General features: G+C 74.4%; 106 protein-coding genes, 4 tRNA genes and 1 riboswitch (2 of these 111 cut by a window edge). Of the genes, 42 read left to right on the top strand and 68 right to left on the bottom strand.

The genetic code is table 11. The features are described 5' to 3' along the window. The 3 genes from selB to ACI78T_RS11390 form a co-directional block, all read right to left on the bottom strand. A protein-coding gene (selB, locus tag ACI78T_RS11400; protein ID WP_456558207.1) for a selenocysteine-specific translation elongation factor crosses the window boundary here: on the bottom strand, positions 1-1,255 show its 5' portion. It extends 524 nt beyond the left edge of the window; only the first 1,255 of its 1,779 coding nucleotides appear in the window; its start codon is at positions 1,253-1,255; its stop codon lies off the left edge, out of view. Then, a complete protein-coding gene (selA, locus tag ACI78T_RS11395; protein WP_456558206.1) occupies positions 1,252-2,556 on the bottom strand; it encodes an L-seryl-tRNA(Sec) selenium transferase in 1,305 nt (434 codons plus the stop codon). The genes selB and selA overlap by 4 nt, the downstream gene beginning before the upstream one ends. A gap of 30 nt (positions 2,557-2,586) precedes the next feature. After that, positions 2,587-2,682, bottom strand: a tRNA-OTHER gene (locus tag ACI78T_RS11390). A 65-nt stretch (positions 2,683-2,747) separates the two neighbouring features. Here ACI78T_RS11390 and ACI78T_RS11385 point away from each other — a divergent pair. Both ACI78T_RS11385 and selD read left to right on the top strand, forming a co-directional pair. Continuing rightward, complete coding sequence (locus ACI78T_RS11385; protein ID WP_456558205.1) at positions 2,748-3,317, top strand: helix-turn-helix transcriptional regulator; 570 nt, start codon at positions 2,748-2,750, stop codon at positions 3,315-3,317. A 590-nt stretch (positions 3,318-3,907) separates the two neighbouring features. Then, positions 3,908-4,915 carry a selenide, water dikinase SelD gene (gene selD / locus ACI78T_RS11380; RefSeq protein WP_456558204.1) on the top strand — a complete coding sequence of 336 codons (1,008 nt, stop codon included), beginning with the start codon at positions 3,908-3,910 and terminating at the stop codon, positions 4,913-4,915. Between the two features lie 4 nt (positions 4,916-4,919). Here selD and ACI78T_RS11375 read toward each other — a convergent pair whose 3' ends face one another. Further along, on the bottom strand, positions 4,920-5,777 hold the full coding sequence (locus ACI78T_RS11375; RefSeq protein WP_456558203.1) for a class I SAM-dependent methyltransferase: 858 nt from the start codon (positions 5,775-5,777) through the stop codon (positions 4,920-4,922). A 93-nt stretch (positions 5,778-5,870) separates the two neighbouring features. Here ACI78T_RS11375 and ACI78T_RS11370 point away from each other — a divergent pair, with 93 nt between their 5' ends. Together ACI78T_RS11370 and ACI78T_RS11365 are read left to right on the top strand one after the other, a co-directional pair. After that, entirely contained in the window at positions 5,871-6,857 is a 987-nt protein-coding gene (locus ACI78T_RS11370; protein ID WP_456558202.1) for a zinc-binding dehydrogenase, read from the top strand. Continuing rightward, positions 6,854-7,162 (top strand): hypothetical protein, encoded by a 309-nt coding sequence (locus ACI78T_RS11365; protein WP_456558201.1) that lies wholly within the window; start codon positions 6,854-6,856, stop codon positions 7,160-7,162. The genes ACI78T_RS11370 and ACI78T_RS11365 overlap by 4 nt, the downstream gene beginning before the upstream one ends. A 4-nt stretch (positions 7,163-7,166) precedes the next feature. Here the strand turns inward: ACI78T_RS11365 and ACI78T_RS11360 are convergent, their stop codons facing one another. Beyond that, positions 7,167-7,478, bottom strand: coding sequence for a hypothetical protein (locus tag ACI78T_RS11360; protein WP_456558200.1), 312 nt, complete (start codon positions 7,476-7,478; stop codon positions 7,167-7,169). Positions 7,479-7,596: 118 nt separating this feature from the next. On the opposite strand from ACI78T_RS11360, the gene ACI78T_RS11355 reads away from it, so the two are divergent. Both ACI78T_RS11355 and ACI78T_RS11350 read left to right on the top strand, forming a co-directional pair. Next, positions 7,597-7,830 carry a helix-turn-helix domain-containing protein gene (locus ACI78T_RS11355; RefSeq protein ID WP_456558199.1) on the top strand — a complete coding sequence of 78 codons (234 nt, stop codon included), beginning with the start codon at positions 7,597-7,599 and terminating at the stop codon, positions 7,828-7,830. A gap of 3 nt (positions 7,831-7,833) precedes the next feature. Next, positions 7,834-8,370, top strand: a complete 537-nt coding sequence (locus tag ACI78T_RS11350; protein ID WP_456558198.1) for a Clp protease N-terminal domain-containing protein — start codon at positions 7,834-7,836, stop codon at positions 8,368-8,370. Positions 8,371-8,422: 52 nt separating this feature from the next. Here the strand turns inward: ACI78T_RS11350 and ACI78T_RS11345 are convergent, their stop codons facing one another. From ACI78T_RS11345 to lepA, 8 genes are all read right to left on the bottom strand, one after another. Then, the gene (locus tag ACI78T_RS11345; RefSeq protein ID WP_456558197.1) at positions 8,423-9,817 is read right to left on the bottom strand and encodes an FAD-binding oxidoreductase; all 1,395 of its coding nucleotides are present in this window, start codon (positions 9,815-9,817) and stop codon (positions 8,423-8,425) included. A 97-nt stretch (positions 9,818-9,914) separates the two neighbouring features. Next, the gene (locus ACI78T_RS11340; protein ID WP_456558196.1) at positions 9,915-11,306 is read right to left on the bottom strand and encodes an FAD-binding oxidoreductase; all 1,392 of its coding nucleotides are present in this window, start codon (positions 11,304-11,306) and stop codon (positions 9,915-9,917) included. Next, a complete protein-coding gene (locus tag ACI78T_RS11335) occupies positions 11,303-14,896 on the bottom strand; it encodes a BTAD domain-containing putative transcriptional regulator (protein ID WP_456558195.1) in 3,594 nt (1,197 codons plus the stop codon). Before ACI78T_RS11335 ends, ACI78T_RS11340 begins: the two co-directional genes overlap by 4 nt. Before the next feature lie 50 nt (positions 14,897-14,946). After that, positions 14,947-15,261 carry a DMT family transporter gene (locus tag ACI78T_RS11330; RefSeq protein WP_456558194.1) on the bottom strand — a complete coding sequence of 105 codons (315 nt, stop codon included), beginning with the start codon at positions 15,259-15,261 and terminating at the stop codon, positions 14,947-14,949. 10 nt (positions 15,262-15,271) lie between these two features. Next, positions 15,272-15,337, bottom strand: a riboswitch (guanidine-III (ykkC-III) riboswitch). A 1-nt stretch (position 15,338) separates the two neighbouring features. Beyond that, a complete protein-coding gene (locus tag ACI78T_RS11325; RefSeq protein ID WP_456558193.1) occupies positions 15,339-17,072 on the bottom strand; it encodes an MFS transporter in 1,734 nt (577 codons plus the stop codon). Then, positions 17,041-17,745, bottom strand: a complete 705-nt coding sequence (locus ACI78T_RS11320) for an LppX_LprAFG lipoprotein (protein ID WP_456558192.1) — start codon at positions 17,743-17,745, stop codon at positions 17,041-17,043. The genes ACI78T_RS11325 and ACI78T_RS11320 overlap by 32 nt, the downstream gene beginning before the upstream one ends. Positions 17,746-17,813: 68 nt before the next feature. Further along, the gene (locus ACI78T_RS11315) at positions 17,814-18,470 is read right to left on the bottom strand and encodes an MOSC domain-containing protein (protein WP_456558191.1); all 657 of its coding nucleotides are present in this window, start codon (positions 18,468-18,470) and stop codon (positions 17,814-17,816) included. Next, on the bottom strand, positions 18,467-20,296 hold the full coding sequence (gene lepA / locus ACI78T_RS11310) for a translation elongation factor 4 (protein WP_456558190.1): 1,830 nt from the start codon (positions 20,294-20,296) through the stop codon (positions 18,467-18,469). Before lepA ends, ACI78T_RS11315 begins: the two co-directional genes overlap by 4 nt. Positions 20,297-20,507: 211 nt before the next feature. Here lepA and rpsT point away from each other — a divergent pair, with 211 nt between their 5' ends. Next, the gene (gene rpsT, locus ACI78T_RS11305; protein WP_456558189.1) at positions 20,508-20,768 is read left to right on the top strand and encodes a 30S ribosomal protein S20; all 261 of its coding nucleotides are present in this window, start codon (positions 20,508-20,510) and stop codon (positions 20,766-20,768) included. Between the two features lie 102 nt (positions 20,769-20,870). On the opposite strand, the gene holA is transcribed toward rpsT, so the two are convergent. The 10 genes from holA to ACI78T_RS11255 all read right to left on the bottom strand — a co-directional run bounded on the left by holA (position 20,871) and on the right by ACI78T_RS11255 (position 31,875). Beyond that, complete coding sequence (holA, locus tag ACI78T_RS11300; protein ID WP_456558188.1) at positions 20,871-21,872, bottom strand: DNA polymerase III subunit delta; 1,002 nt, start codon at positions 21,870-21,872, stop codon at positions 20,871-20,873. Between the two features lie 12 nt (positions 21,873-21,884). Next, positions 21,885-24,218, bottom strand: coding sequence for a ComEC/Rec2 family competence protein (locus ACI78T_RS11295; protein WP_456558187.1), 2,334 nt, complete (start codon positions 24,216-24,218; stop codon positions 21,885-21,887). After that, positions 24,215-25,048: a ComEA family DNA-binding protein gene (locus ACI78T_RS11290; RefSeq protein ID WP_456558186.1), complete on the bottom strand. Its 834-nt coding sequence runs from the start codon at positions 25,046-25,048 to the stop codon at positions 24,215-24,217. Before ACI78T_RS11290 ends, ACI78T_RS11295 begins: the two co-directional genes overlap by 4 nt. A 140-nt stretch (positions 25,049-25,188) precedes the next feature. Beyond that, a complete protein-coding gene (locus ACI78T_RS11285) occupies positions 25,189-26,055 on the bottom strand; it encodes a DegV family protein (RefSeq protein ID WP_456558185.1) in 867 nt (288 codons plus the stop codon). 70 nt (positions 26,056-26,125) lie between these two features. Next, positions 26,126-26,863: a histidine phosphatase family protein gene (locus tag ACI78T_RS11280; RefSeq protein WP_456558184.1), complete on the bottom strand. Its 738-nt coding sequence runs from the start codon at positions 26,861-26,863 to the stop codon at positions 26,126-26,128. Next, positions 26,860-27,291, bottom strand: a complete 432-nt coding sequence (gene rsfS, locus ACI78T_RS11275; protein WP_456558183.1) for a ribosome silencing factor — start codon at positions 27,289-27,291, stop codon at positions 26,860-26,862. Before rsfS ends, ACI78T_RS11280 begins: the two co-directional genes overlap by 4 nt. After that, positions 27,288-27,956 carry a nicotinate-nucleotide adenylyltransferase gene (gene nadD, locus ACI78T_RS11270; protein ID WP_456558182.1) on the bottom strand — a complete coding sequence of 223 codons (669 nt, stop codon included), beginning with the start codon at positions 27,954-27,956 and terminating at the stop codon, positions 27,288-27,290. Before nadD ends, rsfS begins: the two co-directional genes overlap by 4 nt. Before the next feature lie 327 nt (positions 27,957-28,283). Further along, complete coding sequence (locus tag ACI78T_RS11265; RefSeq protein WP_456558181.1) at positions 28,284-29,723, bottom strand: vWA domain-containing protein; 1,440 nt, start codon at positions 29,721-29,723, stop codon at positions 28,284-28,286. Then, positions 29,723-30,610 carry an AAA family ATPase gene (locus ACI78T_RS11260; protein WP_456558180.1) on the bottom strand — a complete coding sequence of 296 codons (888 nt, stop codon included), beginning with the start codon at positions 30,608-30,610 and terminating at the stop codon, positions 29,723-29,725. Before ACI78T_RS11260 ends, ACI78T_RS11265 begins: the two co-directional genes overlap by 1 nt. A gap of 11 nt (positions 30,611-30,621) precedes the next feature. Then, complete coding sequence (locus ACI78T_RS11255; protein WP_456558179.1) at positions 30,622-31,875, bottom strand: glutamate-5-semialdehyde dehydrogenase; 1,254 nt, start codon at positions 31,873-31,875, stop codon at positions 30,622-30,624. Between the two features lie 78 nt (positions 31,876-31,953). On the opposite strand from ACI78T_RS11255, the gene ACI78T_RS11250 reads away from it, so the two are divergent. The 4 genes from ACI78T_RS11250 to ACI78T_RS11235 are packed head-to-tail and all read left to right on the top strand — an operon-like array spanning position 31,954 to position 35,117. After that, the gene (locus ACI78T_RS11250) at positions 31,954-32,910 is read left to right on the top strand and encodes a metal ABC transporter substrate-binding protein (protein WP_456558178.1); all 957 of its coding nucleotides are present in this window, start codon (positions 31,954-31,956) and stop codon (positions 32,908-32,910) included. Further along, positions 32,907-33,704, top strand: coding sequence for a metal ABC transporter ATP-binding protein (locus ACI78T_RS11245; RefSeq protein ID WP_456558177.1), 798 nt, complete (start codon positions 32,907-32,909; stop codon positions 33,702-33,704). Before ACI78T_RS11250 ends, ACI78T_RS11245 begins: the two co-directional genes overlap by 4 nt. Before the next feature lies 1 nt (position 33,705). Continuing rightward, positions 33,706-34,704, top strand: a complete 999-nt coding sequence (locus tag ACI78T_RS11240) for an iron chelate uptake ABC transporter family permease subunit (RefSeq protein WP_456558176.1) — start codon at positions 33,706-33,708, stop codon at positions 34,702-34,704. Continuing rightward, a complete protein-coding gene (locus tag ACI78T_RS11235; RefSeq protein ID WP_456558175.1) occupies positions 34,701-35,117 on the top strand; it encodes a Fur family transcriptional regulator in 417 nt (138 codons plus the stop codon). Before ACI78T_RS11240 ends, ACI78T_RS11235 begins: the two co-directional genes overlap by 4 nt. A 2-nt stretch (positions 35,118-35,119) precedes the next feature. Here ACI78T_RS11235 and def read toward each other — a convergent pair whose 3' ends face one another. The 17 genes from def to ACI78T_RS11150 form a co-directional block, all read right to left on the bottom strand. Continuing rightward, positions 35,120-35,602, bottom strand: coding sequence for a peptide deformylase (def, locus tag ACI78T_RS11230; protein ID WP_456558174.1), 483 nt, complete (start codon positions 35,600-35,602; stop codon positions 35,120-35,122). Between the two features lie 24 nt (positions 35,603-35,626). After that, on the bottom strand, positions 35,627-36,736 hold the full coding sequence (proB, locus tag ACI78T_RS11225) for a glutamate 5-kinase (protein ID WP_456558173.1): 1,110 nt from the start codon (positions 36,734-36,736) through the stop codon (positions 35,627-35,629). Then, positions 36,733-38,220 (bottom strand): GTPase ObgE, encoded by a 1,488-nt coding sequence (obgE, locus tag ACI78T_RS11220; protein ID WP_456558172.1) that lies wholly within the window; start codon positions 38,218-38,220, stop codon positions 36,733-36,735. Before obgE ends, proB begins: the two co-directional genes overlap by 4 nt. Positions 38,221-38,297: 77 nt before the next feature. Further along, positions 38,298-38,555: a 50S ribosomal protein L27 gene (gene rpmA / locus ACI78T_RS11215; protein ID WP_091379203.1), complete on the bottom strand. Its 258-nt coding sequence runs from the start codon at positions 38,553-38,555 to the stop codon at positions 38,298-38,300. Between the two features lie 7 nt (positions 38,556-38,562). Continuing rightward, the gene (gene rplU / locus ACI78T_RS11210; RefSeq protein WP_456558171.1) at positions 38,563-38,874 is read right to left on the bottom strand and encodes a 50S ribosomal protein L21; all 312 of its coding nucleotides are present in this window, start codon (positions 38,872-38,874) and stop codon (positions 38,563-38,565) included. A gap of 183 nt (positions 38,875-39,057) precedes the next feature. After that, positions 39,058-41,907 (bottom strand): Rne/Rng family ribonuclease, encoded by a 2,850-nt coding sequence (locus ACI78T_RS11205; protein WP_456558170.1) that lies wholly within the window; start codon positions 41,905-41,907, stop codon positions 39,058-39,060. A 328-nt stretch (positions 41,908-42,235) separates the two neighbouring features. After that, positions 42,236-42,997: a TIGR03936 family radical SAM-associated protein gene (locus ACI78T_RS11200; protein WP_456558169.1), complete on the bottom strand. Its 762-nt coding sequence runs from the start codon at positions 42,995-42,997 to the stop codon at positions 42,236-42,238. Then, entirely contained in the window at positions 42,997-44,919 is a 1,923-nt protein-coding gene (locus ACI78T_RS11195) for a TIGR03960 family B12-binding radical SAM protein (RefSeq protein WP_456558168.1), read from the bottom strand. The genes ACI78T_RS11200 and ACI78T_RS11195 overlap by 1 nt, the downstream gene beginning before the upstream one ends. Before the next feature lie 77 nt (positions 44,920-44,996). Then, positions 44,997-46,049, bottom strand: coding sequence for a hypothetical protein (locus ACI78T_RS11190; protein WP_456558167.1), 1,053 nt, complete (start codon positions 46,047-46,049; stop codon positions 44,997-44,999). Between the two features lie 99 nt (positions 46,050-46,148). Beyond that, positions 46,149-47,822 (bottom strand): diguanylate cyclase, encoded by a 1,674-nt coding sequence (locus ACI78T_RS11185; RefSeq protein ID WP_456558166.1) that lies wholly within the window; start codon positions 47,820-47,822, stop codon positions 46,149-46,151. Further along, the gene (locus tag ACI78T_RS11180) at positions 47,819-48,727 is read right to left on the bottom strand and encodes a hypothetical protein (RefSeq protein WP_456558165.1); all 909 of its coding nucleotides are present in this window, start codon (positions 48,725-48,727) and stop codon (positions 47,819-47,821) included. The genes ACI78T_RS11185 and ACI78T_RS11180 overlap by 4 nt, the downstream gene beginning before the upstream one ends. 49 nt (positions 48,728-48,776) lie before the next feature. Further along, on the bottom strand, positions 48,777-49,832 hold the full coding sequence (locus tag ACI78T_RS11175; protein WP_456558164.1) for a signal peptidase I: 1,056 nt from the start codon (positions 49,830-49,832) through the stop codon (positions 48,777-48,779). After that, a complete protein-coding gene (locus ACI78T_RS11170; protein ID WP_456558163.1) occupies positions 49,829-50,482 on the bottom strand; it encodes a hypothetical protein in 654 nt (217 codons plus the stop codon). The genes ACI78T_RS11175 and ACI78T_RS11170 overlap by 4 nt, the downstream gene beginning before the upstream one ends. A 142-nt stretch (positions 50,483-50,624) precedes the next feature. After that, on the bottom strand, positions 50,625-51,035 hold the full coding sequence (gene ndk / locus ACI78T_RS11165; protein ID WP_456558162.1) for a nucleoside-diphosphate kinase: 411 nt from the start codon (positions 51,033-51,035) through the stop codon (positions 50,625-50,627). Between the two features lie 11 nt (positions 51,036-51,046). Next, positions 51,047-51,454, bottom strand: a complete 408-nt coding sequence (locus tag ACI78T_RS11160; protein ID WP_456558161.1) for a DUF4233 domain-containing protein — start codon at positions 51,452-51,454, stop codon at positions 51,047-51,049. Beyond that, entirely contained in the window at positions 51,451-52,803 is a 1,353-nt protein-coding gene (locus ACI78T_RS11155) for a bifunctional folylpolyglutamate synthase/dihydrofolate synthase (protein ID WP_456558160.1), read from the bottom strand. Before ACI78T_RS11155 ends, ACI78T_RS11160 begins: the two co-directional genes overlap by 4 nt. Positions 52,804-52,834: 31 nt before the next feature. Beyond that, a complete protein-coding gene (locus ACI78T_RS11150) occupies positions 52,835-53,260 on the bottom strand; it encodes a YccF domain-containing protein (RefSeq protein ID WP_456558159.1) in 426 nt (141 codons plus the stop codon). Between the two features lie 83 nt (positions 53,261-53,343). Here ACI78T_RS11150 and valS point away from each other — a divergent pair, with 83 nt between their 5' ends. Continuing rightward, positions 53,344-55,938 (top strand): valine--tRNA ligase, encoded by a 2,595-nt coding sequence (valS, locus tag ACI78T_RS11145; protein ID WP_456558158.1) that lies wholly within the window; start codon positions 53,344-53,346, stop codon positions 55,936-55,938. Between the two features lie 36 nt (positions 55,939-55,974). On the opposite strand, the gene ACI78T_RS11140 is transcribed toward valS, so the two are convergent. Further along, the gene (locus tag ACI78T_RS11140; RefSeq protein ID WP_456558157.1) at positions 55,975-56,616 is read right to left on the bottom strand and encodes a hypothetical protein; all 642 of its coding nucleotides are present in this window, start codon (positions 56,614-56,616) and stop codon (positions 55,975-55,977) included. Positions 56,617-56,856: 240 nt separating this feature from the next. On the opposite strand from ACI78T_RS11140, the gene ACI78T_RS11135 reads away from it, so the two are divergent. Next, positions 56,857-57,777 carry a DUF559 domain-containing protein gene (locus ACI78T_RS11135; RefSeq protein ID WP_456558156.1) on the top strand — a complete coding sequence of 307 codons (921 nt, stop codon included), beginning with the start codon at positions 56,857-56,859 and terminating at the stop codon, positions 57,775-57,777. A 58-nt stretch (positions 57,778-57,835) separates the two neighbouring features. Here ACI78T_RS11135 and clpX read toward each other — a convergent pair whose 3' ends face one another. The 7 genes from clpX to ACI78T_RS11100 all read right to left on the bottom strand — a co-directional run bounded on the left by clpX (position 57,836) and on the right by ACI78T_RS11100 (position 64,330). Then, positions 57,836-59,110, bottom strand: coding sequence for an ATP-dependent Clp protease ATP-binding subunit ClpX (gene clpX / locus ACI78T_RS11130; protein WP_116451391.1), 1,275 nt, complete (start codon positions 59,108-59,110; stop codon positions 57,836-57,838). 324 nt (positions 59,111-59,434) lie between these two features. Next, complete coding sequence (locus tag ACI78T_RS11125; RefSeq protein ID WP_456558155.1) at positions 59,435-60,064, bottom strand: ATP-dependent Clp protease proteolytic subunit; 630 nt, start codon at positions 60,062-60,064, stop codon at positions 59,435-59,437. A gap of 20 nt (positions 60,065-60,084) precedes the next feature. Further along, positions 60,085-60,723, bottom strand: coding sequence for an ATP-dependent Clp protease proteolytic subunit (locus ACI78T_RS11120; protein ID WP_456558154.1), 639 nt, complete (start codon positions 60,721-60,723; stop codon positions 60,085-60,087). A 263-nt stretch (positions 60,724-60,986) separates the two neighbouring features. Continuing rightward, positions 60,987-62,450: a trigger factor gene (gene tig / locus ACI78T_RS11115; RefSeq protein WP_456558153.1), complete on the bottom strand. Its 1,464-nt coding sequence runs from the start codon at positions 62,448-62,450 to the stop codon at positions 60,987-60,989. 90 nt (positions 62,451-62,540) lie between these two features. Then, positions 62,541-62,614 (bottom strand) — tRNA-Pro (locus ACI78T_RS11110). A 13-nt stretch (positions 62,615-62,627) separates the two neighbouring features. Continuing rightward, on the bottom strand, positions 62,628-62,957 hold the full coding sequence (locus ACI78T_RS11105; protein WP_456558152.1) for a hypothetical protein: 330 nt from the start codon (positions 62,955-62,957) through the stop codon (positions 62,628-62,630). Positions 62,958-63,022: 65 nt separating this feature from the next. Continuing rightward, on the bottom strand, positions 63,023-64,330 hold the full coding sequence (locus tag ACI78T_RS11100; protein WP_456558151.1) for a nucleotide disphospho-sugar-binding domain-containing protein: 1,308 nt from the start codon (positions 64,328-64,330) through the stop codon (positions 63,023-63,025). Positions 64,331-64,501: 171 nt separating this feature from the next. On the opposite strand from ACI78T_RS11100, the gene ACI78T_RS11095 reads away from it, so the two are divergent. Together ACI78T_RS11095 and ACI78T_RS11090 are read left to right on the top strand one after the other, a co-directional pair. Further along, positions 64,502-67,837 carry a BTAD domain-containing putative transcriptional regulator gene (locus ACI78T_RS11095; protein WP_456558150.1) on the top strand — a complete coding sequence of 1,112 codons (3,336 nt, stop codon included), beginning with the start codon at positions 64,502-64,504 and terminating at the stop codon, positions 67,835-67,837. A 33-nt stretch (positions 67,838-67,870) separates the two neighbouring features. Continuing rightward, positions 67,871-67,944, top strand: a tRNA-Gly gene (locus ACI78T_RS11090). A gap of 17 nt (positions 67,945-67,961) precedes the next feature. Here the strand turns inward: ACI78T_RS11090 and ACI78T_RS11085 are convergent. From ACI78T_RS11085 to ACI78T_RS11070, 4 genes are all read right to left on the bottom strand, one after another. Continuing rightward, positions 67,962-68,984 (bottom strand): lysophospholipid acyltransferase family protein, encoded by a 1,023-nt coding sequence (locus tag ACI78T_RS11085; RefSeq protein WP_456558149.1) that lies wholly within the window; start codon positions 68,982-68,984, stop codon positions 67,962-67,964. Positions 68,985-69,003: 19 nt separating this feature from the next. Continuing rightward, on the bottom strand, positions 69,004-69,873 hold the full coding sequence (locus ACI78T_RS11080) for a patatin-like phospholipase family protein (RefSeq protein WP_456558148.1): 870 nt from the start codon (positions 69,871-69,873) through the stop codon (positions 69,004-69,006). 97 nt (positions 69,874-69,970) lie between these two features. After that, complete coding sequence (locus tag ACI78T_RS11075) at positions 69,971-70,348, bottom strand: VOC family protein (protein ID WP_456558147.1); 378 nt, start codon at positions 70,346-70,348, stop codon at positions 69,971-69,973. Positions 70,349-70,420: 72 nt separating this feature from the next. Then, positions 70,421-71,410, bottom strand: a complete 990-nt coding sequence (locus tag ACI78T_RS11070; RefSeq protein WP_456558146.1) for a sigma-70 family RNA polymerase sigma factor — start codon at positions 71,408-71,410, stop codon at positions 70,421-70,423. A 234-nt stretch (positions 71,411-71,644) separates the two neighbouring features. Between ACI78T_RS11070 and ACI78T_RS11065 the strand changes: the two genes are divergently transcribed. The 4 genes from ACI78T_RS11065 to ACI78T_RS11050 are packed head-to-tail and all read left to right on the top strand — an operon-like array spanning position 71,645 to position 75,513. Then, positions 71,645-72,967: a sensor histidine kinase gene (locus ACI78T_RS11065; RefSeq protein WP_456558145.1), complete on the top strand. Its 1,323-nt coding sequence runs from the start codon at positions 71,645-71,647 to the stop codon at positions 72,965-72,967. Further along, on the top strand, positions 72,958-73,602 hold the full coding sequence (locus ACI78T_RS11060) for a response regulator transcription factor (RefSeq protein ID WP_456558144.1): 645 nt from the start codon (positions 72,958-72,960) through the stop codon (positions 73,600-73,602). The genes ACI78T_RS11065 and ACI78T_RS11060 overlap by 10 nt, the downstream gene beginning before the upstream one ends. Before the next feature lie 47 nt (positions 73,603-73,649). Beyond that, complete coding sequence (locus tag ACI78T_RS11055) at positions 73,650-74,894, top strand: GNAT family N-acetyltransferase (RefSeq protein ID WP_456558143.1); 1,245 nt, start codon at positions 73,650-73,652, stop codon at positions 74,892-74,894. Between the two features lie 10 nt (positions 74,895-74,904). Next, positions 74,905-75,513, top strand: coding sequence for a maleylpyruvate isomerase N-terminal domain-containing protein (locus tag ACI78T_RS11050; RefSeq protein WP_456558142.1), 609 nt, complete (start codon positions 74,905-74,907; stop codon positions 75,511-75,513). On the opposite strand, the gene ACI78T_RS11045 is transcribed toward ACI78T_RS11050, so the two are convergent. Beyond that, on the bottom strand, positions 75,514-76,008 hold the full coding sequence (locus tag ACI78T_RS11045) for a ribose-5-phosphate isomerase (RefSeq protein ID WP_456558141.1): 495 nt from the start codon (positions 76,006-76,008) through the stop codon (positions 75,514-75,516). Between the two features lie 26 nt (positions 76,009-76,034). On the opposite strand from ACI78T_RS11045, the gene ACI78T_RS11040 reads away from it, so the two are divergent. Further along, positions 76,035-76,700: a DUF429 domain-containing protein gene (locus ACI78T_RS11040; RefSeq protein WP_456558140.1), complete on the top strand. Its 666-nt coding sequence runs from the start codon at positions 76,035-76,037 to the stop codon at positions 76,698-76,700. On the opposite strand, the gene ACI78T_RS11035 is transcribed toward ACI78T_RS11040, so the two are convergent. Beyond that, entirely contained in the window at positions 76,701-77,462 is a 762-nt protein-coding gene (locus ACI78T_RS11035) for an SDR family oxidoreductase (RefSeq protein WP_456558139.1), read from the bottom strand. 244 nt (positions 77,463-77,706) lie between these two features. Here ACI78T_RS11035 and ACI78T_RS11030 point away from each other — a divergent pair, with 244 nt between their 5' ends. Beyond that, a complete protein-coding gene (locus ACI78T_RS11030; protein ID WP_456558138.1) occupies positions 77,707-79,371 on the top strand; it encodes an MFS transporter in 1,665 nt (554 codons plus the stop codon). On the opposite strand, the gene ACI78T_RS11025 is transcribed toward ACI78T_RS11030, so the two are convergent. Further along, the gene (locus ACI78T_RS11025; protein ID WP_456558137.1) at positions 79,355-80,020 is read right to left on the bottom strand and encodes a mycothiol-dependent nitroreductase Rv2466c family protein; all 666 of its coding nucleotides are present in this window, start codon (positions 80,018-80,020) and stop codon (positions 79,355-79,357) included. The two genes, ACI78T_RS11030 and ACI78T_RS11025, sit on opposite strands and share 17 nt — an antisense overlap. A gap of 151 nt (positions 80,021-80,171) precedes the next feature. Here ACI78T_RS11025 and pepN point away from each other — a divergent pair, with 151 nt between their 5' ends. Then, positions 80,172-82,724 (top strand): aminopeptidase N, encoded by a 2,553-nt coding sequence (gene pepN, locus ACI78T_RS11020; protein ID WP_456558136.1) that lies wholly within the window; start codon positions 80,172-80,174, stop codon positions 82,722-82,724. A gap of 183 nt (positions 82,725-82,907) precedes the next feature. Here the strand turns inward: pepN and ACI78T_RS11015 are convergent, their stop codons facing one another. From ACI78T_RS11015 to ACI78T_RS10995, 5 genes are read right to left on the bottom strand one after another with little or no spacing between them, the layout of a single operon-like run. Continuing rightward, positions 82,908-83,375: a DUF5130 family protein gene (locus ACI78T_RS11015; RefSeq protein WP_456558135.1), complete on the bottom strand. Its 468-nt coding sequence runs from the start codon at positions 83,373-83,375 to the stop codon at positions 82,908-82,910. A 42-nt stretch (positions 83,376-83,417) separates the two neighbouring features. Beyond that, positions 83,418-83,801, bottom strand: a complete 384-nt coding sequence (gene ctaJ / locus ACI78T_RS11010) for an aa3-type cytochrome oxidase subunit CtaJ (RefSeq protein WP_456558134.1) — start codon at positions 83,799-83,801, stop codon at positions 83,418-83,420. A 30-nt stretch (positions 83,802-83,831) separates the two neighbouring features. Further along, a complete protein-coding gene (locus tag ACI78T_RS11005) occupies positions 83,832-85,265 on the bottom strand; it encodes an amidase (RefSeq protein ID WP_456558133.1) in 1,434 nt (477 codons plus the stop codon). A gap of 10 nt (positions 85,266-85,275) precedes the next feature. Then, positions 85,276-86,142, bottom strand: coding sequence for an SCO6745 family protein (locus ACI78T_RS11000; protein ID WP_456558132.1), 867 nt, complete (start codon positions 86,140-86,142; stop codon positions 85,276-85,278). Further along, positions 86,139-86,600, bottom strand: coding sequence for an HNH endonuclease (locus ACI78T_RS10995; protein WP_456558131.1), 462 nt, complete (start codon positions 86,598-86,600; stop codon positions 86,139-86,141). Before ACI78T_RS10995 ends, ACI78T_RS11000 begins: the two co-directional genes overlap by 4 nt. Before the next feature lie 267 nt (positions 86,601-86,867). On the opposite strand from ACI78T_RS10995, the gene ACI78T_RS10990 reads away from it, so the two are divergent. The 6 genes from ACI78T_RS10990 (at position 86,868) to ACI78T_RS10965 (ending at position 94,052) form a co-directional block, all read left to right on the top strand. Continuing rightward, positions 86,868-88,940 carry a prolyl oligopeptidase family serine peptidase gene (locus ACI78T_RS10990; RefSeq protein ID WP_456558130.1) on the top strand — a complete coding sequence of 691 codons (2,073 nt, stop codon included), beginning with the start codon at positions 86,868-86,870 and terminating at the stop codon, positions 88,938-88,940. A gap of 55 nt (positions 88,941-88,995) precedes the next feature. Continuing rightward, positions 88,996-90,003: a mechanosensitive ion channel family protein gene (locus tag ACI78T_RS10985; RefSeq protein ID WP_456558129.1), complete on the top strand. Its 1,008-nt coding sequence runs from the start codon at positions 88,996-88,998 to the stop codon at positions 90,001-90,003. Further along, positions 90,000-91,310 (top strand): MFS transporter, encoded by a 1,311-nt coding sequence (locus ACI78T_RS10980; RefSeq protein WP_456558241.1) that lies wholly within the window; start codon positions 90,000-90,002, stop codon positions 91,308-91,310. The genes ACI78T_RS10985 and ACI78T_RS10980 overlap by 4 nt, the downstream gene beginning before the upstream one ends. Further along, positions 91,307-91,738, top strand: coding sequence for a globin (locus ACI78T_RS10975; RefSeq protein WP_456558128.1), 432 nt, complete (start codon positions 91,307-91,309; stop codon positions 91,736-91,738). Before ACI78T_RS10980 ends, ACI78T_RS10975 begins: the two co-directional genes overlap by 4 nt. Before the next feature lie 28 nt (positions 91,739-91,766). Beyond that, positions 91,767-93,350, top strand: a complete 1,584-nt coding sequence (locus tag ACI78T_RS10970) for a glycoside hydrolase family 13 protein (protein WP_456558127.1) — start codon at positions 91,767-91,769, stop codon at positions 93,348-93,350. A 105-nt stretch (positions 93,351-93,455) separates the two neighbouring features. Further along, positions 93,456-94,052 (top strand): biotin transporter BioY, encoded by a 597-nt coding sequence (locus ACI78T_RS10965; RefSeq protein ID WP_456558126.1) that lies wholly within the window; start codon positions 93,456-93,458, stop codon positions 94,050-94,052. Between the two features lie 111 nt (positions 94,053-94,163). Here the strand turns inward: ACI78T_RS10965 and ACI78T_RS10960 are convergent, their stop codons facing one another. From ACI78T_RS10960 to ACI78T_RS10950, 3 genes are all read right to left on the bottom strand, one after another. Further along, on the bottom strand, positions 94,164-94,577 hold the full coding sequence (locus ACI78T_RS10960) for an acyl-CoA thioesterase (RefSeq protein WP_456558125.1): 414 nt from the start codon (positions 94,575-94,577) through the stop codon (positions 94,164-94,166). Between the two features lie 71 nt (positions 94,578-94,648). Then, the gene (ettA, locus tag ACI78T_RS10955) at positions 94,649-96,319 is read right to left on the bottom strand and encodes an energy-dependent translational throttle protein EttA (RefSeq protein ID WP_456558124.1); all 1,671 of its coding nucleotides are present in this window, start codon (positions 96,317-96,319) and stop codon (positions 94,649-94,651) included. A 100-nt stretch (positions 96,320-96,419) separates the two neighbouring features. Then, positions 96,420-96,935, bottom strand: a complete 516-nt coding sequence (locus ACI78T_RS10950; protein WP_456558123.1) for a single-stranded DNA-binding protein — start codon at positions 96,933-96,935, stop codon at positions 96,420-96,422. A gap of 204 nt (positions 96,936-97,139) precedes the next feature. Here ACI78T_RS10950 and ACI78T_RS10945 point away from each other — a divergent pair. After that, a tRNA-Arg gene (locus tag ACI78T_RS10945) sits at positions 97,140-97,212 on the top strand. Between the two features lie 263 nt (positions 97,213-97,475). Next, positions 97,476-98,762 carry a lytic transglycosylase domain-containing protein gene (locus ACI78T_RS10940; RefSeq protein WP_456558122.1) on the top strand — a complete coding sequence of 429 codons (1,287 nt, stop codon included), beginning with the start codon at positions 97,476-97,478 and terminating at the stop codon, positions 98,760-98,762. Here ACI78T_RS10940 and ACI78T_RS10935 read toward each other — a convergent pair. Then, complete coding sequence (locus ACI78T_RS10935; protein ID WP_456558121.1) at positions 98,759-99,463, bottom strand: NUDIX hydrolase; 705 nt, start codon at positions 99,461-99,463, stop codon at positions 98,759-98,761. The genes ACI78T_RS10940 and ACI78T_RS10935 overlap by 4 nt on opposite strands. 71 nt (positions 99,464-99,534) lie before the next feature. Between ACI78T_RS10935 and nadA the strand changes: the two genes are divergently transcribed. The 4 genes from nadA (at position 99,535) to ACI78T_RS10915 (ending at position 103,786) form a co-directional block, all read left to right on the top strand. Then, complete coding sequence (gene nadA, locus ACI78T_RS10930; protein ID WP_456558120.1) at positions 99,535-100,548, top strand: quinolinate synthase NadA; 1,014 nt, start codon at positions 99,535-99,537, stop codon at positions 100,546-100,548. A gap of 1 nt (position 100,549) precedes the next feature. Further along, positions 100,550-102,217 carry an L-aspartate oxidase gene (locus tag ACI78T_RS10925; RefSeq protein ID WP_456558119.1) on the top strand — a complete coding sequence of 556 codons (1,668 nt, stop codon included), beginning with the start codon at positions 100,550-100,552 and terminating at the stop codon, positions 102,215-102,217. Beyond that, positions 102,214-103,110, top strand: a complete 897-nt coding sequence (gene nadC / locus ACI78T_RS10920; RefSeq protein ID WP_456558118.1) for a carboxylating nicotinate-nucleotide diphosphorylase — start codon at positions 102,214-102,216, stop codon at positions 103,108-103,110. Before ACI78T_RS10925 ends, nadC begins: the two co-directional genes overlap by 4 nt. 193 nt (positions 103,111-103,303) lie before the next feature. Then, complete coding sequence (locus ACI78T_RS10915) at positions 103,304-103,786, top strand: hypothetical protein (RefSeq protein ID WP_456558117.1); 483 nt, start codon at positions 103,304-103,306, stop codon at positions 103,784-103,786. A 97-nt stretch (positions 103,787-103,883) separates the two neighbouring features. Here ACI78T_RS10915 and ACI78T_RS10910 read toward each other — a convergent pair whose 3' ends face one another. Continuing rightward, the gene (locus tag ACI78T_RS10910; RefSeq protein ID WP_456558116.1) at positions 103,884-104,918 is read right to left on the bottom strand and encodes an LLM class flavin-dependent oxidoreductase; all 1,035 of its coding nucleotides are present in this window, start codon (positions 104,916-104,918) and stop codon (positions 103,884-103,886) included. A 38-nt stretch (positions 104,919-104,956) separates the two neighbouring features. Beyond that, positions 104,957-105,328 carry a VOC family protein gene (locus tag ACI78T_RS10905; protein ID WP_456558115.1) on the bottom strand — a complete coding sequence of 124 codons (372 nt, stop codon included), beginning with the start codon at positions 105,326-105,328 and terminating at the stop codon, positions 104,957-104,959. A gap of 243 nt (positions 105,329-105,571) precedes the next feature. Between ACI78T_RS10905 and ACI78T_RS10900 the strand changes: the two genes are divergently transcribed. After that, positions 105,572-107,506 (top strand): putative bifunctional diguanylate cyclase/phosphodiesterase, encoded by a 1,935-nt coding sequence (locus tag ACI78T_RS10900; RefSeq protein ID WP_456558114.1) that lies wholly within the window; start codon positions 105,572-105,574, stop codon positions 107,504-107,506. Here the strand turns inward: ACI78T_RS10900 and ACI78T_RS10895 are convergent. After that, on the bottom strand, positions 107,503-108,288 hold the full coding sequence (locus ACI78T_RS10895) for an SGNH/GDSL hydrolase family protein (RefSeq protein ID WP_456558113.1): 786 nt from the start codon (positions 108,286-108,288) through the stop codon (positions 107,503-107,505). The genes ACI78T_RS10900 and ACI78T_RS10895 overlap by 4 nt on opposite strands. A 96-nt stretch (positions 108,289-108,384) precedes the next feature. On the opposite strand from ACI78T_RS10895, the gene ACI78T_RS10890 reads away from it, so the two are divergent. After that, complete coding sequence (locus tag ACI78T_RS10890) at positions 108,385-109,170, top strand: transglutaminase-like domain-containing protein (protein ID WP_456558112.1); 786 nt, start codon at positions 108,385-108,387, stop codon at positions 109,168-109,170. A 276-nt stretch (positions 109,171-109,446) separates the two neighbouring features. Here ACI78T_RS10890 and ACI78T_RS10885 read toward each other — a convergent pair whose 3' ends face one another. Continuing rightward, positions 109,447-110,874: a dihydrolipoyl dehydrogenase family protein gene (locus tag ACI78T_RS10885; RefSeq protein WP_456558111.1), complete on the bottom strand. Its 1,428-nt coding sequence runs from the start codon at positions 110,872-110,874 to the stop codon at positions 109,447-109,449. A 26-nt stretch (positions 110,875-110,900) separates the two neighbouring features. On the opposite strand from ACI78T_RS10885, the gene ACI78T_RS10880 reads away from it, so the two are divergent. The 6 genes from ACI78T_RS10880 to ACI78T_RS10855 all read left to right on the top strand — a co-directional run. Next, the gene (locus ACI78T_RS10880; RefSeq protein WP_456558110.1) at positions 110,901-111,413 is read left to right on the top strand and encodes a flavin reductase family protein; all 513 of its coding nucleotides are present in this window, start codon (positions 110,901-110,903) and stop codon (positions 111,411-111,413) included. A gap of 147 nt (positions 111,414-111,560) precedes the next feature. Then, entirely contained in the window at positions 111,561-112,073 is a 513-nt protein-coding gene (locus ACI78T_RS10875) for an RNA polymerase sigma factor (protein WP_456558109.1), read from the top strand. Then, positions 112,057-113,130 carry a hypothetical protein gene (locus ACI78T_RS10870; RefSeq protein ID WP_456558108.1) on the top strand — a complete coding sequence of 358 codons (1,074 nt, stop codon included), beginning with the start codon at positions 112,057-112,059 and terminating at the stop codon, positions 113,128-113,130. The genes ACI78T_RS10875 and ACI78T_RS10870 overlap by 17 nt, the downstream gene beginning before the upstream one ends. A 19-nt stretch (positions 113,131-113,149) precedes the next feature. Then, entirely contained in the window at positions 113,150-114,094 is a 945-nt protein-coding gene (locus tag ACI78T_RS10865; RefSeq protein WP_456558107.1) for an ABC transporter ATP-binding protein, read from the top strand. Next, positions 114,091-114,939, top strand: coding sequence for an ABC transporter permease subunit (locus tag ACI78T_RS10860; protein WP_456558106.1), 849 nt, complete (start codon positions 114,091-114,093; stop codon positions 114,937-114,939). Before ACI78T_RS10865 ends, ACI78T_RS10860 begins: the two co-directional genes overlap by 4 nt. A gap of 86 nt (positions 114,940-115,025) precedes the next feature. Continuing rightward, a protein-coding gene (locus ACI78T_RS10855) for a bifunctional FO biosynthesis protein CofGH (protein WP_456558105.1) crosses the window boundary here: on the top strand, positions 115,026-115,097 show its beginning. Its footprint extends 2,535 nt past the window's final position; only the first 72 of its 2,607 coding nucleotides appear in the window; the start codon lies at positions 115,026-115,028; its stop codon lies off the right edge, out of view.

Raw genomic sequence — 115,097 nt, 5'->3', positions numbered from 1 at the left:
CAGCGAGGTCGTCGGCCAGCCCGGCCGCCAGCAGCCACGGGCCGTGGACCGTCGCACCCGGCGGGACGGGCCACCCCATGGCGGCGAAGTCGTCGGCCCGGACCATCCGGCGGCGCGCCAGGTCGGCGGCCGCACCCTCCGCACCGCCCGGCTGGGCGGCGAGCTCGGCCGCGCGCTGCCGGGCCGCACCGCGGCGCCGCAGGTCGGGCGGGTCGACGTCCCGGACGTCGGCCCCGAGCACCCGGCGCGTGCCGGGATCGCGCAGCAGCACCCGGTCCCCCACCCGCAGCGGCAGGGCGGTGGCCAGCCGCAGGCGCAGGGCCGGCCCGTCCAGCGGGCGCAGGCGGGCACCGACCGTCGCGGACCCGATGTGGAGCACCGGCTCGGCGGGCAGCCGGTCCCCCGCCTCGCCGGTCAGCGTCACGTCGACGACGTCGGTCAGCCGGAACGCGCCAGGGGTGAGCAGTGCGTCGCCGCGGGAGAGCTCCTCCACCGCCACCCCGCGCAGGTTGAGTGCGACCCGCGCCGTGGCCGCGGCCCGCTCGACCGGCGCTCCGAGCGACTGCACGCGGCGGACGACGACCTCGCGGTCCCCGAGCAGGAACCTGTCGCCGGCGGTCACGCTGCCGGCTGCCAGCGTCCCGGTCACGACGGTGCCGGCGCCCTTGATGGTGAAGGCGCGGTCGATCCACAGCCGCACGGCCGCGGCGGGGTCGGCCGGCGGCAGGCCCGAGAGGAGGTCCTCCAGGGCCGCGCCGAGCTCGACGACACCCACCCCGGTCAGGGCGCTCATGGCGACGGCCGGCACCTCCCCCATGGAGGTGCCCGCGAGCCGCTCCCGGACGTCGGCCACAACGGGCTCGGGGTCGGCGAGGTCGCACTTCGTGACGGCGAGGAGCGCGTGCCGCACCCCGAGCGCGTCCAGCACCGCCACGTGCTCGGCGGTCTGCGCGGACCAGCCGTCGTCGGCGGCCACGACAAGCAGCGCGGCCGGCACGGAGCCCACCCCGGCGAGCATGTTGCCGACGAACTTCTCGTGCCCCGGCACGTCGACGACCGCCACCCGGCGGCCCGAGCGCAGCGTCGTCCAGGCGAAACCCAGGTCGATCGTCAGTCCGCGCCGCCGCTCCTCGGCCCAGCGGTCGGGCTCCATCCCGGTCAGGGCGCGGACCAGCGCGGACTTCCCGTGGTCGACGTGCCCGGCCGTCGCGACGACGTCCATGTGGTTGACGTCCGGCCGGCTGACCTCCGTCATCGCGCGGCGACCGCCATCACGGCCGCGGCCAGGTCGTCGTCCGCCGACGGCAGCAGGCTGCGCAGGTCCAGCAGCGTGCGGTCGTCCTCGACGTAGCCGACCACCGGCGGCGTGCCCAGCCGCAGCCGGTCCGCGAAGGACGCGGGGAGGGAGACGGCGACGCTGGGCAGCGGGTGCTCCGGCGCCCCTCCCCCGCCGACCCGCGCCTCGGTGTCCACCACGACGGCGTCGATGCCGGCCCTGGTGAACCGCGTGGCGAGGGCGACGGCGCGGGCCCGCAGGCCGTCGACGTCCGCGGCCAGCATCTCCTGCACCGGCGGGAGCGGGCCCCGGAGCGTCGCCTCGAGGGCGGCGAGCGTCGTCTTGTCGACCCGGAGCGCCCGGTAGAGGGAGTGCCGGCGCAGCCGCTGCACGAGCTCCGCCCGGCCGAGCACCAACCCGGCCTGCGGCCCACCGAGCAGCTTGTCGCCACTGGCCAGCACGAGGTCGGCGCCGGCGGCCAGCGTGCTCTGCAGGTCGGGCTCGTCGGGCAGCAGCGGGTGCGGGCGCAGCAGCCCCGACCCGATGTCGGCGACCAGGGGGACGTCCTCCAGCGCCGCGGCGAGCTCGGCCACCTCGACCTGCCGGGTGAAGCCCCGGACGACGAAGTTCGAAGGGTGCACCTTGAGGACGGCGCCGGTCTCGGGGCCCAGGGCGCCGCGGTAGTCGGCGAGCGTGACGCGGTTCGTCGTCCCGACCTCGCGGAGGCGGGCGCCGGTGGAGGTCAGCAGCTCCGGGATCCGGAAGCCGTCGCCGATCTCGACCAGCTCCCCGCGGGCGAGGACCAGCTCCCGGCCCTGGCCGAGCGCGGTGGCGACCAGTGCGAGCGCGGCGGCGCAGTTGTTCACCACGATCGCCGCCTCGGCGGCGGGCACCGCCGCCAGCAGCGCCGCGATCGCGGCCTCGCCCCGAGGACCGCGGCGTCCGGTGGCCAGGTCGAGCTCGACGTCGGTGGTGCCGGCGGCCGCGGTGATGGCCTCCACCGCGGCCGGCGAGAGCGGGGAGCGGCCGAGGTTGGTGTGCACGAGGACACCGGTCGCGTTGAGCACCGGCCGCAGGCTGCTCGCCGTCCCGGGGAGTGAGGCCAGGACCGCTTCGACCGCCTCCGGTGGCGCGACCTCGCCCTCCCGGATCCGCTGCTGGACCCGCTGGACGGCTCCCTTGACCAGCCCGCGACCGAGCCGCTCGCCGGCCGCGGCGAGCCGCGGGTCGGCGAGCAGGACGTCGGTGCGGGGCACCTGCCTGCGGATGTCGGCGCTCATCGTTCCCGCAGCGTAGGTGGGCAACAGGTCTGGCGGAGGCGGACGGGAATCGAACCCGCCTGACCGAGCTGCTCGGCCACGTCGGCTTTAGAGGCCGCGGGGGTCACCAGACACCCTGACGCCTCCGCCCGGCAGCCTACGTCGGCCGGGGTCACCGGGAACTGTCGGTGGCCGGTGCCAGCATCCGCGGCGTGAACCGAACCGAGTCCCGCTCCCCCGTGACGCTGCCGCCGGTCACCCTCACCCCCGAGCAGGCGGCGGCCGTCGCCGTGGCGCTGGCCGCCCAGCCCGAGGGCCCCTACGCCGCCGAGGGGCGGGCCGCGCTCGAGAAGGTGCTCGACGTCCTGGAGCCCGATCCGGTGCGGCGCGCCGAGCTGCTGGCCACCAGCGCCGAGGCCCGCCGTTCGGCGGCGGTCCGCGCGGTCCTGGAGCAGGCGGTGTCTCGGCACCGCGTGCTCGTCCTCGAGTACCGCGACAGCCGCGGTTCGACGACCCGGCGCGAGGTCGAGCCGCAGCTGCTGGCCCGCAGCGGCAGGCACTGGTTCCTGGTGGCGTGGTGCCGGGAGCGGGAGGCGGTGCGCTGGTTCCGGGAGGACCGCATCGAGGGCGTCGAGATCACCGGGGAGTCGGCTCCCCGCCGCGAGCTCGCCGACCTCGGCACGCCCCCGGTCGACCGGCACCCGGCCGGCCGAGCCCTCGGGCGGGCCGGAGCGCCGGCGGGTCCGCCCCGGCTGGTGGTCCTGCCCGGCGGCCGCGCCTGACCGTCGACGGACCCGGACCGGCTCGCCCGGTCGTGTGACTTTTCCGGACGCCCCGTGTCCGTCGAGGCCTGGTCGACGAGCCTTTCCGTCGTGACCTCGCTCTCCGCCACGTGCGCGCTGCCCACGCCGGGGACGTGCACGGTCTGGCACCCGACGAGGCGGTCGAGGTGACCGACTGGCTGGCCCTCGTGACGGTCTGGGCTGCCTCGGCAGTCACAGGTCTCGCGGTGATCGCGGGAGTCACGATCAGCAGTTGGGCGCGCCGACGGTCCGACGGCCGCCTGACGCGAGAGCGGCTGCCGGCTGGTCCCGTCGATGCCGTGCCGACGCCGCGTGAGCAACCGGTGGGAGAGCAGTCCCCGCGGACTGCACCACCCCTGCCCCCGCCGCCGCCACCTGCACCGCCGCCGGCCACTGCCGCGCAGGCCACCCCGCCGAGGTCCGTCGGCAACGCTGAGCTGCGACAGTGGGCGCGGGACTCGGGGCTGCGCATCGCTGATCGAGGACCCATTCCCCGTCATGTCCGGGAGGCATGGGCGCGGGCTCACCAGTGATCACGTCGTAGCGCGCCCACGGCTACCGTCGGACGCGTGACCACCGCACCGGCCCGCGTCCGGCTCACCCAGTACGCCCACGGCGGCGGCTGCGCCTGCAAGATCCCGCCCGGCGAGCTGGAGTCCGTCGTCGCCGGCCTGACCGGTACCGGTCCCGGGTCGCCGAATGCCGAGCTGGTGGTGGGTCTGGACGACGGCGACGACGCCGCCGTGGTCCGCATCACCGGTGGCCAGGGGCTGGTGCTCACCACCGACTTCTTCACCCCCGTGGTCGACGACGCGTACACGTTCGGCCGCATCGCGGCGGCCAACGCCCTCTCCGACGTGTACGCCATGGGCGGCACCCCCGTCGTCGCCGTCAACCTGCTCGGCTGGCCGCGGGACGTGCTGCCCGCGGAGCTCGCCGCCGAGGTGCTGCGCGGCGGGCTGGAGGTGGCGCAGGAAGCCGGCTGCCACGTCGGCGGCGGGCACTCCATCGACGACCCCGAACCCAAGTACGGCATGGCGGTCACCGGGCTGGTCGACGTCGACCGGCTGATCCGCAACGACGCGGCCGTGGCCGGGACGGCGCTCTCGCTGACCAAGCCGCTCGGCGTCGGCGTCCTCAACAGCCGCATGAAGGCCACCGGCGAGGTCTCGGAGGAGGCGGTCGCCTCGATGACCGCGCTCAACCGGGACGCCGGCCGGGCCGCTGTCGCCGCGGGAATCCGTGCGGGCACCGACGTCACCGGGTTCGGCCTGCTGGGGCACCTCTACAAGATGGCGCGGGCCAGCGGCGTGACCGCCGTCGTCGACGCCGCCGCCGTCCCCTACCTGGCCGGGGCACGCGAGGCCCTGGCCGACGGGTTCGTCTCCGGCGGTACCCGGCGGAACCTCGACTGGGTGCGAGCGCACACCGACCTCTCGGCGGTGCCTGAGGAGGAGGCGCTGCTGCTGGCCGACGCGCAGACGTCCGGCGGGCTGCTGCTCGGTGGTGAGGTCCCGGGTGCCCCGGTGATCGGCGAGTTCGTGCCCCGGCAGGAGCACGTGGTCGTCATCCGCTGAGGCATCAGCGGCGCGCGGTCACCACCCAGGCGGCGGCGCCGAGCAGTACGCCGTCGCGGCCGGCGCGCTCGGCGAGCCGCGCTCGCAACTCCGCGAGCACCCGCTCCCCGGTCGGCTCGTCGAGGCCGCCGAGCATGGCCCGGACCGGTCCCAGGGAGCTGACGTAGGCGTAGGCGTCGTCCGCGTCGGCACCCAGCAGCACCGGCTCCCGCACGTCGGCCAGGTCGACGTCCCCGAACCCGGCCGCCGTCAGGATGCGCCTGACGGCGTCGGGGTCGGCGAGCGCGAACGGCCCCGGTGCACCCGGCGGCGGCCGGGGCAGGTCCCGCCCCGCGGCCAGCGTCTCGACCAGCAGCCGCAGCCACTCGTTGCAGGAGAACTCCTGCCACACCACCACGGCCAGCCGGCCCCCCGGCCGCAGCGCCGACCCGATGTTCGTGAAGGCCGCGACGGGGTCGGCGAAGAACATGACGCCGAACCGGCTGATCACCACGTCGCGGCCGGCCGGCTCGAACGGGTGCACCTGAGCGTCGCCCTGGACGAAGTCGACGTTGCGCAGGCCGGCCGCCTCGGTGCGCCGGCGGGCCTCCGCGAGCAGGGGTGCCGACAGGTCGAGGCCGGTGGCCTGGCCGTCGGCCGCCAGTCGCGCCGCCGCCCGGGTCGAGACCCCGGCGCCGCAGCCGACGTCGAGGACGCGGTCCGAGGTGCCGATCGCGGCGGCCTGGAAGAGCCACGGGTCGTACCGGGCGCTGGCCGCCTCGTAGCGGTCGGCGTTGCTCACCCAGTCCTGCGCGTCGTCCCCGTTCCAGGCGCGGAACTGCTGCGCGTTCGCCTCGTCGACCACCGGCGCGGGCTGCGACATGCGAACGATGGTCCCGGACGGCTCCCCCGCCGCCCAGGGGCTCGTGCACGGGTCCGCGTCGCCGCTGGTGGGCGCCTCGGTTAGCGTCCGACCATGCTCGCCGCCTTCGTCTCGACCCCCGCCCCGAAGGACCCGCTCTCCGTCCTGGAGGTGGGCGAGCGGCCGGAGCCGGAGGCACCCGACGGCTGGACGACCATCCAGGTCAAGGCCGCCTCGCTCAACCACCACGACCTGTTCAGCCTGCGCGGGGTGGGTCTGCCGGCCGAGAAGATGCCGATGATCCTGGGCTGCGACGCCGCCGGCATCGACGAGGACGGCAACGAGGTCGTCGTCCACGCGGTCATCTCCAGCCCCGACTGGCGCGGCGACGAGACGCTGGACCCCAAGCGCTCGCTGCTCTCCGAGGTCCACCAGGGCACGCTGGCCGAGCGGGTCGCCGTCCCGAGGCGGAACCTGCTGCCCAAGCCGGCCGACCTGTCCTTCGCCGAGGCCGCCTGCCTCCCCACCGCCTGGCTCACCGCGTACCGGATGCTGTTCGTGCGGTCCGGCCTGCGGCCGGGTCAGACGGTCCTCGTCCAGGGCGCCAGCGGCGGCGTGGCGACGGCGCTCATCGTGCTGGGGCGCGCCGCGGGCTACCGGATCTGGGTCACCGGCCGCAGCGAGGAGAAGCGCGCCGCCGCCCTGGCGCTGGGCGCCGACCAGGCGTTCGAGTCCGGCGCCCGCCTCCCCGAGCGGGTGGACGGCGTGATGGAGACCGTCGGCGAGGCCACCTGGTCGCACAGCGTCAAGGCGCTCAAGCCCGGCGGGGTCATCGTCACCTCCGGTGCCACCACCGGCTTCAACCCCGGCGCCGAGCTCAACCGCATCTACTTCACCCAGCTGTCGGTCATCGGCTCGACGATGGGCACCAAGGCCGAGCTCGAGTCGCTGATCCAGCTGTGCAGCGTCACCGGCATCCGCCCCGAGATCGACGTCGAGCTGCCGCTCAGCCAGGCCCGCGAGGGGTTCGAGCGGATGCTCGAGGGCCGCACCGCCGGGAAGATCGTCTTCACGCTCTGTAGCCCGGAGGGGACGCCGTGATCGCTCGCATGTGGCGCGGCTGGGTCCGCACGGAGGACCGCGACGTCTACGTCTCCTACGTGGAGGAGACCGGGATGGCCCACTACCGCCGGACGCCGGGCAACCGCGGCGCGCACCTGCTCACCCGCGACCTCGACGGCGGCCGGACCGAGATCGTGACGCTGAGCTTCTGGGACTCCCTCGACGTCGTCTCCGGGTTCGCCGGCGAGGACGTCTCCCGCGCCGTCTTCTACCCGGAGGACGACCGGTACCTCGTCGAGCGCGAGGTCACCGTGACGCACTTCGAGGTGGCCGAGCCCGGCTGACCGGTCAGGCGAAGACGTGGGCGGCGGGGACGACCAGCCCCCGCGGCTCGAACTCCTCGATCGCCGGCGCCATCGGCATCGGCCGTCCACCCGAGAGCTCGGCGATCACCGGGTTCACGAGCTCGGCGGTGTACCGGTCGCAGAGCTCATTGGACTCCCACACCTCGACGATCTGGAACCCGGCACCCGTCTGCCGGGCCACGTGCAGCAGCAGCCCTTCGACGACGTCGCCGGCCGTCCGGCGGGCGAGCTCGCCGTGCAGCAGGTCGTAGAACTGGATCGGGGCCGGTACGTCCATGACGAATCCGTAGGTCATGACGTCCTCCGCTCGGGCGGCGGGCGGCCCGGTCTTCTCCCGGACCGGCGCCCAACCTAGCGCCGCCGCTGTCAATCGAGGTTGACACGGGTCGCGAACGCAACTTAGGTTGACAGGCATGGCGGACACAGCGCAGGTGGCATCGGCCGCCGGCAGCCGGGATCCCGCGATCGGCCTCAAGGCCGTGCGCTCCCTGCGGACGCTCGTCGAGCGGCTGGAGGCGCTCCAGGTGGGCAACGCGCGCGACCAGGGCTGGACGTGGGAGCAGATCGCCCAGCTCCTGGGCGTGAGCCGGCAGGCGGTGCACAAGAAGTACGCGAGCGGTCGCGGACCGCTCCGGCGGAGGGACTGACCCATGTTCGAGCGGTTCACCACCGAGGCGCGGCAGGCCGTGGTCGGCGCCCAGCACGAGGCACGACGGCTGCACTCGGGCCGGATCGGCACCGAGCACCTGCTGCTCGCCCTGCTGATCCAGCCGACGCCGAGCGCCGCGGTGCTCGCCCGGCACGGGCTCACCCGGGACGCGGTGAGCCAGGCCGTGCGCCACTACGTCGGGGACGGCGACATCGACGCCGAGGCGCTGACGGCCCTCGGGATCGACCTGGACGCCGTCCGTAGCTCCGTCGAGGCGAGCTTCGGCCCCGGCGCCCTGGACCGGCGGCCGGACGAGCGCGGCCGGGCCGGCCACATCCCGTTCACCCCGCGGGCCAAGAAGGTGCTCGAGCTCTCCCTGCGCGAGGCGCTGGCGATGAAGTCGAAGAGCATCGCCGACGGGCACATCGCCCTCGGCCTCCTGCGGGAGGGCGAGGGCCTGGCGATGAAGGTGCTCTCCGACCGGGGCGTCGACACCGTCGAGCTGCGCCGCGACCTCACGGCCGCCCTCGCGGCCTGAACGCGCCGGTGCCCGGACGTGGCGACCACGTCCGGGCACCGGCGGCCGGGCCTCAGGCCCGGGTGTACGCCCCCGCCTGCAGGACGCCCTGCGGGTCGTAGGTGCCCACGACCTCGCGGAGCCGGGCCAGGGTCGGCTCGTCGTAGCAACGCCGGGCCGACTCGGCGTCGTGCGGGACGCCGAAGTTCGGCCACACGCCACCGGTGTCCCAGTCGGCCAGGGCGCTGAACACCTGGTCGGCGTGCGCCAGGGCGCCGGCGGCCATGGCCTCGTCCGCCGCGACCGCGACGGTCAGCACGCTGAACTTCGCCGCCCGGTGGCTGAAGGCGCTCGGGACGGCGCCCTCGCGGGCGTAGGCGCCACCGAGGTGCCGCACCTCGACCATGACCTGCGGCGAGCCGGACCCGTACCCGGCGACGGCCAGCAGGCGCTCCGCCGCCTCCGCCGGGAACCCGTCCAGGAGGATCGCCGGGTCGACGACCGGCATCGGGTCGACCGGGTCGGCGTGCACCGCGTCGATCTCGGCGTAGGGGCGCAGCCGGGCGTCGTCCAGGATCACCGGCGCCGTCGCGCGGATCTCGTCGAGAAGGCGGGCGCCCTCCCCCGGCTCCCCGGTCCACAGGAACCGGATGCCGAGGGTCATCCGCCCGGCCAGCGGCGGCGGCACGTCGGGCAGCGGGGGCAGCTGGAAGATGACGAACGACGTCGTCCCCTGCTCCGGCAGCGCGTCGACCCATCCCCGCCACCGGTCGATGACCCGTGCGGCGTCGGCGCCGTCGAAGTAGATCGCGCCGCCGTAGAACTCCGGCATGCGGACCAGGTCGAACTCGAGCGCGGTCACGATGCCGGCTGCACCCTTGCCGCCGCGGAGAGCGAAGAACAGGTCCGGGTGGTCGGCGGCGGTCACCCGCCGGAGGACGCCGTCGCCGGTGACCACCTCGAACGCGCGCACCCGGTCGGCGTTGATGCCGTAGGTCCGGGCCATGGGGCCGACGCCCCCGCCGGTCGTGTAGCCGACGATGCCGACGTCGGTGGTGGAGCCGTTCACCCCAGCCAGGCCGTAGCGCGCGGCCTCGGGGACCAGGCGCGACCACTTGACGCCGGCACCCACGCGGGCCCAGCCCTCGGGGTGGACCGTGCACTCGTCCAGGCCGCGGGTGACGACCAGCAGGTGGCCGGCGAGCGACGCCTCGGCGCCGTGGCCGGTCGCCTGGACGCCGGCGGTGAAGCCGTGCGCGCCGGCGAAGCGGACGGTCGCGGCCACGTCCTCGGCCGTCCGGACGGCGACGACCGCGGCCGGGCGCATCGGGACGGCGAGGTTCCAAGGGCTGACGAGCGCGTCGTACCCGGGGTCGTCGGGGGTGTGCAGGGAGCCGGTCAGCTCGGCGCGCAGGGCGTCGAACGAGGTCTCCAGGTCGACGTAGGGGGCGTCGAGGGTGAGGGTCACGGGGTCCTCCAGGTCGGATCGAGCTGATGGAGGAACCGTGGCGCCGGGCGCTTGACGGGCGGCTGCGACGGGCTTGAGGCCGTCCTTGAAGTGCGCCTCAGGTCGCGTCGTGGGCGGCGAGGAACAGGTCGCCGGGGTCGACGGCACGGCGGACGGCGGACAGCCGCGCGTGCACCCCGGGCGGGAAGACCTTTCGGGTGTCGGTGCGGGCGTCGAGCATCGGCAGGTACTGCCGCCCCGTGGCCCACGGCTCCACCGCGCACAGGAAGCGGGTGGCATCGGCGCGCTGGCGCGCCCAGTGCTCGTCGTCCCCGCCGCCCAGGCCGAGCCCGAGCGCGAGGAACTTCCCGTCGAGGGCGGCCAGCGCACCGCCGTCGGGGTCCGGCCTGGCCAGCGCCCCGCCGAGCTGGCGCAGCTCCGCCGCGGCCAGCCGGGTGCCCGAGCCGGGGCCGACGGCGTCGAGGATGCCCGCGACAGCCGCGTCCGGGAGCCCGGACACCAGGGTGCTGCTGGCGTAGGCGGGCGTGGGCCCCTCGGGGTCCAGGTGCAGCCGCACGAGCGAGGCCGCGGGCACCCGGGCGACCGTGTCGAACTCGGGGCGCAGCGCGCGCAGCGGCGCCAGCACCTCCGCGGCGGAGTCGTCGTCGCCGAGCACCGCGCCGTCGATCATCGCGATCCGCCGGCCCCGCAGCTCGGCCGGGATCGTCTCGTCGGCCGGCACGTCGAGCAGCCGGAACGCCGTCGTCGCCGCCTCGGGGGCGTCCGCGCACCAGGCCACCCACGCCGGCAGCACCCGCTCGGCCGCCGTCCAGTCCCAGGAGAGGTGCCCGGCGACGACGCTCTCCAGCGGGAACAGCGAGAACTCCAGGGCGGTGACGACGCCCAGCGGGGCCGCCCCGCCGCGCAGCGCCCAGAACAGCTCGGCGTCGCTGTCGGCGGTCGCCCGGACGAAGGAGCCGTCGGCGAGCACGAGCTCCACCGCCGTGACGGCGTTGCACTGCAGGCCGAGCGCGCGGGCGTACCAGCCGATGCCGCCGCCCAGCGTGTAGCCGACGACCCCCACGTCGGGCGACGACGGATGCCGGGCGGCCAGCCCGTGCCGGCCGGCGGCGTCGGCGAGGTCGCCCCACAGGACGCCGGCGCCCGCGCGCACGCTGCGGCGGTCGGCGTCGACCTCCAGCTCGGTCATCGCCGACGTGCGCAGCAGCACGGCGTCGGCCAGCCGGCCCTCGAGCGGCGGCGCGCCGTGGCCGGTGCCCTGCGCGGCCACCTGCAGGCCCGCCGCGGCGGCGGCCACCAACACCTCGGCCACCTCGTCGGGGAACGCCGGGTAGGCCACCGCGGCCGGGTAGTCGCGCATCTGGAGGTTCCAGGGCGAGCGGGCCATGTCGTAGGCGGGGTCGCCGGGCAGCTGGACGGAGCCGCCGCACAGGCCGCGCAGTCCCGCCGCACGGGCCGGTGCCTCCGCGGGGATCTGCTGCTGCGTCACGGGGTCCTCCCGGTTGCCAGTGCCCGAGCCTCGCCCGCCGGACTTGAGAGGAACTTGAGGCCGTCGGCGGACGCCTTCTCCAGCACCGACCGGACCGTCCCCGGCGTGAGGAACAGCTGCTGGGCGACCTCGTGCACGCCCAGCCCGGCCGCCGACAGCTCGACGATGCGGCGCTCGGTCGCCGTCGCCGCCCGCACCGTCTCGCGGTGGACGGCGTCGGGGTGGCCCCGCTCCTGCAGCGCCGCCCGGGCACGGTCCCGGATCCCGAACGCACCGCGGGCGTGCGCCTCCTCCACGGCAGACCTCAGCAGCGGGACCGCCTCGTCGTCCGGCAGCTCCGGCCGGGCGCCGAGCGAGCAGCGCGCGCGGGCGAGGTCGACGGCGGCCGGCGTAGCGGCCAGCAGGTCCACCGCCTCCCGCAGCTCGGGCAGCCCGTCCGGCCCGCGCAGCTCGCCGAGCAGCCGCAGGGACGCGCCGAGGTGGCCCGGCGCGCCCCAGCGGCGCAGCAGCCGCACCTCCTCCTCGGCGACCGCGACCGCCTCGTCCGTGCGGCCCAGGCCGCGCAGGGCGAGGGCCGCGGTGCTGCGCCACGGGTTCCAGACCGGGTTGGGCACGGGCACCGGCGTCGGGACGGCGTCGAGCACGGCGAGGGCGCGGGCGTGCTCCCCCTCGGCGGTCAGCACCCGCGCGATCGCGTGCTGCAGCAACCGGCCGCCGTCCCCCGGCGCGGGACCGGGACCGGCCGCGTCGGCGGTCGCGCGGGCGGCCGCCAGGTCCCCGCGGTCGAGGTGGCAGCCGATCAGGAAGGCGAGCGCGAAGGGCGGGGCGATGCCCTCGCCGCCCCACATCCGGCTCTCGTCCAGGGCGTTGGTGAGGCACGAGTCGGCCTCGGCGAGCTCCCCCCGGCGCCAGTGCCAGAAGCCCTGCCACAGGTTGGTCGAGAGGACGGCGAACAGCGATCCGCGGGCGTGCGCCTCGGCGCGGGCGCGCGCCCAGAAGTCGCCGAGGTCGTCGTCGGCGAGCATCCGGATGATCGCCGCGATGACCCAGAACAGCCCGTGGTCGACGGCCCAGAGGCGGTCGCCCTGCAGCGCGAAACGGGCCAGCCGGACGGCGCGCTCGCGGTCGGCCCCCTCGATGGTGGTGTCGTAGGCCAGGGCCGCCGCCAGCATCAGGGCGCCGTACCCCTCCCCCTCCGGCTCCGGCACCGGGTGCCGCCAGCTCGCCGGGTCGAGGGCGTGCATGTACCCGCTGACCAGCTCGATGGCCAGCAGCGCCTGGCGGTGGTCGCCGAGCTCGGGCGGCAGGGCCGCGGCGGCCGCGCGGGCGAACGCGGTGGCGATGCCGGGCGCGCTGGCGAAGACCTGCGTTCGGGCGATGGCCACGGCGACGTCGGCGCGTCCGAGCGGGTCCTCCATGTGGTCGTAGGCCTGGAGCAGGTGCCCGGTGCTGGCCGCGCCGTCGACCAGCGACTCGAGCATGCCGAGGTCGCGCAGCAGGTCGCAGCGCGGCGCCCCCGGCGGCAGCTCGGCGAGCGCGCGCCGCAGGTAGGTGACCGCGCTGTCGGCGGCACCGCGCTCGGCCGCCGTCCGGGCGGCGCGGCACAGCACCTCGGTCGCCCCGCCGTCCCCGCGCACCGGGGCGAGCAGGAGGTGGGCCGCGACCTGCTCGTCGGCGGCGCCCGCCGCCCCCAGCAACCGGGCGGCCCGCTCGTGCCGCAGCGCCCGCTCCGCGGCGGGCTGGTCGCGGTACACCGCCTCCCGCACCAGCGGGTGGACGAACGCCAGCGGCTGCTCGTCCTTGAGGATCTCGGCCCGCGCCAGGGCGGCGAGGGCCGCGGCGGTCTCCTGCTCGGTCAGGTCGGCGAGCGCGGCGACCACCGGGAGCGGCGCCCCGTCGCCGAGCACGCCGGCGGCCCGAGCCACGGCCGCGGCCGCACCGCCGAGCCGGCGCAGCCGCATGAGCACCATGCTGGACACCGCCCGCGACCCGACGGCCACCACGACGTCGGCGTGGGCGGCGTCGGGGCGGACGCCGTCGGCCTCCAGCGCGCGGAGCAGCTGGCGCAGCAGCAGCGGGTTGCCCGACGTCGTCCGGTGGCAGGCCAGCGCGAACAGCGGGGACACCGGCTCGCCCAGCCGCCGTCCCACCAGGTCGGCGACGGCCTCGGCCGACAGCGTCGCCGGTCGGAGGACGACGGCGGCCGGCTCCAGCGCCAGCTCCGCCAGGAGCTCCTCGTCCTCGTGCGGCTCTCCGGTGCGGACGGTGCCCACCACCAGCACCGGGACGGCGTCGAGCCGGCGCACCAGGTACGCCAGCGCCCGGAGCGAGGCGCTGTCGCACCACTGGACGTCGTCGACCGCCAGCACCAGCGGCCCGTCCGCGGTGAGGTTGACGGCCAGCCAGTACAGGCCGTGCAGGGCGGCGAACGACCCGTCCGGCGCCTCCCCGCCCACGTCGAACACGCCCCGCGCGCTGGCCGCGGCCCCGCTCAGCAGTTCCTCCCGGCGCGCCGGGTCGGCCAGCTGCGGCTCGAACAGCTGCCGGACGGCGCCGAAGCCGAAGGTCTTCTCCAGCTGGCTGCCGCGGGCGGCGAGCACCCGCAGCCCTCGCTCGGTGGCGAGCCGGCGGGCCTCGGTGAGCAGCCGCGTCTTGCCGATGCCGGCCGGGCCCTCGATGAGCAGGAGCCGCGGTTCGCCCGCCGCCAGGTCGTCGAGCGCGGACCGGACGGCGTCCAGCTCCCGCTCGCGGTCGAGCAGGTCGTCGGGAGCCGGGGCCGGTGCCGGCGCGGGCGCGGGCGCCCGGGAGCGCTGGGCGGGCACGCCGAGCTCCGGCGCCTGGGCGAGCACCTGCTCCTCCAGCTCGCGCAGCGCCGGGCCGGGGTCGACGCCGAGCTCGTCGGCGAGGGTGGCGCGGGCGCGGCGGAGCGCGCCCAGGGCGTCGGCCTGCCGGCTCGCCCGGTAGAGCGCGAGCACCAGCAGCCGCCACCGCTCCTCGCGCAGCGGCTCCTCCGCGACCATCGTCTCCAGGTCGGGGACGAGCAGGGCCGCCTCGCCGAGCTCGAGCCGGGCCGCCGCCAGCCGTTCCCGAGCGACCGCCCGCAGCTCGGTGAGCCGGGCGATCTCCGCCTCGGCCCACGGCTCGTCCGCCCACTCGCTCAGCGGCGGGCCGCGCCACAGCGCCAGCGCCTCGCCGACGATCCGGGCGGTGTCGGCGGGCGGCGTCGTCCCGGAGCGGTCCAGCAGCTGCTCGAACCGCCAGACGTCGACGGCGTCCGGCGGCAGCCGCACGGCGTAGCCGCGGCCCGCGCTGACGATGATCGAGGACCGGGTGCGGGCGGCGCTGCCCGGCTGCACCCGGCGGCGCAGGTGCGACACGTAGGCCTGCAGCGCCCCGGCCGCGTCGGCCGGCGGCCGGTCGCCCCACACCGCCTCGGTGAGCCGCTCCACCGGCACGACCTCGCCACGGGCCAGGAGGAGGACGACCAGGACGGCGCGCTGCCGCGGCCCGCCGAGGTCGAGCGGCGTCCCCCCGGAGGAGGCCGTGCAGGCACCCAGCAGGCTGATCCGCAGCTGCCCGGTGTCCTCCACAGCGCCTCCCCCGCGGAAAGCTAGACGAGGAACCGCCCGCAGGGGGCCGGTCAGTGCACGAGCTTCAGCCCGACGACGCATCCGACGATGCCGCCGAGCAGCAGGAGCTTGACCACCGACGCCGACTCCGCGCCGGTGACCATCGCGTAGGCGACCGTGAGCACCGCGCCGATGCCCACCCACACCGCGTACGAGGTGCCGACCGGCAGCTCGCGCATGGCGTAGGCGAGGCCACCCATGCTCAGCACGAGGGCGACGACGAACAGCACCGACGGCCAGAGCCGGGTGAACCCCTGCGAGCGGTCGAGGGCGGTGGCCCAGACGGCCTCCAGCACACCGGACAGCACGAGCACGAACCAGGACACGACGGACCTCCGCGGGCCGTCTTGTCGCACTCCGGGTACGGCACCCCTCGTCCGGGAGCCGACGTCGCGGCTCCTCCTCAGGCTCTCACGGTTCGCGTCTCGCGGAGCAGGAGCAGAGCGGTGATCGCGGCCACCGCGGCGGCCACGGCGGCACCGGCGAAGACGGTGTGCAGCTGGGTGAGGATCGCGGCGTCCGTTGCGGCGTCGTAGGCCGGGCAGTCGGCGGGGGTCCGCGGGCACAGCTCGAACGGGGTGCCGATCGCGTCGACCTCCGCGGTGAAGCGGCGCAGCGCGACGGCGGTGAGCAGCGACAGCCCGGCCAGCATGCCGACGGTGCGGGCGACGACGGCGAGCGCGCTGGCGCTGCCGTGTACCTCGGCTCCGGTCACGCCCAGCAGCACCGCGTTGACCGGCGCGATGGCCAGGCCGAAGCCGAGACCGGCGGCCACCAGGACGACCGTCGACCACGCCCCGTCGAGCGAGGTGGCGTCCCACCGGGTCATGGCGACGAAGGCGAGCGCGGACAGTGCCATGCCGGCGGCCGCGACGACGCGGGGCGGGACGGTGCGGCACAGCCACCCACCGGCGACCGCGCCCACCGGCACCGCCACCAGCAGCCGTAGCAGCACCAGCGCCGCCCCGAGCTGGTCGCCGGGTGTGGTGGTGCTGCGGGCGAACAGCGGGATGTCGACCAGGGCGGCGACCAGCGCGACGCCGACCAGCAGGTTCACCAGCATTGCACCCCAGGCGCCGACCGGCCGCAGCGCCGGGAGCGGCAGCACCGGCGCCGGGGTGCGCCGCTCGTGCCACACGAAGACCGCGCCGGCGAGCGCGGCCAGCGGCAGGAGCACCGCGCCGTGCGCGACGACCTCGGTGGCGGGGTCGGCGGCCGCGAAGGCCCAGACGAGGCTGCCCAGCGCCACGACGACCAGCGCCGAGCCGACGACGTCCACCTCGCGGGCCAGCCGGAGGAGCCCCCGCAGCGGCAGGACCGCGCCGTCCGGCCGGACCAGGCTGCGCACCACCAGCGCGATGCCGGCCGCCCCGGCGACCAGCACCAGCGGCGTCGTCCACTCCAGGGACCCGAGGACCGGCACGTAGAGCAGCCCCAGCGTCACGTCCTCGGCGAGCGCCGGCGGGGCGGCCAGCTGCAGGCCGAGCGCGATCGCGGCGAGCGAGCCCAGCGCGAGCCCGAGGAGGTCGGGACGCCGCGCACCCCCGGTGAGATGCGCGCCGACGGCCAGGCCGAGCCCGAGGAGCAGGTTGAGCCAGAAGATCGCCCGCCAGTCGCCGACGGCCAGGACCGCCGCACCGGCGAGGGGTCCGAGGACCGCCCCCGCCTCCTGCACGGCGCCGACGACGCCCAGGGGCAGCGCCCGCCGCTCGGGCGGCCAGCGGTCGGCGACGAGCGCGAGCGTAGCGGGCACCAGCCCACCGGCGCCGATGCCCTGCAGGCCACGGCCGAGGACCGCGAGCCCCAGCGCGTCGGCGGTGGCGGTCAGGAGCGAGCCCAGCGCGAACAGCAGGAGGCAGCCCACGAGGACCGGTACCCGCCCGCGCAGGTCGGCCAGCCGTCCGAGGAGCGGCAGGGTGGCGGTGTAGCCGAGCAGGAAGCCGCCGACTATCGGGGTGGCCCGCTGCAGCTCGTCGAGCCCGACGCCGACCCCGGTGAGGATGTCGGGCAGCGCCAGGACGACGACGTAGGTGTCGGCCGCGGTGACGAGGACGGCGAGCGTGGCGAGGACGACGAGCGGCAGGGACCGGGCCCGTGCCGCCTGGTCAGCCGGTGGCGGGTGCGGTGATCTCGACATCGGCCCCGAAGTCGCTCAGGTCGACGGTGAAGGTGGCGTCGTCCCCGGCGTCGAAGAACGGCCCGGTCAGGACGGCCCGGCGCAGCTGCCCGCTCTCGCTCGCGATGCTGAACCGGGCCTGCACCGGCTGCTCCGGGTCGGCGCTGGTGAGGATCTGCTCGACCAGGTCGCCGGGCAGCTCGGCGGTCACCTCGCGGACCACCTCGCCGTCCACCCGGCGCTCCTCGCCCAGCTCGGCGGACTCCGCCTCGGCGAGCAGTTGCGAGATGCCGGTCTGCTCGTCGAGCAGGGCACCGGGGTCGCCGAACCCGAACTGGGCGGGGTCGACCACGCTGAAGGACGACGAGAACGGCAGCTGCGCGTAGACCGTGCCGTCGACCGAGACGACCGCGAGGTCGAGGGCCGACCCGAGCGCCCGCACCTGCAGCGTGCCCTCGAACGAGGAGGGCCGGGCGATGTCGCCCTCGCCGCCGATCAGCGCGGTGCCGGTGTCGGGCGCCCCATCGCTGCCCAGCACGAAGTGCGCGGTCTGCGTCTCGTCCAGCACCGTCTTCGCGCGGGCCAGCAGATCAGCCGCCGACTCCTCCGGCTCGTCGTCACCTCCGCAGCCGGCGAGCACCGGGACGGCGAACACGGCCAGCGCGAGCAACGAGCTCGCCGTACGGCGCAGCATGGCGACCTCCCCGTCGGCCGGGCGGGAGCGACCGGCGTACCGCGGCGGACAGTAGCGCGCGGCCGACGTCAGACCGAGGCGCCGGTCCGCTCGGCCACCGCCGCGTCGACCTTCGGCCGGTTGCGGGTGGGGAGCACGTCGCGGGCGGGCCCGAGGTCGGCCATCAGGTCGCGGTCCGTGGTGAAGGCGCGGAAGGCCGTGCGGATGGTGATGCCGTGGTGGGGGCGCTCGACGACCTCGATCTCGTCGCCGGCGCCGATGTCGCCGGTCTCCAGCACCCGCAGGTAGGCGCCGGGCAGCCCGCGCTCGGTGAACCGCTTGATCAGCCGCGGGACACCCCAGTGCGCCTGGAGCTTGGCGCAGGGCGTGCGCGGAGCGGTCACCTCGACCAGCACGTCGCCGATGCGCCACCGCTCACCGAGGACGGCGCCGGTCAGGTCGAGCCCGCGGGTGCGCAGGTTCTCGCCGAAGCTCCCCGGCGGCAGCTCACGACCGAGCTCGGCGGCCCACCAGTCGGCGTCCTCCTGCGCGTACGCGTAGAGCGCCTGCCCCTCGCCGCCGTGCCACTTCTTGTTGACCTGCACGTCGCCGTCCAGACCGAGGGGGTGGACGGTGACCCGGCCGGCGACCGGCCGCTTGTCGATGGCGCTGGTCGTGTCCCCCGCCCGCGGCAGGCGGATCGGCCGGGGGCCGGAGACGCAGACCGCCTCGAGGCGACCGGTCACTTCTTGCCGGCGGTCGGCTCGTTCGTGGAGAGCGCGGCCACGAAGGCCTCCTGGGGGACCTCGACGCGGCCGACCATCTTCATGCGCTTCTTGCCCTCCTTCTGCTTCTCCAGCAGCTTCCGCTTGCGGGTGATGTCACCGCCGTAGCACTTGGCGAGGACGTCCTTGCGGATGGCGCGGACGGTCTCGCGGGCGATGACCCGGGAGCCGACGGCGGCCTGGATGGGCACCTCGAACTGCTGCCGCGGGATGAGCTCGCGCAGCTTGCCGGCCATCATCACGCCGTAGCTGTAGGCCTTGTCCTTGTGCACGATCGCGCTGAACGCGTCGACGGCCTCGCCCTGGAGCAGGATGTCCACCTTGACCAGCTGCGACTCCTGCTCGCCGGCCTCCTGGTAGTCCAGCGAGGCGTAGCCGCGGGTGCGCGACTTCAGGGCGTCGAAGAAGTCGAAGATGATCTCGCCGAGGGGCAGCGTGTAGCGCAGCTCGACCCGCGACTCGCTCAGGTAGTCCATCCCGCCGAGCTGGCCGCGCCGGCCCTGGCAGAGCTCCATGATCGCGCCGGTGTAGTCGCTGGGGGCGATGATCGTCGCGTTGACGACCGGCTCGTAGACCGTGTCAATCTTGCCCTCGGGCCAGTCGCTCGGGTTGGTCACGGTGATCTCGGAGCGGTCCTCCATCACGACCCGGTAGACGACGTTCGGCGCGGTCGAGATCAGGCTGATGCCCGCCTCGCGCTCGAGCCGCTCGCGGACGATCTCCAGGTGCAGCAGGCCCAGGAAGCCGACGCGGAAGCCGAAGCCGAGCGCCGCCGACGTCTCGGGCTCGTAGGTGAGCGCGGCGTCGTTGAGCAGCAGCTTGTCCAGGGCCTCGCGCAGCAGCGGGTACTCGCTGCCGTCGATCGGGTAGAGGCCGGAGTAGACCATCGGCCTGGGGTCGCGGTAGCCGCCGATCGACTCCGCCGCCGGCTTGTGCTGGAGGGTCACCGTGTCGCCGACGCGGGACTGGCGGACGTCCTTCACGCCGGTGATGAAGTAGCCGACCTCGCCGACGCCGAGGCTCTCCACCGGCTTCGGCTCGGGCGAGATGACGCCGATCTCGAGCAGTTCGTGGGTCGCGCCGGTGGACATCATCTTGATGCGGTCCCGGGCGGAGATCCGGCCGTCGACGACCCGGACGTAGGTGATGACGCCGCGGTAGATGTCGTAGACGGAGTCGAAGATCATCGCCCGTGCCGGGGCGTCGGCCTGGCCCTCGGGCGCGGGGATCTCCTGGACGATGCGGTCGAGCAGCTCCGGGACGCCCTCGCCGGTCTTGCCGCTGACCCGCAGCACGTCCTCGGGCTCGCAGCCGATGATGTGCGCGATCTCGGCGGCGTACTTCTCGGGCTGGGCCGCCGGCAGGTCGATCTTGTTGAGCACCGGGATGATCGTGAGGTCGTTCTCGAGCGCCAGGTAGAGGTTGGCCAGCGTCTGGGCCTCGATGCCCTGGGCGGCGTCGACGAGGAGCACGGCCCCTTCGCACGCGGCCAGCGAGCGGCTCACCTCGTACGTGAAGTCGACGTGGCCCGGGGTGTCGATCATGTCGAGGACGTACTCGTCGTCCCCGACCTTCCACGGCAGGCGGACGTTCTGCGCCTTGATGGTGATGCCGCGCTCGCGCTCGATGTCCATGCGGTCGAGGTACTGGGCGCGCATCTGCCGTGCCTCGATGATCCCGGTGACTTCGAGCATCCGGTCGGCCAGCGTCGACTTGCCGTGGTCGATGTGGGCGATGATGCAGAAGTTCCGGATACGGGCCGGATCAGTGGTGGCAGGTGTCGTCACAGTGCCGCCATCGTCCCACGGCCGCGGCCTGCTCCGGGCGAGTACCGGGAAACCGGGTGTGCCAGGGTGCTCCCGGGCGTGTGCCGTGGGTCGCCCGGTGCCGGGGTGGGCCCGGGACGACGACGCTGGTAATCTTGCAGGCCGGTCCTGTGGCGCCTACCGCCCGGACGCATTGTCAGAACCATCCCCTCCAGACTTTCGAGGCTCACGCGTGGCGAACATCAAGTCCCAGAAGAAGCGGAACATCACCAACGAGAAGGCGCGCCAGCGCAACGTTGCCGTGAAGTCCGCCCTGAAGACCGCCGTCCGGCGCGTCCGCACCGCTGCCGAGTCCGGCGACGCCGCCGCCGCGGCCACCGCCCTGGCCACCGCCAGCAAGGCGCTCGACAAGGCCGCCAGCAAGGGCGTCATCCACAAGAACCAGGCCGCCAACCGCAAGTCGGGTCTGGCGAAGCTCACCGCCGGTCTCTGATCCGGCGCCGCGTCCTGGTGACGCGGTCGTCGAACGAGCCCCCCTCCCGATAGGGACGGGGGCTCTTTCGCGTCCGGGGGCTCTTCCGCGTTGGTGTCGGCCTCAGCGGCCGGCACCGACCCGTCCCCGACCCGTCTCGGCCCGGATCATGACGATCCGCCGGACCGCGCGCTCGAGCGCGTAGTCGGCGCTGGCCGCGGCGCCCTTGACGTCGGCGTTGAGCTCCGCCGCGACCCGGATCGCCTGCTGGAGACCGTCGATGCTCCAGCCGCGGGACTGCGCCTGCGCCTTCTTGATCTTCCAAGGAGGCATCTTCAGCGTGCGGGCCAGCTCGCCGGGGTTGGTCGAGCTGAGCGAGGCGACGCGGGCCGCGGTGCGCACGCCGTCGGCGATGGCGTCGGCGATGAGGACGTGCGGCACGCCCCGCTCCAGGGCCCAGCGGAGCATCTCGATCGACCCGGCCCGGTCACCGACCAGCACCCGCTCGGCCACGGTGAAGCCGGAGACCTCCGCCTGGCCGCGGTGGAAGCGGGCGACGGCGTCGGCGTCGACGCTGCCGCCGAAGTCGGACACCAGCTGGCTGGCCGCGGCCGAGAGCTGGCGCAGGTCGTTGCCGATGGCGTCGACGAGGGCGGTGACGGCGTCGGCGGTGATGCGGCCGCCGTACTGGCGGACCTCGTTGCGGGCGAAGGCCGCCAGGTCCCCGGGTGACTTGAGCTTCGGGCACTCGTCGAGCGCCGCCCCCGCCGCGGTGAACGCCTTGACCAGTGCCTCGTTGCGCTTGCCGCCGAAGTGGACGATCACGAGCGTCAGGTCGGGATCGGGGTCCTTGGCGTAGCTGGTCAGCGAGTCCGCCAGGGCGGCGGCCGCCTCGTGCACCCCGCTGACGACGACGAGCCGGTGCCCGCCGAACAGCGACGGCGCCAGGACGTCGGCCAGCTGCCCGATCGGCAGGCCCGCGGCCGCGAGCTCGTGCACCTCGGTCTCCGGGTGACGCTCGAGGACGGCGGTGCGCACGGCGCCGACGGCGCGGGAGCGCAGCAGCTCCTCCTCGCCCATGACGACGCGCAGCCGCGAGGTGGGTTCGACGGGTCGGGCCGGCACGCCTGCATGGTGTCACGGCGAACCGACGTTCCCGCGGGCGGCGATGCCCCACCCCTCCCCCGAGCCGACGACTGCGAGATCGCCCTCGCGATCGGTCCGGTGCACCCGCATCCCTACCCCGCGGAGCCAGTCCAGGAGCCGGGAGGTGGGGTGGCCGTAGGTGTTGTCGGCACCCACCGAGATGATCCCGACACGTGCCCCGCTGGCGGCGAGGAAGCCCGGGTCTGCGTCGCCGCTGCCGTGGTGGGGCACCTTGAGCACGTCGGCACGCAGATCGGTGCCGTCGGACACGAGCCGTGCCTCGGCCTCGGCACCCAGGTCGCCGGTGAACAGGATCCGCAGCCCGCGCACCTCCGTCCGCACGACCAGCGAGAGGTCGTTCGGCTCTGCCGCCGCGGTGACGCGACCGGGTGCCGGCGCCAGCACCTCCACGGCGACCTGCCCGGCCGTGGTGCGGTCCCCGGGCACCAGCACGGTCCGCTGCCCACCCGACTGGCGCACCAGCGCCTCAAAGGCCTGCGCGCGATCGTCCGCGGGCGACAGCGTGCCGGTGGCCACCACGCCGACCTCCCGGCCGCCCAGAGCACCGGCCAACCCGCCCACGTGGTCGGCGTCCAGGTGGGAGATCAGCACCAGCGGCAGCGCGGAGATCCCCAGCCGGTCGAGGCAGCGGTCGACGGCTCCCACGTCCGGGCCGGCGTCGACGAGGACCCCGGCGCCGTCGCCGACCGGGAGGACGAAGGCGTCGCCCTGCCCGACGTCGCAGGCGACGGCCACCGTGTCCGGAGGCGGCCAGCCCCGCACCACCTGCCGCACCGGCCAGCCGACGACGAGCAGTCCGACGAGCGCCGCGAGGGCCAGCGGCCGCAGCCGCCGGAAGCGCCACAGCGCCCACCCGGCCGCCAGCAGGAGCGCGGTCAGCAGCACCGCCCCCGTGGTCCCGGCCGGCCACCCCGCGGACCCGTCGGGCACCGCCGCGGCCCGCTGCGCGACGAGCACCAGCCACCGGGTGGGCCAGCCGGCCAGCCACACCAGCCCGTCCGCGAGGAGCGGCAGCGGCACACCGACGACGGCGGCGAGCAGCCCGAGCACGGTGGCTGCCGGGACCGCGGGCGCCGCGAGCAGGTTCGCCGGCAGGGACACCAGGCTCACCGTCCCCGACAGCCCGGCGACGATCGGCGCCGTCACCACGCCGGCCGCGGCGCTGACGGCGACCGCGTCGGCGAGGAGAGACGAGCAGCCGCGCTCGCGCAGCCGCCGGGACCACCCGGGCGCCAGTAGCACGATGCCGGCCGTGGCGGTCACCGACAGCGCGAAACCGGGGTCGCGCGCCAGCCCGGGGTCGAGGAGGAGCAGCACGCACACCGCCCCGCCGAGCGCCGGCACCGCCGCACGGGACCGCCCGGAGGCCAGCGCCAGCAACGTGACCGCGCCCATGGCGGCCGCACGCAGGACGCTGGGGCTCGGACGGGCGAGGACCACGAAGCCGATGAGCGCCAGACCGGCGACCACCGCCTGCACGCGCCGGTCCACCGCCCTCCGCCGCAGCGGCCGGAGCACGCCCGCCAGGACGATCGCGACGTTCGCCCCCGACACGGCGGTGAGGTGCGACAGCCCGGCCCGCCGGAAGTCGTCCTCGAGCACCGGATCCATCGCCGCGGTGTCGCCGACGACGAGGCCGGGCAGCAGGCCCGCCGGCAGCGGATCGAGCACCCGGCGTGCCGAGGCGGCCAGACCCTCCCGGAGGCTGCCGGCGGTCCGCTGCAGGCGGCCGGGCTCCCCCACCGGAACGGGCGGCCCGCGCGCGGACAGCACCGCGACCGCGGTGTCCCCCTCCTCCGGTGAGGAGAAACCCACCCGCACCCGGGCGGCCTGGCCCGGGAGCAGGTCGCGCCAGTCGTCCGCGGGTCCGAAGAGGACCACCTCCTCGTTGAGGTGATGGGTCACGTCCCGCTCCACCAGGCGGGTCACGGTCGCGTCGGCGACGACCCGTTGCTGGCCAGGGCTCCTCAGCACGTGGGGGTCGCCGTCGAGCTCGAGCACCACCCACGCGGTCCGCTCCGCCTCGGCCGCCGCCCGGAGCGGAGATGCCTCCCGCGCCACGCCGCGCACCCCGGTCGTGGCGGAGGAGACGGCGAGACCGGCCAGGAGAGCCAGCAGGACGCCCGCGGCCGTCCCGCGGCTCCGCCCGACGAGCGCGGCGAGGAGGCACGCCGCCACGCACGTCCAGGCCAGCGTGCTCGGCGCGACCAGCGGAGCTGCCAGCGTGGTGACCCAGATCGCGGCTGCCACGGGCACGAGCCGCAGGTCCAGCCAGCGCCAGCGCTGCCACTGCCCGGTGCTCACACCTGCACCAGCTCGGCCAGCTCCGCGGCGATCGCCGGGCCGATGCCGGGCACGTCGTCCAGCTCCTCCACGCTGCGGAACGGGCCCTGCGACTCCCGGTGGTCCACGATGCGCTGGGCGAGCACCGGCCCGATGCCGGGCAGTGCGTCCAGCTCGGCGACCCCGGCGGCGTTGAGGTCGACCAGCCCGCCGTCGGCGGCGCCCGAGGTCGTGCCGCCCGCTGGGGCCGGAGCGCCGACGGCGAGCTGCTCGCCATCGGCGACCACCGCCGCGAGGTTGACCGATGCGGGATCCGCCTCGGGCAGCAGCCCGCCGGCGGCCGCGATCGCGTCAGCGACGCGGGCGCCGGTCGGGAGGGTGACCAGCCCCGGCCGGACGACCTGGCCGACGACGGAGACGACGACGGTCGCCGTGGTCTCCGCGACCTCGCCCACCGCCGTCGTGGACGGTGCGGCGGAGGTCGTCACCGGCGCGCCGTCGGCGGGCTCCACCCGTGGCCGGTCCCACCACGTCCACCCGGCCAGCAGCAGGGCCGCCGCCAGAGCGACGGCCCAGAGGGAGCGGGCGCCGGGCCGGCCCGGGTCCCATCGCGCCTCCCGGCCGGGAGCGCGGTGCCTGCCGATGCCCGGCGGCAGCCCGGCATCCGTCCCGTCCGTGTCCGGGGGGATCGGCGTCGTGAGGTCGTCGTCGCCCGGCCACCCGCCTGGGGAGGGGTCGTCGTCCACCTCGTCGGGGACCCAGCCCCCGTGGTGGTCCCGCTCGTCCAGCAGCCGCCTGAGACGTGCACGGATGACGTCGGCGTCGTCGCTGCGGCGGGAGGAGAGGCGCACGGCGCGACGCTAGGAACCGGGCGCCCCGGGATCCCAGCTCGGCGAGGATCTGTGGACGGGCGCGGCCGTTGTGGACGACGGCCGGCGCGCTGGCGGGGGGAGGCGACACCCTGCCGCGCATGCCGTCCGCATTCCTGCGCTCAGTCCTCTTCCGGCTCCTGCCAGAACGGCGCCACCACGATGCCGACCGCTCCCGGCCCGACGTGCGCGCCGATGGCGGCCCCCAGCTCGCTGACGTGCAGCTCCCGCAGCTGCGGCAGGCGGTCCCGGAGCTCGGCGGCGAGCCGGTCGGCCTTCTCGGCCGCGGCGAGGTGGTGGACCGCGACCGACACCGGCCCCTGGCCGGCCGCCTCGACCGCCCGCTGGACGAGCCGGTTCATCGCCCGGGCTGTCGTCCGCACCTTCTCCAGGGAGACGACGCGGCCGTCCTGGACGTGCAGCACCGGCTTGACCGCGAGCGCCGAGCCGAGCAGGGCGGCCGCGTTGCCGATCCGCCCGCCCCGGCGCAGGTGCTCGAGCGTCTCGACCACGAAGAACGTGCGCGTGGCGTCCGCGGTCTCCTGCGCGGTGCGCGCGACGGTCGCCGCGTCGGCGCCGGCCGCGGCGGACCGGGCGGCCGCGAGGACGGCGAACCCGGTGCCCATCGCCGCCGACCGCGAGTCGACGACGGTGACGACGTGCTCCCCCACCTGCGAGGCGGCCAGCCGGGCGGCGTCCCACGTGCTGGAGAGCTCCGAGGACAGGTGGACGGAGACCAGCTGCTCCGCCCCCGCGTCGAGCGCCTTGCGATAGGCCGCGACGAAGTCACCGGGCGTCGGTCGCGAGGTGGAGACGGCCTGCCCGCGCACCGACAGGGTGCGGGCCACCTCGTCGGGCCGGATGTCCCAGCCCTCGCGCCCGGAGCGCCCGGGGAGGACCACGTACAGCGGCACGACGTGGATGCCGTAGCCCTCGGTCAGCTCGTCGGGGAGGTAGGCCGACGAATCGGTGACGACGGCGACGGGCACCCGGCGAGGCTAGCCCGCGGCTCCGGCAGATCGACGGGAGCGCGCGGTGCACCGGTGCGGCGTCGTGGCCTCAGACGGCGTCAGCGTCGCCCGGCGGCGGAGGGGCGGCTCCCTCGGGCGTCGCCACCGCGTCGGCGGGCGCCACCGGACCGGCGCCCTCGAGCCGGGCCCCGGGACGCGGCTGCACCGTGCTGTTGTGCCGGAGCAGGCGCCAGCGTCCGCCCTGGACGGCCAGCTCGCTCCATGCGCAGTTGGCCAGGGGTCCGAGGAACCGGCGGTGCTCGGGACCGAGGCCGACCAGGCGCTCGATCAGCCGTCCCGCGGTGCCCCCGTGCGTCACGACGACGGCGACGGCCGCGGCAGGCAGGTCGGCGAGCGCCGCCACCGCCCGCTCGCCGACAGCCGCAGGCTCCTCGCCGCCGCGACCGAGCACCTGACGCCCCGCGGTCCAGTCGGCGTACTGCTCGGGGAAGCGCTCGGCCACCTCCGCCCGGGTGAGCCCCTCCCAGGAGCCCATGCCGTGCTCGCGCAGCCGCTCGTCGAGCCGCACCTCGACGCCGAGGAGCGCAGCCAGGGTCCGCGCTGTCTCCGCCGCCCGGTCCAGGTCGCTGGACACCACGACGGTGTCCCGCGGGGGCAACCCCGCGGCGACGTAGGGGGCGGCCGCGGCGGCCTGCCGGCGGCCGGTGGCGTCCAGGGGCGGGTCGAGCTGGCCCTGGAAGCGACCTTCGGCGTTCCACTCGGTGCGGCCGTGCCGCCAGAGGACCAGCCGCGGGACCGGGAGGGCGGGCAGGGCTTCCCCGCTCACCGGCCGGTGGGCTCCCCGTCGGCCGACGGACCGCCGTCGGATCCCGCGGCGCTGCCGGCCTCCGGGGAGGCGCTGTCGACGAACGGGATGGTCGGGCAGTCCTTCCAGAGGCGCTCGAGGGCGTAGTACGCGCGCTCCTCGGCGTGCTGCACGTGCACGACGACGTCGACGAAGTCGAGCAGCACCCAGCGTGCCTCCGCGACACCTTCGCGGCGGACCGGCTTGATGCCGTGCTGGCGGAGCCGCTCCTCCACCTCGTCGACGATCGACTGCACCTGGCGCTCGTTGGGCGCCGAGGCCAGCACGAAGGCGTCGGTGATGGCGAGCCGGTCGCTCACGTCGACGATCGACACGTCGGTGGCGAGCTTGTCCGCAGCCGCCTGAGCGGCGAGCAGCGCGGTGTCCCGCGCCTCGGCCGAGGCGGTCATCGGGGTACCTCCTGGAGGGAGTCGTTCGTGGGGTGGATGGCGGGCGGGCGGGCGCCGTCGACGGGAGCCCGCCGGGGGCCCTCGCGGTAGAGGCCGCGCTTCTCGATGTACTGCACGACCCCGTCGGGGACGAGGTACCAGACGGGCATGCCGCGCCCGACCCGGCCGCGGCAGTCGGTCGAGCTGATCGCGAGCGCGGGCACCTCGACGAGGCTGACCACGCCCTCGGGCAGGTGGGCGTCGGCGAGGTGGAAGCCGGGGCGGGTCACCCCGATGAAGTGCGCCAGCTCGAAGAGCCGCTGGTTGTCCCGCCAGCTGACGATCTGGGACAGGGCGTCCGCGCCGGTGATGAAGAACAGCTCGGCATCGGGTCGCTGCTGGTGCAGGTCGGTCAGGGTGTCGATCGTGTAGGTCGGACCGCCGCGGTCGATGTCCACCCGGCTCACGGAGAACCGGGGGTTGGACGCGGTGGCGATGACCGTCATGAGGTAGCGGTCCTCCGCCGGGCTGACCTCGCGGTCGCTCTTCTGCCAGGGCTCACCCGTGGGCACGAAGATGACCTCGTCGAGGCCGAACAGCCCGGCGACCTCGCTGGCGGCGACGAGGTGACCGTGGTGGATGGGATCGAACGTCCCACCCATGATCCCGACCCGGCCGCCTGCCACCGCACGAGCGTATCCGGGACCACCGGAGCCGGCCCCGGCGGACCGGCCCCGGCCGGCGGTTCCGGAGCCCACCGGACGGCAGGCGCCGGAACCGCCACGACCGGCTCCCCCGTGCAGCCGGTCGCAGTCCAGGCCGTGCGTCGTCGCACGGATCCAGCGGCGCGGTCAGCTGCCCCGGCGCCGCGCTGACCAACGCGGCACCCGGCGATGGGTTACGGCTCTCCGGCGTGTCGCCTTGTGGTCATCGGCACAAGCGGTCTGCGGACCGAGTGGAGGAGTCGACGAAGCCACACGTCGACTTGTCGTCGAGGACGCCGAGCGCGGACCTCAGAGGGTCGTCACGAACTCCGCCAGCTGCGCGGCGTTGCGGCACTCGACCATGTCGATGACCTCGCCGTACCGGTTGGCGGCCGAGTCGCCGCTCCCCCACAGCCGCTGCGGCTCGGGGTTGAGCCAGTGGGCCGACCGCGACCGGCGCACCAGGTCGGCCAGCACGGGCAGGCCCGGCGGGCGGTAGTTGGTGCGGCCGTCCCCCAGCACGAGCAGCGAGGTCTTCGGCCCGACGGCCGACGCCCAGCGGTCGGCGAACACCTCGAACGCCGTGCCGTAGTCGCTGTGCCCGTCGAACCCGACCACGTCGGCCTCGCGGCCGATCCGCGCCACGGCATCCACGACGTCCGCGCCGGGGCGGAAGAAGCGGGTCACCTCGTCGGTCGTGTCCACGAACGCGAAGGCCCGCACTCCGGTGAAGTGCTCGCGCAGCGCCTGCGTGAGCATCAGCGTGAAGTGGCTGAAGCCGGCCACCGAGCCGCTCACGTCGCACAGGACGACCAGCTCCGGCTTGTGCACCTTGCGCGGCCGGTGGTGGGTCACCACCGGCACCCCGCCGGTCCCCAGCGACGCGCGCACCGTCTTGCGGAAGTCCAGCCGGCCCTCCCGGCCCAGCCGCCGCCGCGCGGACAGCCGCACCGCCAGCCGCCGCGCCAGCGGGGCGACGGCCCGGCGCAGCTCGGCCAGGTCCGCGGACTGGGCACGCAGGAAGTCCACCTGGTCGGCCAGCGGGCGGACCGCGTTCTTCGCGACCTTGTCCCGCCCCTTCTCGGCCGCGGTGCGCCGCCGCACCTCCGACTCGATCGCCGCCCGCAGCGCCGTCAGCCGCTCGCGGATCGTCTGCCGGGCCACCTGCTCGGCCAACCCCCCGCGGTCGCCCTCGGCCAGCAGGCCGGCCAGCAGCTGCGACACGAGCGTGTCCGGCGAGAGCGCCCGCAGCACGCGGTAGCTGAAGTACGACTGGCCCGACGGCGAGGGCTGCCCACGGCCGAGCAGCTCCACGGCCTCGCGCGCGAACCGGCGCAGCGCCTCCGGGTCGCCCTCCAGGAGCAGCCGGAGCAACTGCTCGCGCATCATCGCGGCCAGGTCGACGCCGTCGTCCCCGGGCACGTCGAGCGTGGACTCGGGCGCCTCGCCGCCGGCGTCGCCGTCCGGCTCGTCGTCGTCCTCCACCGGCCGCGGCCGGTCGGTCAGCGGCCACCACAGGTCGAACAGCACGTCGTAGGTCGGTCGCTGCGCCGCCCGCTGGAGCAGCACCGCGGCCAGGCCGTGCCGGAGCTGCTCGCGGTCGAGCAGGTCGACGACGGTGAGGATCTCCGCGGCGTCCACGGCCTGGCTGATCCCGACCGGGATCCCGGCCTCGCGGACCGCCCGGACGAACCCGTCGAGGTGCCCGGCGAGCCCGCCGGGCTCCACGCGCGCGGCCGGGGCGGCCATCAGTTGAGCCGCAGCTCGGCGGCGGCCCGGTCCTGGTCGCTGGCGTGCTTGAGCACGACACCCAGCGTCGAGCGCACCGCGGTCTCGTCGAGGGTGTCCAGCCCCAGCTCGAGCAGGGTCTGCGCCCAGTCGAGCGTCTCGGAGATCGACGGCGACTTCTTCAGCTCCAGGGCCCGCATCGCCCGGACGGTCCGCACGAGCTGCTCGGCCAGGCCCGGGGCCAGGTCGGGCACCCGCGACAGGACGATCTCCCGCTCGCGCTCGGCGGTCGGGTAGTCCAGCGCCAGGTAGAGGCAGCGGCGCTTGAGCGCCTCGGACAGCTCGCGGGTGGCGTTGGAGGTGAGCACCACCATCGGCCGCCGGGCCGCCGTCACCGTGCCGAGCTCGGGGATGGTCACCTGGAAGTCCGACAGCACCTCCAGCAGCAGCCCCTCGACCTCGACGTCGGCCTTGTCGGTCTCGTCGATCAGCAGCACGGTCGGCTCGGTGCGCCGGATCGCGGTCAGCAGCGGGCGGGAGAGCAGGAACTCCTCGCCGAAGATGTCGTCGTGGACGGTGTTCCAGTCCGCACCGTCGGTGCCCTGCGACGCCTGGATGCGCAGCAGCTGCTTCTTGTAGTTCCACTCGTAGAGCGCCCGCGCCTCGTCCAGGCCCTCGTAGCACTGCAGCCGGATCAGCTCGGAACCCGTCGCGGTCGCCAGCGCCTTGGCCAGCTCGGTCTTGCCCGTGCCGGCCGGCCCCTCGACCAGCAGCGGCTTGCCCAGGCGGTCGGCCAGGAAGACCGTCGTCGAGATCTGGGCGTCGGGCAGGTACCCGGCTTCGGCGAGCCGCTTCTCGACGTCCCCGACCGAGGAGAACTGCGGGAACTGCGACGGCGGACGGGGCACGGGCGGGCCTTTCAGCGGATGTGGCCGTTGCCGGTCACGACGTAGGTGGTGGAGGTGAGCTCGGGCAGGCCCAGCGGCCCGCGCGCGTGCAGCTTCTGCGTCGAGATGCCGATCTCGGCGCCGAAGCCGAACTCCCCGCCGTCGGTGAACCTGGTCGAGGCGTTGACCATGACGGCGGCGGCGTCGACGCCCGCGGTGAAGGCGGCGATCGCGGCGGCGGAGTCGGCGACGATCGCCTCGGTGTGCCCGGTGCTCCACCGCTCGATGTGGTCGAGCGCCTCCTGCAGGTGGTCGACCACGCGCACCGCCATGTCCATCGACAGGTACTCGGTCGCCCAGTCCTCGTCACCGGCCGGGACGACGTCCTCGTGGGCGGCGCGGGCGGCGTCGTCGCCGTGCAGCGCGACCCCGGAACCGGCCAGCGCAGCGAGCAGCCGGGGCAGGTGCGGGTAGTCGCGGTGCACCAGCAGCGTCTCGGCCGAGTTGCAGACGCTCACCCGGTGCGTCTTGGAGTTCAGCACGACCGCCTCGGCGATCACCGGGTCGGCGGACGCGTCGACGTAGACGTGGACGTTGCCCTCGCCGGTCTCGATCACCGGCACCCGCGACTCACGGACGACGCGCTGGATCAGCGAGGCGCCCCCGCGCGGGATGACCACGTCGACCAGGCCGCGCGCGTTCAGCAGCTCGCCGACCGACGCGCGGTCGGCCGGCAGCAGCTCGACGCATCCCGCGGGCAGGCCGGCCTTCTCCGCCGTCTCGGTCAGGATCGTGACCAGCGCGGTGTTGGTGCGGAACGCCGAGGCCGAGCCGCGCAGCAGCGCCGCGTTGCCGCTCTTCAGGCACAGGCCGGCGGCGTCGACGGTCACGTTGGGCCGGGCCTCGTAGACGATGCCGACCACCCCGAGCGGCACCCGCACCTGGCGCAGCTGCAGGCCGTTGGGCAGCCGGGAGCCGCGGACGACGTCGCCGACGGGGTCGGGCAGGGCGACGAGGTCGCGGAGAGCGGCGGCGACCCCGGCCACGCGGCCGGCGTCCAGGCGCAGGCGGTCGAGCACCGACTCGGGCGTGCCGTCGGCCGCCGCGGCCGCGACGTCCTCGCCGTTGGCGGCGAGGATCTCGTCGGTGCGCTCGACCAGGGCGTCGGCCATCGCGGTCAGCGCCGCGTCCTTCACGTCGGTCGGCAGCGTGCGCAGCACCCGGGCCGCCGAGCGCGCGCGCTGCGCGGCGGCACCGATCAACGGCAGCGAGGAGACGTCGGACACGCCCGCGAGGGTACGCGGGACCTCCCCCGTCGACGCCCTCCTGCCACCGGTCGGGCGACCTATGTGAGAATGATTCCCATGAACGCTTCCGCCGTCCGCTGGACCGCCCTGACCGCGCTCTCCTCCGCCGTGCTGCTCGCGGCGGGGTGCGGCTCGGACGACGGCGGAACCGGCGGCGGCGACGGGCTCACGGTGGTCGCCGGCTTCTACCCGCTGGAGTGGGCGGCCGCGCGGGTCGGCGGCGAGCGGATCTCGGTCTCGTCCCTGACCCCGCCCGGCGCCGAGGCCCACGACCTCGAGCTCACGCCGAAGGACGTCGCGGCGGTCGGCGAGGCCGATCTGCTGGTCTACCTGGACGGGTTCCAGCCGGCCCTCGACGAGGCGGCCCACTCCGAGGGCGGCGACCACGCGTGGGACGCCGGCCAGGCGGCCGACCTGGTCGCCCCGGAGGAGCACGCTGAGCACGAGGAGGGGGAGCACGCCGAGGAGGACGGGCACGAGCACGGCGACGAGACGATCGACCCGCACTTCTGGCTCGACCCCACCCGGCTCGCCTCGGTCGGCGACGCCCTGGCCGAGCGCCTCACCGAGCTGGACCCGGACGGCGCCGCCACCTACGAGGAGAACGCGGACGCCCTCCGTGCCGACCTGGAGGGCCTCGACGCCGAGATGGAGGCCGGGCTGGCCGGCTGCACCGTCGACACCCTGGTCACCGGCCACGACGCCTTCGGCTACCTGGCCGACCGCTACGGTCTCGAGGTGGTCGGCATCAGCGGGCTGAGCCCCTCCCAGGAGCCCGACCCCTCGCAGCTCGCCGAGATCGCGACGCTGGTCCGCGAGCGCGGCGTCACGACCGTCTACACCGAGACCCTCGTGGATCCCGCCGTCGCCGAGACCGTCGCCGACGAGGCCGGCGTGCGGACCGCCGTCCTCGACCCGATCGAGGGGCTCACCGACGAGTCGCAGGGCGAGGACTATCTCCAGGTGATGCGCGCGAACCTCGCCACCCTGCAGGAAGGCCAGTCCTGCTCATGACGCCCCCCGACCGGCCGGCGATCCGGCTCCACGACGCGACCATCGGCTACGACGACGTGCCGATCGTGCAGGGCGTCGACCTGACCGTGCGCCACGGCGAGGCGGTCGCCGTTCTCGGCTCGAACGGGTCGGGGAAGACCACCCTGGCGCGCGGGCTGCTCGGGCTCGCCCCGGTCCTGGGCGGCGAGGTCGAGCTGCTCGGCTCGCCCGTCGGCCGGCTCCACGAGCGGGGCCGCGTCGGCTACGTGCCGCAGCGGCACACCGTCAGCGGCGCCGTCCCGGCCACCGTCCGCGAGGTCGTCTCCGTCGGCCGGCTGGCCCGGCTCGGCCTGTTCCGCCGCCTCGGTGCCGCCGACCGCGCGGCCGTCGGCGACGCGGTGGCCGCCGTCGGCCTGGCCGACCGCATGGAGGAGCCGGTCGCGTCGCTCTCGGGCGGGCAGCAACGGCGCGTGCTGGTCGCGCGGGCGCTGGCCGCCCAGCCGGAGCTGCTGATCATGGACGAGCCGACGGCGGGGGTCGACGCCCCCAGCCAGCACGCGCTCGCCGAGGTGCTCGCCCGGGTCTCCGCCGCCGGGACCACGCTCGTCGTCGTCACCCACGAGAGCGGTCCGCTGGCCGGCGTGCTGACCCGCGCGGTCGTCGTCGACCAGGGCCGCATCTCCTACGACGGCCCGCTGGCCGGCGCCGAACGAGGCCACCGCCACGACGACGCCCACTGCGGCCCGGGCGAGGAGCCGGCGCGGGGCTACCGCCTCGACCAGCCCACGGTGGCGGCACGGACCCGGGGGCGCTGACGTGGAGATCCTCGAGTACGGCTTCATGCAGCGCGCGCTGCTCGCCTCGCTGATGGTGGGGCTGGTCGCGCCCGCCGTCGGCATCTTCCTGGTGCAGCGCCGGCTGTCGCTGCTCGGCGACGGCCTCGGCCACGTCGCGCTCACCGGCGTCGGCATCGGCGTCCTGACCTCGACCGCCCCGGTGGGCGCCGCGCTGGTCGCGGCCGTGCTGGGCGCGGTGCTCATCGAGCTGGTCCGGGCACGCGGTCGCACCAGCGGCGACGTCGCCCTCGCCGTCCTCTTCTACGGCGGCATCGCCGGCGGCGTGGTGCTGCTCAGCCTCGCGCCGCGCGGACAGGCGACCAACCTGGAGGCCTACCTCTTCGGCGCGATCACCACGACCAGCGGGAGCGACCTCGCCGTCTTCGCCGTCATCGCCGTGGCGGTGCTCGCCGTCGTGGGCCTGCTGGGCCAGCGGCTCTACGCGGTCAGCGACGACGAGGAGTACGCCCGCGCGGTCGGCCTGCCCGTCCTCGCCCTCAACGTCGTGCTGGCCGCCCTGGTCGCCGCGACGGTCGTGCTCTCGATGCGGGTCGTCGGCCTGCTGCTGATCAGCGCGCTGATGATCGTGCCCAGCGCGGTGGCCCAGCTGGTGGCCCGCAGCTTCCGGCAGGCGCTCTACCTGGCCTGCGCCATCGGGCTGGTGGTCAGCGTCTCGGGGACGACGGCGTCGTACTACACCGGCACGCCGTCGGGCGGGACGATCGTCCTGCTGGCCATCGCGCTGTTCCTGCTGGTGTCGGCCGCGGTCGCGCTGCGCGAGGCCACCGCCCGCCGCCGGCACCGCCGGCGCGGCGAGGTGCACGGGGCCCACCCGCACGAGCACGGGGACGGGTGCGGGCACGAGCCGGTCCCCCACGGCGACCACGTCGACTACGACCACGACGGCCACCTGCACGCCCCGCACCTGACCAGCTCGGGCGTGCACTACGACGAGCACGGAGCGGGAGGCGCACGATGAGCCTCCCCGACCAGGCCGAGGGGACGACGCGCCGTCCGAGCCGCCAGCGCAGCGCCGTGCTGGCGCTGCTCGACGGCCTCGACGGGTTCCGCAGCGCCCAGGACCTGCACGCCCTCCTGCGCCAGCGCGGCGACTCGGTGGGGCTGGCGACGGTCTACCGGGCGCTGCAGGCGCTGGTGGACGACGGCCAGGTCGACGTCCTGCGCGGCGACGACGGCGAGGCCTCCTACCGACGTTGCTCCACCGGGCACCACCACCACCTGGTCTGCCGGTCCTGCGGACGGACCGTGGAGGTCGCCGACCCGCCGGTGGAGCGGTGGGCCGCCCGCGTGGCGGCCGAGCACGGTTTCGCCGACGTCCAGCACCAGCTCGAGGTCTTCGGCACCTGCGCCGCCTGCGTGGCCGAGCGCTGACCTCAGCGGTCGCGCAGGGCCCGCAGCGCGGTCTTGCGCGCCTCGCCGGTGAGCCGGTCGAGGAACAGCTTGCCGTCCAGGTGGTCGACCTCGTGCTGGAGGCAGCGGGCCATGAGCCCCGAGCCCTCCAGCCGCAGCGGCTTGCCGTGGACGTCGAAGCCCTCGACCACCGCGTGCATCGCCCGGACCGTGGGCGCCCAGATGCCGGGCACCGACAGGCAGCCCTCGTCGCCGTCCTGCGTCTCCTCGGAGAGCTCCACGATGACCGGGTTCACCATGTGCCCGATCACGCCGTCGATGTTGTAGGAGAACGCGCGCAGCCCGACGCCGATCTGCGGTGCGGCCAGCCCCGCGCGGCCCGGGTGGTCGACGGTCTCCAGCAGGTCGCGCACGAGCGCGGCGAGGTCGCGGTCGAAGGCCTTCACCTCGTCGCTGGGGGTGCGCAGCACCGGGTCGCCGACTTCGCGGATGGGACGAACTGTCACGCCAGGCAGTCTCTCAGCCCGTGATCAGCGCCTGATCAGCACCATCTCGTCGCGGTGGACGACCTCGCGGCGGTGCTCGGGCGCGAGGTCGCCGGTCTTGCGGCCGAGCAGCGCGGGCATCTCCCGCGCGTCGTAGGCGACCAGCCCGCGGGCGACGACGGCGCCGTCCGGACCGACGAGCTCCACCGGGTCGTCGGCGAGGAAGTCGCCGACGACGCCGGTGATGCCCGCGGCCAGAAGGGACGCGTGCCGCTCGCGGACCGCCCGGACCGCGCCCTCGTCGAGCAGCACCCGGCCGCGGGGGCGGCTGGCGTAGCGCAGCCAGAACTGGCGGGCGCTGGGCCGCCGGCCCATCGGCTCGAACAGCGTGCCCACCTGCTCGCCGGCGAGCGCGGCGGCGGCCTGCGGGGTGGAGGTGACCACGACCGGCACGCCCGCGTGGGCGGCGATGAAAGCGGCCTCGACCTTGGTTGCCATGCCCCCGGTGCCGACGCCGTTGCGCTTGGCGGTGCCGAGGGTGACCGCGGCCAGGTCGTCCGGCGAGGAGACGGTGTCGACCAGCTGCGCCGGGCCGATCCGGGGGTCGCCGTCGTAGACGCCGTCGACGTCGGACAGCAGCACCAGCGCGTCGGCCTGCGCCACGTGCGCCACCAGCGCGGCCAGCCGGTCGTTGTCGCCGAACCGGATCTCCTCGGTGGCGACGGTGTCGTTCTCGTTGACGATCGGCAGCGCGCCCAGCGCGAGCAGCCGCTCCATCGTCTGGTGGGCGTTGCGGTAGTGGCTGCGGCGGGTGAGGTCGTCGGCGGTCAGCAGCACCTGGCCGACCGTGATGTCGTGCGTGGAGAACGCGTCGGCGTAGGTCTGCACCAGCCGCAGCTGGCCGACGCTCGCCGCGGCCTGCGCCGTGGCCAGGTCTCGCGGCCGGCCCGCGACCCCGAGCGGGGCGAGACCGGCGGCGATGGCCCCGGAGGACACCAGCACGACCTCGCGGCCCTGCGCCCGGACGGCGGCCAGGACGTCGACGAGCGCCGACAGGCGGGCGGGGTCCAGCCCACCGGGGAGGGTGGTCAGCGACGAGGACCCGACCTTGACGACGACCCGGCGGGCGCCCGCGATCCGCTCCCGGGCGCTCACCGCGCGTCGTCCGGGAGGTCGTCGTCCGTCCAGCCGTCCTCGCTGAGCTCGTAGGGCGTGCGGCGGGCCTTCTTGGCGGCCAGCCGCTCCTGGGCGCGGATGCGGTGCGGCGCGTCGATGCGCGCGTCGGTGCCGCGGCCGCCCAGGCCCGCGGACTCCTCGACGGTGAGCGTGCCGGCGGGCAGGGTCGGCACCCAGTCGAACGTGACGCCGCCGATCGTGACGGCGTCGCCCTCGACGGCGCCGGCCTTGGCCAGCTCCTCCTCGACGCCGAGCCGGTTGAGCCGGTCGGCGAGGAAGCCGACCGCCTCGTCGTTGGTGAAGTCGGTCTGCCGGACCCAGCGCTCCGGCTTCACGCCGCGCACCACGAAACCGTCGGTGTACTCGGTGTCGCGCTCGACGGTGAAGCCCGAGTCGTCCACGGCCTTCGGCGTGACCGTGACCCGCGCCGGCTCCATCGGGGGCAGGCTCGCCCGGTGCTCCTCGACGGCGGCGGCGAGGGCGAAGCCGAACTCCTTGAGCCCCTCGCCCGTGGCCGCGCTGACCGGGTAGACGTCCAGGCCGCGCTTTTCCAGCGTGCCGCGCACCAGGTCGACCAGGTCGCGGGCGTCGGGCACGTCGATCTTGTTCAGGACGGCGATCCGGAGCCGGCCCACGAGGTCGAGCTCCTCGCCGCCGTACTCGGCGAGCTCGTGCTCGAGGGCCTCGATGTCGCTCTCCGGGTCGCGGCCGGGCTCCATCGTCGCCATGTCGACGACGTGCACCAGGACGGCGCAGCGCTCGACGTGGCGGAGGAACTGCACGCCCAGGCCCTTGCCGGTGGAGGCACCCGGGATCAGGCCCGGGACGTCGGCCATCGTGTAGACGGTGTCACCGGAGCGGATCACGCCGAGGTTGGGCACCAGCGTGGTGAACGGGTAGTCGGCGATCTTCGGGCGGGCCGAGGACATCGCCGCGATCAGCGACGACTTGCCCGCCGAGGGGAACCCGACCAGGCCGACGTCGGCGATGCTCTTGAGCTCGATGACGGCGTCGAACGCCTCGCCGTCCTCGCCGAGCAGCGCGAAGCCGGGCGCCTTGCGGCGGGCGTTGGCCAGGGCGGCGTTGCCGAGCCCACCCTTGCCGCCCTTGGCCAGCACCACGCGGGTACCGGCACCGACGAGGTCGGCGATGACCCGGCCGTCGGGGGTGCTGACCACCGTGCCGGCCGGGACCTTGAGGACCTTGTCCTCGCCCTTGGCGCCGTGCCGGTTGCTGCCCTCGCCCGGGCGGCCGTTGCCGGCCTTCTGGTGCGGGCGGTGGTGGAAGTCCAGCAGCGTGTGCACGCTGGGGTCGACCTCGAGGACGACGTCCCCGCCGTCCCCACCGTTGCCGCCGTCGGGACCGCCGAGCGGCTTGAACTTCTCGCGGTGGATCGAGGAGACGCCGTGGCCGCCGTTGCCGGCCGCCACGTGCACCACGACGCGATCGACGAATGCGGCCATGTGTCAGCTACCCCTGGAGACGCCACGAGCGCACGGGCCGGCCGGCCCGTGCGCTCGTGAGCGGTTGGATCGAGTGATCAGGCCTCGACGGCCGAGATGGAGACGGTCTTGCGTCCCCGCCGCGTGCCGAAGGTGACCGCACCGGCCTCGAGCGCGAACAGCGTGTCGTCGCCACCGCGACCGACACCCAGGCCCGGGTGGAAGTGGGTGCCGCGCTGGCGGACGATGATCTCGCCGGCCTTGACGACCTGGCCGCCGAAACGCTTCACGCCGAGGCGCTGCGCGTTGGAGTCACGACCGTTGCGGGACGACGATGCGCCCTTCTTGTGTGCCATGTCGGCGTCAGCCCTTCGAGATGTCGCGGACCACGACGCTGGTCAGGGGCTGACGGTGCCCCTGCCGCTTGTGGTAGCCGGTCTTGTTCTTGAACTTGTGGATGCGGATCTTCGGGCCCTTGCCGTGCTCGACGATCTCGCCGGTCACGGTCACCTTGGCCAGGGTCGCCGCGTCGCTGGTGACGGTGTCGCCGTCCACCAGCAGGATGGCCGGGAGAGCGACCGTGTCGCCCGCGGCGCCGGCCAGGCGGTTGATCGTGAACGTGTCGCCCACGGCCACCTTGTGCTGGCTGCCACCGGCCTTCACCACTGCGTACACCACTGACTCCTCGTTGCTCTTCTTGTCTAGCTCTTGTTCCGGCGCGCAGACCGGAGCGACGCCGGGTGCTGGACGGGCTGCGTTCGCCTGACCCGGCGGCACCCTGGGGCGCCCGCGCGGTGGCGGTGCAACCCGACCAGCGTACCTGAGGGCGCTACGCCGGTCGACGTGACCTGTGCGGCGTCAGGACACCGGCGGTCCCGCCGGGCGGCTGGCCGCCCGGCGACGACGGGGACGCGCGGCGGCTTCGGCCGGTTCGGGGGCCGCGACGGCCTGCTCCTCCACCGGGGGCTGCTCCGCGGCGGGGGTCTCGACGGGGGCGACCTCGGCCGCAGCGACGACCGTCGCCTCGGCGTCGGCCTCCGGGGCAGCCGGCTCGGCCGCTGCCTCGGGAGCCGCATCCGCGGGGGTCTCGACGGCGGGGGCCTCCTCCGCCTCCGCGTCGGTACCGGCGATCACCGCGGCGTCCTCGGCGGCCCGCTCCTCCCCCGACTGGCCGCGGCCGCGGCGGCCGCGGTTGCGGCGTCCACCGCTGCGGCCGCCCTCGGGGGCGTCGCCGTCCCCGGTGTCGGCCGCGGGCTCCTCGGGCGCGGCGACGGTCTCGCCGGCGTCCTTGGCCTGGTCCTTGGGCTGGTCCTTCGCCGCGTCGCGCGGGCCGGAGCGGTCGCGACGGCCGTTGCCGCCGCCGTTGCTCCCGGCGCCGTTCCCGCCCCCGCTGCCGTTCCCGCCGCCCCGGCGCTTCTCGTCGACCGGGTCGGTGCTGACGATGACACCCCGGCCGCGGCAGTGCTCGCACGGCTCGGAGAAGACCTCGAGCAGGCCCTGGCCGACCCGCTTGCGGGTCATCTGCACCAGGCCGAGCGAGGTGACCTCGGCGACCTGGTGCTTGGTGCGGTCGCGACCCAGGCACTCGGTGAGCCGCCGCAGCACGAGGTCGCGGTTGCTCTCGAGGACCATGTCGATGAAGTCGATGACGATGATGCCGCCGATGTCGCGCAGCCGGAGCTGGCGGACGATCTCCTCGGCCGCCTCCATGTTGTTGCGCGTGACGGTCTGCTCGAGGTTGCCGCCCGACCCGACGAACTTGCCGGTGTTGACGTCGACGACGGTCATGGCCTCGGTGCGGTCGATCACAAGCGACCCGCCGGAGGGCAGCCACACCTTGCGGTCGAGCGCCTTGGCCAGCTGCTCGTCGATGCGCAGGTCGTGGAAGACGTCGCCGGTGCCGGTGTAGCGGGTCAGCCGGCCGACCAGCTCCGGGGAGACGTGGGCGACGTAGGCCTCGACGGTGTCCCAGGCGTCGTCGCCGGAGACGACGAGCTCCTTGAAGTCCTCGTTGAAGACGTCGCGGATGACCCGGATCGCGAGGTCCGGCTCGCCGTAGAGCAGGGTCGGCGCGCTGCTCGAGGTCTCCGCCTTCTTCTGGATGACCTCCCACTGCGCGGTCAGCCGGTTGACGTCGCGGGTGAGCTCCTCCTCCGAGGCGCCCTCCGCGGCGGTCCGGATGATGACGCCGGCGTCCTCGGGGACGATCTTCTTGAGGATGTCCTTGAGCCGCTGGCGCTCGGTGTCGGGCAGCTTCCGGCTGATGCCGGTCATGGAGCCACCGGGCACGAAGACCAGGAAGCGGCCGGGCAGGTTGATCTGCTGCGTCAGCCGGGCGCCCTTGTGGCCGATCGGGTCCTTGGTGACCTGGACGAGCACCTTGTCGCCGGACTTGAGCGCGGTCTCGATCGAGCGCTGCTTGCCCGAGAGGCCGGCGGCGTCCCAGTTGACCTCGCCGGCGTAGAGGACGGCGTTGCGCCCCTTGCCGATGTCGACGAACGCCGCCTCCATGCTGGGCAGCACGTTCTGCACCCGGCCGAGGTAGACGTTCCCGGCGAAGGACGTCGCCGACGCCTGCGTCACGTAGTGCTCGACGAGGATGTCGTCCTCGAGGACGGCGATCTGCGTCCGCTCGCCGCGCTGGCGGATGACCATCTTGCGGTCCACGGCCTCGCGGCGGGCGAGGAACTCGCTCTCGGTGAGGATCGGCGCGCGGCGGCGACCGGTGTCCCGGCCGTCCCGGCGGCGCTGGCGCTTGGCCTCGAGGCGGGTGGAGCCGGAGACGCCGCGGACGTCGTCGTCGCTGGTGAGCCGGCCGTTGCGGCCGGCGCGCTCGGGACGGTCGTCGTCGTCGGAGTCGTCGCTCCCGGCCTCGCCGGATCCCCCGCTGCCGCTGCGGCGACGGCGGCGCCGGCGGCGGCGGGTGCTGGACGTGCCCTCGGCCTCGTCGGTGTCGGACTCGCCGGAGTCGTCGGAGGACTCGGCGTCCTCCTCGTCCTCGTCGGCGTCGGAACTGTCCTCGGCGGAGTCCTCGTCGCCGCTGTCCTCCCCGGAGCGGCCACGGCCGCGGCCGCGACGGCCCCGGCGGCGGCGCCGGCTCCCGGTGCCGCCTTCCTCGCGGTCCTCCGCCTCGTCGGCGTCGGCGTCCTCGGTGTCGGCGTCCTCGGTCTCGTCACCGGCTTCGTCGGCGTCGGCCGGGGCCGGGCGGCGGCGGGAGCGGCTGCGGCGGGGCCGCGGCGGCGCGTCGGACTCGAGGTCGTCGTCCTCGTCGACGGCCGGCTCGTCGACGACCTCGGGCTCCGCGGCCTCGACCGGACGGCGGCTGCGGCGCCGCGGGGCGGGCGGCGCGTCCACCTCGCTGGGCGCCACGAAGCTCACGAACGCCGGGGCCACCGGCGCGGGAGCGGGGGCGGGCGCCTCGACGGAGTCGGGGTCGGCGGCGATGACCGAGCGGGTGGCCCGGCGGCGCGGCCGGGCCACGACGGCGGTCGGCTCGGGCGAGCTGAAGGCGGTGGCGAAGCGGGGCAGCTCCGGCTCCGGCTCGTGCTCCTCCTCGGGCTCCGGCTCCGGCTCGGGCTCCGGCTCGGCGGCGGCCTGGGCCTCGCCGTCCTCGGGGACGGAGGAGTCCTCCGAGACGGCGGGGACCTCGGTCACCTCGTCGTCCCGGGTCGTCTCTCCGGTGGTGCTGGTGGTGTCGTCATCGGCCACGAGGGCTGGTCTCCTCATGTGCTCCCGGGCGCCGATCGGATGACTGGCGGCCGCGCAGGAGCACGGGTTGGGCGGGGCGGGCCGCCTCACGGGTTTCGGCGGGTGTGGCTCGTCCTGCGGAAGTCTGTTGTCGGCCTCCGCGCGGCGGTTGCCGCGGCGGGAGCCGCACTGCGGTGGTGCCCGTCCCGGCCGGGGGCCGGTCCGGTACTGCGGGTCTGGCGGTGGTGCGGTGGTCTGGTGGGTCCGGGCCGGGTGGCCCGGATCCGGGGCGCGTCACGCCTGGCAGCCGTGGCGCTCGACGGCGGGAGGCCACCGGGGATCCGCCTGGTCAGATCGCCGCGTGCTCCCGGAGGGGGCGCGCCGCGCGGTCGGGACCGAGCGGATCGGCCACGGTCCCGGTGTCGTCGAGCCGGCCCTGCGCCTCACGCACGGCCCGGGGAGGCAACGGCGGGTGCAGGTCGGCGACGGCAGCCAGGGCGGCCAACACGTCGTCAGGTCGTACAGCGGGCGTCAGCTGCCGGACGACCATGTGCAGTATGGCACAACCTGCCTCCTCGCCCGCCGACGCGCTGGCGACGGACGCGCGGGCGTCGATGTCCTTGAGGCCGTTCTTCGTCCGCTTGGCGACGGTGACGACGTCGCGGGAGAGGAACTCCGCGACCGCGGTCGCCAGCTCGGCCGGGACGACGCCGGGCAGCTCGACCCGCCAGACCGAGGTGTCGATGCGGTCGGCCAGCGACCCCGTGCCCTCGGCCGCCTCCACGCACTCGAGGATCGCCACCTCGTCGGGCAGCGAGGCGTCGAGCGCGGCGCGCACCGCCTCGGGGTCGCAGGCCACCGCCAGGCCGATCTCCACGTACTCGGCCTCGCTCGCCGCACCCGTCGGCGCCGCCCCGATGTAGGAGATCTTCGGGTGCGGGCTGAAGCCGGCGGAGAACGCCATCGGCACCCGGGCGCGTCGCAGCGCCCGCTCCAGGGTGCGGGCGAGGTCGCGGTGGCTCGCGAAGCGCAGGCGTCCCCGCTTGGCGTAGCGGATGCGCAGCTTCTGGACGGTCGGCGGCGGAGGCGGCCCGTCGGGCTGGCGGGCCATCAGACGACGGTGAGCGGCAGCAGGGTGCGCCCGGTCGGGCCGATCTGGATCTCGGTCCCCATGGTCGGGCAGACGCCGCAGTCGTAGCAGGGGGTCCACCGGCAGTCGGCGACCTCCTCCTCGCTCAGTGCCTCCTGCCAGTCCTCCCAGAGCCACTCCTTGTCCAGCCCGGAGTCCAGGTGGTCCCAGGGCAGGATCTCGTGCTCGGTGCGCTCGCGGGTGGTGAACCAGTCGAGGTCGACACCGAAGGTGCTGAGCTCCTCGGCGGCCGCCTGCGTCCAGCGGTCGAAGGAGAAGTGCTCGCTCCAGCCGTCGAACTTGCCGCCGTCGCGCCACACCCGCTCGATGACCCGGCCGACGCGGCGGTCGCCGCGGGAGAGCAGTCCCTCGATCACGCCGGGCTTGCCGTCGTGGTAGCGCAGGCCGATCGACCGGCCGATGCGGCGGTCGGCGTTGATCGCCTGGCGGAGAACCCTCAACCGGTGGTCGATGGTCTCGGCGCTGGCCTGGCTCGCCCACTGGAACGGGGTGTGCGGCTTGGGCACGAAGCCACCGATGGACACGGTGCAGCGGATGTCCTTGCGGCCGCTGGCCTCGCGCCCGGCCCGGATCACCTCGACCGCCAGCTCGGCGATCTCGAGGACGTCCTCGTCGGTCTCCGTCGGGAGGCCGCACATGAAGTAGAGCTTCACCTGCGTCCAGCCGTTGGCGTAGGCCGTGGTGACCGTGCGGACGAGGTCCTCCTTGGACACCGTCTTGTTGATCACCCGGCGGATCCGCTCGCTGCCGCCCTCGGGGGCGAAGGTGAGCCCGGACCGGCGGCCGTTGCGGGACAGCTCGTTGGCGAGCGTGACGTTGAAGGCGTCGACCCGGGTCGACGGCAGGCTGAGGCTGGTGTTCGTGCCCTCGTAGCGGTCGGCGAGCTGCTTGGCGAGCTGTCCGATCTCGGAGTGGTCGGCGCTGGAGAGCGACAGCAGCCCGACCTCCTCGTAGCCGGTCGCCTTGAGCCCCTGCTCCACCATCGAGCCGATGCCGGTGATCGTCCGCTCGCGGACCGGGCGGGTGATCATCCCGGCCTGGCAGAAGCGGCAGCCGCGGGTGCAGCCGCGGAAGATCTCGACGCTCATCCGTTCGTGGACGCTCTCGGCCAGCGGCACGATCGGCGTCTTGGGGTACGGCCACTCGTCGAGGTCCATGACCGTGCGCTTGGCGACCTTGGCCGGGACGTCGTCGCGGAGGCGGAGCACCTCGGCGATGGCGCCGTCCGCCCCGTAGGTGACGGCGTAGAAGCCGGGGACGTAGACCCCCTCGACCCGGGCGAGGCGGGCCAGCAGCTCGACGCGGCCGCCGGGCCGGCCCTGCGCCTTCCACGCCTTGACGACGTCGGTGATGTCGCCGACCACCTGCTCGCCGTCACCGAGGACGGCGCAGTCGACGAAGTCCGCGACCGGCTCGGGGTTGAACGCGGCGTGCCCGCCGGCGACGACGACGGGGTGGGTCTCGTCGCGGTCGACGGCGTGGATCGGCACGCCGGCGAGATCGAGCGCCTCGAGCAGGTTTGTGTAGCCGAGCTCGGTGGCGAAGCTGACGCCGAGCAGGTCGAAGTCGCGGACGGCGCGGTGGCCGTCGACGGTGAACTGCGGGACGTCGTGCTCGCGCATGAGGGCGGCGAGGTCCGGCCAGACCGCGTAGGTGCGCTCCGCGAGGGCGTCCGGGCGCTCGTTGAGCACCTCGTACAGGATCATCAGGCCCTGGTTGGGCAGCCCCACCTCGTAGGCGTCGGGGTACATGAGCGCCCAGTGGACGTCGGCGTCCTCCCACGGCTTGACCTGGGAGTTGAGTTCACCGCCGACGTACTGGATCGGCTTCTGGATCTGCGCCAGAAGTGGCTCGAGACGGGGGTACAGGGTCTGACCAGTCATGACCCGTCCAGGGTAGCCGCCTTCCTCGCGAGCCTCCCGTGCCGAGCAGGACGACGACGACTCCCGAGCGCACGCCGTCAGCAGTTCGGGGTGAGTCCCGCCGCCACGGCCGTCGACCGCCAGGTGCCACGGGAGGTCGTGAGCCGGAAGGTGTAGCTCGTGCCGTTGACGAGGGGGCCGTTCGTCGCGCTCGTGGTGGCCACGCCCGGCACCGGTTGGGGCGCCTGCACGACGCCGCCCTCGCGCGTGAGCTCGTAGCCGCCGGCCCAGCTGCTGGGGCTGGCCGTCCACTGCAGGTTCGCCGAGGGCGTGCCCGCGGCGCGTTGCAGGACGACGGTCTGGGCGACCCAGCGCGAGCTGGTGGCGGCGGTGGCGCTGCGCGCAGGAGTGGACCCCGGTCCCGCGAACGTCTCACCGGCTCCCCGGATGCCCACGTGCACGGTGTCGCCGGAGCCCGTCGCGGCCCCGTAGAAGTCCGTGGCCCCGGAAGCCGGGTCCACGGGTCCCTGCGTCTTGGAGAACAGGTGCACCACCTGCACGCCGGAGTTCGAGGTGCTCACCGACGGCGTGGTCGGCGTGGAGGAGCTGCCGTCGACGCCGGCGAACAGAGGCGTGACGGGGCGGACGCCGCGGAAAGCCGTCAGGCCGCCGGCGAACAGCACGCCGGAGCTGGTGTCGGGATGCCTGAAGACGGCACCGGGTTCGCCGGTCCCCGCGACCTTCCAGTAGACGGCCGAGGTCACGCTGCCCGAGTTGGTGGTCTGCCCCAGCAGGGCCCAGCTGCTCGGCGCGGTGAGCGGCTGGACGCCGTCGTGGTAGGCCACGTGTGCCAGCAGGAAGTCCCCCGCGGTCGTGCCGGCCGGCATCGGCAGGGTCACCGACGCCGTCCCGGTGTCGGTGGTGGAAGCGCGGCGCGTGATCGCCGGGGCTGCGGCGCAGCTCTGGGTCACCGTCAAGCCGGACGGCGGCTGCAGCTGCCGGGTGGCCAGCTCGTCGCCGGCGTTCGACGTCGTCGCCGAGAAGGCCGCGCGGGTGCCGTCGAGGGCCGCCGGCGCGAGGACGAGGGCCAACGCCGCGAGCCCGGCGGCGACGGCGCGCAGCCCTCGGCGGGTACCTCGGTGCGCCCGCACACCCACCTCCTCGCTCCGCCCGCCCCTCGGTGGGTCGGGGTCCTCCTCCCCCATGTCGGCAGAAACGTGCCCGGAGTTGAGCGGCGCGGCCGCGGAGGGTCAGCCGATGACGGAGGCCGGTCGCAGAGGGGGCGGCACCGGCACCGCCCGCACGTCGATCGGGCGGACGTCGTCCCAGGTGTCGGGGACGTCGACTCCGTCGCCGCCGGTGACCGGACCCTCGCGACCGGCCACGCGCGCCTGGTCGCGTCCCCGCTCCTTCGCGGCGTAGAGCGCCGAGTCGGCGGCGGCCAGCAGCTCCGGGCCGGTGGACCCATGGGCGGGCCAGCGGGCGATGCCGAGGCTGGCGGTGATCGTTCGCGGGCCCTCGACGCCCCGCAGGACGGTGCGCACCCGCCGGGCGACGCCGACGGCCTCCTCCTCGGTCGCCCCGGGCAGCAGCAGCACGAACTCCTCGCCGCCGTATCGGGCGACGAGGTCGCCCTGCCGGGTGCACTGCCGCAGGGCCGCGCCGACCCCGCGGAGGACGTCGTCACCGGCGAGGTGGCCGTAGGTGTCGTTGAGGCTCTTGAACTTGTCGAGGTCGAGGATGATCACGGCCAGCGCCGCATCGGTGCGGCCGGCGAGCGCCATCTCCCGGGTCAGCGCGACGTCGAAGGCGCGCCGGTTGGCCACCCCGGTCAGGCCGTCGGTGAGGGCGCTGCGCTGCAGCTGCTCGAGCAGCGCGACGCGGGCGAGGGCGGTGGCGGTGTGCGCCACCGCCTGCTCCACGACCGCCACCCGGCGCTGCTCGATCCGGGACCCGGCGCGGGCGTCGTTCTGGAAGAGCAGCGCGCCAGTGCCCTGGCCCTCGATGGAGAACGGCACCGCGACCACCCGGGGCGCTCCGTCGAGCACGTCGTCCACCCACGGGTCCGGTGCGCGCATCGCGGCGAGCATCGTGGTGCCCTTCGCCATCACCGCTTCGATGAGCGATCCGGAGCCGGGCTCGGCCACCTCCCGGAGCACCTCGAGCGGCTCGTCCTGCCGCTTGCGGGTCACCAGCGTGCTCGTCTCCGAGTCGCCGGCGCCCAGCCGGCACTGGACGGCGGCGAGCGTGGCGTCCCCGGCGTCGAGGGTGAAGTCCAGGAGAGCCTCGGCGACCTCGACGCCGGTCTCTGCCTCGTGGAGTGCCGCTGACAGGCGGCGCAGCACCGCCTCGTCGTAGCGCCGCCGCCGCAGCTCCCGCTCGTTCACCCCGGCCAGCACGGCGGTGGTGACGGCGGTCACCCACACGACCGCCAGGAAGACGCCGTACCGGAGCTTGTCGAACTCGGTGCCGGGGCCGCTCGACGGCAGCACGTCGCTGGTGACCGCCTGGAGCAGGCTCATCACCACGAGCGAGTGCCAGAACGCCATCTTCATGCCCGTGCGGAAGGAGCCCACCAGGGTCACCGCCAGCACGTGCAACGCGATCACGTACACGACCGGTCCGCTCAGACCGCCGGTCAGGTACGAGGCCCACCCCAGGTAGACGGCGTCGAGGGTGATGGGCACGGTCAACGCCGCGACCGCCCAGCGGCGCCCGCGGCGTGACCGCCACTGCAGCAGCAGCCCGGTGAGCAGGAGGAGCAGGCCGGGGACGGCGAGCACCGCCGGCGACCGGTCGCCACGGTCGCCGGTGACGAACCAGGCCACCAGGGGCAGCCCGACCACGCCGATCCGGACCACCAGCAGCCACCGCAGCCGGTCGGCCAGCGGCACCATCTCCAACGCCTGGGCGGGGGCGGTCATGTCGTCTCCGTGTGGGGTGGTCCGGGGAAGTCGCGGTACTCGGACAGCTCCTCGCGCACGCGCGCGAGCGCCAGCTTGGGATCTCGGCGGTCCAGCCGGCCCTGCAAGAAGAGGAAGGCGGCGACGACGCCGACCAGCGCCAGCGGGTACTGCCCGTTCCGGGCCACTGCCTCGACCGTGCGGCCGACGTCGGCGGCCACCTGACCGGCCGCCGCGAGGGCGGCCTGCACCGCCGCTGCGGCGCCGGACTCCAGCGGCGGCGCCTCGACGACGCGCTCGCTCCCGCCGTCGGCCGGGGGCACAGGGGCCGACGACACGGGCACGGACGGCGACGTGGACGGCGTGGCCTCCGTCGTCACGTCGGCGGGCGCGCCCGAGGTGGAGGGCGCAGCCCCCGCCGTGCGTTCCGTCGCCCGGGCGGGGGTGTCGGTCACCTGGGGCGCCGCGGTCGTGGGCGGGACCACGACGGTCGGCGGGGCGACCGGGGGCGACGGGGCAATGGGCGGAGCCGTCGGCGGCGGAGGGGTCGTCGGTGGTGGGGGCGGGGGCGGCGGGGCCGCCTCGGTGAACGCCCAGCGGAAGGTGGCCGAGGTGCTGAGGCTGGCGGCGCGGGGGTCGTCGAGCACCGTCACGGTGAAGCGGTACACGCTGCGCTGTGTCGCGGCGGGACGCCACCCGGTCGCGATGCCGGGGGTGCCCGGGTCCGGGAAGGAGTCCAGCGTCCCGCTCCAGAGGACGGTCCCGGTGAAGGTGCCGCAGGTGCCGCCGTCGGGCACGCTCCCCCTCTCCACCCACACCTGCAGGTAGGGGGACAGCCCGCCGGACGTCACGTCGGCGTTCAGCGACACCTCGGTGGCCGGGTCGACCGAGCCGCTGGCAGTGAGCCCGACGCACGCGGACTGCACCCGACCGGGGCTCAGGCCGTCGGAGGTGAACAGCGCGGCGCCGCCGTCGTCATCGACGAGGCTGACCGCGGAAGCTGCCGCTGTCGGCGCAGTTGCCGCGGTCGCCAGCCGGACGGACCCGAGGGCCAGGAGCCCGAACAGCAGCACCCCGATCGTCGCGAGGAGCGCCGATCGCGAACGAGACCGGCGGACGTGGCTGACGGGTGGGTGCACTGTTTCCCTCCCCTCCTGTGGTCGGGACCGCGGGCCGCGCGAAGCTGCGCACGGCGGCAGGTCGCACCGCCTCTGTCTTCGACAGGCGCACGGCCGCGCTTGAGCTGGACGCGGGGTGGATCGGGAACGCCGCCACGACGGCGGGAGCCCCCTGCCGCCTCGGGCGGGCGGCAGGGACGGGTGGGAGCGCCCGCGGGAGCGGGCGTTGCGACGCCTGCCGCGGCACCGGGACCGGGACCGGCGGGAGCCCGCGGGCAGGCGGGACCTCCCGCACGGGCTCGGCGTCGCGGACGGGCGGGATGTCCCAGGCGGTGGGGGCCTCCGGGTCGACGTCCGGGCTTCCCGGCGCGTCGTCCCGCTCGGCGTCGCCCGCGCGTCGCCGGCCCGCCCTGCTGGCGAACACGGCGGCGGCGGCCAGGACGCCGGCGGTCGCAGCGATGGCGCCGTACCGGTCCTGCGCGCGCCAGAGCGCCGGCAGGCCCACCCACGGCACGCGCAGCACGGCCAGACCCCGGACCTCCGACGGCTCGGCGTGCACGCTGTCGTCGGACTGGTTGGCATCCCCGCGGGTGACCAGCCGGCCCTCCTCGTCGAAGGAGACCAGCCGGTGCAGCAGCAGTCCCCCGGGCACCCCGGGGTCGTGGACGAGCACCACCTGGCCGGTGCGCAGCTCGGCGGGGGTGACCGGGTGGGTGACCACCACGTCACCGGGGTTGACCCTGGGGGCCATCGAGCCGCTCGTCACCACGTGAGCGGAGTAGCCGGCCGCCAGCGGGGCGAGCGCGGCCAGCACGAGCCCCGTCAGCACGGTGAGGCCGAGGACGACGACCACGCGGGCCGTCGACCGCACCCGGCCGGCGCTGGACGCCGAACCGCGTTCGGCGCGGGTCACGGGACGTTCCGCGCTTCCCAGGTGAAGGTGGCCGTCGACCGGGTGTTCTGGGCGTTGTTGTTGTCGAGCACCGAGTAGGTGACGCGGAAGGTGAGCGACGTGCCGCCCGGCACGGCGCTGCCCACCGGGAGCCCGCGGGCGTAGTCGGGGCTGGCGGTCTTCAGGGCGGCCAGAGTCTTCGTCTGGTCCGCGGACCCGAGATTGGCCGACGCGGTGTTGAACAGGAAGGTCGGCGTCGAGGTGGGGGTGAAGCCGGCGAGGCAGTCCGGGCTCACCGTCGTGCCTGCCGCGACGTTCTGCCCCTGCTCCACGCTCATGACCAGGTACGGGTCGAGCGTGACCGCGCCGGCGGTCGGAGTGGTGACGTACAGGCGGATGTCGGCGGCGAGGTCGCCGGTGTAGTCGACGCGGATGCACCGCGCGCGGGTGGACCCCGGCTGGAGGGCGCCGTCGCTGGTCGAGTCGAACAGCGCGGAACCACCGTCGGAGTCGGTGAGCGCGACGCTCCCCGCCCGCCAGGTGTTGCCGGCGTTGTCGGTGGTCGCGGTGAAGGCCGCCGCCGTGGACTGCCAGACGAGGGCGCCCGCGAGCAGCAGCCCCACCGGCACGGCGCCCAGCAGGGAACGCAGCGCGGCAGACCTGGTGCGCACGACGCCCCCTCGGGCTCCGAGACCCCCTGGTGGGGCCGACACCACCCCATCGGGCGGCGTCGGCACCCTCCGTAGCAGGCCGGGAGCCGCGTCCCCCGGACGGGTGAGTGGCGCCCGCCACTGCCCGCCGGAGGACCCGAACTCAGCCCAGGTCGGGGAAGAAGAGCTTCACCTCGCGCTCGGCGGACTCGGGCGAGTCGGAGCCGTGCACGATGTTGTTCTGCACCTCGAGGGCGAAGTCGCCGCGGATGGTGCCGGGAGCGGCCTTCACCGGGTCGGTGGCGCCGGCGAGGGCGCGGAACGCCTCGATGGCGCGCGGGCCCTCCACCACCAGCGCCATCAGCGGGCCGCCGGTGATGAACTCGACCAGCGAGCCGAAGAACGGCCGCTCGCGGTGCTCGGCGTAGTGGGTCTCGGCGGTCTCCCGGGTCAGCGTGCGCAGTTCGGCCGCGACCAGCCGCAGGCCCTTGCGCTCCAGACGGGTGATCACCTCACCGACGAGGCCACGGGCGACGCCGTCGGGCTTGACGAGGACGAGAGTGCGTTCGGTCACGGGGCGGCAGCCTACGTGGTGGGCGCCGCTCCCCCGTCGCCCTCGTCGGGAACCGGTGCCCGCGGTGCCCCGAAGGGGGTGCCCAGCAGCTCCCGGCGGATCTGCAGCAGGTACAGCCAGATGAGCACGAACGCCCCGGCGACGAACCACATCACGGGGTTGAGCAGGCCGGTCAGGAGCAGCGGCACCTGCAGGACCGTGCCGATGAGCACGCCCCGCTCCCGGCGCTGCACCCCGGACGACAGGATCAGCACGACGGCGAGCACGATCAGGTAGGTCAGCTCGACGCCGGTCAGCCCGTTGCCGTCCTGGGCGATCCCGCGCGGGACGAACAGGGTGGCGATGCCCTCGAGCACCAGGATGGCGGCGCCGGCGCCGTTCAGCGCCCGTCCCGCCCGGACGGGGTCGGGCGCGGTCACGCGCCCCTCCGCGCCATGAGGGTGCGGGCCTCCCCGGCGGTGATGACGCTGCCCGTGACGAGCACGCCCGACCCGCCGAGCGCGTCGTCCGGGCCGGCCTCCGCCAGCTCGATCGCCTCGGTGATCGCCTCCCCCAGGTGCGGCTGCACGCTGACCCGGTCGGCTCCGAAGATCTCGACAGCGAGGGCACCGAGTTCGTCGGCGGGCATCGCGCGCGGCGAGCTGTTCTCGGTCACCACGAGCTCCGCGCAGATGTCCTCGAGCGCGGCGAGGATCCCGGCGACGTCCTTGCCGGCGACGCAGCTGACGACGCCGATCAACCGGGTGAAGTCGAACGACTCCTTGACGGCGTCGACCGTCGCGGCCATGCCGGCGGGGTTGTGCGCCGCGTCGACGAGGACCGTCGGGCTGGTGCGCACCCGCTCCAGGCGGCCGGGCGAGCGGACGTTGGCGAACGCGGCCCGCACCGTCTCCTGCTCGATCGGCCCGGTCGCGGCGCCCGCGCCCAGGAACGCCTCGACGGCGGCCAGCGCGGTGACGGCGTTCTGCGCCTGGTGGGCGCCGAACAGCGGGAGGAAGACCTCCTCGTACTCGCCGCCGAGGCCCTGCAGACGCACCTGCTGCCCGCCGACGGCCACCCGCCGCTCCAGCACCCCGAACTCGGTGCCCTCTCGGGCGACGACCGCCTCCACCTCGACCGCCCGGCGGACCAGGGAGTCGAGGGCGGCCGGCTGCTGGTGGGCCAGCACCGCGATGGAGTCGGCCTTGATGATCCCGGCCTTCTCCCCCGCGATCGTGCCGACGTCCGGCCCGAGGTACTCGGCGTGGTCGAGGTCGACCGGGGTGACGACGGCGACCCGCGCGTCCGCCACGTTGGTGGCGTCCCAGGTGCCGCCCATGCCGACCTCGATGACGGCGACGTCGACCGGAGCGTCGGCGAAGAGCGCGTACGCCATGCCGACCGTCACCTCGAAGAAGCTCATCGGGTGCTCGCCGGCGGCGTCGACCATCTGCACGTACGGGGCGATGTCGTCGTAGGTCTCGACGAACCGCTCGGCGCTCACCGGCTCGCCGTCCAGCACGATCCGCTCGCGGATCTCCTGCAGGTGCGGGCTGGTGAACCGGCCGACGCGCAGGCCGAACCCGCGCAGCAGCTCGTCGATCATCCGCGCCGTCGTCGTCTTGCCGTTGGTGCCGGCCACCTGGATGACGGGCATCGCGCGGTGCGGCGAGCCGAGGAGGTCGACGAGGGCCGTGATGCGGGTCAGGGACGGCTCGAGCCGGTTCTCCGGCCAGCGGGCCAGCAGCTCCTTCTCCACCCGGGCCATGTCACCGGTGCTGCTGCTCACGCCCCCAGGATGCCAGGGGTCCGCCGCACCCCTACCGGGCGACCGCGCTGCCGGCGTGGATCCAGTCCCGCGGCGGCTCCGTCTCGACCACCCGCTTCCCGAGCGGGAACAGCCCGACGGCGGCCAGCTTGAACGAGGCCACGCCGAACGGGATGCCGATGATCGTGAGGCAGAAGCCGATGCCCGCGACGACGTGGAGGACCGCCAGCCACCACCCCGCGACCAGGAACCACAGCAGGTTGCCGACGGCCGAGGCCACCCCTGCTCCCGGGGCGGGGACCGTGGTGCGCCCGAAGGGCCACAGGACGAAGCCGGCCAGGCGGAAGGACGCGATCCCGAACGGGATCGTGACGACGAGGAGGCAGGCCAGGACGCCGGCGAGCAGGTAGGCCAGCGCGAGCAACCAGCCCTGGAACACCAGCCAGACGAGGTTGAGCAGCAGGCGCAGCGAGTCCACGTCCCCCTCACGGACGACACGGCCCCCGCGTTCCCCCGGGCGCGGCCGGAACCGCGTTGCGACCGGTTCCTAGGATGCGGGGCATGGTTGCCGACATCTCCCGCCCGGACCCGACGTCCCCGGGGACCACTGTCGGCGTACCCGAGAAGCCCTCGATCGACGGGCTCGAGGAGAAGTGGGTCGCGCGGTGGGCGGCCGAGGACACCTACGCCTTCGACCGCGCCTCGGCGCTGGCCGGCCCGCGCGACCAGATCTGGTCGATCGACACTCCCCCGCCGACGGCGAGCGGCTCGCTGCACGTCGGCCACGTGTTCAGCTACACGCACACCGACTTCGTCGCCCGCTACCAGCGGATGCGTGGCAAGCACGTCTTCTACCCGATGGGCTGGGACGACAACGGCCTGCCGACCGAGCGCCGGGTGCAGAACTACTTCGGCGTCCGGTGCGACCCGTCGCTGCCCTACGACCCCTCGTTCGAGCCGCCGGAGAAGCCGGCCAAGGACCAGCTGCCGATCTCGCGCCGCAACTTCGTCGAGCTGTGCATGCGGCTGACGGAGGAGGACGAGGCGGAGTTCGAGAAGCTCTGGCGCCGCGTCGGCCTGTCGGTGGACTGGTCGAACGTCTACCGGACCATCTCGGAATCCTCCCGCGCGACCGCGCAGCGGATGTTCCTGCACAACCTCGCCCGCGGTGAGGCCTACGCGCAGGAGGCGCCGACCCTCTGGGACGTCACGTTCCGCACCGCCGTCGCCCAGGCCGAGCTCGAGGACCGCGAGCGCCCCGGCGCCTACCACCGGATCGGGTTCTCCAGCCGCGAGGGCGTCGTCTACATCGAGACCACCCGCCCCGAGCTGCTGCCCGCCTGCGTCGCGCTGGTCGCCCACCCCGACGACGAGCGGTACCAGCCGCTGTTCGGGAAGACCGTCCGGACGCCGCTGTTCGACGTCGAGGTGCCGGTGGTCGCCCACCGCCTCGCCGAGCCGGACAAGGGCTCGGGCATCGCGATGATCTGCACCTTCGGCGACCTCAACGACGTCACCTGGTGGCGCGAGCTGCAGCTGCCCACCCGGGCGATCATCGGCTGGGACGGCCGGCTGCTGGCCGACCCGCCGCCCGGTGTGCCCGCCCGCCCCTACGACGAGCTGGCCGGCAAGACCGTGTTCAGCGCGCAGCAGCGGATCGTGGAGCTGCTGAAGGAGGCCGGCCACCTCGACGGGGAGCCGAAGCCGATCACCCACCCGGTGAAGTTCTTCGAGAAGGGCGAGCGCCCGCTGGAGATCGTCACCACGCGGCAGTGGTACATCCGCAACGGCGGCCGGGACGCCGACCTGCGCGACGCGCTCGTGGCCCGCGGCAAGGAGATCCAGTGGGTCCCCGAGCACATGCGCCACCGTTACGAGAACTGGGTCGAGGGCCTCAACGGCGACTGGCTGATCAGCCGCCAGCGGTTCTTCGGGGTGCCGTTCCCGGTCTGGTACCGGCTGGACGACGAGGGCGAGCCCGACTACGCGGACCCGATCCTGGCGCCGGAGTCCGCGCTGCCGGTCGACCCGTCCTCCGACGTCCCCGAGGGCTTCACGGAGTCGCAGCGCGGCAAGCCGGGCGGCTTCATGGCCGACCCCGACGTCATGGACACCTGGGCGACCTCGTCGCTGTCGCCGCAGGTGGCCTCGGGCTGGGACACCGACCCGGAGCTGTTCGCCAAGGTCTTCCCGATGGACGTCCGGCCGCAGGCCCACGACATCATCCGCACCTGGCTGTTCTCCACCGTCGTCCGGTCGCACTTCGAGCACGGGACCGTGCCGTGGTCGCACGCCACGATCTCGGGCTTCGTCGTCGACCCCGACCGCAAGAAGATGTCGAAGTCGAAGGGCAACGCGACCACGCCGGTCGACGTCCTCGAGCGCTACGGCACCGACGCCGTTCGCTGGCGGGCGGCCGGCGCGCGGCCGGGTGCGGACTCCCCGTTCGACGAGGCGCAGATGAAGGTCGGCCGCCGGCTGGCCATGAAGATCCTCAACGTCGGCAAGTTCGTCCTGGGGCTGGGCGCCGGTGACGTCGACCTGGAGTCCGCCGCGGCCCGGGTCACCGAGCCGATCGACCAGGGCCTGCTGACCGCACTGGCCGGGGTCGTCGACGAGGCGACGGCCGCGATGGAGGCCTTCAACTACACCCGCGCCCTCGAGGTCGCCGAGACGTTCTTCTGGTCGTTCTGCGACGACTACGTGGAGCTGGTGAAGTCCCGCGCCTACCGGACCGGGCCGGACGCCGAGTCGGCGCAGGCCGCCCTGGCCCTGGCCCTGGCGGTGCAGCTGCGGCTGTTCGCGCCCGTGCTGCCGTTCGTGACCGAGGAGGTCTGGTCCTGGTGGCGGGCGGGCTCGGTGCACCGCGCGCCGTGGCCGGTCGCCTCCGAGCTCCCGGCGGGCGGTGACCCGGCGGTGGTGACCGCGGCCGCCGAGGCGCTGGCGGGTGTCCGCAAGGCCAAGTCCGACGCCAAGGTGTCCATGCGTGCGGACGTCGAGACGGCGACCGTCATCGCCGCCGAGGACCAGGTGGCGCGCGTCGAGGCGGCCCGGACCGACCTCATCGACGCCGGCCGCATCGCGACGCTCTCGGTGGTCGGCGGCACGGGTCCGCTCACCGTGCACGTCGTCCTCGCCCCGCCGGCGGAGGACTGACCGGGTGGGGCCGCCGAGCGGCGGCCCCACCCGCCGTCACTGGAAGCCGATGACGACCGCTGTGCCGCCTTCCTGCCCGACGAGCACGACCATGCCGTCGTAGCTGCCGTCGGGCAGCTCGAGGGTCACGTCGAGGACGTCGGAGGCCGTGCCGGGGTCGAAGCTGACCGCGTCGATCGTGTAGTTCACCGGCAGGGTGCCACCGGCCGCCTCGGCGATCTCGGCGGACAGCAGGTCGGCGTCGCCGGCGTAGTAGGCCTGGAAGTCGCTGCCGCCGTGGCCGATGGCGGTCGGGAAGTCGCCGAGGACGACGTCGTCCAGGAAGGCCGCGCCGCGGTCGACCGACCCGATGATCTGCCCGCCGTCGCCGGCGTACGGGGTGCCGTGGTCGTCGGGCACCTGCTCCTCGTCCGCCTCGGGCGGGACGACCGCGTCGCCGTCGAGGTCGCCGAGCTGCTCCTCGGCCTGCGCGCTCTCCTGCGCCGGGTTCGAGTCGGCGGTGTCGTCGGCCCGCAGCAGCAGGAAGGCGAGCACGCCGGCGACGGCGACCAGCAGGACGAGGGTGCCGATCAGCCACGGGACCAGGCTGTTTCGCTGCGGCGCGGGCGGCGGGTACGACGGCTGACCGTAGGGCGGCAGCTGCTGGGTCGTGTCGGCCGGCGGGTAGGGGTGGCTCACTGCGCGCTCCTTCGTGGACCGGGCACACCGCCCGGGGTCGCGGCGAACCTAGGGCGCGCGCCGGTCGCGGCCGGGGCGGCGCGAGGAACGTTCCCGAGCCGTATTCACACCCGCCGCAGGATGCGTGCCTTGCACCGTCCGGTGTCACGAAGTGGGGCGAACTGAGCTTCCTTGGTTCAACACCCGTGGCTGTCCACAAGGGCGCAGCCACCGGCGGGCGCGAACCGTCACGATCCGTCCGTGCACGATCTCGCTGCCCTCATCCCGGACGGTGCCATCACGCGCATCGACCTCACCCTGGCCAGCAGCGCCAGCTCCGTCGCGCGCTGGACGGCATCCGGGGACCTGATCCAGATCCACCCCGGTGTCGTCATGGTGCCGGCGGCCCAGGCCGACCCCATCGCCCGTGCACGGGCGGCGACCCTCTGGGCCAAGGGGCCGTTGAGCCACCAGTCCGCCCTGGCGTTGTGGGCCGCGTGTCCGCCACAGCCCGGACCGGTCCACGTGACGGTGACCGCTGACCGCTCGCCCAGACGGACCACCGGCGTGGTTGTGCACCGGACGACCCTGCCCCTGCCGGCCACACGGGTCGACGACATCCCGGTGACCACGCTGAGCCGAAGTCTCGTCGACTCGTGGGACTGGGCTCACCGGGCGCGCAGGCGCGGGCCCGTCGGCCGGGTCGACGTCCCACGTCAGGCGGTCATCGAGTCCGTCCGGGGACGGCGGACGAGTGTGGCGCTGCTCCGGGCGGAGTCAGCTGCATGCTCGGTGCATGCCGGGCGGGCTGCACTGAGCTCGCTGCTCGACCTGATCGAGGGCGGCTGCGAGAGCGAACTGGAGATCTGGGGCGTCACACATGTGCTACCGGGACCGCCTCGGGTGCCGGCACCGGTACAACAGCATCATGTCCGGCTGCAGAGCGGCCGCTGGGTCCGTCTGGACGCCGCCTACCCGGACGCGCTCGTCGCCGTGGAGCTCGACGGCGCGGCCTTCCACGGCAGCAGGGAGGCGCGGGAACGCGATCTCCGCCGTGACAGCGCACTCGCCGCGCTCGGGTGGGTGGTGCTGCGCTTCAGCTACGCGCGGCTGATGGCGGATCCCGACGGGTGCCGTCGGGAGATCGAGGCGGTCGTCCGTCGGCGACTCGCGAGGCGTTGAACCGGAGAGGCCCAGAACCACGTGGGTTCTGGGCCTCTCCGGTTCAACGGTCAGACGGTCAGGCCGACTTCTCGCGGCGCTCGCGGGTGGGCTTGCGGGGGACGATCGTCGGGTTGACGTGCTCCAGGACGACCTCCTTGGTGATCACCACGGAGGCGACGTCGTCCCGGCTGGGGACGTCGTACATCACCGACTGGAGCACCTCCTCCATGATCGCGCGGAGGCCGCGGGCGCCGGTGCCGCGGAGGATGGCCTGGTCGGCGATCGCCTCGAGGGCGTCGTCGGTGAACTCCAGGTCCACGCCGTCGAGCTCGAACAGCTTCCGGTACTGGCGCACCAGGGCGTTCTTCGGCTCGGTGAGGATGTTGATCAGCGCCTCGCGGTCGAGCTTCTGCACGCTCGTGATGACCGGCAGGCGGCCGATGAACTCCGGGATCATGCCGAACTTCAGCAGGTCCTCGGGCATGACCTCGGCGAAGGCGTTGGCCTCGGCGATCTCGGCCTTGCCGCGGATCTCGGCGCCGAAGCCGATCCCCTGCTTGCTGGTGCGCTGCTCGATGACCTTCTCCAGGCCGGCGAACGCGCCGCCGACGATGAACAGCACGTTCGTCGTGTCGATCTGGATGAACTCCTGGTGCGGGTGCTTGCGGCCGCCCTGCGGGGGCACCGACGCCGTCGTCCCCTCGAGGATCTTCAGCAGCGCCTGCTGGACGCCCTCACCGGAGACGTCGCGGGTGATCGACGGGTTCTCGCTCTTGCGGGCGATCTTGTCGACCTCGTCGATGTAGATGATCCCGGTCTCGGCGCGCTTGACGTCGTAGTCGGCGGCCTGGATCAGCTTGAGCAGGATGTTCTCGACGTCCTCGCCGACGTAGCCGGCCTCGGTCAGCGCCGTGGCGTCGGCGATCGCGAACGGGACGTTGAGCATCCGGGCGAGGGTCTGCGCCAGGTGCGTCTTGCCGCAGCCCGTGGGGCCCATCAGCAGGATGTTGGACTTGGCCAGCTCGACCGAGTCGTCGCGGGAGGCGCGGTCACCACCGGCCTGGATCCGCTTGTAGTGGTTGTAGACGGCCACCGAGAGCGTGCGCTTGGCCTGGTCCTGGCCGATGACGTACTGCTCGAGGAAGTCGTGGATCTCCTTCGGCTTCGGCAGCTCGTCGAACTTCAGGTCCGAGGACTCCGAGAGCTCTTCCTCGATGATCTCGTTGCAGAGGTCGATGCACTCGTCGCAGATGTAGACCCCGGGGCCCGCGATGAGCTTCTTGACCTGCTTCTGGCTCTTCCCGCAGAAGGAGCACTTGAGCAGGTCACCGCTCTCACCGATTCGTGCCACCTGCTGACCTCCACCTGTCTGTCGCCTGGCCCGGTGTCCCGGACCCCGCGGACTTCATTCTGGCTGCTTCGCCCCTGCTCGGCCTCGTCGTGCGGGCTGACCCGTGAGGCTCTCCTCCCGGCGCTGCCGGCCGGGGATCGGGCGCCCGCTGACCGTAACCCCGACGGCCGACGTCTCCGGGCAATGACTCACCCGGTTCCGGCGACCGTCCCACTTCTGTCCCGCATGTGCCCCGTGCCCCTCGGATCCCCTGGGTGGACCAGGTGTGTCGACGGTACGGGTCGAGGGCGCGACACGCGCACCCTCGACCCGTCCCGATCGGCGTCAGACCGCCGGGAGCGCGTTCAGCTTCCGGCTCTGCACGACCTCGTCGACGATGCCGTAGGCCTTCGCCTCGTTGGCCGTGAGGATCTTGTCGCGCTCGATGTCGTTGCGGACCTGGTCGAGGGTCTGCCCCGTGTGGCGGGCCAGGATCTCCTCCATCTGCGACCGCACGCGCTGGATCTCGGCGGCGTGGATCTCCAGGTCGGACACCTGACCGCCGGACTCGCCGGACGGCTGGTGGATCAGCACGCGGGAGTACGGCAGCGCCAGGCGCTTGCCCGGGGTCCCGGCCGCGAGCAGGACGGCGGCGGCGGAGGCGGCCTGACCCATGCAGACGGTCTGGATGTCCGGGCGGACGAACATCATCGTGTCGTAGATGGCCATCAGCGACGTGAACGAGCCACCGGGCGAGTTGATGTAGATCGTGATGTCGCGGTCGGGGTCGGCGGACTCCAGCGTGATCAGCTGGGCCATCACGTCGTTGGCCGAGGCGTCGTCGATTTGCACCCCGAGGAAGATGATCCGCTCCTCGAAGAGCTTGTTGTACGGGTTGGACTCCTTCATGCCGTAGCTGGTCCGCTCCACGAAGGAGGGCAGCACGTAACGGCTGGAGGGCATCTGGAAACTCATCGTGGTTCTCCTCCGAACCGTCAGTTGTCCGTGACCGGGTTGGCCTGGTCGGTCATCGCCGCCCGGCTCACCACGTGGTCGACGAAGCCGTACTCGAGGGCCTCCTGAGCCGTGAACCAGCGGTCGCGGTCGGAGTCCTTCTCGATCTGCTCCACCGACTGCCCGGTGTGCTGCGACTGCAGCTGGTTGAGCTCGGACTTGGTCCGGCGGAACAGGTCGGCCTGGATGGCGATGTCGGAGGCGGTACCGCCGACGCCGGCCGAGGGCTGGTGCATCATGATCCGCGCGTGCGGCAGGGCGTAGCGCTTGCCCTTCGTGCCGGCGGTCAGCAGGAACTGGCCCATCGAGGCGGCCAGGCCCATGCCGTACGTGGCGACGTCGCAGTCGATGAACTGCATCGTGTCGTAGATGGCCATGCCCGCGGTGACGGAGCCACCGGGCGAGTTGATGTACAGGTGGATGTCGCGCTTGGGGTCCTCGGCGGACAGCAGCAGCATCTGGGCGGCCAGCTGGTTGGCGATGACGTCGTCGACCTGGCTGCCCAGGAAGATGATGCGCTCGCGCAGCAGGCGCTCGTAGACCGAGTCGTTGAGGTTCATACCCCCGGCTGCGGCACGCATCAGCGGCGAGCCCGCCAGGTTCGGGTCGGTAGTGCTCACGGGTGCGGTGACCTCCGTAGAACTGTCTGAGCAGTCGGTCTCGGTAGGGGCAGGTGATCGGTTGGTGCGGCCAGTACGGCCCTCCGGGGGCGCTACCCCCCGGCCGATCGCCTGAGTCCTGTCGACCCTAACGCGGTCCCCCGACGACGCAGTCCCCGTCGGGGCGGTGTTCGCCGACGGCGCAGCGGAAAGCCCGGAAATGCGACGACGCCGCCCCGCCCGGTGAGGGGCGGGACGGCGTCGTGGTGGCTCGGCGAGCCGGATCAGGCCTTGTCGACCGTCTCGGTGTCCTCGACGGCGCCCTCGATGGCCTCGACCGCCGCGGCCTCCTCGGCCACGGTGTCCTCGGCCTCGTCGGAGGCGTCCTCCGCGCTCGCGTCGGCGGCCGGCGCGGCCGGGCGCACGGTCTGGGGGCGCAGGGCCTCCAGGTCGACGACGTTGCCCGAGGCATCGGTGATCGTCGCCTCCTCCAGCAGCTGGGCCAGCGTCTTCGTCCGGCGCACGTCGGCGACGAACTCGGCGATGTTGCCGCCCTGCTGGAGCTGCTGCGCGTACTGCTCCGGGCTCATCCGGCTGCGCTGCGCCTGGGCCATGATCTGCGCCGACAGGTCGTCGTTGTCGACGGTGACCTCACGGGCGTCGGCGATCGCGTCGAGGATGAACTGCGTCTTGACCGCCTGCTCGACGTTCTTCCGCTGCTCGGCGTCGTAGTCCTCGCGGCTCTGGCCACCGGAGATCTGCAGGAAGCTGTCCCAGTCCATGCCGGCCTGCTGCAGCTCCTGCTCGAAGGCCCGGTTGCGCCACTCGATCTCGCGCTCGACCAGGTTCTCCGGCATCGGGACGTCGACGACCTCGATGAGGTGCTCGACGATCTTGTCGCGGGCCTGGGCGCCCTGGCTGAGCCCCTTGCTGCGGGCCAGGCGCTTGCGCACGTCCTCGCGCAGCTCGGCGAGGGTGTCGAACTCGCTGGCGGTCTGGGCGAAGTCGTCGTCCAGCTCGGGCAGGTCCTTGGTCTTCACCGAGCGGACGGTCACGGTGACCTCGGCGTCCTGACCGGCGTTCGGGCCGGAGAGCAGCGCGGTGCTGAAGGTCTTGCTCTCGTCGGCGGACAGGCCGCGGACGGCGTCGTCGAGGCCGGCCATGAGGTTGCCGGAGCCGACCTCGTAGGACATGCCGGTGGTCGAGCCGTCCTCGAGCACCTCCCCGTCCAGGGTGGCCTCGAGGTCGATGGAGACGAAGTCGCCGTCCTCGGCCGGGCGCTCGACGCCGGTGAGCATGCCGAAGCGCTCGCGCATGACGTCGACCTGCTGGTCGATCTCCTCGTCCGTGACCTCGACGTCGTCGACGGTCACGGCGATGGCGTCGAGCGCGGGCAGCTCGAGCTGCGGGGCGACGTCGACCTCGGCGGTGAAGGCGAGGGTGTCGTTGTCGTCGAGGCGGGTCACCTCGATGTCGGGCTGGCCCAGCACGCGGACCTGGTTCTCGCGGACGACCTCGGAGTAGACCTCCGGGATGGCGTGCTGGACGACCTGCTCCAGGACGACGGGGCGCCCGATGCGCTGGTCGAGCACGCGGTTGGGCACCTTGCCGGGGCGGAAGCCGGGCACGCGGACCTGCTTGCCGAGCTCCTTGTAGACCTCACCGAAGGCGTGGTCCAGGTCGCCCCACGGCACCTCGATCGCCATCCGGACCCGCGTGGGGCCGAGTTCCTCGATGGTGCTCTTCACAGCGGCAGTGCTCCTCGATTGCAGACAGACAGGCGCCGACAGGACGGACGGCGCGGAATCGCCCACGAGTCTAGAGACGTGGGCGCGACGTCGGGGTGGCGGGATTTGAACCCACGGCCCCCCGCTCCCAAAGCGGGTGCGCTACCAAGCTGCGCCACACCCCGTGGCCGCTCGAGTCTAGGCGGGTGTCCGACCGTCCTCCTCCGGCACGGGGCGGGTGACCACCAGAGCGGGGTCGACGAGGTCCGGATCGATCCCCACGAGGTCCCACGGGGCGACTGACGCCGTGACGGTTCCGGACGCCACCAGCGGGTCCGTCGCCACGACGGCGCGTGCCACGTCCAGGGAGTCGCAGCGCAGCACGTACGCGGCGGCGTGCCCGCCGGCCCCCAGCTCACCGCCGAGCAGGACGAGGCGCCGGTCGATCAGCGAGTCGACGAACGGCTCGTGCTCGGGTGGGGTTGCCGGCGCAGCGGACGACGCAGCGAGCAGCACCAGGAAGTACACGGACCGGACCGTAGCCACGCCAGCGGCCGCCGTCCCCGGTGGGGACGACGGCCGGTGGGTTGAGGTCAGGCGGTCGCCCGGACGCCGGCGACCTCCAGGATCGCCTCCGCGGCCCGCGCCGGTCCGTCGGAGCCCGCGTAGGCCTGCTGGAGCGCGCGGGCCCGCTCCCGGTACGCGGGGACGGCGAGCACCTTCCCGACGCCGTCGCGGACCTGGGCCGCCGTGGGGGTGTCGGTCTTCAGCGCGATGCCGGTGCCCGACCAGATCACCCGGGCGGAGACCTCCATCTTGTCCTCGGTGAGCCCCGCGACCACCAGCGGGACGCCGTGGGCGAGCGCCAGTTGCACGCCGCCATAGCCGCCGTTGGTGACCATGACGTCGACGAACGGGAGGACCTCGGTGAAGGGGATGTACTCGACCAGCCGCAGGTTGGCCGGCCGGTCGTCGGCGGGCAGCACCTGGTCCGGGTCGTGCCCGACGGTCGTGGCGATCACCAGGGCGTCGGCGTCGGCGAGACCCTCGATGGCCGGCAGCACCAGGTTGCCGGGCTCGGTCGCGATGGTGCCCTGGGTGACCAGGACGACCGGCCGTCCGGCGGCCTTCGCGGCAAGGACGTCGTCCCACCACGCCGGCGGGGTCCAGTCGTCGACGCCCTTCGGCAGCAGCGGGCCCACGAACTCCACGTTGGCCGGCAGGTCGCGGCGCGGGTACTCGAACTCCGGGACGCTCGAGACGAGGTAGCGGTCGGCGATCTGGACACCCCAGTCCATGAAGTAGGAGTCCAGCGGCGGCAGGCCCAGCCGGGCGCGCACCTGCTCCGCGGCGCGCTGCGCCTCGGCGAAGACGACGCTCCTGATCGCCCAGTTCAGCGAGCGGTTGCGCAGCCGGCCCAGGGCGGACGACGACGGCGGCAGCCCCATCCCGAAGGGCGCGGCGTCGACGCTGGAGACACCGAGCGGGGAGACGTTGAAGACCACCCGCGGGATGCCGCGGCGCTCGGCGGCGACGGCCCCGGCGGTGAAGCCCTGCTCGGAGACGACGACGTCCGGCGCGAACGCGTCGATGACCTCGTCGAGCTCGGCCACCCACGCCGGGATCGGGGCGATGAAGAGGTCCATGATCGCCCGCTTGAGCGTGGCGAGCCCCGGCTTCCGGGCGCCGCCCTCGATCTCGTCGTCGACGGCGGCGTCGTCGAAGTCGAGCTCGGGGCTCATGAGGACGACCTGTGCGCCGACCTTCTCCGGCAGGTGCGAGTAGTTGGCGCCGGTGTACCAGGCGACCTCGTGGCCGGCGGAGACGAGCTGCGCGGCGATCGGCAGCCCCGGGCGCAGGTGGCCGGCCATCGGCATGCTGGTGAACAGGACGCGGGTCATGGCGTGCTCCTCGGTGTGGTGGCCCCCCGGGTGGAGGCGCTGGCGTCACCGTGCGCGCAGGCGGTTGACGGCTCCTGGACGATTCGCGACGCTGACCCGGCTCCGACCGAGCGCCCGCTTGACGGCGGCTGAACGCGCAGCTCAGGAGCGCGGTGGGACGGAGGTGGTCCGGTGCTCTTCGGCCTGCTCGGTGCCGTCGAGGCCCGTCCGGACGCCGGCGCCCCTCCCCTGGACCTGGGCAGCCCCCTCCAGCGGGTGCTCCTCGGGCTGCTGCTGACCGAGCGGGACCGGTCGGTGTCCCTCGACCGGATCGTGGTCGAGCTGTGGGGTGACGCTCCCCCGGCCGACCCCGAGGGGTCGGTGCACACCTACGTCTCGCGGTTGCGGCGGGTGCTCGATCCCGGCCGGACGGGCGCTGTCCTGGTGCGCACCCCCGGTGGGTACCGGCTCGCCGTCCCGGCGGACTCCGTGGACGCCGACCGGTTCGCCGCCCTGGCCGCGGAGGTGCGGCAGCTGGCCGTGGACGGCCGGGCCGCCGAGGTTCCGGCGGCGGCGGACCGCGCGCTGGCGCTCTGGCGCGGGCCAGTGCCGCTCGAGGACGCCGGCGACCGCGACTTCGCCGTCCACGCGCAGACCCGCCTGGAGGGGCTCCGGCTGACCTGCCAGGAGGACCGGCTCGGCGCGCTGCTGGCGCTGGGCAGGCCGGAGGACGTCGTGCCCGAGGCCGAGGAGCTGGTCCGACGGCATCCGCTGCGCGAGCGGCCGTGGGTGCTGCTGGTCGACGCGCTGTCCGCCGCCGGCCGCACCGCCGACGCGCTGGCCCGGTACACCGAGGCGCACCGGCTGTTCGACGACGAGCTGGGCGTGGCCCCGGGGCCGGGACTCCGGGCGGCCCAGGCCCGGGCGCTCCAGGCGGGCGAGGCCCCTCTCCCGCCGTCGCCCCCGTCCCTTCCCCGTCCGCAGCTGATCGGCCGCGAGCGGGAGTTCGCGTTGCTCGCCGGGCTGGTCGAGGGGCTGCCGCGCTCGGGGCCGCGGTTCGCGCTCGTCGACGGGGAGCCGGGCATCGGCAAGACGCGGCTGGTGGCGGAGGTGACCGCCGCAGCGACCGCGGCCGGGGCGAAGGTCGCCTGGGGCCGCTGCCACGAGGACGACGACTCCCCCGCCCTGTGGCCGTGGCGGCAGATCCTGGGCGCGCTGTCGAGGGACGCCGAGGCCACGCTCTCGGCACCCGAGGGCGGGGCGTTCGCCGCGTTCGAGCGGGTGCTGCGCGCGGTGGTCGAGGAGTCCGCCGACGCGTCCGTCGTCCTCGTCGTCGACGACCTGCACTGGGCCGACCCGGCGTCGCTCCGGCTGCTGTCGTTCCTCGCGGTCGAGCTGCGGCACGGCCCGATCGCCGTCCTCGTGACCTGCCGCCCGGAGGCCGGCGACGTCGCCCAGGTGCGGGCCACGCTCGCCCGCACCGCCGGCTTCGAGCTCGTGCCCCTCGGCCCGCTGGACCCCGCCGCGACGGGGCAGCTCGTCGAGCGGGTCGCCGAGGCGCCGCTCGATGCCGAGGTGCTGGCCGACCTGCACGACCGGTCCGGTGGCAACCCGTTCTTCGCGACCGAGCTGGCGCGGGTGCTGGCCGACGGGCCGGGACGGCTGCCGCCGAGCGTGCGGGACGTCGTCGTCCGGCGGCTGGACCGGCTGCCGCCGGCCTCGCGGGACGTCCTGCGCCTGGCCGCGGTGGCCGGGCAGCGCTTCGACGTCCCGCTGCTCCTGCGCGCCGGTACCGACGACGACGCACTGACCGACGCCCTCGACGCAGCGGAGGCGGCGCACCTCGTGCGCCCGTCGAGCGGCGGCGGGATGGCGTTCGCGCACGCGCTGGTGCGGGAGTCGCTGCTGGTGGAGACGCCGGAGGTGCGGCGCAGCCGGCTGCACGCGCGGCTGGCGGCGGCGCTGCCGGACGGCGGGGACCCGTTCGAGCGCGCCCACCACCTGGTCGCCGGACGGCCGTTCACCGACACCCGGACGACGGTCGCCGCCTGCGCCCGGGCGGCGGAGCGCGCCGCGCGCGACCACGCGCACGAGAACGCCGCCCGCTGGTGGGAGCGGGCGCTGACGACCCTCGACGAGGACCCCGCCGTCGACGTCCCCGACCTGCGGCAGGAGCTGCTGCTGCGGGCCGGGGCGACGATGGCCCGGGCGGGCTCGTGGGACTCGGCGACCGGGCTGCTGCAGGCGGCCATCGACACCGCGCTGGACCGGGGGGACGCCGCGACCGCTGCTGCCGCAGCCGAGCAGTTCTGCCGGCTGGCCGGCCTGTGGTTCCCGGTCTCCTACGGCACGTACCCGGAGGACCTGGTGCACCGGCTGGAGGCGGTGCTGGCGGCGGCCGGCGACGACGTGCCGGCGCAGGTGCGCAGCCAGTCGGCACTGGCGACCGTCTGCCACTACGGCCCGGACCGGACGCGCAGCCGGCGGGAGTCCGCGGCGGCGCTGGCCCTCGCCCGCCGCTCGGGCCGCGAGGACCTGCTGGTCACCGCGCTGGTCGCCCGGCTGTCCGCGGCCTGGCTGCCCGGTGACGAGGCGGCGCAGATCGAGGACGCCACCGAGCTGCTCGGGCTGGCGACCGGGCCGGACCGGGCGGACGTCGCGGTCCTGGCGCTGTCCCGGCGGTCGACCGCGCGGCTGGTGCTGAGCGACGTGGCCGGGGGCGACGCGGACCTCGCCGAGGCGTGGGACGTCGCCCGCCGCCACGAGCTGCCGCTGCTGCAGGCGCAGTGCGTGAGCATGCAGGCGGCGCGGGCGACGCTGGTCGGCAGCTACGACGTGGCGATGGAGCTGGTGGACCGCGCGTACGACCTCACCCAGCGGACGCAGCTGTACACGCAGACGTGGACGCACCTGGTCATGCGCGCGTTCATCTGGATCGACCAGGGGTGCCTGGCCGAGCGCGTGCAGGGGCTGCCGCCGGAGTCGTCGGCAGGTGGCGGTGCGGAGCAGTTCCTGGTGGCGCTGGCGCTGCTGGAGGCGGGGCAGCCGGAGGCCGCGGCGGCGGCGATGACCGAGCACGACGCGTTCCGGCCGTGGCCGATGCAGTGGGACTGGCTGTCGCTGACCTGCTGGCAGGCGCTGATCGCGGCCGAGCTCGCCGACGCCGGCGCGCTGCCCTCCCCCGGCATCGCCGCCGCGATCGCCGACCGGCTGCTGCCGTACGCGACGCACCTGGCGCTGCAGGGCGGGATCGGCGCGATGGGGCCGGTGGCGCTGTACCTGGGCCGGGCGGAGGCGGCGGCAGGTCGGAGGGAGCCGGCGGAGGAGCACCTCCGCGCGGCGGCTGCGACGAGCGACCGGCTGGGGCTCCGGCCCTCAGGGGCGCGGGCACACCTGGCTCTGGCGCAGCTGCTGGACCGGCGCGGGGACCAGGGTGCCGCTGACCAGGCGAAGGAGGCGCTGCGCGTCGCCGAGGACATCGGCATGACGGGGATCGCGCGCGACGCCCGGCGGCTGGCGCACGGGTGACAGTGCCGGGCCGTTAGGCTGTCCGGGCACCTCGCGGGTGTAGCTCAATGGTAGAGCCCCAGCCTTCCAAGCTGGCCATGCCGGTTCGATCCCGGTCACCCGCTCCACGCATGCGCCGCACTTCTCAGAACGGGCCGGTGCCCGCCCGCTGCTGCGTGCTGGTGATCCAGTCGTCGATCGTCTGCCACCAGCGGTAGAGCCAGTCGGTCTGGTCGGACTCGTCCCTCGGTACGTCGGCGGCGGGCACGAACCACCAGCGCAGGTGGAGGGTCTTGTCCATCGGAAGTCCCCGCCAGATGTCCCGCACGGTGCTCAGGTGCTCCAGGCCGGTGTGGGCGACGAAGACGACGTCGGCATGCGGGGCGGCCGCGAGCGCCGCCGTGACGCCTCCCGGACGCGGTGGAAGCACCTGCCGCATCTCCTCCGCCCGCCGGACGGCGGACGCGAACCCCCGCTCGCGCAGTCGCTGGATGGCCCGGAACCGGCGTGTCGGGGTGAAGTTCGCGCCCTCGGGGAAGATGAGCAGCGCATCTTCTTCGCCGAGATCGCGAGCCAGATCGGCGATCGCCTCCTCCGAGCTCGGGCCCCGTCCGCGATCCGAGGAGACGAAGTGGTTGGGCAGCCGATTGAGGTACACGTCGATCAAGGGGTCGAGCTGGAGCACGTCCTTGAGCACGATCCGCGGCCGACGCAGGTGATCGCGGTTCATCAAGGTGTGCACGAGCAGGAGCGAGTCGCCCGGACCGGCGTGCCGTGACAGCACCAGCATGGCGTTGGTCGAGCCGGGCACCCCGTCGTCCAACGGTGACCAGGACGCCCCGTCGGTGATCAGGTCCAGGATGAACAGCCGCTGGGCCATCCGCATCAGCACATCGAGCAGCCGGCGCAGGACGGTGTAGTGCGCCGCCCGGAACGCCGGCGTGCCCAGCCGGCGACCGAAGCCGCTGAGTGCCCACAGGGCCGCAGCCGCCACGAGGGCGACCAGCTCGACGGCCAGGTACACCAAGGCGAACGCGAGCAGCCGCAGCGCACGCCAACGCCCCGGCAACCACACCGAGACCACCACCGCCACCACCACGAGGACGGGCAGGAGGAGCACACCGGCCACCAGCAGACCGAGCAGCAGAGGGGCCGTGACCCGGCGCACCGGGCGAGGTGGTAGCACGTCAGGCCGCCCCGTCCTCGTCCGTCCCGGAGCCGTCGAGGTAGCGGGCGGCCGCGTCGTAGGCCCGGTCGATGCGGGCCGGGACGGCGGAGAAGTCGCGGTAGCGGAGGCTCCCGAGGTCACCGGCGGTCGCCTGGCCCTGCTGCCCGGACGGCAGCACGTGCAGCGTGACGCCCGGTGGCAGCGCGGCCAGATCGGCGGCGAACCGGTGCCGCCTGGCGATCTCGAAGGCGACCTGGGCGACCTCCCACGGCTTGGTCGGCGGTCGCAGTGGCCGGTCGATCCGCCCGACGTGCAGCACGTAGATCGTGTCGGCGCCCAGCGCGACCGCCCGGCCGACCGGGATGCTGTGCACCAGCCCACCGTCCAGGTAGTGCTCGCCGTCGAGCTCGACCGGCGGCAGCAGCCCGGGGACCGCGGACGACGCCAGCACCGCCTCGACCAGGGAGCCGTCGCTGAACCAGTGCTCAGCGGCTCGCTCGATGCTGGCCGCCACGCATTGGAAGGGGACGCGGAGCTCGGCGAAGGTCCGTACCGGCAGATGGGCCGCGAGCAGGTCCCGCAGCGGCTCCCGAGGGTGCAGGTGCGTGCGCGTCCGGACGAGCGTGCCCATCCGGGCGAGCACGGACCCCGCGAAGACGCCCTCGGAGGCGAGCTCCTCCCACACCGCGCGCAGCCGCTCGACCGCGGCCGGCCCCGGATCGGCGGCGATCAGCGCGCCGTTGATGGCGCCGACGGACGTACCCACGATCACGTCGGGACGGATCTCGCGCTCGAACAGCGCGCGCAGCATCCCGACCTCGGCCGCGCCCAGCACGCCCCCGCCGCCGAGCACGAACGCCGTGCCGCCCGGCGCACGGCTGGAGACCATGCCGGCATCGTGCCACCCGCTCAGGACCCGTCGGCCGGGGTGCGCCGGCCCGGCAGCGCTGGCTCCCGCGGTGGAGGGACCGCGGCTCGGCGCCGGCTCAGTCCTGCGCGATGACCGAGAAGACGTTGCCGGCGGGGTCGGTGAACCAGGCGATCAGCGGGCCGCCCTCGCGCATGATGCCCTTGGCGTCGGTGGGCGGGTTCTCGTACTGCTCGAACCGGACGCCGCGCGCGGTCAGCTCGTCGACGGCCTTCTCGACGTCGGGCACCGGGAAGTTGAGCACAGTGAACGTGGCCGGCTCGTGGTTCGGCTTGCCGTAGACGAGCACGTCGGTGCCGCCGCCGAGGTGGAGTCGCATGATGCCCTCCATCTCCTCGTCGGAGACGCGCAGGCCGAGGGTCTCCTCGTAGAAGCGGCGCGCGGCCGCCGGGTCGCTGACCGAGAAGCCGCTGAAGGCTGGGCTGTCGCCGAGCATGGTCCGTCCCCTCTCGAAGGTCCTGCTCCTAGGACCCGCCGATCGCCGGGGACTCATCGGCGGCGCCGCATGTCAGTCGATCAGCGTCGGCAGGCCGAGCCTCGCGAACAGCTGGTTGTCGTCGAGGTCGAGGAAGCTCGAGATGTGGGCGATCCGCCCGTTCTCCACCTCGAGCACGTGCAACGCCCACGGCTCGCGACCACCACCCTTGCGCGGCTTGTACTGCGCGAAGGCCGGCGTCCCGTTGGCGCTCATCGGGAAGACCTTGGAGCCACGGCACTCCGCCCCGGGGCCGAGCATCCAGGTGCCGATGTCGTCGCGCCCGCGCAGCCACATCTCGAACGGCGGCATGTGCTGGGTCGCGTCCTCGTGCAGAAGCTGCACGAAGGCGTCGATGTCGTAGCGCTCGAAGGCGTCCACGTACCGGGCCAGCAGCTCGCGGTCGTCCGCGTCCAGCTCCCGCCGCGGTTCCGGCACCCCGCCGGCAGCCGACAGCGTGGCCCGCGCCCGCTGCAGCGCGCTGTTCACCGACGCCACGGTGGTGTCGAGCAGCTGGGCCACCTCGTCGGCCTTCCAGCGCAGCACCTCGCGGAGGATCAGCACCGCCCGCTGCCGCGGCGGCAGGTGCTGCAGCGCCGCGATGAACGCCAGCCGGATCGACTCCTTGGCCACCGCGCGCTCCGCCGGGTCGCCGTCCTCGGGCAGGACCTGGCGGTCGAGGACCGGCTCGATCCACGCCGTCCCCGGGCGGCGGGCCGCGAGCGAGGACTCCACCGGTGGTGACGGCGAGCCGGCCAGGTCCATCGGCAGCGCGCGGCGCTGCCGACCGGACAGCTGGTCGAGGCAGACGTTGGTGGCGATGCGGTACAGCCACGACCGCAGCGCCGAGCGGCCCTCGAAGTCACCCAGCCCGCGCCAGGCCCGGACCATGGTCTCCTGCACGGCGTCCTCGGCGTCGAAGGACGAGCCGAGCATGCGGTAGCAGTAGCCGGTCAGCTCGCGGCGGTGCTCGAGCAGCCGGGGGTCGAGCTGGTCGGCCGGGCCGATCGCGACGCTGGTCACCTGTGACCACTCCTCGGAGTCGATGTGCCGATCAGCACATCACAGGTCACCGACAGTTCGGGAGCCCCCGGACCGTCCTCACCCGGCCGGGGCCGTGGTTGCTGGACTTCGCCGGGAGGGGCCGCCAGCATTCCGTCCCGAGATGACACGTTTCCCGTGGTCGGGCCAGCCCGACCCCACATCGGCCAGCCAGCGGGATGGGTCCGGGCGCCGCCCGGAACCAGGCTCGACGGCATGACCACAGACACCGCCGTCCTGCCGACCATGGCCTTCGAGACACCCGACCCGCCGGCCCGGCCCGGCCCGCTCGGGATCGTGCGCCAGCTCGGGATCGACTCCGCCTACACCCTCGTCAGCTTCCCGGTCGCGATCGCGGCGTTCGTCGTCGTCGTGACCGGCCTCAGCCTCGGCGCCGGACTGCTGGTGATCTGGGTGGGCGTGGCCGTCCTGGCCGCCACCCTGCTCGCCGCGCGGGGCTTCGCCGCGATCGAGCGCGCCTGGCTGCCCAATGTCCTGAACCGCCCGGTTCCCAGCCCCGCGTTCCGCGTGCCCGAAGGGAGCGCGGTGCGGAAGCTGATCACCCCGCTGCGCGACCCCCAGACATGGCTCGATGCGCTGCACGGCCTGGTCCGCTTCCCCCTGGCGATCGCCTCCTTCGTCGTGACGGTCACCTTCTGGTCGATCGCACTCGGTGGGATCACCTACGCCGCATGGGACTGGGCGCTGCCCGACCCGTCCACCGACCCGGACAACGAGGACCTGCTCGAGCTGCTCGGCTTCGACAGCTCCGCCGGGATCCGGATCGCCCTCTACACCGCCATCGGCATCGTCTTCGCCGTCCTGCTGCCCTTCGCCGTCCGTGGGATGGCCCTGCTCCAGGCGCAGCTGGGCCGGGTCATGCTCACCTCCCGCGCCGCGACGCAGGCCGAGCTCGGCCGGCTCACCGAGGGGCGCAACGCGGCGGTCGCCGCCGAGGCGGTCGCCCTGCGGCGGCTGGAGCGCGACATCCACGACGGTCCGCAGCAGCAGCTGGTCCGGCTGAACATGGACCTCGCCCGCGCCCAGCGGCAGCTCGAGCGCGACCCGGCCGCCGCCCACGCCGCGCTCGGCGAGGCCGCGGGCCTGGCGCGGGAGACGCTCGAGGACCTGCGGGCCCTGTCGCGCGGCATCGCCCCGCCGGTGCTCGCCGACCGCGGCCTGGCCGCCGCTCTCGCCGCGATCGCCGCCCGCTCCCCCGTGCCGGTCGACCTCGCCGTCGACCTGCCCACCGAGCGCCTCGCACCGGTCACCGAGAACACCGCCTACTTCGTCGTCAGCGAGGCGCTGGCCAACATCGCCAAGCACAGCGACGCGACGACGAGCCGGGTCGAGGTCCGGTGCGCGGGCGACCGGCTCCGGGTCGTCGTCGAGGACGACGGCACCGGGGGCGCCGTGATCGCGGCCGGTCACGGACTCGCGGGCCTGGCCGACCGGCTGCAGGCGGTGGACGGCGTCCTGACCGTGGAGAGCCCGCGCGGCGGACCCACCCGGCTGACCGCGGACCTGCCGTGCGCGTGATCCTCGCCGAGGACTCCGTCCTCCTGCGGGAGGGCCTGGTCCGGCTCCTCGAGGAGGCCGGCACCGAGGTGGTCGCCGCCGTCGGCGACGGCCCCTCGCTCGTCCGGGCGGTGCGCGAGCACCGCCCGGACGTCGCCGTCGTCGACGTCCGGATGCCGCCGACGCACACCGACGAGGGGCTCCGCGCCGCCGTCGAGGCCCGGCGGGAGGTGCCGGGGACGGCGGTCCTCGTCCTCTCCCAGTACGTCGAGGTCGCCTACGCCGACGAGCTGCTCGCCGACGGCGCCGGCGGGGTCGGCTACCTGCTCAAGGACCGCGTCGCCGACGTGGACACGTTCCTGTCGGCCCTGGAGGACGTCGTCGGCGGCGGCACGGTGCTCGACCCGCAGGTCGTCGCCCAGCTGTTCGCCCGGCGGCGCGCCGACGACCCGGTCCGGCGGCTGACCCCGCGGGAACGCGAGGTGCTCGGCCTGATCGCGGAGGGCCACTCCAACGCCGCGATAGCCCGGCTCCTCATGGTCACCCCCGGCGCGGTCGAGAAGCACACCCAGCACATCTTCGCCAAGCTCGGCCTCGCTCAGGACGACGACCAGCACCGGCGGGTCATGGCCACGCTGGCCTACCTGCGCAGCTGACCGGAACTGGTTGGCGGAGCGTCGGACCCGACCGGTAGACAACCTCCGTGGCCGACGACATCTACGACCAGCTCCGCCCGGCGACGGCCGAGGAGTGGCCCGAGTTCCTGCAGACCATGGCGGGCGCCTTCGGCGAGACGCCGGTCGGGCCCTACGTCGACACACCGTCGCCGGTCGCCGAGCTGGACCGGTCGCTCGGGCTCTGGGACGACGGACGCGTGGTCGCGACCTCCGGCATCTACAGCCGCGAGCTCACCGTGCCCGGCGCGCTCGTGCCGTGCGCCGGCATCACGTGGGTGACCGTCGCCCCGACCCACCGCCGCCGTGGCGTCCTGACCGCGATGATGCGGCGCCAGCTCACCGAGCTCCACGAGCAGGAGCGGGAGCCGGTGGCAGCGCTCTGGGCCTCCGAGCACCCCATCTACGGGCGCTTCGGCTACGCGCCCGCCACCGTCCGCGCCCCGCTGTCCGGGCCGACCGCCCGCCTGCGCCTGCGGCCGGACGTCGACCTCGGGACCGGCCGGGTCACCATCGTCGACGAGGCCGCCTACCGGCCGGCCGCGGTCGCCGTGCACGACACGGTGCGCCGCGCCGTCCCGGGCAACCTGGCCCGCGACGACCGCTGGTGGGACCGCGAGCTGCTCGACCTCCCCGAGCACCGGCACGGTGCCACCGCCCGCCGGTACCTGCTGCACACCGAGACCGACGGCACCGTCACCGGGTACGCCGCCTACCGGGTGAAGGAGAGCTGGACCGAGACCGGCCACCCCGACGGCACGCTCACCGTCGAGGAGGTGCGCGGGCTCAGCACGCCCGCCTACGCCTCGCTGTGGCAGGTGCTGCTCTCGATCGACCTGGTGAGCACCGTCCGGCTGCAGCGCGCGCACCCCGACGACCCGATCCGCGCCATGGTCACCGACGCCCGGGCGCTCACCGGTCCGCCGCGGGACGGGCTCTGGGTGCGGCTGGTGGACGTCGGCCGGGCCTTGTCCGCCCGGCGGTACCCGGCCCGGATCGACCTGGTCTTCGACGTCCGTGACCCGTTCTGCGCGTGGAACCACGGGCGCTGGCACGTCTGGGGCCACCCGTCGGGCGCGTTCTGCGAGCGCACCGACCGCGACCCCGACATCTCCCTCGGCATCGAGGAGCTGTCGGCCATCTACCTCGGCGGCACCTCGCTGGCCACGCTGCAGGCCGCCGGGCGGGTCACGGAGATCAGCCCCGGCGCGGTCACCCACGCCTCCACCGCGTTCGGCTGGCCGGTCACCCCGTGGTGCCCGGACGACTTCTGAGAGCCCCGGCATGACCTGGGACGACGCACGGCGAGCCTTCGCCGACGCCGCGCGGTGGTTCGTGGACACGACCGCCAGGGTCGGCGACCGCTGGAGCGAGCCCGGGCTCGGCGAGTGGGACGTCCGCGCCCTGGTCGGCCACACCAGCCGCTCGCTCCTGACGGTCGAGACCTACCTCGAGCAGCCCGCGGAGGCTGTCGCGGTCGACTCGGCCGCCGGGTACTTCCGGGCCACCAGCGCGATGACCGCCGGTCCGGCGGTGGCCGAGCGGGGGCGCGAGGCGGGCGCGGCGCTGGGCGACGATCCCAGCGCCGCGGTGGCCGCGATCGCGGCCCGGGTGGTCCCGCTGGTCAGCGCACGGACCGGCGACGAGCTGCTGACGACGGTGGCCGGGGGCATGCGCCTGGCCGACTACCTCCCGACGCGGACCTTCGAGCTCGCCGTCCACACCGCCGACCTCTGCGCCGCGCTCGGCCTGCCGGCGGACGTCCCGCCGAGCGCGGCGGCCCAGGCCCTCGGCCTGGTCACAGAACTGGCGGTCACCGGCGGGCGCGCCGGCCCGCTGCTCTTGGCCGCGACCGGGCGGGACGGCCTGCCGAGCGGGTTCTCCGTGCTCTGATCAGGGGTGCTGCTGCGGACCCGTCGACTGACCGCCGGCCGGGCGGTGCCGGTCGCGCTCGTAGTCGCTGATCAGCCCGATCCGGCGGACGTGCCGCTCGTCCTCGCTGAACGGCGTGCGGAGGAACTCGAGCACCAGCTCGGTCGCCTCCTCGGAGCTGTGCTGGCGGGCGCCGACGGCCACCACGTTGGCGTCGTTGTGCTGGCGCGCCAGCTGCGCCGTCGAGGTGTTCCAGACCAGGGCCGCCCGGACGCCGGGCACCTTGTTCGCCGCGATCTGCTCGCCGTTGCCGGAACCACCGATGACGACGCCGAGCGACCCGGGCTCGGTGACGGTCCGCTCCCCCACCTCGAAGCAGAAGGGCGGGTAGTCGTCCTGCGCGTCGTACTCGAACGCGCCGCAGTCGACCGGCTCGTGACCTGCGTCGGTGAGTGCCTGCTTCAGGTGCTCCTTGAACTCGAGGCCTGCGTGGTCGGTACCGATGAAGACGCGCACGGGCGCGAGTCTGTCAGGCTCCGAGCGTGGCGGTGCTGGGGGTCGACGGCTGGCGCGGGCGATGGGTGGGCGCGTTGCTCGACGGCCGCGCAGTCACGCTGCTCGACCTCCCCGACGCCGAGGCCGTCCTGGCGGTCCCCGACGTCGAGCTCGTCGCCATCGACATGCCCATCGGCCTCTCGGACGACGGGGTCCGCGCCTGCGACGTCGCCGCGCGGCGGCTGCTGACCGGAGCGGCCAGCTCTGTCTTCCCCGCACCGGTGCGGGCCGTGCTGGCCACCGACGACTACGCCGAGGCCCGCCGGATCGCGCTCGCCGCGTCGGGCCGGTCGATCTCCGCGCAGGCGTTCCAGCTGGGGAAGGCCATCCGCTCGCTGGACGAGGCGCTCGGCGACCCGCCCACCGACCGGGTCGTGGAGGTCCACCCCGAGCTGGCGTTCCGCGCCCTCTCCGGCGAGGTGCGCGACCGGAAGGGCACGGCCCGCGGGACCGTGCAGCGCCTGCGGGCCCTCCGCGGGGTGATGGACGTCGAGGAGGCACTGCTGTGCGCGCCGACCGGCGTCCCGGTGGTCGACGCCCTGGACGCGTGCGCCGCGGCCTGGTCCGCCAGGCGGCTGGCCCGCGGCGAGGGCGAGTGCGTCGGCGACGGCGGCACGGACTCCCGGGGCCGCCCGATGCGGATCTGCTGGTGATCAGTCGCCGGTGAGCCGGCGGACGGCACCCATCGGCAGCACCCGCAGCAGGCCGGCGACCGGTCGCCACGGCCACTCGGGCACGTAGCCCCGCGCGGGCTCCCGCTCGACGACGTCGACCAGCGCGCGGACACCCTTGTCCAGCCCGACGGTGAGCGGACCCCGGCGCCCCTCGTTGATCGCCGTCTCGATGTAGCCGGGCAGGATCGCCGACACCACGATCTGGGACCCCAGGACGTCGGAGCGGATGCCCTCCGCGAGCGAGTTCAGCGCCGCCTTGCTGGCGCCGTAGGCGGTCCGGCTGCCCTTCATGCCGCGGACGCTGGCCACCGAGCTGATCAGGACGAGGTGCCCGGCGCCCTGCTCGCGGAAGAGCTCCATCGCGACCTCGCACTGGGCGTGGGTGCCGAGGACGTTGGTCAGCAGGATGGCGCGGTTGTCGGCGGCCCGGCCGGTGCCGATGGAGGCGCCCCGGCCGATGCCGGCGTTCGCGATCACCCGGTCGAAGCCGCCGAGCTGGTCGGCCAGCCGGCGCATCGCGGTCGGGACGGAGTCCGGGTCGTCGACGTCCATCGCCGCGGTGACCACGCGGATGCCCGGGTGCGCGGCCAGCAGCTCGTCCCGGAGCGCGTCGAGCCGGTCGGTGCGGCGGGCGGCCAGCGCCAGGTCGCGGCCCATGGCGGCGAACCGGCGGGCCATGCCCTCGCCGAGGCCGGCGCTCGCGCCGGAGATGAAGATGCGCTGGCGGACGGGGTTCGGCACCGCGACAGCATGCCGCACGCGGCCGGGCAGGGACCTCGGGCCCTGCCCCGCACGAACTGGCCGTGACCGGCCGGTCGCGGGACAGCAGCACGCGCCGGGAGACCGCTCCCACGTGTCACGGACGGGCCCGCCGCGTCGTCTCCATCACTAGCGTCCCGCGCGGTCTCAGGTCGTGGACCCGGCCGGCGCCGCTCGGGCTCCGCGCGCCCGCGCAGCCCCGCGTACCCGCACCGGAGGAGACACCATGTCCACCGATCGCCCGCCCGTTCCCGGACCCCGCACGCCCACCGACGCCGGCCCGCCCGAGGAGGACCGGCGCACCGGCCCGGGCGGACGCCCGCTGTGGGTCGCGCTCGTCCTCATCTGCACGGTGCAGCTGATGGTCGTGCTCGACGGCTCCGTCGTGAACATCGCCCTCCCCCGGATCCAGGAGGAGCTGTCCATCACCGACGCCGACCTCACCTGGGTCGTCACGGCCTACGCGATCGCCTTCGGCGGCCTGCTGCTGCTCGGCGGACGGCTCGGCGACCTCATCGGCCGGCGCAAGGTCTTCTTCGCCGGCGTGCTGCTGTTCTCCCTGGGCTCGTTGCTCGCCGGCGTGGCCCAGGAGCAGTGGCAGCTGCTCGGTGCCCGCGCGCTGCAGGGCGCCGGTGCCGCGGCGGCGTCCCCGACCGCGCTGGCGCTGATCACCACCACGTTCCCGGCCGGACCCCAGCGGAACCGGGCCTTCGCCGTCTACGCGGCCATGTCCGGCGCGGGCGCGGCCGTGGGGCTCATCCTGGGTGGCGCGCTCACCGAGTCGTCCTGGCGCTGGACGATGCTGATCAACGTGCCGATCGGGCTGGTGGTGGCGTTCCTGGCGCCCCGCTTCCTCGCGGAGTCCGCGCCGCAGCCGGGCCGGTGGGACCTGCCGGGAGCGGTGACGGGGACCACCGGGATCGCCGCGATCGTCTACGGCTTCAACCGCAAGGCGCAGACCGACGCCGACACCGGCCTGCCCCAGGAGTGGTCGGACACGCTGGTGTACGGCCCGATCATCGCGGGCGTCGTGCTGCTGGTGGCCTTCTTCCTCATCGAGGCGCGCTCGTCCCACGCCCTCCTGCCGATGCGGGTCCTGGCCGACCGGACGCGGGCGGTGAGCTTCGTGGCGATGCTGGTCACCGGCGCGGCGATCTTCGCGATGTTCCTGTTCGTGTCGCTGTTCGTGCAGCAGGTGCTCGGCTACAGCCCGCTCGAGGCCGGTGTCGCCTTCCTGCCGTTCACGGTCGGCATCGTCGTCGCGGCGCAGATCGCGTCCACGCTCGCCTCGCGGGTCGACCCCCGGTGGATCGCCGGTGCGGGTGCCGGCCTGTCGGTCCTGGCCATGTGGGGCTACAGCCAGATGGACGTCGGCGCCGGGTACGCCGCCGACCTGCTGCCGTGGATCGTGGTCCAGGCCGTCGGCATGGGCCTGCTGTTCGTGCCGCTCACCCTCACGGCGGTCAGCCGGGTCGACCCCAACGACGCCGGCGTGGGCTCGGCCGTGCTCAACACGGTGCAGCAGGTGGGCGGCGCCATCGGCATCGCCGTGCTCGGCACGGTCTTCGCCAACGGCATCAGCGAGCGGTTCGCCCAGCTCGCCGCCTCGGGTCCTCCCGGGCCGGAAGCCGCCCTCGAGGCGCAGGCGTACGGGACGTCGCAGGCGTTCATGGTGGCGATCTGGATGATGGTCGCCGTCGCCGTGGTGATCCTCGTCGGCCTGAACATCAGGCACGAGGACCTGGCCACCGACGTCACGCCGGGTCAGGCGGCGGCGCTGGCCGAGGGTGCGACCGCGGGCGAGCCGCCGGAGATCCCGCCGCAGGCGGAATCCCCGGCGGACGACCGGGCCGGCTCGGGAGCCGGTGGGGAGGTCAGCGGCGGCCGGTGAGCTCGAGGGCGTCGGCCGGGACGGAGTCCATGTCCGGGCCGGAGAGCCGGGTGCGCTTGAGCTCCCAGAAGTCGGGCAGGTTGGCGAGAAGGACGGCGCCGTCGAAGGCCTTGCCGGCGTCCTCGCCGGTCGGGACCTTGCTGATGACCGGGCCGAAGAAGGCGACGCCGTCGATGTGCATGACCGGCGTGCCGACGTCGTCGCCGACCGGGTCCATGCCCTCGTGGTGGCTCTTCTCCAGCGCCTCGTCGTACTCGGTGGAGGTGGCGGCCTCGGCGAGGTCGGCGGGCAGCCCGGCCCGCTCGAGCGCCGGGACGATCAGGTCGTCGAGCTCGAGCCCCTCGTGGTGCCGGAGCGTGCCCATGGCGGTGTAGAGGTCGCCGAGGACCTCGTCACCGTGCTGCTGGGCGGCGGCGATGGCGACCCGGACCGGGCCGATCGCCTTCTTCATCATCTCCTGGTACTCCTCCGGCAGGTCCCGGCCGCGGTTGAGCACGGCGAGGGACATGACGTGCCAGTGCAGGTCGATGTCGCGGACCTTGGCCGCCTCGAGCACCCAGCGGCTGGTCAGCCAGGCCCAGGGGCACAGCGGGTCGAACCAGAAGTCCACCCGGGCCTTGGTGGGGGCGCTCTGCACTGCCTCGGTCATGTACCGCTCCTCTGCGTTCGTCGTCGCGCCGGCGTGGCCGGTCTCGCTGGAAGGCGTCAATCCGGATCGCCGTCGGCTTGTTCCCTGCCCCGCGGCGATCCCGGTGGAACGGGGAGAAAATCCGTCGTCCGCGCATGGGAAGCTGGGCTGTGTGGCCGTTCCCAACCTGACCCGCACCGATGCCGCTGCCCGCGCCGAGCTCCTGGCCGTGCAGAGCTACGACCTCCAGCTCGACGTCACCGACGGCGACGGGCACCCCGGCGAGCGCACGTTCCGCTCGGTCACGACCGTCGAGTTCACCGCGCGCGAGGCCGGGGCGAGCACCTTCATCGACCTGGTCGCCGACACCGTGCTCTCGGCGACGCTCAACGGGGCCGAGCTCGACGTCAGCACCTACACCGAGGACGGCGGCCTGCCGCTGCCCGGCCTGGCGGAGCAGAACACGCTGGTCGTCACCGCCGACTGCCGGTACTCGAACTCCGGTGAGGGCCTGCACCGCTTCGAGGACCCCGAGGACGGGCAGGTCTACCTCTACACGCAGTTCGAGCCGGCCGACGCCAAGCGGATGTTCGCCTGCTTCGACCAGCCCGACCTCAAGGCCACCTTCACGTTGCACGTCGTCGCGCCGTTCGACTGGCAGGTCATCTCGAACACCGGCGGGCGCACCATCGAGGCCGGCCCGGGCGGCTCCCAGCTCGCGCACTTCGAGCCGACCAAGCGCATCTCGACCTACCTCGTCGCGCTGATCGCCGGTCCGTACGCGAAGGTCACCGACTCGCACGAGGGCATCCCGCTCGGCCTGTACTGCCGCGCCTCGCTGGCCAAGTTCCTCGACGCCGACGAGCTCTTCCGCGTCACCAAGCAGGGCTTCGACTTCTACCACCGGGTGTTCGACTACCCGTACCCGTTCGACAAGTACGACCAGCTCTTCGTCCCGGAGTTCAACGCGGGCGCGATGGAGAACGCCGGCGCCGTGACGTTCCTGGAGGACTACGTCTTCCGGTCGAAGGTCAGCCGGGCCCGCTACGAGCGGCGCGCCGAGACGGTGCTGCACGAGCTCGGGCACATGTGGTTCGGCGACCTCGTGACCATGCGCTGGTGGGACGACCTCTGGCTCAACGAGTCCTTCGCGACCTACATCAGCACGCTGTGCCAGGCGGAGGCGACCGAGTACACGACCGCGTGGACGACGTTCGCCAACACCGAGAAGGCGTGGGCGTACGCGCAGGACCAGCTGCCCTCGACCCACCCGATCGCCGCCGACATCCCCGACGTGGCCGCGGTCGAGGTCAACTTCGACGGCATCACCTACGCCAAGGGCGCCTCTGTGCTCAAGCAGCTGGTCGCCTACGTGGGCCGCGACGAGTTCCTCGCGGGCGTGCGCCGCTACTTCCGCAAGCACGAGTTCGGCAACACCACGCTGGCCGACCTGCTCGCGCCGCTCGAGGAGAGCTCCGGCCGCGACCTCTCGGAGTGGGTCGAGCAGTGGCTCAAGACCAGCCAGGTGAACACCCTGCGGCCGGTCTTCGAGCTCACCAACGACGGCCGGTACAAGAGCTTCGCCATCGAGCAGACCGCCGTCGCCGAGCACCCGGTCCTGCGCAACCACCGGCTCGCGGTGGGCCTCTACAGCGAGGGCCCCGGCGGGCTGACCCGCAGCGACCGGGTGGAGCTCGACGTCGCCGGCGCCCGGACCGAGGTCCCCGAGCTGGTGGGGCACCCGGCCGCCGACCTGGTGCTGGTCAACGACGACGACCTCACCTACGCGAAGCTCCGGCTCGACGAGCGGTCGCTGGGCACCCTGCGCACCCGGATCGGCGCCATGCCGGACCCGCTGGCGCGGGCGCTGTGCTGGTCGGCCGCCTGGGACATGACCCGCGACGCCGAGCTGCCCGCCCGCGAGTGGGTGCAGCTCGTGCTGGCCGGCGTCGACGCCGAGACCGAGATCAGCGTCGTCCAGGCGTTGCTGGCCCGCGTGCAGACCGCGCTGTCGTCCTACGCCGACCCGACCTGGGCGTCCACCGGGTGGACGGCGTTGGCCGACCACGCGTTGAGCGCTCTCGAGACGGCGCCGGCGGGCAGCGACATGCAGCTGCAGTGGTCGCGCACCCTCGCCAGCGCGGCCCGGACCGAGGAGCACGCCGCCGTGCTGCGCGGGCTCCTCGACGGCTCCCGCACCTACGAGGGATGCGTCGTGGACGCCGACGCGCGCTGGGCCTTCCTCTCCGGCCTGGTCGCCATCGGTGCCGCCGGCGACGCCGAGATCGACGCCGAAGCCGAGCGGGACGCCACCGCGACGGGCATCCGGCGGGCCGCCACCGCGCGGGCGCTGCGGCCGACGGCGGAGTCGAAGGAGGAGACCTGGGAGCGGGTCTTCCACGACGAGACCGTGCCCAACGCGGTGCACGAGGCGATCCTGCAGGGCTTCTGGCACCCGGCCCAGCGCGAGCTCACCGCCGGCTACGTGGAGCGGTACTTCGCCGAGATCCGTCCCATGTGGGACCGCCGGCCGGGCGAGATCGCGAAGAACGCCGTCCAGTACCTGTTCCCGCCGATCGTCGAGCCCCGCACGATCGCGGCGGCCGATGGCTGGCTGGCCGACACGGAGCAGCCCGCCCCGCTGCGCCGGCTCGTGTCGGAGGGACGCGACGGGATCGCCCGCGCGCTGCGGGCCCGCGAGCGGGACGCCGACGCGAACCTCTGACGCGGCGACGGTGCCGTTCCCCGCTACAGGGGAACGGCACCGTTGTGGACCGATCGCGGGGGCCGGAGGCCTTCCGATCGGAACATGGGCAGGGGCTCTGCCCCGATCGGGGACGGCAGCTGGCCGCGGTGCGGTCCGGAGGACCGCAATGTGATCGGGTGCGGTCCGGAGGACCGCGGTGTTCTAGTGGCGGCGGAGGGAGGCCGGGTGGCCGGCCTGGTCCGACAGCTGCCGGAGCCCGTTGACGATGCCGCCGACCAGGTCGCCGTTGGCGAACGACGTGGTCATCGACAGCACGGCGAGCGCGCAGGCGCGGTCGGGTAGCCGGCGACCGGCACCGGCACCGGTGACGACCTCGACCACCTTCTGGCCGGGTGACACGGCGATGAGCACCGAGTCGGTCGGGTTGACCCCGGAGCGGGCGTGCATCTCCTCGGCCTGGGTGCGGGTCCGCTTGCCGAGGTCACCGATGTAGAGCGTGAACCGCAGCCCGGTCTCCCGGGAGGACATGGTGAGCGCCTCGTCGAGCCGGGCGAGCTCGTGGAACGTGAAGATCTCGTCGAGCCGGGACTGCTCCGCCTCCTCCGTGCGCGAGGACGCGGTGTGCCGGGTGGCCGTGTCGTGCGACTCGGTCTCGAGCGCGGAGGTCATCGCCGTCCTCCCGGGACAGTCGTCGTGGAGTGGGTCATCGGGTCACCAGGTCCCGCGGGCGCCGCCGAGCGGGCCGGCGTCCACCGAGGGGTAGCCGCGGCTGGTCGAGCCGCCGTGCGCGACCGGACCGGCGCCCGTCCCCGCGTCGGTGTTCCGCTCCCCCGACTGCTCCGGGTACATCGACGAGCCCAGCGCGGCCGTCGAGGCGCCGGGGACCGCGGCCGGGCCGTGCGCGGGAGCCGGCCCGTGCCCGCCCGAGCTGCCGCCCTCCGGGTGGGGCTCGTACCAGACCGGCGCGTGCTCCCAGGGCTGGCCGGGCTTGTAGCGGGAGCGCTTGCGCCCGCCGGGGAGGGTCAGCAGCGCCAGCACCACGATGACGGCCAGCGGGATGCCGACGAGTATGAGGAGGACCTCGACGGTGTTCACGGGCGACAACCTACCCAAACGGCACGGGATTCAGCCCGCCACGCCCCACGACGCGGGGTGCCGTCCCGCCCACGGACGCGCCGCCTCCACCTGGGCGGACAGCGAGATGAGCGTGACCTCGTCCGCGGGCCGTCCCACGAGCATGCTGCCGATGGGCAGGCCGCCGTCGGTCCAGTGCAGCGGGACGCTCACGGCGGGCTGCCCGGTCACGTTGAACAGCGCGGTGAAGGCGGCATAGCGCTTGTTGCGCTCGAAGTCCTCGGCCCCGTCGCCGTCGGCGTCGAACCAGCCCACCGGCCGGGGCGTCATGGTGACCACGGGCGCCAGAAGGACGTCGTACCGCTGGGTGGCGTGCAGGAAGCGCCGGGAGAACACCCGCAGGGCGAACATCGACTCCATCGCCGCCTGCGCCGACATCGCCAGCCCGCGGGCGCGCAGCTCCCGGGTCAGCGGACGCAGCTCACCGACCCGCCCCGGCGGGACCGGCAGCGTCGTGCCGGACAGCGCCCACACCTGCTCGAACGACGGGAGGACGTCGGGTCCCAGCAGCCCCTCCGGGACGTCCTCGACCTCGTGGCCGAGGGACGCCAGCAGCGCCGACGCGTCCTCGAACGCGGCGGTCACCTCGGGGTCCAGGACGACGCCGGGCATCGGGGTCTCGCGGAACCGGCCGATGCGCAGCCGGCCGGGGTCGCGGTCCGCGGCGCCGAGGAAGGTCTCCCCCGGCGGCAGCGGCGGCGCCCAGGCCGGGTCGCCGAGCACCGGCCCGGCCATGGCGTCCAGCATCGCGGCGGCGTCCCGGACCGTCCGGGCCAGCGGCCCGTTCGTGCCCAGGCCGGTCACCTCGCTGCCGAAGGGGGCGTTGCTGACGCGTCCACGGGTGGGCTTGATGCCGTAGATGCCGTTGATGGACGCCGGGATGCGGATCGAGCCGCCACCGTCGCTGCCCTGCGCGAACGGGACCATCCCCGCCGCCACCGCGACCGCCGCACCGCCGCTGGAGCCGCCGGCCAGCCGGGTCGGGTCCCACGGGCACCGGGCGGGCCCGGCCAGCTCGTTGTCGGTGTAGCAGGGGAAGCCGAACTCGGGGGTGTTGGTCTTGCCGAGGCTGATCGTCCCGGCGGCGGCCAGCTTGGTGACGACGGCGTCGTCGACGGCCGGCACGAAGTCGGCCATGACCGCGGAGCCGAACGTCGTGCGGACGCCCGCGGTGTTGTTCAGGTCCTTGATCGCGGTCGGGACGCCAAGCAGCGGCGGCAGGTCGCCGCCCTCGCGGAGCACCGCCTCGGCCCGGCCCGCGGCCTCGCGCGCCCGCTCGGGGGTGACGGTGATGAAGGCGCCCAGCCCGGGATCCAGGGCATCGATCCGGCCGAGGGCGTGCTCGACCAGCTCGGTCGGGCTCACCTCCTTCGCGCGGACGGCGGCGGCCTGCTCGAGCGCGGTGAGGTCGTGCAGCTGCGTCACGGCGCCGACGCTAGACCTCGGTCTCGGGCACCCCGATCGGGTTCCCGGCCGGCCAGTCCCCCGCCCCCACGACCGCCCGGCGGATCGGCGCGAGGAGCCCCGCCAGCCTGTCGCACCCGGCGTCGCCCAGCGCCCGCCACGGCGCGAGGGCCAGCCGGTCGGTGTCCGCCTCGATCGCGGCGACCATGGCCAGGCCCTCGGCGGTGAGCTCGCCCTCGTCCATCCAGCGCCGCTCGACCAGCCGCGCCGTCGCGTCGTCCCACGCGGCGTCGTCCCAGCCCCGGGCCCGGAGCAGCCACTCGCGGTCGGACCGGCCCGCGGCCGCGGCGAGCACGTGGGCGGTGATCCCGTCGACCTCCCGCTGGACCAGGGCGACCGTGTGCCCGTCACCGCGGTGCTCCCGGAGCGTGGTGAGCGCCTGCCACAGGCGCAGGTGCGGCTCGTCGGGCACGGACACGGCGGTGTTGGCCGCGGCGAGCGGGCGACCCGGCAGGTCGACCCCCGACGCAGCCCTCGCGGCGAGGTCCGCCGCCTCCGCCGCCTCCGGCGAGGAGACCCACTCGTCGCCGAGCACCCGGCGGACGGCGCCGTCCACGCCGGCGAGCCGAGCGTCCAGCGCGGCACCCGGCGCGACGTCCGACCAGACCGCCGGCACGCGGCGGGCCACGAAGTCCGGGGCGAAGTTGTAGAAGACCGCCGTCACGACCTCGGCGCCGACCGCGCCCATCGGGGCGGCGCGCTGCGCGAAGTAGCCGCTCCAGAACCCGCGCAGCCCGGCCGCCTCCGCGGCGTCGCGGCACTCCTGGGCGAAGTAGCTCAGGGCGTGGAACGGCTCGGCGAGGGCCCACAGCCTCCGAGCGGTGCCCGGAGAGCTCACGCGCTGACGCTCTCGGGCACGCCCAGCCAGTCCCGCCACCGCGGATCGACCGTCCGCGTCCCGAGCAACCGCCAGGCGGCACCGCTCGGCGTCCGGGGCGGGTGCGGCAGGGCCCAGCCCATCTCCGCCAGGGACCTGTCGGCCTTGGTGTGGTTGCACCGCCGGCAGGCGGCGACCACGTTGTCCCAGGTGTGCGTGCCGCCCCGGCTGCGCGGGACGACGTGGTCGATGCTCGTCGCCGACCCACCGCAGTAGACGCACGTCTGCCCGTCGCGGGTGAACACCGCGCGGCGCGACAGCGGCACGGACGCGGGGTAGGGCACCCGCACGTACCTGGTCAGCCGGACGACGACGGGCACGGGCAGGCTCACCCGCTCGGCGTGGACGACGTCCGCGGCGGAGTCGACCGGCTCCGCTTTCTCCGCCAGGACCAGCACGATGGCCCGCCGGCTCGACACGACGCACAGCGGCTCGTACGTCGCGTTGAGGAGCAGTGTCGCGCTCGTCGTCCCCGGCGAGGGGACAGGCAGCAGCGATGGGTGGTGTGGGTCGCGGCGGGGGCCTGGATGACCCACCGTCGTCGACCCGGACGCGGCTCGCGGCACGGCTCACCTCCGGTCACCCCGGACCGCCGGTGGCTCCGAGACCCGCGGGCTGGCCCCATTCTGACCCGCGGAAGGCCGTTCGGCGTAGTCGGAATGCGCCTGGCAACTACCGTGGGGGCGATGCGCTACCCCGAGGCCCCCCGGCTCGACCTCGTCGAGGACCTGCACGGACACCGCGTCGCCGACCCCTACCGCTGGCTCGAGGACGACGCCGACCCGCGCACGCGGGCGTGGAGCGAGGCCCAGGACGTCCTCGCCGGCGAGCTCCTCTCCCACCTGCCGATGCGGCCGGCGTTCGCCGAGCGCCTGGAGCAGCTGGTGCGCTCCGGCGCGGTCGGCGTCCCGGTCTGGCGGGGCGGCCGCGCCTTCTCCACCCGCCGCGACCCGGGCCAGGAGCACGCCGTCCTGCGGGTGCGCGAGGCCGACGGCACCGTGCGGGTGCTGGTCGACCCCACGGCCCTCGACCCGGCCGGGACGACGACGCTCGACGCGTGGTCGCCCTCGTGGGAGGGCGACCGGCTGGCCTACCAGCTCTCCACGGGTGGCGACGAGGAGTCGCGGCTCTACGTCATGGACGTCGCCACCGGCGAGGTGGTCGACGGCCCGATCGACCGCTGCCGGTACTCCCCCGTCGCCTGGCTGCCCGGCGGCGACGAGCTCTTCTACGTGCGCCGCCTCGCCCCCGACCAGGTGCCCGCCGGGGAGGAGCAGTTCCACCGCCGGGTGTGGCGCCACCGGGTCGGCACCCCCGCCGACGACGACCTGCTCGTGCACGGCGAGGGCAGCGACCCCACCACGTACTTCGGCGTCCACACCAGCCGCGACGGCCGGTGGCTCGTCGTGTCCGGCGCCGCGGGCACCGCTCCGCGCGACGACGTCTGGATCGCCGACCTGGCCGGGGACGGCGCCCTGCGGGACTTCCAGGTCGGCGTCGACGCCCAGACGGCGGCCTGGGTCGCCCGCGACGGGCGGCTGTGGCTGATGTCCGACCGCGGCACGCCGCGCTGGCGGCTGGCCGTCGCCGACCCCGCCGACATGGCCACCTGGGCGCCCGAGGCGTGGCGGGACGTCGTCCCGCAACTCCCCGACGCCGTCCTCTCCGACGTCGCGCTGGTCGACGCCCCGGACGGATCCCTGCAGGTGCTGGCCGTGCACGCCGTGGACGCGACCGACCGGCTGTCGGTGTGGGCCGCGGACGGCTCCGGCCGCCTGGCCGACGTCGAGGGCCTCGGGGCCGGGAGCATCTCCGGCGTCAGCTCGCCGCCCGAGGGCGGCGGGCGGGCGTGGGTCGGCTACACCGACTACGCGACGCCGCCGTCGGTGCTGGTCTGGGACGCCGGCTCGCCGACCGCGCTGGAGAGCTGGGAGCAGGCCGCCGTGGCCGGCGAGGTGCCGGAGCTGACGGTCGTCGAGACGCACGCGACGTCGGCCGACGGCACGCCGGTTCACCTGTTCGTCCTGTCCGGGACCGGCACGCCGGACACGCCGCGGCCGACCGTGCTCTACGGCTACGGCGGCTTCAACGTCTCGGTGACGCCCGCGTACAGCGCGCAGGCGCTGTCCTGGGTGGCCGCCGGCGGCGTCTGGGCCGTGGCGAACCTGCGCGGGGGCTCCGAGCACGGCGAGGAGTGGCACCGGGCCGGGATGCGCGAGCGCAAGCAGAACGTGTTCGACGACTTCGCCGCGGCCGGCGAGCACCTCGTGGCCCAGGGGTGGACGACGCACCGCCAGCTCGGCGTCTTCGGCGGCTCGAACGGCGGGCTGCTCGTCGGCGCGACGCTCACCCAGCGGCCCGACCTGGCCGCGGCCGTCGTCTGCAGCGCCCCGCTGCTCGACATGGTCCGGTACGAGCTGTTCGGCCTGGGGCGGACCTGGAACGACGAGTACGGCACCGCCGAGGACCCCACGGAGCTCGGCTGGCTGCTGGGGTACTCGCCGTACCACGCGGTCCGGGAGGGGACGGCGTACCCGGCGGTCCTGTTCACCACGTTCGAGTCCGACACCCGGGTGCACCCGCTGCACGGCCGGAAGCTCGCCGCCGCGCTGCAGCACGCCACGACGGCGGAGGCGCCGATCGTGCTGCGCAGGGAGACCTCGGTCGGGCACGGCGCCCGGGCGGTCAGCCGGACGGTCGGCCTCGCCGCGGACCAGCTCGCCTTCCTCGCCCAGCACACGGGTCTGGCCCTTCGGTAGGACGCGACCCCCGCATCGCTGACACGGGGACGTTCACCTGGAAGGATTTCCGGTGATGAGCCGATCACTAACCGTGCTGGCCGTGGACGATCCGTCCTCGGGCATGCCCGACTGCGCGGAGTACTGGCTCTGCCAGAAGCTCTACGACTGGTTCGGCATGGACTGGCTGGCCGAGAACGCCCGCGTGCTCGTCGCGACGCCGGCGCGCATCCTGCTGGTCGTCCTCGTGGCGGTGGTCGCGCGGGCGCTGGCGCACCGGGCCATCCGGCGGCTCACCGACCGGACCGCCACCGGCGCGATGCCCACGATCCTGCGCCCGCTGCGCAACCGGGTGGCCCAGCACGACGCCGACGGGCAGATCGTCGAGCGCCGCACCCAGCGGGCCGAGGCCATCGGCTCGGTGCTGCGCAGCTTCGCCTCGATCGTGGTCCTGGGCATCGCCGTCGTCCTGGTGCTCGGCGAGCTGGGCATCAACCTGGCCCCGATCGTCGCCAGCGCCGGCGTGGTCGGCGTGGCGCTCGGTTTCGGCGCGCAGAACCTGATCAAGGACTTCATCGCCGGGATCGGGATCATCCTCGAGGACCAGTACGGCGTCGGTGACGTCGTCGACCTCGGCGAGGCCAGCGGGACCGTCGAGGCGGTGGGCCTGCGGATCACGCGGCTGCGCGACGTCAACGGCGTGGTCTGGTACGTCCGCAACGGCGAGGTCCTGCGGGTGGGAAACAAGAGCCAGGGCTTCGCGCAGGTCGTCATCGACATGCCCGTCGCGCACGACACCGACCTCGAGCGCGCCCGCGCGGTGATGCAGGAGGTCGCCGACGCGATGTACGCCGAGGAGGAGTGGGCGGCGGTGCTGCTCGCCGAGCCCGAGTCGCTCGGCGTCGAGCAGATCACCTCCGAAGGCGTCTTCCTGCGGCTGCAGGTGCGCAGCACCAACGCCGACCAGTGGCGCGTCGGCCGCGAGCTGCGGATGCGGCTCAAGGAGCGGTTCGTCGCCGAGGGCATCCGCACGCCCCTGCCGCTGCTCGCCGGCGCCACCGGCAACGGTTCGGGGGTCCGCTGACCGCGGCCGCGCCCGAGGGGGTCTCCCCGACCGGCGCACCCGAGCGGCAGGCGACGTTCCGCGAGGTCTTCGCCGTCCGCGAGTTCCGCCCGCTGTTCGGGACCTTCCTCCTCTCCACCGCCGGGGACGAGCTCGCCCGGGTGGCGCTGACCGTGCTGGTCTACCAGCGGACGTCCTCGCCGCTGCTGTCGGCGCTCACGTTCGCGATCGGGCATCTGCCCTGGCTGCTCGGCGGCCCGTTCCTCGCCACGATCGCCGACCGGTTCCCCCGGCACCGGGTGCTCATCGCCGCGGACGTGGCGCGGGCCGTCGTCCTCGCCGGCATGGCGATCCCGGGGACGCCGTTGCCGGTGCTGCTCGGGCTGCTGTTCCTGGTGTCGCTGTGCGCGCCACCGTTCGAGTCGGCGCGCTCGGCGCTCATGGCCGACGTGCTGGACGGGGACCGCTACGCCGTCGCGACGTCGCTGACCAACATCACGCTCCAGCTGGCCCAGGTGGTCGGCTTCCTCGCGGCCGGGGCGCTGGTGACCGTGCTCAGCCCGTCGGGGGCGCTGCTCATCGACGCCGGCACGTTCGTCGTGTCCGCGCTGTGGCTGTGGGCCGGGCTGAAACGGCGCCCCGCACCGGCCGGCGACGAGGGTCCCCGGTCGGTCCTGCGGGACACCGGGGCGGGCCTCCGGCTGATCCGCCGGTCATCCCGGCTCATCGCGATCATGGGCGTGCTCTGGGTGGCGACGCTGTTCACCTACGCCTCCGAGGGCGTCGCGGCGCCGCTGGTCCACGAGCTCGGCTCGGACGCGACGGCGGCCATCGGCGTCCTGCTGTCGGCCAACCCGCTGGGCGTCACCGTCGGCGGGCTGGTCATCGCCCGCCTGGTCGCACCGGAGCGGCGCGAGCGGCTGGTGGTCCCGCTGGTCGTGCTGTCCCTGGCACCGCTGCTGGTGGCCGGTGGGGTCGCCGTCGTCGCCGGGCCCGGGACCCTGCCGTTCGCCGTCGTCGTCGGGCTGCTGTTCGTCTCCGGGCTCGGGTCCTCGTGGTTGATCCCGCTGAACGTGTCGTTCGTGCGCGCCGTCCCGGCCGCCTTCCGCGGGCGCGCCTTCGGGGTGGCCGTCAGCGGGCTGTACGGCGTGCAGGCGCTGGGTGCGCTGGCCGCCGGCCTCCTGGCCGAGGGGATCTCGGCCAGCGGGGTGCTCGCCCTGTCCGGTGGTCTCGGTCTCATCGCGGTGGCTCCCGCGCTGGTCGCCTATCGGCGCACCCAGGCCTCCGTGGCGGGAGCCCCCGCCGGTGAGGGACCATCGGGGGCATGAGCGAGTCGAGCCGGCCCCTGCCCTCGGCGCGCACCTTCTACGACGAGGTCGGCGGCGCACCGACCTTCACCCGGCTGGTGGCCCACTTCTACGCGGCGGTGCGGACCGATCCGGTGATCGCGCCGCTGTACCCGCAGGACGACTGGGAGGGCGCCGAGGTCCGCCTGCGGTCGTTCCTGGAGCAGTACTGGGGCGGCCCGACGACCTACTCGCAGCAGCGCGGCCACCCCCGGCTGCGGATGCGGCACGCGCCGTTCGCCATCGGGCCGGCCGAGCGGGACGCCTGGCTGACCCACATGCGGGCAGCCGTCGACTCGCTGGGGCTCACCCCCGAGCAGGACGCGACCCTCTGGGGTTACCTGGAGATGGCCGCGCGCAGCATGCAGAACCGGTTTCCCGACGACGCGGCCGGCGACCTCACCCCCTGAACGTCCCGAACTACCTTCGAGGAGCCCGGTGCCCCCGCACCCGCCCGTCCTCGCGCCGTCCACCGACTGGTGGCGGAGCGCGGTCTTCTACCAGATCTACGTCCGCAGCTTCGCCGACGGCAACGGCGACGGCGTGGGTGACCTGGCCGGCATCCGGTCGCGGCTGGGCTACCTGGCCGACCTCGGCGTGGACGCCCTCTGGATCACGCCGTTCTACCCCTCACCCATGGCCGACCACGGCTACGACGTGGCCGACCCGCGCGACGTCGAGCCGGTGTTCGGGGACCTCGCCGAGTTCGACGCGCTGCTGGCCGAGGCGCACGCGCTGGGCATCCGGGTGACGATCGACCTGGTCCCCAACCACAGCTCGCACGACCACGAGTGGTTCCGGGCGGCGCTGGCGGCGGCTCCCGGCTCGCCGGAGCGGGCGCGGTACCTGTTCCGCGACGGCCGCGGGCCCGACGGCAGCGAGCCGCCGAACAACTGGCCGTCGGTGTTCGGCGGGCCGGCGTGGACGCGCGTGCCCGACGGGCAGTGGTACCTGCACCTGTTCGCTCCCGAGCAGCCCGACCTGAACTTCGGCAACCCCGAGGTGGTGGCCGACCTCGAGGAGACGATGCGCTTCTGGCTGGACCGGGGTGTCGACGGCTTCCGCATCGACGTCGCGCACGGCATGGCCAAGCCCGACGGCCTGCCGGACATGGTGCCGATCGACGACACCGGCCTCCTGGCCGACCACGCCGAGGGCGACCACCGCTTCGACCACGACGGCGTGCACGTCGTGCACCGGCGGATCCGGTCGGTGCTGGACGAGTACCCGGGGACGATGGCGGTCGGCGAGGTCTGGCTGGCCGACGACGACCGGCTGGCCCGGTACCTCCGCGAGGACGAGCTGCAGCTGGCGTTCAACTTCAAGCTGCTGACGGCGGAGTGGGACGCCGACGAGCTGCGCCAGGCGGTCGACCACTCCCTCGCCACCGTCCAGGGGACGCCCGCGCCGGCCTGCTGGGTGCTGTCCAACCACGACCGGCCCCGGCACGTCACCCGCTACGGCGGCGGCGAGTTGGGGCTGCGCCGGGCGCGGGCGGCGGCGCTGCTGCAGCTGGCGCTGCCGGGCGCGAGCTACCTCTACAACGGGGACGAGCTCGGGATGCCCGACGTCGACCTCCCCGACGAGGCTCTGCAGGACCCGATCTGGGAGCGGTCCGGCCGCACCGAGCGGGGCCGTGACGCGTGCCGGATCCCGGTCCCGTGGTCGGGCACCGAGCCGTCGTACGGCTTCTCCTCCCGGCCGGACACCTGGCTGCCCATGCCTCCCGGCTGGGGCGGGCTGACGGCGGAGGCGCAGGCGGCGGACCCGTCGTCGGTGCAGTCGCTGTACCGAGCTGCGCTGGCCCTGCGCCGGGCCTCCGACGCGTTCGGCGACGAGAGCCTGGAGTGGCTGCCGGCCCCCGACGGCTGCCTGGCGTTCCGGCGGTCGTCGGGCCTGGTGTGCCTGGTGAACGTCTCTGGCGCTCCGGTGCCGCTCCCCGAGGGCCGGGTGCTGCTGGCGAGCGACGACGTCGGCACGGGCTCGCTTCCCGTCGACGCCGCGGTGTGGCTGACCGCCTGACCGACCGCCCCGGGTGGCCGTGCCGGCGGTAGTGCAGACTCACCGGTGATCAGCGGCGCCCCGCCTGGCTCGGGCGGGCGCCGACCAGTCGCTCCAGGAGGTTCTGTGGCCACCGCTTCGATGCCCGCGCTGCCGGCGCGCCCGCTCGTCCTCGCCGACCTCGTCCCGGCGGTCCGCGCCCGCAACGTCGTCCTCGTGGCGCTCGGCGTGCTCTTCACCGCGCTGCTCGCGCAGGTGTCGGTGCCGGTCCCGGGTTCGCCCGTGCCGATCACCGGCCAGACGCTGGCTGTGGTCCTCACCGCGGCCGCGCTCGGCCCGGTCCGCGGCGTCGCGGTGCAGGTGTTCTACATCCTGGCCGCTCTCGTCGGGCTGCCCTTCTACTCGGAGGCCAGCGGCGGCTTCGACGTCGTCTTCGGCGCCACGGGCGGTTACGTCGTGGGCTTCATCCCGGCGGCGTTCCTCATCGGCCTGGCGGCCAAGCACGGCGCCGACCGGAACCCGCTGAAGTCGGTGCCGCTGTTCATCGCCGGCCAGGCCGTGATCTTCGCGGTGGGCGTGCCGTGGCTGGCACTGAGCGTCGGCCTGACCGCCAGCCAGGCGCTGGAGGCGGGCTTCTACCCGTTCATCCTCGGCGGCATCGTCAAGGCCGCCGTCGCGGCCGCGGTGCTGGGGACGGCCTGGAAGCTCACCCGGCGCGCCTGATCCACCCCGCTCCACGACCCCCTGACGCCCGCGGCGTCAGGGGGTCGTCGCCTTCCGGGGGTGTTTCCCTCGTGCGCGCCACTTCGGAGAAGTGGCGAGGAACCGGAACAGTCAGGCGACGGGTTCGTCGGCGTAGCGGAGCAGGAACGCTTTCTCCTCGGGTGTGATGCGCCGGGGGCGTTCGAGCGCGAAGTCGAAGGGCACGAGGACCGTGCTCCCGGTGACGGCCAGCCGGCCGTGGTCGAACAGCTCGTAGTGGCAGGTGAACGACGCCGCCCGGATGCCCGAGACCCAGATCTGGACCTCCAGCGGCTCGGCGTCGTAGACCACCGAGCGCTTGTAGGAGATCTCGTGCGAGTGGACGACGAGGCCGCGGCGCATGCCGGTCCGCTCGTCGTGCGTGGGGTGCTCGAAGAAGAGGTTCACGCGGGCCATCTCGAAGTAGCCGAGGAAGGCCACGTTGTTGATGTGCTGGTAGGCGTCCATGTCCGACCAGCGCATCGGCACGTGCACCGTGTGTCTCACGCCGCCACCCTGCCCTACCGACGCCACGGGCCGCCCCAGCGGGTTGCTGGGGCGGCCCGTGGCACCAGTCGTCAGTCGCGGGTGAGCTTGCGGTAGGTGGCGCGGTGCGGGCGTGCCGCCTCGGCCCCGAGCCGCTCGATCTTGTTCTTCTCGTAGTCGGCGAAGTTGCCCTCGAACCAGAACCACTTCGACTCGCCCTCGTAGGCGAGGATGTGCGTCGCCACGCGGTCGAGGAACCACCGGTCGTGGCTGACCACCACGGCGCAGCCGGGGAACTCCAGCAGCGCGCTCTCCAGGCTGGTCAGGGTCTCGACGTCGAGGTCGTTGGTCGGCTCGTCGAGCAGCAGCAGGTTGCCGCCCTGCTTGAGGGTCAACGCGAGGTTGAGGCGGTTGCGCTCACCACCGGACAGCACGCCAGCCGGCTTCTGCTGGTCCGGACCCTTGAACCCGAACGCCGCGACGTAGGCCCGCGACGGCATCTCGACGTTGCCGACCTGGATGTGGTCGAGCCCGTCGGACACGACCTCCCACAGGGTCTTCTTCGGGTCGATGCCGCTGCGGTTCTGCTCGACGTAGGACAGCTTGACGGTCTCGCCGACCTTGATGTCGCCGTCGTTCGGCTTCTCCTCGCCGACCAGCATCTTGAACAGCGTGGTCTTGCCGGCACCGTTGGGGCCGACGACGCCGACGATGCCGTTGCGCGGCAGCGTGAAGGAGAGGTCGTCGATCAGCAGACGGTCGCCGAAGCCCTTGACCAGGTTCTTGGTCTCGACGACGACGTTGCCCAGGCGCGGGCCCGGCGGGATCTGGATCTCCTCGAAGTCCAGCTTGCGGTACTTCTCGGCCTCCGCGGCCATCTCCTCGTACCGGGCCAGACGCGCCTTGCTCTTCGCCTGGCGGGCCTTGGCGCCCGAGCGCACCCACTCCAGCTCCTCGGCGAGGCGCTTCTGCCGCTTCGCGTCCTTGGCGCCCTCGACCTTGAGGCGGGCGGCCTTCGTCTCGAGGTAGGTGGAGTAGTTGCCCTCGTACGGGTACGCGCGCCCGCGGTCGAGCTCGAGGATCCACTGCGCCACGTTGTCCAGGAAGTACCGGTCGTGGGTGACGGCGACGACGGTGCCGGCGTACTTCTCCAGGTGCTGCTCCAGCCAGGCCACGCTCTCGGCGTCGAGGTGGTTGGTGGGCTCGTCGAGCAGCAGCAGGTCGGGCGCCTCGAGCAGCAGCTTGCACAGCGCGACGCGGCGGCGCTCACCACCGGACAGGACGGTGACGTCGGCGTCGCCGGGCGGGCAGCGCAGCGCGTCCATCGCCTGCTCGATGCGGGCGTCGAGCTCCCACCCGTCGTTGTTCTCGATGACCTCCATGAGCTCGCCCTGCTCGGCGAGGAGGGCGTCGAAGTCGGCGTCGGGCTCGCCCATCGCCGCGCTGACCTCCTCGAAGCGGCGCAGCGCGTCGCGGAGGGGCTTCACCGCCTCCTCGACGTTGCCGCGCACGTCGAGCGACTCGTTGAGGGGCGGCTCCTGCAGGAGGATGCCGACCGTCGCCTCGGGCGCCAGCGTCGCCTCGCCGTTGGAGGGCTGCTGCATGCCGGCCATGATCTGGAGCACGGTCGACTTGCCGGCGCCGTTGGGGCCGACGACGCCGATCTTCGCGCCGGGCAGGAACGACAGGGTGACGTTGTCGAGGATCACCTTGTCGCCGTGCGCCTTGCGCGCGCGGACCATCGTGTAGATGTACTGAGCCACTGGGCTTCGGAGCCTTCCGTCGTCTCGCGAGCGGGGGCGGGACCGCGTGCTGCGGCCCCACCCCGTGCGTTCTCGCCCCCGATCCTCCCAGCCCGGGCAACTAGACGTGCGCGGGCTCCAGGTCGGAGGGGTTCACCTCTCCCAACGTCCCGTCCCCCACCTCGTAGTCCCGCCCCTCGAGGAACTCCGACAGCTCGTCGGAGGTCGACGGCGCGTCCTCGTCCGACGGCGGAGCCGGCTCGTCCGGCGTGGCGGCCGCGGCCCGGGCGGTCCGCCGGAAGTCGGCCGTGCCGCGCGCGAGGTTGGGCGCCACCGCCTCGGCCTTGATCTGGGGGCGGCTGCGCCGTCCCTCCTCCGAGTCCCACGAGTGCGTGCGGATGGTGCCTACGACGACGACCGGGTCGCCCTTGCTGACGCTGTGCGAGACGTTGCCGCCCAGCTCGCCCCAGCACTCGACGTCCACGAAGAAGGAGGAGCCGTCGACCCAGGTCTGCGACCCGGTGTCGAAGCGGCGCTCGGTGGAGGCCAGCCGGAAGTTGGTGACGCTGCCGTTCTGGGTCCGGTTGCGGGTCGGGGAGTTGACGACGTTGCCGATGAAAGTGACCTTGTTGCTCACGGTGCTCCTCCGGTCTGCTGCGCCGGTGCGGCGCGGCCGGCTCGGTGCCGGCGTGCGACGACCTTCGGCCCGGCCGGACCCCCGTGGCACCGCCGTGGAGCATCTGTGGACGGCCGCCCGCCCTGTGGACGCTCACCCGCCTGCGTGAGTGACCCGCCGGCCACCACGTCGCCGCCACCGGGCGATGCGATGATCGGCGCCCGAGCGCCCGTAGCTCAGCGGATAGAGCAGGTGCCTTCTAAGCACTTGGTCGCAGGTTCGAGTCCTGCCGGGCGCGCTCCGCCGCCCTTCCGCGTCACCGATCGCGCACTCCGTCGTTACCCGTGATAGCGCGTCGCAGGTTTCATGCATCGCGCGCCTCTGACCGGGGTAGACGCCCCGCGCCAGGTCACGGGGGACCAACGAGCCAACGGTGGATCGTCTGGAGTGACAGTGGGTCAGTCGAGTTCCTCGAGTCAGTTCGAGCCGCCCAGCACCGGCGGAGCGCAGTCCCTCGAACCACGCCCGAGACGGCGGGTGCCAGGGCGCAAACGGTGGTTCGTGGTCGCCGGCGTGCTGGCCGCCTTCACCGCGATGGTGGCTCCGCCGGCGCAGTCAGAGGACCTGCAGGCGGTCGGCCACGCGGACGACTTCGCCGTCCCGCGCACCCTCGCCGCCCGGTGGGCCATCCCGGCGCTCTCCGAGGGCGCACCCGACGGCGCGGTGACCCTGACGGCCGTCCCGGCCCGGGCCGCCGGTCCCCAGGCCCCCGCGCCCGAGGCGGTCGTCACCGGGCTCGCGGCCAACGGCATCCCGAACGTCGCGCTCAACGCCTACCGCGTGGCCGCGGCCCGGATGGCGACGGCGAAGGGCGAGTGCGGCATCGACTGGTCGCTGCTGGCCGGCATCGGCCGGGTCGAGTCCAACCACGGGCGCTACGGCGGCGCGGTCCTCGGACCCGACGGCTCGGCCACGCCGAAGATCCTCGGCCCGGCGCTGGACGGCGGTCAGTTCGCCTACATCGGCGACAGCGACGACGGCATGTGGGACAACGACACCCGCTACGACCGCGCCATGGGCCCGATGCAGTTCATCCCGACGACGTGGCGCTCCTACGCCATCGACGCCGACGAGAACGGCGTGACCGACCCCTTCAACATCAACGACGCCGCCCTCGCCGCGGCCAACTACCTCTGCGTCGCCGGCGGCAACCTGCGCACCGACGGCGGCCAGCGCAAGGCCGTGCTCGCGTACAACCACTCCGACGAGTACGCCGACGAGGTCCTCGCGCTCGCCCGCGCCTACGCCACCGGGATGCCGGTCGCCGACCTGCCCATCGTCGGCAACACCAGCGGTGCCGTGCCTCCGCCGACCGCGTTCTACGGGGCGCCCGCGGCGCCGGGGCCGGCCATCGGCTTCCGCGACACGACGTCGTCGCCCCCGGAGGAGACGGTCGCGTACTCGCCCCCGGCCGGCTCGGGTGGCGGGGCGCCGGCCGGGCAGCCGGCCGCGTCCGGCGGTGGCCAGCCGGCCCAGCCCGCCGACAGCGGAGGCGGGACCGGAGCGGCGCCGCAGCAGGGCAGCACGCCGTCGAACTCCGGCAGCCAGCCCCCGCCCTCGACGTCGGGTGGTCAGCCCGCGCCGCCCGCTCCGGCCCCCGCTCCGGCGCCGCTGCCCGTGCCGGTCCCGGCTCCGCTGCCGGCTCCCCCGCCGCCTGTGAGCAACCCGCTGCCCGCTCCGCCGCCACCGCCCGCGGTGGTCTACCTCCCCGGCACCACGATCGAGGCCATCCGCGGGAAGACGTGCGATCTGCCGCTGCTGCCGGTCTGTCCGCCTGGGACGCCCTAGCGGGACGAGGGCGGTTTGAGCACGGCGAACGGGTCGGTGACCTCCAGCGCATCCGACGCGAAGCGGTAGAGGGCGGCCGGCCGCCCCCCGGCCCGCCCGGGGGGCGCCAGCTCGCCCGTCGCCTCGAGCACCCCCCGCCGCAGGAGCACCCGCTGGAGGTTGGTCGCCGTCACCTCGTAGCCCAGGGCGGCGACGTAGATGTCGCGGAGCTCGGCGATCGAGAAGGCGGGCGGCGCCAGGGCGAAGCCGACGTTCGTGTACGACAGCTTCGCCCGCAGCCGGGCCAGCGCGGACTCGACGATCGAGCCGTGGTCGAACGCCGTCCGGGGCAGGTCGTCGGTGGGGAGCCACCGGGTGTCCTCCGGCAGGACCGGGTCGAGGTCGGACGGGATGAGGCCCAGGTAGGCGGTCGCGACGGTCCGTCCCCGCGGGTCGCGACCCGGGTCGCTGCGCGTCTCGAGCTGCTCGAGGTGCGCCAGGTGGGTGACCTCGACCTTGCTCGCCAGTTGCCGCGCCACCGATGCGCCGAGCGTCTCGTCGGCCAGCAGCGGCCCGCCCGGTAGCGCCCACGCTCCGGCGAAGGGGTCGTTCGCGCGCTCCCACAGCATCACGTGCAGCCGCGCCGACCTGACCTGCAGCACGGCCGCGAGCGCGTGGTGCGGGTAGGCGGGACGGTCCGGCGAGGACCACACGGAAGGCACGACGGGAATGCTATGGTCCGTCCCACAGGTTTTCGACTGTGGGTAAGAAACCCACTCCTCCGGAGGTCCCGGTGACCGCGACGCTGCCCGCCCCTACCGCCACTGCCTGGACGGCTGCCCAGTGGGACGACTGGCGCCACGAGGTCCGCCGCCTCGCCCGGGAGCGCGACGTCGTCGTCCTCGCGCACAACTACCAGGCCCCGGAGATCCAGGACGTCGCCGACCACGTCGGCGACTCGCTCGCGCTCTCCCGGCTCGCCGCCGCCAGCGACGCGTCGACCATCGTCTTCGCCGGCGTCCACTTCATGGCCGAGACGGCGAAGATCCTGGCGCCCGAGAAGACGGTGCTTGTGCCCGACGCGGCCGCCGGCTGCTCGCTCGCCGACACCATCACCGCCGATCAGCTGCGGGCGTGGAAGGCCGAGCGCCCCGGCGCCGTCGTCGTCTCCTACGTCAACACCTCCGCCGAGGTGAAGGCCGAGACCGACATCTGCTGCACGTCGTCGAACGCCGTCGAGGTCGTCGAGTCGATCCCGGCCGACCGGGAGGTGCTGTTCCTCCCCGACCAGTTCCTCGGGGCGCACGTCCAGCGCGTCACCGGCCGGCAGAACATGCGCATCTGGATGGGCGAGTGCCACGTGCACGCCGGCATCTCGCCCACCGACCTGCGCGCCAGCGTCGAGGCCGCCCCGGACGCCGAGCTGCTGGTGCACCCCGAGTGCGGCTGCGCGACGAGCGCGCTGTGGATGGTGTCCGACGGTCAGCTGCCCACGGAGCGGGTCCACATCCTCTCCACCGGCGGGATGCTCGACGAGGCCCGGCGGACGACGGCGAAGCGGGTGCTCGTCGCCACCGAGATCGGCATGCTGCACCAGCTGCGGCAGGCCAACCCGTCGACCGCCTTCGAGCCGGTCAACTCCCGCGCCGCCTGCCCCTACATGAAGATGTCGACCCCGGAGAAGCTGCTGCGGGCGCTGCGCGAGGGGCGCGACGAGGTCACCGTCGACCCGGCCGTCGCCGCCCGGGCCCGCGCCGCCGTCGAGGCCATGGTCGCCATCGGCACGCCGTCGCCGGTCGGTGAGTGAGGTGAGCGCGGGTCTCGGCCGGGTGGTCCCGGCCCTGCCGCTGCCGCCGGCCGGCTGGGCCCGGACGACGGACGTCGTCGTCGTGGGCACCGGCGCGGCGGGCCTCATGACGGCGGTGGCGCTCGCCGACGCCGGCCGCGCGGTCACCGTGGTCACGAAGGGCGCGCTGGGCGACGGCAGCACGGGGTGGGCCCAGGGTGGCCTGGCGGTGGTCCTCGGTCCGGACGACGACGCCGAGCTGCACCTGCGCGACACACTCGAGGCGGGCGCCGGCCTCTGCGACGAGGAGGCGGTGCGCACCCTCGTCGAGGAGGCGCCCGCGGCCGTCGCGCTGCTCCAGCAGCTGGGCGCGCGGCTCGACCTCGACCGGTACGGCAGGCCTGCCCTGACCCGGGAGGGCGGGCACAGCCGCGACCGGATCGTGCACGCCGGCGGCGACGCCAGCGGCGCCGAGGTCACCCGCACGCTCGGCGACGCGCTGCGCGCACGAGGCGTCGAGGTGCTCGAGCACACCGCGGCCCTCGACGCGCTGCTCACCGCCGACGGCCGGATCGCCGGCGTGCGGGTGGCGCGCACCCACGAGGGCGCGCTGACCCACGCCGGCGACCTGCGGGCCCGGGCCGTCGTCCTCGCGACCGGCGGGTTCGGCCAGCTCTACGCCGCCAGCTCCAACCCCGCCGGGGCGACCGGAGACGGCCTGGCCCTCGCCCTGCGCGCCGGCGCCGAGGTCGCCGACGTCGAGATGGTGCAGTTCCACCCCACGGTCCTCTGGACCGGACCCGCCGCCCGCGGCCAGCAGGTGCTGGTGTCCGAGGCGGTGCGCGGCGAGGGGGCCGTGCTGGTCGACGCCGACGGCCGCCGGGTCATGCTCGGCGCCCACCCGCTGGCCGACCTCGCGCCCCGCGACGTCGTCTCCGCCACGATCGCCGCGCACCTGCGCGCCACGGGCGCGGACGCCGTCCTCCTCGACGCCACCCACCTCGGTGCCGACTTCGTCGCCCGTCGCTTCCCCGGCATCACCGCCGCCTGCGCGGCCGCCGGCTTCGACCTGGGCCGGAAGCCGGTGCCGGTCGCGCCGGCCGCGCACTACACCTGCGGCGGGGTCGTGGCCGACCTCGACGGCCGCACCACCGTGCCCGGGCTGTTCGCCGTGGGCGAGGTCGCGTGCACCGGCGTCCAGGGCGCCAACCGGCTGGCCTCGAACTCCATCACCGAGGGGCTCGTCGCGGCCCGCCGCTGCGCCGCGCTGCTGGCGATCGAGCTGCCCGAGGGCGGGGAGCCCTCCCCCACGCCCGGCTTCCCCACGGCGATCGCCCCTGCGGCGCGCGCCGGCATCTCGGCCGCGGCCACCCGGCACGCCGGCGTCGTCCGGGACGCCGCGGGGCTCGCCGAGCTCGCGGGGCTGCTGTCCGCGGCACCCCACCTCGGACCGGACGCCGTCCCGGACGTCGCCACCGTCGAGACGACGGCCCTGCACACCGTCGCCACCGTCCTCGCCGCCGCGGCGGGGGCCAGGACGGAGAGCCGTGGCTGCCACCGGCGGCTCGACGCCCCGGACACCCGTCCGGAGTGGCAGGTGCGGCTGGTCCACCGGATCGACCGCGCCGGCCACCTGCACACGCGCACCGAGCCGGTCCGCGCCCTGGCCGTCGCACGGGTGGTCGCGTGAACGGCGACGGGGTGCTCCGCCCCGCCCTCGCCGCGGCGCTCGAGCACGCCGGGCTGGATCCCGCCGCGGTCGCGCGGGTCATCTGCAGGGCGCTCGAGGAGGACCTCGCCTTCGGCCCCGACGTGACGACCGAGTCCACGGTCCCCGAGGCGTCCCGGGCCATCGGCGACGTCGTCCCGCGGACCCCCGGTGTGCTCGCCGGCCTGCCCGTCGCCGCCGCTGTGTTCGACCTCGTGGGCGGGCCGCGGGTCGACGTCTCGCTGCACGCCGTCGACGGGGATCCCGCCGAGCCGGGCCGGACGGCGCTCACCGTCAGCGGCCCGGCGCGCTCCCTGCTCACCGCCGAGCGCACCGCGCTGAACCTGGTCGGCCACCTCTCCGGCGTCGCCACGCTGACCCGGCGCTGGGTCGACGCGGTGGCCGGCACGGGTGCCGCCGTCCGGGACACGCGCAAGACGACGCCCGGACTTCGGGCGCTCGAGAAGTACGCCGTCCGCTGCGGCGGCGGGGTCAACCACCGGATGGCCCTGGGAGACGCGGCGCTGGTGAAGGACAACCACGTGGCGGCCGCGGGCGGGATCACCGCTGCGGTGGAGGCCGTCCGGGCGCACGCGCCGGAGGTGCCGCTGGAGGTCGAGTGCGACACCCTCGAGCAGGTGCGCGAGGCCGTCGCCGCGGGCGTCGAGCTCATCCTGCTCGACAACTTCTCCCTCGCCGACACCCGGACGGCCGTGGACCTCGTCCGCGGGACGGGTGTCCGGCTGGAGGCCAGCGGCGGGCTGACCCTCGAGCGCGCTGCGGTGGTCGCCGCGACCGGCGTCGACTACCTGGCGGTGGGTGCGCTCACGCACAGCGCCCCGGTGCTGGACCTGGGCTTCGACCTGCGCGGATGAGCGCCCGATCGGGTGATGGAACAGCGTTCCCGAACGGTCGCGTTCCGCGACGACGCACCGGCCGACGCCGCGTCGTGTCCCCCACGAGGGGTGGTTCACCCGCCTCCCGGACGGTGCTCCCCGGCGTGTCTTCCTAGCGTCCGACGTGCGTGATCCACCGCCGGATCACCTGCACACGTGGAGGAAAAACCGAGTGAAGACCCGTCTCCGGTTCGCCGCGATCGCCGTCGCCGCAGCCGTGCCGCTGTCCGTGTCGACCGGTGTGGCGAGCGCGTACGACACCCCGTCCTACCCGCCGCCCCACGAGCAGACCGGCGGCGAGGGCTGCACGCCCGGCTACTGGAAGAACCACACCGACAGCTGGGAGCGCTACGCCCCCACCAGCACGGTGCGTTCGGTCTTCACCGCGGCCACCGGCGACCTCGGCTCGGCGACGCTGCTCGAGGCGCTGTCGTTCAAGGGTGGCAACGGCGTCGACGGCGCGAGCCGGATCCTGCTCCGCGCGGCCACGGCGGCCGTGCTGAACGCGGCGAACGACGACGTCGACTACGCGTTCACCAGCAGCAAGATCATCGCTGACGTGGACGCCGCCCTCCGCACGGGCGACCGCTCGGTCATCCTGGCGCTGGCCGCCACGCTGGACGACGCCAACAACGCGGGCTGCACGCTGAACTGACGCACCGCACGGACACGAGAACGCCCCCGCGCACTCGCGCGGGGGCGTTCTCGTGTCTCCGGCCCACCGTTCGCGCACGAACGGTGCGGTCGGCCCGTCAGCGCTGGGAGGGGTGGCGCCAGCCGATCGCCGGCGCGACGTGCCGCACGATGTTCTCCAGCAGCCGGGCGTTGTAGTCGACGCCGAGCATGTTGGGCACCGTGATCAGCAGGGTGTCGGCCTCGCGGACGGCCGCGTCCTTCGCCAGCTCCTCGGCCAGCGCGTCCGGCTCGCCCACGTAGCTCTTCCCGAAACGTGCCCGGACCCCCTCGAGGATGCCGACCTGGTCCTCGCTCGACCGCTCGCTGCCGAAGTAGGCGCGGTCCTCGTCGCTGACGATCGGCAGGACGCTGCGGCTGACCGAGACCCGCGGCTCGCGCTCCCAGCCGGCCTCGGCCCACGCCGTCCGGAACCGGGCGATCTGCTCGGCCTGCAGCTCGTCGAACGGCACGCCCGTGTCCTCGACCAGCAGCGTGGAGCTCATCAGGTTCATCCCCTGCTGGGCGGTCCACTCCCCCGTCGCGCGGGTCCCGGACCCCCACCAGATGCGGTCGCGCAGCCCCGGGGACTGCGGCTGGATCGCCAGCCGGCCACGGGTGCCGCCGGTCATCCGCGGGTCGGCCTCGACGACGGTCTGCCCCTCCAGCGCGGCGAGGAAGAGCCCCGTCTTGTCGCGGGCGAGGTCGGCGTCGCTGCTGCCCTCCGGGGGCACGTAGCCGAACGCCTCCGAGCCGCGCAGCGCCGTCTCCGGTGACCCCCGGCTGATGCCCAGCTGCAGCCGGCCGTCGGACAGCAGGTCGGTCGCCGCGGCCTCCTCGGCCATGTACAGCGGGTTCTCGTACCGCATGTCGACGACGCCGGTGCCGATCTCGATCCGGCTGGTGCGTGCCGCCATCGCCGCGAGCAGCGGGAAGGGCGAGGCGAGCTGCCGGGCGAAGTGGTGCACCCGCACGAACGCGCCGTCCACCCCGAGCTCCTCGGCCGCCACGGCCAGCTCGACGCTCTGCACGAGGGCGTCCCGGCCGGTCCGCACCTGCGATCCGGGGATGGGCTGCCAGTGCCCGAAGGACAGGAACCCGATCTTCTTCTCCACGACCGTTCGAGCACCGACGGGGCCGCGGCTGTTCCCGGTCACCCCCGCGGAGGGATCTCCTGGACGGCCCAGCCGTTGCCGTCGGGGTCGGTGAAGTAGACGAACGCACCCCACGGCTGCCGGTCGACCTCGCCCACGTCGAGGCCCCGTCCCACCAGCTCGGCTCGGGCCGCCTCGATGTCCGGCACCACCATCTGGAGGCCCTGCGCCGAGCCGGGGGGCGTCCGGACGAGTCCGGTGCCCAGCGCGATGGAGCAGGCCGAGCCCGGCGGGGTCAGCTGGACGAACCGCAGCTCGTCGCTCACCCGGTGGTCGTGGTCGAGGACGAAGCCGGCCTTCTCCACGTAGAACGCGATGGCCCGGTCCACGTCGGTGACCGGGACCGCCACCAGTTCCAGCTTCCAGTCCATGAGTGCCTCCGCTCGGTCGCGCACCCCGGCCGGGGTGCCCTCGACCACCCTCCCGTGTCATGAGGTCAGATCCCGGCCGCGATGACCGAGAGGGCCGACGGTCGCAATGTGACGGGTCGGTCCCCGCCCGTTGGCAGATGACGCCCGGACGACGGGCCGAACTTACGCACCGTGACGGCACGAACACGACTCTCCGTGACCAGGTTCCGTCACTTCACGCCGACGATGGGTGACGCTGTGCAGGTGAGCCTTCCCGCCTCAGAGGTGCCCCGGACGCCCGCCGGTTCTCCCGGCGCGGGCGGGCAGCGCATGCGGGCCATCGACACCCTGCTCGCCGACCGCGGCCAGCTGTTCCAGGCGCTGTTCCTGTCCGCGCCGATCCCCAAGGCGCTGGTCGACCTCGACGGCCACATCCTGGTCGCCAACCCGATGCTGTGCGCGCTCAGCGGGCGGACGGCGGACGAGCTGTCCGGCCGGCACGTCGACCTGTTCGCGCACCCGGACGACCCGCCGGTCGCCGACCTCGGTCTGGTCCCCGCGCCGGGTGAGCCCGCCTCCCTCGACCCGAACCTGCTCCTCGACGGCGAGCGCCGGCTGCGCCGGTCCGACGGCACCGAGCTCTGGGTCGTCCAGTCGCACGAGATCGTCCGCCGCAACGACGGCGAGGCGCAGTTCGTCGTCCTCTCGCTGGTCGACGTCACCGACCGCCGCCGCGCCGAGGAGGACCTGGTCCGCCGGGCCTTCACCGACCCGCTGACCGGGCTGCCCAACCGCCGCGCGCTGACCGACCGCCTGCGGCACGCCGTCGCGCTGTCCCGCCGTCGGGGGCTGCAGGTCGGCCTCGTGCACCTCAACATCGACCGCTTCAAGGCGGTCAACGACTCCCTGGGCCACGAGGCCGGCGACCTGCTCCTCAGCCAGGTGGCCGACCGGCTGCGCTGGAGCACCCGCGTCGAGGACACCGCCGTCCGGCTCGGCGCCGACGAGTTCCTCGTCGTGGCCGAGGACGTCGAGGACCTCGACGGCCTCCGCGCGCTCGCCGACCGCCTCCTCTCGGTGCTGGACGAGCCGTTCGTCGTCCAGGACCGCGAGATCAACCTGTCGGCCAGCGTCGGGCTGACCCTCGGCTCGGACACCACGCCCGACGACCTGCTGCGCCAGGCGCAGAGCGCGCTCACCCGCGCCAAAGCCGACGGCAGCCGGGCGCGCATCGAGGTGCACGAGGGCGCCCTCACCCGTGGTGACGTCGACGCCCTTCAGCTGGAGACCGACCTCCGGCACGCCCTCGACAACGAGGAGCTGCGGCTCTTCTACCAGCCGATCGTGCACCTCGGCGACGAGACGCTGCTCGGCTACGAGGCACTGGTCCGCTGGGAGCACCCGACCCGCGGGCTGCTGCCCCCGGCGGCCTTCCTCGACGCCGCGGAGAACAACCGGCTGACCAGCAAGCTGGGCGCCTGGGTGCTCCGCCGGGCGTGCAACGACGCCGCCACCTGGCCCGAGGAGCTGCGCGTCCACGTCAACGTCTCGGCCCGGCACCTGGCCGAGGAGGGCTTCAGCGAGCTGGTCGCCGCGGCGCTGGCCGAGTCGGGCCTGGCCCCGCACCGGCTGGAGCTGGAGATCACCGAGTCGACGGCGCTGTTCGCCGCCGAGGCCACGCTGCACTCGGTCGCCGTCGTCACCGACCAGGGCGTCACCCTGGCGCTGGACGACTTCGGCACCGGCTACTCGGCCATCACCGCGCTGCACCGGCTGCCGATCCACACCGTGAAGATCGACCGGTCCTTCGTCGCCGACGTCGTCACCGAGCCCGCCACCGCGGCGCTCGTGCAGGGGCTGCTGCAGCTGGGCCGCGGCATGGGCCTGCAGGTCATCGCCGAGGGCATCGAGGACCTGGACCAGGCCGACTGGCTGCTGCGGCACGGGTGCGCCATGGCGCAGGGCTACGCCTTCGGCCGCCCCGCGCCGCTGCCCAACCCCGCCGAGGTGTTCATCGGCGAGATGACCGACGCACCCGCCGAGGACGTCGCCGGCGAGCTGCTCCCCGAGGACCGCGAGGTCCCGTCGGTGCCCCAGCAGCGCAGCGAGCCGACCCTGCGGACCACCGACCTCGACGACACCGGGGCGTTCGCCACCGGCTCCCTCCTCGACGACCTCGCGGAGCCGGACGAGGCCTAGGGGCGGGGCAGGCTCAGCGGCACCGGGCGCTTCGGGGCCCGGCCGTCGCCGGAGGAGCGCCCGCGCAGCCGCCGGCCGATCCACGGCGCGACGAAGCCGCGCACCCAGGCGGCTTCCTCGGCGACCGCGGTCCGGAACGGCCGCGGGTCCGCCGGCGGCAGCGGCGTGCGCCAGTCGCCGTCGTCCTCCGGCAGACCGAGCGCCGCCGCGGCGGCCAGGGCGATCCGCCGATGCCCCTCGGCCGTGAGGTGGATGCGGTCGGTGTCCCACATCCGCCAGTCCTGGATCCAGTCCGCACCCCACTGGTCGAGGACGACGGCCTGGTTGCGCGCCGCGATCGACCAGACGTGGGCGTTGAAGATCGCGACCTTGCCGCGGACGCGCTTGAGGATCGGCGTCTGCCGGGTGTCGACGCCGGTCGCCAGCAGCACGTCGGCACCCGCGGCCCGCAGGCGGCGGACGGCGTCCTCGAGGGTCGCGGCGAGGACGTCGGGGTCGGCGCCGGGGCGCATGAGGTCGTTGCCGCCCGCCACGAGGCTGACCAGGTCCGGCGAGGCTTCCAGGGCCACCGGCACCTGTTCCTCGACGACCTGCCGGAGCAGCCGGCCCCGGATGGCGAGGTTGGCGTACTCCACGTCCGCGTCGGACGTGGCGGCCGCCAGGTGCTCGGCGAGGCGGTCGGCCCAGCCGCGGAACTCCCCCGGTCGCCCGGGGTCGGAGTCGCTCAGGCCTTCGGTGAAGGAGTCGCCGAGCGCGATGTAGCGCCGCCAGGGGGAGTGCACGGCTCCACTCCAGCACGAGCGGGCGCCCGCGCGCCGCCGGGTCCGGCGTGATCACCGTCATGCGGATGAAACCGCAGGTGGAGCAGGATGGCCGGCATGCGCACCGACGTCGCCGCGACGCTCACCATGTCCTCCCCCGAACCGGCGACCGCGCTGCTGCAGATCGCCCTGGCGGACCCCGCCACAGAGCAGCTGACCGTCGTCTCCGGCGGGGTGGCCGTCGAGCCCGAGGAGTTCGAGGTCGACGGCGCCCGCGTGCACCGGCTGCAGCTGCTGGAGGGCGACACGACGGTCACCTACTCGGCGTCGGCCGAGCTCGGCGGCTCGCCCCGCAAGGTCACCCCCGCCGAGTGGGCGGAGGCGGTCCGCCCCAGCCGCTACTGCCCGTCCGATCAGCTCGAGGGATTCGCCACCTCCGAGTTCGACCCGCGCCTGCCGGCGGCCGAGCTCGTCCCGGCGGTGGCTGACTGGGTCCACCGCCGGCTGGTCTACACCTCGGGCGCCAGCCGCCCGGTGGACACCGCCGTCGACACGCTCCTCACCGGGCAGGGCGTTTGCCGCGACTACGCCCACCTGACCATCACGCTGCTGCGCGCGCTGGAGATCCCGGCCCGGCTCGTGGCCGTCTACGCGCCGGGGCTCTCGCCCATGGACTTCCACGCCGTCGTCGAGGCCGACGTCGACGGCATCTGGTCCGTGGTCGACCCGACCCGGCTGGCACCCACGAGCTCGCTGGTCCGGATCTGCTCGGGGCGGGACGCCGCCGACACAGCGTTCCTGTCGCTGTTCGGGAGGATCGCCCAGTTCGGGTCGTTGACCGTCACCGCGACGACGGATGGGCCCCTTCCGGCTCCGGACGACGCCCCGTTACCCCTGCCCTGACGTCGTACATCAGCGCACGGACGCTGCTCCACGCGATCGGCGACCGGGACAGCGCCGCGCCCCGGTGTCCACGGCGTGGACGTCGGGGCGCGGTGTCTTCGTGGTGGAGATCCGCTGCTCGCAGCCGATCAGGCGAGGTTGCGGATGACGGCCATGAAGAAGTACATCCAGCTGCCCTCCCTCCCCTGCCGTGGTGAGGTCCTACGGCCGCGGTGTTCCCGCTGTCCGGGCCCTCCTCACCTCGGGAGGCGAACCTTCTGGTTCCGCATGGGGCCCTCAGCCGCGGTAGGCCTCGAGCATCCGCAGGAAGATCTCGCTCACCGTCGGGTAGGCGGGCACGGCGTGCCAGAGACGGCCGATCGGCACCTCGCCGACGACGGCGACGGTCGCGGCCATGAGCAGCTCGGCGACGGCGGGACCCACGAAGGTCACGCCGATCAGCACCTCCCGGTCGGTGTCGACGACGGCGGTCGCGGTGCCCTCGTAGTCGTCGGCGAACAAGCGGGAGCCGGCGACGGCGAGCGGGATCTGCACCACGCGGTGGGCGATCCCGGCCTCCTCCGCCTCCACCGCGGTCCGCCCCACGCTGGCCACCTGCGGGATGGTGAACACCACCGAGGGCGTGGCGTGCGCGTCGGCGGTGGCCACGTGCGGCGACCAGTCGGAGGTGTCGGCGTCCTCGCCCTTCGCGCGGGCGACGATCGCCGCCCCTGCCTGCCGGGCCTGGTACTTGCCCATGTGCGTCAGCTGGCGACGCCCGTTCACGTCGCCGACGCCGTAGAGCCACGGGACGCCGCGCACCTGCAGCGTGTCGTCGACGTCGAGGTAGGCGCCGGGCTCCAGACCCACGGCGTCGAGCCCGAGGTCGCGGGTGCGGGCCGCCCGGCCGACCGCGACCAGCACCTCGTCGCCGCGGACCTCCCCGCCGGTGCAGCTGAGCACGACCTCGCCGTCCTCCCGGCGGGCGGCCACGACGTCGGTTTCCAGCCGGACGTCGACGCCTCGCTCCCGCAGCGACTTCTCGACCGCCTCGCCGGCCACCGGCTCCGCGTTGGGCAGCAGCCGGTCGTCCCGCTGGATGAGCGTCACCTGCGAGCCCAGCGCCTGCCACGCCGTCGCCATCTCGCAGCCCACGTAGCCGCCGCCGAGGACCAGCAGGCGGCCGGGTGCCTCCTTCGCACTGGTCGCCTCGCGGGGCGACCACGCCCCGACGTCGGCCAGCCCCTCGATCGGCGGCATCGCCGACACGGACCCGGTGCAGACGGCGACGGCGTGCCGCGCGGTCAGCCGGGTCTCCTCGCCGTCGGCACCGGTCACGACGACGGTGCGCTCGCCGGTGAGCCGGCCGGTGCCGCGGACCAGGTCGATGCCGGCCCCGTGCACCCACTCGACCTGCCCGGCGTCGTCCCAGTGCGCGGTGAACCCGTCCCGGCGGGCGAGCGTCGCGGCGACGTCCTGCTCGCCGGTCACCGCCTGCCTCGCGCCGTCGACCGCCCGCGCCTCGGCGAGCACCTCGGTGCCGCGCAGCAGCGCCTTGCTCGGCATGCAGGCCCAGTAGGAGCACTCCCCGCCGACCAGCTCGTTCTCGACCAGGACGGCGGTCAGCCCGCCCCGGACGGCGATGTCGGCGACGTTCTCCCCCGTCGACCCGGCTCCGATGACGACGACGTCGTAGGTCTGCTCCTGTGAGGTCACGCGCGCCATCCTGTCGGTGTGGTCGACTGGCCGCCATGCCGGTCGACCGCTCCGAGTTCGCCGCCGCCATGGGCCAGTACGCCGCGGGGGTGTGCCTGATGACGGTCCGCGACGGCATCGACGACGTCGGCACGACGGTCAGCTCGGTGATGAGCGTGTCGGCCGACCCCGCGCTTGTCGCCGTGGGGCTCACCGCGTCGGGCTACCCGGCCGAGGTCCTGGAGGAGGTCGGCTCCTGCGGGCTCACCGTGCTGGCCGCCGAGCACGCGATCGTCGCGTCCCGGTTCTCCTCGGCCGGCCGCCCGAGCGCCCGGCACCTGCTGGAGTCGGTGCCGTGGTCCCGGGCCACCGGGAGCGGAGCCATCGTGCTCGACGACGGCCTGACCGCGCTGGACTGCCGGCTCGAGCAGCTGGTGGCGGCCGGCGACCACGTCGTCGCGCTGCTCGCCGTCGACGACGTGGCGGTGCTGAACCCGGAAGCGCGGCCGTTGCTGCGCCTGCGGGGGCGCTACGTCGACGAGTCGGGCCGGCCCTCGGCCCGGCCGTGACCCTCCCGGGAGATCTCTCGCCGCCGGATGTCACATCCACGACGCCGGCGGTGCTGAAGGGGTGTGGAACTCCTACGGCCGTCGGCCACCGCCGCCCTCCCGCTGTGGGGCGGCGCCGCCCGGGTCCGGACCGGTCGGGGTAGCGGGATGGCCCGCGGCCGCGCCGACGTCCGGACCGACCTCGAGCAGGTCTTCCGCGAGCACTACCCGCGCGTCGTCGGCGTCGCCGCCCGCGTGCTGGGCTCCCGCGACCAGGCCGAGGACGTGGCGCAGGAGGTCTTCCTCTCCTTCGGCAGGTCCGCGGTGCCGGCCGGCGAGGCCGGCGGCTGGCTGACCGTCGCGGCGACGCACACCGCCCTGAACGTGCTCCGCTCGAGCCGCCGCCGCAGCGCGCGCGAGGAGATCGCCTCCGAGGCGCCGACGGTCGCGCCCGACGTCGCCGACCTGGTCGTCACCCGCGAGGAGCGCAGCACCGTCCGCGCCGCTCTCGCCCGGCTGCCGCACAAGCAGGCCGCCGCCCTCGTCCTCCGGCACAGCGGCCTCAGCTACGCCGAGGTCGCGGCCGCGCTCGACATGTCCCCCGGCAGCGTGGGCACCACCGTCCGCCGCGCCGAATCCCACCTGCTCGAGGAGCTGAACCGCCATGCGTCACCCGAGTGACGGAGTCCTGCGCCGCCTGGTCGACGAGCCGGCCGGCGTGACCGACGACGACCGCGCCCACGTCGCCGGCTGCCCCACCTGCCTGCGCGCGCTCGAGGCGGCCCGGGCCGATGCGCAGCTCGTGGGATCGGCGCTCTCGTCCAGCACCGCGGACGTGGACACCGACGCCGCCTGGGCGCTGTTCTCCGCGGCGTCTCCGGCGACGGCTCCCCGGCCCGCGCAGGCACGGGCGCGGTGGCGCCCCTCGCTGCGCCGTCCCGCGGTCGCGGCGCTCAGCGCGGCGGTGCTGCTCACCGGAGCCGGTGTCGCCGCGGCCAACGACTGGCTGCCGATCTTCCGCACCGAGAGCGTGGACCCGGTCGAGGTGAACGCCGCCGACCTCGTCCAGGTGCCCGACCTCTCCGCCTACGGCGACCTGGAGGTCCTCCAGGAGCCCGACCCGCGCGAGGTGCCCGACGTGGCGACGGCGGAGGAGCTGACCGGTCTCGAGGTCCCCGAGGTCGCAGCGCTGCCCGAGGGCGTGACCGGTGACCCGGCTTACCAGGCCGCCGGCGTCATGAGCGCCACCTTCACCTTCTCCGCCGACAAGGCGGCCGCCGCGGCCGCCGCCGAGGGCGAGACCCTGCCGCCGCCGCCCCCTGAGCTCGACGGGAGCTCGTTCCGGATCACCGCGGGTCCCGGCGTGGCGGCCATGTGGTCGCAGCCCTCGGGCGTGCCCACGCTCGTCGTCGCCCGCGTCGGCGCCCCGCGCGTCGAGTCCACCGGCGTCGAGTTCGAGACGGTGCGCGACTACCTGCTCTCCCTGCCCGGCATCCCGGACGGGCTGGCCGAGCAGCTGGAGGACCTCTCCGCCGACGGGTCGACGCTGCCGCTGCCGGTGCCCGCCGAGCTGGTGACCAGCTCGACGGCGGACGTCGACGGCGAGGATGCCACCGTGCTCACCTCCCGCAACGGCCTGTTCGCCGGCGTGGTCTGGGTGGAGGACGGCGTGATGACCGGTGTGGCCGGCACGCTCGACGCGGACGAGCTGCTGTCGGTCGCCCGTGGCCTCCGCTGACGCCGCTACCGTCCGCGGGGTGACCCCCGGCGCGCTCGCGGACCTGCCGCCGTCCCCGGCGGTGTGGTGCTCGGGACTGCGCAAGCGGTACGGGCGCCGCACCGCCGTGGACGACGTCTCGTTCACCGTCGGCCGCGGCGAGGTGCTCGGCCTGCTCGGCCCCAACGGGGCGGGCAAGACCAGCGTCATCAAGATGCTGCTGGGCCTGGTCCGGCCGGACGCCGGCGAGGTCATGCTGCTCGGGCGGCGCTCGTCCGACCCCCGCTCCCGGGCCGCCGTCGGGTACCTGCCCGAGCTCTTCCGCTACCAGCCGTGGCTGACGCCCACCGAGGTGCTGGACCTGCACGTGAAGCTGGCCCGCGCCGACGTCCCGGCCCCGGAGCGCCGGGAGTGCCTGGCGCTGGTGGGCCTGGCGGAGCGCGCGGGCGACCGGGTCGGCGGCTTCTCCAAGGGCATGCAGCAGCGGCTCGGGCTCGCCGTCGCGCTGGTCGCCCGCCCGGAGCTCGTCGTCCTCGACGAGCCCACCAGCGCGCTCGACCCGATCGGGCGTGTGGACGTGCGCGACCTGGTGCTCTCGCTGAAGTCCCGCGGCGTCGCCGTGCTGCTCAACTCGCACCTCATCGGCGAGGTGGAGCGGGTGTGCGACCGCGTCGTCATCCTCGACCAGGGGAAGGTCGCGGCCTCCGGAACGCTGGCCGAGCTGCTGGGCCAGCGGGAGGTGCGGCTGCGGCTGGGCGAGGTGGACGGCCGCGCCGAGGAGCGGCTGCGCGCCGCCGGCTCGCTGGCCCGCAGCGGCGACTGGTTCACCGTCGGGCTCGCGTCGGAGGACGACGGCGTCACGGTGCCCGACCTCGTGCGCGACCTGGTCGGCCTGGGCGTGCGCGTGCACGCCGTCGAGCCGGTGCGGATCAGCCTCGAGGAACGGCTGCTCGGCATCCTGCGGCACGAGGAGGTGACACCGTGACCGCGCTGACGATGGCCGGCCTCACGCTGCGCGAGGCGATGCGCCGCCGCGTCGTCTGGGCGCTGCTCGCGCTCACCGTGGTGCTGCTCGCGCTGTCCGCCTGGGGCTTCACGAAGCTGGTCGGCCTGGAGTCCGACCTGGGCACGATGACCAGCGGCGAGGCGCGGCTGGTGGCGTCGCTGCTGCTCAACCTGATCATGTTCGGGCTCAGCCTCATCGCGGCGATCGGGACGGCGTTCCTCGCGGGGCCCACGCTCGCCGGCGAGGTGGAATCGGGGCAGGCGCTGGCGATCCTCGCCCGCCCGGTGCGCCGGTCGTCCGTCCTGCTCGGCAAGTGGCTGGGCCTGATCGGCTTCGGCGCGGGTTACGTGATCCTGGCGGGCCTGGGCGAGATCCTCGTCGTCCGCGTGACGGTGGGCTACTGGCCGCCGTCACCGGCCGCCGGGCTCGCGCTGCTGGCCGCGCAGACGGTCGTCCTGCTGACCCTGGCGCTGCTCCTGTCGAGCGTCGTCTCCCCCATGGCGTCGGGGATCATCGCCGTCGGGCTGTTCGGGGCCACGTGGGTCGCGGGCGTGGTCGGCGGCATCGGCGGCGCGCTGGGCAACGAGGGCGTCGAGCGCGTGGGCACCGTGTCGCGGATCATCCTGCCCACCGACGGGCTGTGGCGTGGGGCGATGAACGCGTTCCAGGACCCGTTCGCGCTGGTGCAGATGGGCCCCGGCGAGGGCGGGTTCCCGTTCCTGAGCGAGGGCCCGCTGGCGCCGGCCTACCTGGTCTGGGCCGCGGTGTGGATCGCCGTCATCTGGGGCCTGACCGCGCTCTCCTTCTCCCGCCGCGACGTCTAGACCCTGCAGGGCCGAAGTGGCCATTTTGGCCCCTGGTCCGAGGGGAGTCCCCGCGTGGATCCGTTGGCGGACTAGCGTCGTCGGTGATGAGTTCGCTTTCCGGACCGCCCACCGAGTCCGCGCTGCGCCGTGCGCTCACCCGCGCCGAGCGCGGCGTG

It is taken from the genome of Blastococcus sp. SYSU D00922 (genome assembly GCF_054050495.1).
Note: the sequence above shows the minus strand (reverse complement) of the source record. Positions and strands in the feature narration are given on the sequence as shown.

What these genes read in the sequence shown, in the direction of transcription:
- ACI78T_RS11320 (WP_456558192.1), bottom strand. Translation starts at nt 17,745, where the DNA reads ATGCTGCGCCGTACGGCGAGCTCGTTGCTCGCGCTGGCCGTGTTCGCC.
- selA (WP_456558206.1), bottom strand. Translation starts at nt 2,556, where the DNA reads ATGAGCGCCGACATCCGCAGGCAGGTGCCCCGCACCGACGTCCTGCTC.
- ACI78T_RS11080 (WP_456558148.1), bottom strand. Translation starts at nt 69,873, where the DNA reads ATGGTCTCCAGCCGTGCGCCGGGCGGCACGGCGTTCGTGCTCGGCGGC.
- ACI78T_RS10905 (WP_456558115.1), bottom strand. Translation starts at nt 105,328, where the DNA reads ATGGACTGGAAGCTGGAACTGGTGGCGGTCCCGGTCACCGACGTGGAC.
- ACI78T_RS10890 (WP_456558112.1), top strand. Translation starts at nt 108,385, where the DNA reads ATGCGCACCGACGTCGCCGCGACGCTCACCATGTCCTCCCCCGAACCG.
- rsfS (WP_456558183.1), bottom strand. Translation starts at nt 27,291, where the DNA reads ATGACCGCCTCGGCCGAGGCGCGGGACACCGCGCTGCTCGCCGCTCAG.
- ACI78T_RS10885 (WP_456558111.1), bottom strand. Translation starts at nt 110,874, where the DNA reads ATGGCGCGCGTGACCTCACAGGAGCAGACCTACGACGTCGTCGTCATC.
- ACI78T_RS10880 (WP_456558110.1), top strand. Translation starts at nt 110,901, where the DNA reads ATGCCGGTCGACCGCTCCGAGTTCGCCGCCGCCATGGGCCAGTACGCC.
- ACI78T_RS11030 (WP_456558138.1), top strand. Translation starts at nt 77,707, where the DNA reads ATGTCCACCGATCGCCCGCCCGTTCCCGGACCCCGCACGCCCACCGAC.
- ACI78T_RS10870 (WP_456558108.1), top strand. Translation starts at nt 112,057, where the DNA reads ATGCGTCACCCGAGTGACGGAGTCCTGCGCCGCCTGGTCGACGAGCCG.
- ACI78T_RS11370 (WP_456558202.1), top strand. Translation starts at nt 5,871, where the DNA reads ATGCTCGCCGCCTTCGTCTCGACCCCCGCCCCGAAGGACCCGCTCTCC.
- ACI78T_RS10985 (WP_456558129.1), top strand. Translation starts at nt 88,996, where the DNA reads ATGAGCCGATCACTAACCGTGCTGGCCGTGGACGATCCGTCCTCGGGC.
- ACI78T_RS11185 (WP_456558166.1), bottom strand. Translation starts at nt 47,822, where the DNA reads ATGACCGCCCCCGCCCAGGCGTTGGAGATGGTGCCGCTGGCCGACCGG.
- ACI78T_RS11360 (WP_456558200.1), bottom strand. Translation starts at nt 7,478, where the DNA reads ATGACCTACGGATTCGTCATGGACGTACCGGCCCCGATCCAGTTCTAC.
- ACI78T_RS10990 (WP_456558130.1), top strand. Translation starts at nt 86,868, where the DNA reads ATGCGCTACCCCGAGGCCCCCCGGCTCGACCTCGTCGAGGACCTGCAC.
- obgE (WP_456558172.1), bottom strand. Translation starts at nt 38,220, where the DNA reads ATGGCCGCATTCGTCGATCGCGTCGTGGTGCACGTGGCGGCCGGCAAC.
- valS (WP_456558158.1), top strand. Translation starts at nt 53,344, where the DNA reads ATGGTTGCCGACATCTCCCGCCCGGACCCGACGTCCCCGGGGACCACT.
- ACI78T_RS10875 (WP_456558109.1), top strand. Translation starts at nt 111,561, where the DNA reads ATGGCCCGCGGCCGCGCCGACGTCCGGACCGACCTCGAGCAGGTCTTC.
- ACI78T_RS11265 (WP_456558181.1), bottom strand. Translation starts at nt 29,723, where the DNA reads ATGGCCGCCCCGGCCGCGCGCGTGGAGCCCGGCGGGCTCGCCGGGCAC.
- rpmA (WP_091379203.1), bottom strand. Translation starts at nt 38,555, where the DNA reads ATGGCACACAAGAAGGGCGCATCGTCGTCCCGCAACGGTCGTGACTCC.
- ACI78T_RS11195 (WP_456558168.1), bottom strand. Translation starts at nt 44,919, where the DNA reads ATGACTGGTCAGACCCTGTACCCCCGTCTCGAGCCACTTCTGGCGCAG.
- ACI78T_RS11025 (WP_456558137.1), bottom strand. Translation starts at nt 80,020, where the DNA reads ATGACCGAGGCAGTGCAGAGCGCCCCCACCAAGGCCCGGGTGGACTTC.
- ACI78T_RS11250 (WP_456558178.1), top strand. Translation starts at nt 31,954, where the DNA reads ATGAACGCTTCCGCCGTCCGCTGGACCGCCCTGACCGCGCTCTCCTCC.
- ACI78T_RS11350 (WP_456558198.1), top strand. Translation starts at nt 7,834, where the DNA reads ATGTTCGAGCGGTTCACCACCGAGGCGCGGCAGGCCGTGGTCGGCGCC.
- ACI78T_RS11065 (WP_456558145.1), top strand. Translation starts at nt 71,645, where the DNA reads ATGACCACAGACACCGCCGTCCTGCCGACCATGGCCTTCGAGACACCC.
- ACI78T_RS11375 (WP_456558203.1), bottom strand. Translation starts at nt 5,777, where the DNA reads ATGTCGCAGCCCGCGCCGGTGGTCGACGAGGCGAACGCGCAGCAGTTC.
- ACI78T_RS11075 (WP_456558147.1), bottom strand. Translation starts at nt 70,348, where the DNA reads ATGCTCGGCGACAGCCCAGCCTTCAGCGGCTTCTCGGTCAGCGACCCG.
- ACI78T_RS11200 (WP_456558169.1), bottom strand. Translation starts at nt 42,997, where the DNA reads ATGGCCCGCCAGCCCGACGGGCCGCCTCCGCCGCCGACCGTCCAGAAG.
- ACI78T_RS11245 (WP_456558177.1), top strand. Translation starts at nt 32,907, where the DNA reads ATGACGCCCCCCGACCGGCCGGCGATCCGGCTCCACGACGCGACCATC.
- ACI78T_RS11015 (WP_456558135.1), bottom strand. Translation starts at nt 83,375, where the DNA reads ATGACCTCCGCGCTCGAGACCGAGTCGCACGACACGGCCACCCGGCAC.
- ACI78T_RS11325 (WP_456558193.1), bottom strand. Translation starts at nt 17,072, where the DNA reads ATGTCGAGATCACCGCACCCGCCACCGGCTGACCAGGCGGCACGGGCC.
- ACI78T_RS11050 (WP_456558142.1), top strand. Translation starts at nt 74,905, where the DNA reads ATGACCTGGGACGACGCACGGCGAGCCTTCGCCGACGCCGCGCGGTGG.
- ACI78T_RS11355 (WP_456558199.1), top strand. Translation starts at nt 7,597, where the DNA reads ATGGCGGACACAGCGCAGGTGGCATCGGCCGCCGGCAGCCGGGATCCC.
- ACI78T_RS11235 (WP_456558175.1), top strand. Translation starts at nt 34,701, where the DNA reads ATGAGCCTCCCCGACCAGGCCGAGGGGACGACGCGCCGTCCGAGCCGC.
- ACI78T_RS11125 (WP_456558155.1), bottom strand. Translation starts at nt 60,064, where the DNA reads ATGAGTTTCCAGATGCCCTCCAGCCGTTACGTGCTGCCCTCCTTCGTG.
- ACI78T_RS10975 (WP_456558128.1), top strand. Translation starts at nt 91,307, where the DNA reads ATGAGCGAGTCGAGCCGGCCCCTGCCCTCGGCGCGCACCTTCTACGAC.
- ACI78T_RS11100 (WP_456558151.1), bottom strand. Translation starts at nt 64,330, where the DNA reads ATGACCCGCGTCCTGTTCACCAGCATGCCGATGGCCGGCCACCTGCGC.